The sequence below is a fragment of the Enterococcus sp. DIV1224 genome (genome assembly GCF_050555455.1).
In the GTDB taxonomy this organism is placed as follows: domain Bacteria; phylum Bacillota; class Bacilli; order Lactobacillales; family Enterococcaceae; genus Enterococcus_B; species Enterococcus_B lactis.
Genome location: NZ_CP187859.1, coordinates 2,290,858 through 2,400,000 on the forward strand (window position 1 = coordinate 2,290,858; position 109,143 = coordinate 2,400,000).

A 109,143-nucleotide genomic window follows, 5' to 3' on the forward strand; every position below is an offset into this window, starting at 1 on the left:
ATGCCGCGACTTCTGATTCCTTCATTGAACGATTCGTATAAAGGAATAGCTATTTCTGGTCGTGCGGCTTCCACAAAACTTGGTCGATTTCCTTTTTTCGTATCCGCAAATAGTGTGAATTGAGAGACACTTAAAATTTGTCCTCCTACGTCTTCTACACTAATATTCATTTTTCCTTGATCATCTTCAAAAATACGCATTTGTGCGATTTTTTTTACTAGATATTCCACATCTTTTGGCGTATCTGTTTCATGGATACCTAATAAAACGAGTAGGCCACAGCCAATTTTTCCAATCTCTTGCTGATCAACTGACACTGCCGCTTGACTCACCCGTTGAATGACTGCTCTCATATCTGGCCCTCCTATCCATTCGTCCGGCGTACACTGTAGACATCAGGTACTGCTTTGATTTTATCCACGATACTTTTTAGGTGGGACAAATTCTGGATACCAACCGTCAAATGGATTGTCGCCATTTTATCTTTATTCGTCCGAGCTTCGACGCTGTTGAGATTTTTCGTCAGCGCATTGACTGTTTGAAGTACATCATTCAATAAGCCTGAACGGTTATAGCCGTAGATTTCCAAGTCTGCATCATACTCTTTTCGTGTATTCGATGTATCTTCCCATTCGACTTCAATCAAACGTTCTGCTACATTTGGTTTATCAGGCTGAACATTCGGACAATCTCGACGATGGATGGATATCCCTCTGCCTTTAGTGATGTAGCCAACGATATCATCACCAGGAATCGGATTACAGCATCGGCTGATACGAATCAGTAAGTTTTCTACCCCTTGAATGACAACGCCACCTTCATGACGTACTTTCATTTTCTCAGGTTCTTTTTTCGGCTGATTCATGATTTCTTCTGCTTCTTGCTTTTGCTGCTCGATTTTTTGTTCTTTCCGTTCTTTTTCTGTCAGACGATTGGCCATCGTCAAAGGACTGACTTCCCCATATCCTACAGCTGCATATAAATCATCTTCTGATTGATAGTTAAAACGATCAAGTGCTTCTTGAAGTTTGTTTTTTGTCAAAATATCTTTAGGTGTAAACCCTAAATCTGTAATACACTTGACCACAGACTCGTGACCTTTGATCACATTTTCTTCCCGATCTTGTGCTTTGAAGAAACGCTTGATCTTATTTCTTGCTTTGCTAGTTGCCACCAATTTCAACCAGTCACGACTTGGACCAAATGAATTTGGAGAAGTCATGATTTCTATGATATCCCCGTTTTTTAATTTGTAATCAAGTTGCACCATTTTGCCATTTACTTTTGCACCAGTGGTTTTATTACCGATATCTGTATGGATACTGTATGCAAAGTCCAGTGGTCCAGATCCTTTTGGCAGCTCAGTAACGTCTCCTTTGGGCGTGAAGACATAGACTTTATCACTAAAGATATCTCCTTTTACACCTTCCATAAATTCAGAGGCATCATAGCTTTCATCTTGGAGTTCAAGTATCTCATGGAACCAGCTTAATTGTTTCGTCATACCATCTGGTTCTACTTTTTCATTTTTTCCTTCTTTATACGCCCAGTGCGCAGCCACCCCAAATTCAGCAATTTCATGCATTTCCTGTGTACGGATTTGGATTTCTACTGGATTTCCTGCCGGACCAATCACTGTAGTATGCAAAGATTGGTACATATTAGCTTTCGGCATGGCAATATAGTCCTTGAATCTGCCAGGCATTGGTTTCCATTTTGTGTGGATCGCACCTAATACAGCATAACAATCCTTGATTGAGTCTACGATTACTCGAATAGCTAGCAAGTCATAGATTTCGTTGAACTGCTTTTTCTGGTCTTTCATTTTACGATAGATCGAATAAATATGTTTTGGCCGTCCATAGATCTCTGCAAAAATCCCCAGCTCTTCTGTTGCTACTCGAATATCCTCAACAGTACCATTCACGTATTTTTCACGTTCTTCTCGCTTCGTCTGCATCAAATGAACGATACGGTAATACTGTTTTGGATTAAGATAACGAAGTGCTGTATCTTCTAATTCCCATTTGATTCGGCTGATACCTAAACGATGTGCAAGAGGTGCATAGATTTCTAAAGTTTCTTGAGCAATCCTTCTTTGCTTATCTTCCCGCAGATGTTTCAACGTACGCATGTTATGTAGTCTATCAGCTAATTTGACCATGATAACGCGTAAATCTTGAGCCATTGCCAGCAGCATCTTTCGATGGTTTTCTGCTAGCTGCTCTTCGTGGGATTTGTATTTTATTTTCCCTAATTTGGTTACTCCGTCTACTAACATAGCGACATCATCGCCAAATTCTTCTCTCAGATCTTCTAAGGTGACTTCTGTATCTTCAACAACATCATGCAAGAAGCCAGTAGCCACTGTGTGGGGGTCCATTTTTAAATCTGCTAATATACCTGCGACTTGGATAGGATGGATAATGTAGGGTTCTCCTGATTTTCTAAACTGTCCGTCATGTGCAGCAGTCGCATATTCGCATGCTTTCTCAACAAATGCTACATGTTCGGGCCCCATATATTGACTAACGAGCTTTATGACACCGGGACCCGTTAAAATTTCTTCTTTTGGCACAGGAATCGATCCCCCTTTCTTTTTCGGTAAAACAGGAATCGGGACAAATATCTGTTTGATAGTTGCCCCAAAATCCGTGAAGTTATACATTTTTTTACGGAAATGTTCGCTTTTAAAAAGCTTTTTCAAACAATTTTTCGTATTCATTGTACAAATAATTGTTTCTATTATACAAATTGTTCCCTATTTTTTCAATTCTTTCCGTCGATACTCTTTTATTGTTGAAAAACGTTAGCTATGAGAGGGATCCATTAACTCCCATTGATAGCTAGCAGCACTTAATAAATAAAGAGGCGCTGTTTCTGTACGGAGGATTCTTGGTCCTAATCCACATAGTATCCCTTTGTGTTCTACGAAATAATTGATTTCCTCGTGGGATAAGCCGCCTTCTGGTCCAAAGACAGCTAAGATTCGACTGCCCGGTTTTGTTTCACTAAGAATTTTGGCTACATTTGATTTTTCGCCTTGCTTTGCTGATTCCTCATAAGCAACCAAGACCACGTCATAATCATCTAGCCGTTCAAATAAGTCACGTTTCGTTTCCAGTAACTCTACTGAGGGCACGATTTGCCGATGGGATTGTTCTGCTGCCTCTTGAGCAATCTTTTCAAGCCTTTGTTGTCGCTTCATGCGTTTCTTTGCATCCCATTTAACCACAGAGGCTGATGCCGGAAACCCAAGAAAAGCTTGTGCGCCTAATTCAGTGGATTTCTGAATAATCCAATCCAACTTCTCTCCTTTAGGATAGCCGCTCGCTATGGTTATCGAACTTGGCAATTCCTTTTGGTTTTCTTCTTTTTTAATTTCTTTCAGATAAACAGCATCTTCGGTGATTTTTGTGATTTCTGCAACAACGGCTATCTGATCATTGAATGCCAAAAAAACTTCATCTTTCGGTTCCATTCTCATAACCCGTACAATGTGATGATAGGTTTCCCCTTTTAAAATAAAATTGTCTTTTGGTTCATACGATTCTTTCAAAAAATATCGCTGCATCTATTCCACCTCTGGTTTTTTCAAAATAATTGCATACCAGTCTTTTTGTTGGAAAATTTGATCCACGATGAATCCTTGTTCTATCATAGCATCTAGAACCATTTGCTTCTTCTCTTCAATGATTCCTGAAACGATCAATGTCCCTGTTTGTTTTAGTAAACGCCAAGCATCCGGGATCATCAATAAGATGATATTTGCTAAAATGTTCGCAACGATTACATCACTTTCAATCTCGATTCCTTTCAAAAGATCATTAGCTGATACGTGGACATCTTTGGCTACTTCATTCATATCCATATTTTCTTTCGCTGAACGAACGGCTACTTCGTCTAAATCAAAGGCATAGACATCTTTCGCACCAAGATATTTTGCTGCAATACTTAGTACACCCGAACCAGTTCCAACATCTAACAATGTTTCGCCACCACGCAATACTGTTTCTAGTGCTGTCAATGTCAAAGAAGTCGTCGGATGGGTGCCTGTTCCAAACGCCATACCTGGATCTAATGTGATGATTTTTTCTAGAGGATCTTCTGTCTGATAGTTTTCCCAGCTTGGCGCAACCGTCAGCATTCGCGTAATACGCACCGGATGATAATATTTCTTCCATGCTGTTGCCCAATTGCTTTCCTCTACTTCGCTAACAGTTACTTTGTTTTTTCCAATCGCTAGACCAAACTCAGGCAATTGCGTGATACGATCTTTGATAAAAGGCAAGATTTCCGGTAAAAAAGTCGTTTCTGGAAAATAAGCCATGACTAGCGCGCCTTCTTTCAACGATGTAAAATCATTTTTATCTAAAATTTCACCATATTGATCCGATTTAAAATGTTCAACATCTAAAGAGTCTTCAATCGCAACACCACTCGCTCCTGCCTCCATCAAAATATTAGCGACCGCTTCGACTGCTTCACTTTCGGTTTCTACTTTTACTTCATTCCATTTCATGTCTGTCACTCCTTAATAACTTGGGTACGGTAAATAAGTCTCTGTTTCATTTTGCTGTTTTGCTTCTACTAACTCTGCTAGTTTCTGATTATCCCAATGGAGTTCGAATACAGCTTCGTCATCATCTTCATCTAAAAAATCAAGCAAATCACTTTGCCCTTGTGCTAATACTTCATTCAAATATTCCACTAAAGAATCAGCTACTGATTTTGCCAACCCTTTTTTTCCTTCATAGGGGATTGCTGCTAGATAATTTTGTTCATCAAAAACAGATTTCTGAGGATTAAAAAGGAGTACGCCATCTTCAAATTCGATAATTGGTTCTTGCGAAACAATCCCTTCTGCATCATCAATCTCAAATTGTGCTTTATTTTCCGCAAACAAACGAACAACGATTTCGATCGTATGATTTTTTGTATCCCAATCTAAAGCCACATCATAGTCCGTCACTTGTTTTTCGATTATTTCATCTAAGTATGTTAATAGATCCTTCTTTTTCATTTTCTTTCCTCCAACCCCAATCTTCCTCGATTTGGTTTTTTCTTTGTAAAGAGATATATGGATTGCCAGACACAACAAAACGCAACGGCTTTTCTGTCCATTCCCCTTTGTTCGGGATACCGATCCTAGGCAAAGCATCGATTTTTTTTGGTATCTTCTTTTTCTCAAAAACTAAACGTAATGAACTATCTGCTATAGACTGACCGTAGAGTTCTTGAGGAATTGCTAATGCTTCCACTAATTTTCCAGGACCGTTGCTGATATCTGGACCAGTTTTTCCACCACGATTTTTACTCATTTGTTCAATCATTGCAGCTGGTTCGATTGCACGTATCATTACTCCTTGAGGAATCCCTTCTGGCTGAGTGATGATGTTCAAAATCCGATGAGTATGCATCGTGTAAAGGTAGATCGTACCTGGTTTTTCATACATTGCCCGCACACGTGGTGTTCTTCTTAAACCATAGCTATGGGCGGCCTCGTCTTCTGGACCTAGGTATGCTTCCGCGTCTACAATATATCCAGCTAATCTTCCTTCTGGTGTTTCATGCTCCAAATACATCCCCAATAAATCCCGCGCTACTTCCGGCGTCGTTTTATTCCAAAAAAATTCATCTATCTTTTGTTTATCCGTCATTTTTCTCACCTACTTTATCATACACAATATTAGTTGGATAAGCTATGAAAACAAAACAACAGAAGGCTGTTCTTTCTAGCTATATTACTAAATATGTTATAATTAAGGAACGTAAAAACAAGAAGGAGGAAAATCCTATGCAACAGCCATTGGCTTATCGCATGCGACCTCGAACGATCGATGAAGTCGTTGGTCAGCAGCATCTAGTCGGTGAAGGAAAAATCATACGCCGCATGGTCGATGCTCGCATGCTCTCTTCCATGATTTTATATGGGCCTCCTGGTACTGGAAAAACGAGTATCGCAAGTGCGATTGCCGGTTCTACTAATTATGCATTTCGCATGCTGAACGCTGCTACAGATTCAAAAAAAGATCTGCAGGTTGTAGCGGAAGAAGCTAAAATGAGTGGTACTGTGATCCTCTTATTGGATGAAGTACACCGATTAGATAAAACAAAACAGGATTTTCTGCTTCCTCATTTAGAAAGTGGCCGAATCATCTTGATCGGAGCGACTACTGAAAATCCTTATATTACTATCAATCCAGCGATCCGCAGCCGCACACAGATTTTTGAAGTCAAGCCATTAATAGAGCAAGACATCCAGTTGGCAGTGGAACATGCCTTAAAGGATAAGGAACGCGGTCTTAGTCAACAAGCAATTCAGTTAGATGAAGAGGCTCTTCTTCACCTTTCGCGTGCAACGAATGGCGATTTGCGTAGTGCATTGAATGGATTGGAACTGGCTGCACGATCGACTCCTCCAGATAAAGAAGGAAAGATTCATCTTACTCTGTCGATTATCGAAGAATGTGTCCAAAGAAAAGCTCTTACCCATGACAAAAATGGAGATGCTCATTATGACGTTATTTCAGCGTTTCAAAAATCGATTCGCGGAAGTGATGTGGATGCTGCCCTTCATTATCTCGCCCGTCTAGTTGAAGCAGGTGATCTGGCAAGTATTTGTCGTCGCCTGATGGTTATCGGTTATGAAGATATAGGTTTAGGCAATCCTGCTGCTGCTGCGCGTACAGTAAACGCTGTATTAGCTGCTGAACGATTAGGGTTACCTGAGGCACGTATCCCGCTAGCAGATGTCGTCGTTGATCTTTGCTTGTCGCCCAAATCCAATTCTGCCTATATGGCATTAGATGCAGCACTTGCTGATATTCGAGAGGGTAAAGCTGGAGATGTTCCCGACCACTTGAGAGATAGCCATTACAAAGGTGCGAAATCCCTCAACCGCGGTGTGGGTTATCAGTATCCTCATCATTTCGATCATGCTTGGGTCGATCAGCAATATTTACCAGATAGGCTAAAAAATGTTCAATATTACCAGCCAAAGGATACAGGAAAATATGAACAGGCGCTAGGTCAACAGTATTACCGCATAAAAGAGTGGAAAAAACATCCCCCAAAAAATTAAACAAGAAAACGGTTCTATTTCTGCGAGCTCTCTCATTGCTCTTTTTAAATTCATATGCTACTATAGAGACGGGAAATCTGTGATGTTCGAATTGTCCTCTTTGTGTGTTGACCGAACATTTTTATTGATATCTTGGGACCCGTCTTGTGTCACTGCTGGTAACATGCCTTATCATTTGGTAGTTCGAAGCTACGACCATGGGACCCACCTGCTTGAATTCGCGGGATCAATACTACAGGACAAATAACGGCATTAACGGAGATTACCATCTTTTAAAGAATAAAGCAATTTGCTCTTGGCAAATTGCTTTTTCTATTTGTTGCTTATTTTGGAGGATTTGTTCATGATTAGGATTTTGATGATTATCGCCACTTTACTATTATTATTCGTTAGCTATTATTTATTTAATAAACAGGATATCTTTTTTGTATTGATCAAGAAAAATGACAAAAATCAAGGATTCCTACAATTTTATGGAGCTGCGTATGCTGTTTTAGGCGTTATGGGTATTTTAGCCGCTTTTTTCAATCAACGCTTCATCGCTTTGATCTTTTTATTGATCGTGATTCTCGTTTCTGCCACCTTCAGTATCCGCTTTGCAAAAAAAATTGCTGAACCAAAGCAGTAAATAATTCTCTTTTTCCACAAAGTGTTCTACAATAAAAGAGTACAACACGATTGACTTAAGGAGTGAATGCTTATGTTACAACAATACAAAAAAATCATGGTTGCCGTGGATGGTTCTGATGAAGCTGAATTAGCTTTTAAAAAGGCGGTCAATGTAGCTATCCGAAATAACGGAGAACTTCTATTAGCACATGTCATTGACACACGTTCTTTCCAAACCGTTTCATCATTTGATGGAATGTTGGCAGAACAAGCTACTGAAATGGCAAAGCAAACATTGGCAGATTATGAAAGCAACGCAAAGAAAGCTGGCTTGAATAATGTAACCTCTGTCGTAGAATATGGCTCACCAAAACAACTGATTGCGAAAGAAATCCCAGAAGATAATCAAGTAGATTTGATTATGTTAGGAGCTACAGGATTGAATGCTGTAGAACGTTTATTTATTGGTTCTGTTTCTGAATATGTTATTAGAAACGCGGCTTGCGATGTGCTTGTTGTTCGAACTGATTTAGAAAACCAATTGCCTCCTAAAAAAGACTAATTGATGAAAAGCTGTGTTTCAGAGGGGATCTCAAAAGTAAAACTTTTGAAGATCACTTGTCTGGACACAGCTTTTTTTGTTCTTCAAAAAATAAATTCGCTTATTGAGCGTCTTTCCTCTCACGATTCAAAGAATACTTGGATTCACTCACTTCTTTATATTCAGATCCTTCTGTGTAAAAAATAAAAAAGCATGTCCTCTTGGAAAACGGATATAAAATTATCCATTTTCTAAAGAGAACACGCGTGTATTTTTAGCCGCGCAAACGCTCCACGTCACGGGCAATCATTAGTTCTTCATCTGTTGGAATCACTAATACTCTTACTTTTGATTCTTTTGTAGAGATATCTACTTCTTCACCATGCAATTCATTCAACGCTGGATCGATTTCACAGCCAAACCAAGACATACCTTTAATGATTTCATTGCGTACATGTCCGTCATTTTCGCCGATACCAGCAGTAAAGACGATTGCATCGACACCATTCATCGTTGTCACGTATCCGCCGATATATTTTCGGATGCGATCCACGAAGATATCATAAGCTAAACGAATGTGTTCTTTTTCATAGTTTTTTTCAAGATCACGCATATCGCTAGACAATCCTGTTAGGCCTAGCAAACCAGATTTTTTATTCAAAACATTGATCATTTCATCAATATCAATCTCTAATTTTTCCATTAAGTATGGAAGAACAGCTGGATCGATATCGCCTGAACGCGTACCCATTGTCACACCAGCTAATGGCGTGAATCCCATAGAAGTATCCATGGATTTACCACCATTTACAGCTGTGATTGATACTCCGTTTCCTAAGTGGCAAGTAATGATTTTTAGCTCTTCAATCGGTTTGTTCAATAATTTTGCTGCACGTTCCGATACATAACGATGACTTGTGCCATGGAAGCCATATTTTCTTACTTTGAAATCTTCGTAATAAGACACTGGCAAGCTGTATAAATAATTTTGCTTTGGCATTGTTGAGTGAAAAGATGTATCGAATACAGCTACGCTCAAAATGTCAGGTAAAATCTTTTTAAAGGCTTTGATTCCCATCAGGTTAGCAGGGTTATGCAAAGGAGCAAATTCTGCTAATTCAGCAATGCGGTCCATTACTCCCTCATCGATCACTACTGAATCCCCATAAGTTTCTCCTCCGTGAACAACACGGTGCCCTACACCGGTGATTTCATCATAAGAACTTAAAATTTGCAGTTCAATCAACTGATCTAACAGCATTTTTACTGCTACTTCGTGGTTTTCGATATCCATGATTTGTTCGAATTTTTGACTATCGCCGTACTTGATCGTAAAAATAGAATCTTGTAAACCGATACGTTCGACGATCCCTTTCGCAACTACGGTTTCTTCTGGCATTTGATATAATTGCCACTTCAAACTTGAACTCCCAGCATTGATTGCAATTGTTTTAGACATATGACTCTCCTTCTCGTTGAATGATTACAGAGCAGATGATTTCCAGTTTTTAAACTCGTTGAAAAATTCCGTCACCTTCTCTGGTTCTTTTAGTGAAGCAAGTTTCACAAGCAGTACTTCTTTTACTTGTTTTGCTTGTGGTCCTTTTTTCTGTAAGATCAAAATACTTTTTTGTGATTGTTTGTTGCGGAACAACTCATCTGGCAATTGAATCATTCCTTGAAGATAGCCTTCTTCTTTAAACCATTTTTTGATTTCTTCGCTTTGATCCGTTTCTAAAAAACCGCTTGGCATCAAAAACAAACCAAAACCATCCGGCTTCACGTATTTCATTGATTGCTCCAGCAATAAATGATGTGCATAACTGTGGCCTTCTTCGGTACTTGTTAAAAATTCTTTTGCTTTTTCGTCATTCGGATAATAACCGATCGGCAAATCGCTGATTGCAAAATCGACAGGATCGATTAATAAATCCTGCAACCCGTCTTGATGGAAGTATTGAACATTTGCTTGTGTCAAATCACTTGTAGAAGCTGCCACAGCCAACAATGTATCATCAATATCCACACCAAATCCTTCTGTTTGATACCCCGCATTCGATAGGTTTAAAAGAACTGTTAATAACAAGTTGCCCATTCCTGCCGCAATATCCAGAATCTTAACTGGTTCCTTTTTATTTGTGTATAGTTGTTCAATAAGAAAAACAAATAAAAAACCGATACTATCAGGAGTGAGTTGATGGTTCGCCTGCAGATGTTCTGTCTGGTTGCCCTTCAATAAAAGCAGTTGAGACAATCTGCGCCATTCTTCTGGCTCGAAAGAAAGTTTTTTCAACTCTTCATAAAGAGCTGTGATCCGTTGTGCTGTCTCTTTTGTCGGCACTCCATCCACCACACGTACTTGATAATCATCTATTAGATTTTCTGCATTTTCGACATAGGCTTCTAAAAAGGAAGTTCCCAATGCATTCTGTAAAAGCTGAATAGCTTCCAGGTTCTGATTGAACCCTTGTTCCATTTTTTCTGGTAACATGGTGCACCTCATTTCTAGATATATTATAACAATTTTTTCACCTGTTTAATTCTATCGAACAATTGACAAAATTTCAATCGTTTTCACTGTTTTTTATTTGTGAAACGGCAAACATTTTTTTATTAAAAACAGTGTTATAACAGAAAAGAGGGCGTTTTCACGAACAATTCCTCATTCTGTACCAGTATCTGTATCATTTTTTACTTCTTCTATGAATCGAAAGATAAACGGCGAGACTTCTACCTCCAAGAATAGAGACTGTTGTACCCATTGATATGTTACAGATCCCGTTGTGTAGTAAAAAATCCCTTCCGACTTCTCAGCAAGTATAGACTGTTCCGATAGAGCCATCTGTTTCATTATTTTTGCTATATAATAATTTTTTATTCGTATATTCAGATCCATTGACAAACGATAGCTTTCTAATGCTGCCGTTAATAAAAACGTACATAAAAGAAATAAAAGCAACACAGAAAATAAAATAGAGCCCTTACAACATTTTCTATTGATCATTTTTTGTCCATATGGCATATCCATCTTCTCCATTTTCAAAGTGTACATAAAAAGAAATTGTGTGTTCTTTTTCCAATAATTGAAGCTCAGTGATACTTGTTAACATAGGTTGATGTCCGCCGGAAGTTCTTCTTTTACGTATCATCGTCTGATATCTTTCGATGATGTACTGTTTATCCTCTACAGTGTAATGCAATTGCTGATTTTTCACGGAAACATTGTGACTGCTGTTAAGTTCCTCTTCTAATTGTGCTAAAAATATCAGCCACTCTTTTTGATCTTTACGCTGCAGAAAGTCACTTACTTGGATGGTTTGCTGGATCAAAAGATTGAATGACAGCAATATACTGCTTACTATCATTAGTCCGATTAGACATTCAATCAGCGTAAATGCCGGGATTTCTTGTTTTTTCAATATTGATCGCTTCTTTCTCCATATTGACAAGCACTTTTTCGATTACTCCATTATTTTCGATAATTTGGATATCGTACATAATCATTTCTTCACTTCGCTCTGGTCTTTTGTGATATATCCGCTGTGTCTTGGTATCTTCGTAAACCATTCGAATAAGTAGCATTTCCTCCCCGCTGTTCTTTTCTGCCTGAAGTAAAAAAAGCTGACCAAAACTCACTAAGTACACACAGACGGAAGCAATCATCAGCGCTGTAAGGGACTCTAATAAAATAAACCCTTTTCTATTCAATTCTTTTTGTATAGCGTCCACTCCCCATCTGGAATTGATACGTAATCGTTTGCCCTTTTTCTTCCCAATAAAATTGATACGCTTTTAGTGAACTTTCATTTCCTGTTCCAGCAGCAAAAGTGATGGAAGCATGGCGTTTCAAGGTAATCTCATCAGGAATATCTAATACTTTCCAGCTCGCTTCATCGGGTTGGGACATACGAAAAATGATCTGATTTTCGTCATTGTTCCAATAAAAACCTGTTTGGATTTGGTTCACAATAGCGATTTTTTGAGTGGTATAGATTCGTTTTTCAAACTGGCTGAAAAATTGATAGACTGCCAATTCATTCTTCCATGCAGAAAATGCGAGAACTGGAAAAGAAAGAATTGTTGTAAGCAATAAAATCAGTAAGAGTGACTCAAACAACGTATATCCTGATGCTAATGTTTTACCTTCAAGGTCGCTGGTAGATGTCTGCATGTTCTCGTTTGATATAGCCTTCATTCAATAATTCCTCCACGGTAGGGATTCTTCCATTGTTTTGAAGCGCGTAGAGCTCTTTTTGTGTGTCTACCAACTGAATGATTGCTTCACGACTTTCTTGGTCTACATGATTCCTATAACGTGACAAATTGAGGACAAACAACAGTACTAGTACACTGATGATCAGTAAAACGATCAGCATTTCGATTAATGTAAAACCGCTATAATAAGGTGTTCTTTTCTTTTTCATGGCAAGACCTCCTCGATACTTCCATAAACAGGTAATAAAACAGCAGCATAAACCAGTAAAATCAAAACCGCTACGCCCAAAAAAATGATTGGCTGAATAAAATGCAGCCAGTGCTGAAGTCGTTTGAAAAGCTGTTTTCTTGTCCATTCGCTGTAAAATATCAGCTCTTTCCCTAAATTTCCCTTTGCCTCTCCCTGCAAAATAATCTTGCTGAATTCTTCAGATAGAAAACGGTAATTCTGGAACTGATCAGCTAATGGTATACCGGCCTCCAATCCTTGTATCATCTTGGAAGCAAGGTGTTGAAGGAGACTTTCTTGTTTCGTCTCCTTCAAGCAAACGATGATTTGCCTTAATTCGAAACCTTCATGAAAAAGTTTGCCAATCTCTAGCGACAAATAAGCAGATTGATACAAGGAATATATCGGCCCAATCACCAATTGTCTGCTGATCCATTCACTCCGATCAATAGGAGACAATTTCATCAGCCGATACCTTACTAGAAAAGTCAATAAAGCAACCACGAGGATAAATAGTAGAACGTACCAGTGAAAGACTTGTATCAGCTGAATCCCCCAATGCTCTTCCATAACCATCCCTGAACCAATAAGCTGAGGTAAAACGAGCAAACGCATACTAAATAAGATACCTAGCAAAAAGGTGAGCAATAGCATCGGATAGGCAAGCAGCTTTTTCAAATCATTGCGAAATCCTTCGACCAGACGAAACTGTTTGGCAATTTCCAACAAAGTTGCCGGCAGATTCCCGTGAAGTTCAGCTAATTCGATCTGTACCAGTTGTTCTGCTCCATACCCTGTTTGCGAAAGTACTTCACTAAACGGTTGTCCTTCCTTTAGCTGATGTTGGATGTTTGCCAAAATAGCAGGCTGGAACGAACGGATCGTGAGTAATAAATAAAGGGATTCTTGCAAACTAAAACCAGTTAAAAGCAGTTCTCCCATGGTTTGTGCAAACTGGTTTTGCTGGCTTCTTGTCAGTCCTTTAGAATAGTTCTGACTGCCAAGTTTTTTTCTGAGCTTCTTCATAGCTTTCCTCCCATGATTTTTTTACTGGTTCTTCCTCCATAAATTGATAACTCCACAAGACAGAAGGATGATGATCGGCATCTTCCAAAAGTTCTTGATAAATGACTCCAGCTAGACATTCAGATAGCTCTTCTTTTTTCTTTGTTAGTTCATGGATTCTGATCAATGTACCTTCAAGATTGCGTGCATGTACGGTTGCGAATACCCGATGTCCCGTTAGTGCAGCTCTTACCGCAGCATGTGCAGTTGATTCATCTCTTATTTCGCCAATGATCAACAAATCAGGGCGATGCCGTAATGCGAGCTTCAAAAGTGTGTCATAAGTCTGTGCTATTTTGGGATTGATCTGCAATTGCAGAAAGAATGGTTCTTCGATCTCTACAGGATCTTCAATCGTGATTACTTGCCGTTTTTCTTTCAAAGCTAACCGATACATCAATGACGTCTTTCCTGACCCGACTGGTCCGCTGAATAGATATAATCCACGTCTAAAGGTTTTCTGCAAAATAGTTTCAAAATCTAGAGAATTAAAGCAACGATGAGGTGTTTCAGAAATACCGTATAATAGCCGAATCACTAAGCTTTCTCGTTGAAGGTAATCTCCTACAGAAGACAGTCGTAACCGAACCTTCTGTTTTTCTAAAGAATAGGTCAATGCACCTAATTGAGCTTTTCTTTTTTCTCCGATATCCATTTGTCCCAAATACTTAAGTCTTGAAATCAATTGCTGGCCATCTGCCGAAGATACTTCCTTCCAGAATGTTCGTTTTTTGCCATAGCGAAAATAGATGTAAAATACTTCTGAAGCTGGCAAGACATATACGTCTTGGGCATGTTTGGCGAAACTTTCACTTATCATTTGATCGGATAATCGTTTTATTTCCATTATTCTCCCCTCCACAAAAAACATACGTCTTTTTGAACTTTTTGTTTCAAATAAAATGAATTTATTAAAAAACATTGGCAAAAAACGAATTTATGTTATACTTATAAAAATTTATCTTGGGAGGCATTCCATTGGAATCAACATTAAAGAGATACATCGAAGTAGCAAGTAAAAAAAAGCCCGCTGATCTAGTGATCAAACAGGCTAAGATCGTCAATGTCTTTACGAAAGAGATCATGGAAAAAGATGTAGCGATTTACGAAGGAATGATCGTAGGGATTGGTGAATATGAAGGAAAAAGCGTACATAATGCTAATGGGCAATATCTAGTACCAGGATTCATTGATGGCCATGTGCATATTGAAAGCTCACTTTTATCACCAAGTGAATTTTCAAAAGTATCCTTGCTTCATGGAGTCACTACTGTAGTAACAGATCCCCACGAAATAGGAAACATCGCTGGGAGTACTGGTCTTCAATTTATGATAGAAGACGCAAGACAAACGCTTATGAATATTTTCTTTATGCTCCCTTCTTGTGTACCTGTCACCCCATTTGAGACAAATGGTGCAAATCTAAATGCCAAAAATCTGGCACCTTTTTTACAAAATCCCGAAGTTTTAGGTTTAGCTGAAGTCATGAACTATCAAGCAGTAGCAAATAATGAAGCAGATATCCTAGAAAAGATCCAGTTGATGCACCAGCATAAGAAAAAGATTGACGGACATGCAGCTGGTATCGGCATGGAAGAATTAAATGTTTATCCCGCAGCAGGTATTCGGACGGATCATGAAGCTACAACTGCAAAAGAGGCTAAAGAACGTTTGGATCTTGGTATGTATTTAATGGTTCGAGAAGGGACCGTTGCAAAAGATCTGGCCTCGCTACTACCGGCGATCACGCCTGATAATTCAAGAAGATGCTTCTTTGTCACCGATGATAAACTCATCAATGATTTAGTTAAAGAAGGATCAATTGACCATATCGTCCGTCAAGCTATTTCAATGGGAATTGATCCATTACAGGCAATCCAGATGGCAACATTGAATGCAGCAGAATGTTTTGATTTGAAAACACTAGGTGCGATTGCTCCTGGGTATCAAGCTGATTTCTTCTTAACAGACGATCTTACCAAGCTGCCAATTCATGAAGTTTTCTATAAGGGAACATTGGTCGTCCAATCTGGTCAACTCGAAGACCATTTATTTGCTGATCATTCAAATCCATATACATGCTGTCTACCAAACCTAAATGCTCAACCATTGCACCCTCGTTCGTTAGAGCTGCTTCTCCCTTCTTCGCAAGCCCATGTGATCGAAATTATCCCGAATAGTCTCGTCACGAACGATTTGGTAGAAAAAGTGGACCGACAAGGCGAACGATTCATTCCTTCAATCGAAAAAGACCAATTAAAGATTGCGGTGATCGAGCGTCACCATCAAACCGGAAATATTGGGTTAGGCATCGTAAAAGGATTTCAGCTGAAACAAGGGGCGATAGCGACAACGATTGCTCATGACTCTCATAATCTAGTTGTCGTGGGGACAAATGATGAGGATATGCTGTATGCTGCTAATCTTTTGATTCAAAAAGGTGGCGGGATGACTGTTGTCAACAAACAGAAGGAAATAGCTTGTCTTCCTCTACCGATAGGCGGCATCATGACACAGGAACCTTTTTTGGTCGTCAATGAACAGCTGAATGAATTAATAGCTGAAACACATCAACTAGGGGCAGCTAAAACCTTTGATCCTTTTTTGACACTTTCTTTCTTAACCTTATCTGTCATACCCGAATTGAAGATCACCGACAAAGGATTATTTTCATTCTCTCGATTCCAATTGATTCCACCTTGTTGAAAACCGAGGAAATAGGTATATCTTAAATCAAAAAAGTCCCAGAAAATGCACATGACAGATGTAATGTGTTTTCTGGGATTTGATTTATATTTTTATGAAAGTAAAAAGTTCATTCACAGACTTTTCTTTTTGGCCTTATCTTGAAATCGAGCTTCTACTCGATAAATACGTTGACCTTTCGAAGAAAATTTTTCTTCATACTCCGTCATAATATTGCCTTCAAATTGACTTTGATGCAAATCCAACCATACCTGTTTGAGGATCATGCCATATTGAGAAAAACTTGCCAGCGAATACTCAAACAATCCTTGATTATCTGTTTTGAAATGGATTTCTCCATTTGGGCGAAGGATCTGTTCATCTACAGCAAGAAAAGTTTTGTATGTCAAGCGCCGTTTTTCATGTCGTTTTTTCGGCCATGGATCAGAAAAATTCAGATAGATCTGATCTACTTCGCTGTCAGCGAAATATTCTGTCAATGCTGATCCATCCACATGCAGAAGCTTCAGGTTAGGAAGCGGTTGTTCGATCAACTTGTCTAATGCTATAGAAACAACACTTACTTGCATTTCTACTCCAATATAATTGATTTCAGGATGGGCTTTTGCCATTCCAGTAATGAACTGGCCTTTCCCCATTCCAATCTCAATGTGGATTGGATGATCGTTTCCAAACAATTCATTCCATTTTCCCTTCCACAATGTTGGATCACTAATTACAAAATTCGGGTGAGCCGCTAGCATTTCCGCTGCTCCCGGACGATTTCGGACACGCATTATTTATCTCCATTCCTTTCTCTAATTAAAAAGGTCTGGCCAAATCTCCGCAGAGTTTGGGCCAAACCTCAGCCACTGAAAATTCGTTTTAATTGTAAAATTTCTTCGTTCATTCGTCGATGATCTTCACGTTTGCAGTATCTAGTGATTTCTTGGAGCAAATTCATGGCCGCATACCAGTGAAACTTTTCAAGCATTTCGTCAGTCGGACGTATGCCATAACTGATCAGCCATTGATTCCAACTGGATAGAGGCACATAATTTCCTAAAATCGTTGCAATATCTACCGCAGGGTCTGCAAACATGATTGAATCCCAATCCACGAGATATAAATAATTTTTACATACTAACCAATTTCGATGATTTACATCTCCATGCACTACTGATAGATTTTCCTTATCTATCGGCGGGATCTGCTCACGAAGAAATCGATGGACGATTTGCAGAAATTGATTTTTCTGGAGTTCTTCTGGTAATTCTTTTTCATATTTTTGCAACATCTTCTCCGGCGTCATAACACGTCCGCCGATACGGGTCAGCATGGTTTTAAGAGAATTTGAATGATGTAAATGGTACAAAACATCAATTACGTCATTTCTTTGACCAATCTCATTAGGAGTTAGCAAGCGGCCTTCTAGCCATTCTTGTGCTGTCAAGGTATCGCCATTCCCCGTTCGTTTTGTCCAAACAAGTTTTGGTGTAATTCCTTCCCTTGAAAGAGCAGCCAACATCGGAGTCGTGTTTCGTTTAATAAAGACTTTGTCTTCATCACGCATGCCTATGTATGTTTTTCCTGTATCGCCTTTGATGGGACGTAACCGCCACTCTTGGTCTAACTGAAACTCCATCATGCATTCTCCCGTCCTCTTACTCTTTGTTTTGCAGTACTTATTATTCTAGTCGCCTGATCACTACACGTCAAGCACATATACGTTCTTTTTCATTTATTTGCCATTCAAAAAACCGACTTTTCTCAAAAAAAAAATAGAACGAACAGCATTCTTACTGTCAACGCTCTATTTTTCAGTTCATTTTTAACCTACACAGCTTTGTTTTCAGTCTGACATCTTCTTCAAACGAGTTGGTACATATAGTTTAACAAAGAGACCCGTAACAATCAAATAAGCCGCTAGCGGAACCCATCGCTGCTGACCATCCAATACGACTGCAGCAATCAACCCAAAGATAACCGATGCGATAACTAATACCCATGTGAGCAGATACTGGATCGCCTGCTTCTTCTGATTCTCATGGATCGGATAAAGCTGAACGAGCACCATATAGCGGAACTGGCTCGCTAAAGGCAACAATTGGAACCCGATCAAATATAAAAATAAAGAACCGATTATCAGACTAAAATAAAAGTCGATCACTCCGAAAATCAATAGCCCACCTATAATTACTAACCGGAAATAAAGACCACTAAAATCAGAACCTCTTGCCAATCTTCTTGCAAACAAGTAAAGATAAGTGTTTTTTGATTCTCTCTTAATATGAGTCAATAGAGGATCCAAGTAGCGTCTTCTTTTTACCTTTGCCGTAATTTCAGGAACATCGGTGAATAAATTAATAAATTGATAGATTTGATGCAACCTTTGTTCTTCTACGTGCACCATTTTCTCCCAATCCAATCCTTTTTCCTGTTGCTTCCACAAAAACCAGTAATATAGACTTGCCTGTACCAATGCACCTGCTACCCCTGCCCAGACCAGCCAATAAAATGAAAGAAGCAAAATGAGCATAGAAGAAAGTAACCAACCTGTTTTCCAATAACGAATGACCTGTTGATCTAGCCGAAACAATTCTGCTCGCTTGATTTGCAGATGACTGAATTTCAAACTCCATAATATGATCAGATAGACGAAAAACATCGAAAAGACTTGCTGAGTACTAACCACCACTAATGGCATAGCAAATCCGCATGCCAATATCAAAAGGATCATCGGAAAAATGCAAGAATAGCGAAAAGCTCGTTCCAAATAGGTCTGCATTTCTTTTTCTTTCGGAAGTAAAAAAACAATATCTGCTGCCTCCGCAAAAGTAGCCATCTTGCCTACAAATAAACAGAGCATCCAAAATACAGAGATTATCATCCCCCCAAGTGCAAAAGGCGGATGCAAGGTTTTCAACCAGCTAGAATAGTACAATCCCACGCCACCAATTAAGAAAAGACAAACTAAAACAAAATGATCGTTCAACACATAGCGCATATATTTCATCATTTTCTTTTGATGCCTTGCTAAACGTTTTTGAAAAAAACTACTCATGTGCCTGCTCCTTTGTTAAAGCGATATAGATTTCGTCCAAAGAAGAATCCGGCAGATGAAATTCTTTTCTCAACATCTCAAGGGTCCCATCTGCTCGTATCTCTCCGTTATGTAAGACCACAAAACGGTCACAGTATTTTTCTGCAGTAGCTAAAATATGCGTAGACATCAAAATACCGGCTCCTTCTTTTTTCATCTCTACCATCAATTCAAGCAGCGCATTGATAGCTAGTGGGTCCAATCCTAAGAATGGTTCATCAATGATATATAAAGAAGGCTCGATCAAAAAGGCGCATAAGATCATCACTTTCTGCTTCATCCCTTTTGAAAAATTAGCCGGAAACCAGTCAAGGCGATTAGACAAACGGAAAGTCTCCAACAGCTTTTCAGCTCTTTTCATTGCTGTATCCATAGGTATATCATAGGCCATCGCAGTGACTTCGATATGTTCCCTCAAAGTCAATTCTTCATATAAAGAAGGCGTCTCTGGAATATACCCAATTTGTTTACGATATTCTTCTGTATTTTTCTTTAAAGATAGATGATTGATTTCTATCGTTCCCTTTGAAGGTTCCAACAGACCGATAATGTGCTTGATGGTTGTACTTTTCCCTGCTCCGTTCAGCCCGATCAATCCTACTATCTCTCCAGGCTGTACGTTGAAACTGATGTCTTTTAACACAGGGAGATGGCCATACCCTCCTGTGACATGATCGATAATTAAACTCATTCTTTTTCCTCCGCCATTTATTTTTATTTATTATACCACGAAGAAAATGACGGTATTTTGTTTTTTTCCTTACAATGGCTTTAACTTATGGTAAAGTTAAGCTGAAGTATTTATTCTTTATGGAAAGGATGTTTTTTATGGAAAACTGTATTTTTTGCAAAATCATCAATCAAGAAATCCCAAGCTATAAAATTTATGAAGACGACAAAGTCTATGCTTTTTTAGACATTTCTCAAGCAACGAAAGGACACACGTTAGTTGTCCCTAAACGTCATGTAGCAGATATTTTTGAATATGATCCTGAACTTGCAGGAGAAGTTTTTTCACGTGTGCCTAAGATTGCTCAAGCATTAGAAAAAGCTTTTCCAGAAATGAAAGGTCTTAATATCTTGAATAACAACCGTGAATTAGCTTATCAATCTGTTTTTCATTCACATATCCATTTAGTTCCTCGCTATAGCAAAGAGGACGATTTTTCTATCCACTTTGGCAACCATCAAGACAGTTATGGACCAGAAGAACTAAAAGCTATTCAAGAAACAATCGTAAAGCAGGTGCACAGCGATGATTAAAAACTTTTTCAAAGGACTGTTATTCGGAGCTGCTGCTGGAACTGTCGGAGGTCTGTTATTTGCACCTAGGAGTGGGAACGAAACAAGAAAAAAACTGATTGAAGAACTGGAAGAAGCAACCACTCTGACAAACGATTTAAATAACAGCTTGGATCATTTTAAAAGCGCATTGATTGAGACAAAAGAAACAGCTGAATCTGTGATTCCCGCTTTCCAAGAAGCCATCAAAAAAGATATCGAAGATTTTAAATTCCAGGCCGAACCACGTATCGCCCAAATCAATGAACAAGTAGAAAAACTAACAGCTGATCTGCCTGAGTATCCTGATCAAATACAATAATGATCATTTTCTCAACAGATACGACTCTCTAATAGAGGAATAATTGCACATTTCCTAGGAATGTGATGAAATTTTGAATTTTGTTTGAAACTATCACGAGAACGCTTTTAAAGGGCATGGGATATGGTATAGTTAATATATAAAAAATAATAACTAATTACAGGAGTGCAAACATTAATGAAAAAAAAATCAATTATTTTGGCAGCTACTAGTGCGTTGGCTGTTTTAACTCTAGCGGCTTGTTCAGGCGATACCAATAAAGATATCGCAACGATGAAAGGCGGAACGATCACTGTATCTGATTTCTACGATGAAGCAAAGCTCGAATCATCGAACCAATCATTAGTACAACGGATGATCATCTATAAAGTATTCAATAACAAATACGGCGATAAAGTAACAGATAAACAAGTGGATGCAGAATACGACAAACAAGCGAAATCTTTAGGTGATACTTTTGAATCACAATTAGAAACTGCTGGGTATACGAAAGATTCTTATAAAGAATATATCCGTAATAATCTAGCTTTTGAAGCTGGTTTGAAGGCTCATGTAGATATTACAGATGATGATTTGAAAACTGCTTGGGAATCTTTCCATCCAGAAGTAGAAGCACAAATCATCAAATTATCAAGTGAAGATGAAGCCAAAGATGTAAAAAAATCAGCGGACGATGGGGATGATTTCTCTAAATTAGCCAAAGACAAATCGACTGATTCAGAGACAAAAGAAGATGGCGGTAAAGTCAAATTCGACTCGACGACAACAACCATTCCTGCAGAAGTAAAAGAAGCAGCTTTCAAATTGAAAGACGGCGAAGTCTCTGACGTTATTACTGCAACAAATACTACTTCTTATGCAACAGAATACTATGTTGTCAAAATGGTGAAAAACCAAAATAAAGGCAACGACATGGATAAATACAAAGATCAATTAAAAGAAATCGCTACTGAAACAAAATTAAGTGATAATACATTCACGACTAAAGTAATCGGTGAAGAATTAAAAGATGCAAATGTAAAAATCAAAGATGATGCCTTTGAAAATGTGTTGAGTGCATTCACAACAACTTCATCAAGTACGAAAGACTCAAGTGAAGCCACATCTTCAACAAAGAGCTCTGACACAAAATCAACTGATTCAACAAAAGAATCTTCAACTGAAGAAACAACTGATTCATCAAAATAAAAGAAAACAAAAAAAGCGAAGACTTATGTCTCGCTTTTTTGTTTTGAATGAAAAAAATAAATTTTTGCTATAAATCTTTTGGTACATAGAAACTTCGGTTGTCCATACCGAAAATCCGATCTGTGTATTTTCCTGGTTCTGTTTGACGAATCGAAGTCAACATCATCTGCATGGAAGCATCAATATTGTCGATTTGATGTAATATTTCTGCTTCCATTATTCTTGGACGTACAGGTGAACCATATTCTAATAGGCCGTGATGTGCTAAAACCATATGTCGTAATACGAGAACGTCTTCGTCAGCTTCGCTGATTTTCAGCGCAAGACAGGCTTTAGTTATTTCTTCGTCAATCAATACCAAATGACCGATTAAATTCCCTGCAAGCGTATATTCTGTCGACATAGGACCGGAAAGTTCGATCACCTTTCCTAAATCATGCAAAATGATACCCGCATATAATAATGGTCGATTCAACTCAGGATATTCATCGGCAATTGATTTTCCTAAGTGAAGCATTGTCAAAGTATGATAAGCTAATCCACTGGCAAATGCATGATGGTTTCTTTTGGCTGCCGGAAACTCAAAAAATTGTTTTTGGTATTTATTGAGTAGATAGCGAACGATCCGATTCCAATGTGCATTTGTGATTTCAAATAATAATTGATTGATTTCTTCTTCCATTTCTTCTTTCTTCAAAGGGGCTCTTTCCATGTATAAACTAGGTTCCCCTGGCTCATCCATCCTTGTTAAACGCATGTGAAGAATCTTTACTTGCGGGTTCCCTTGATAAACCTCTCTTTTACCGTTTAGAAAAACAACTGTGCCAGCTGTAAATTTATTGATTTCCTCTTCCGAAGCATCCCAGTACTTGCCATCGATGGTACCTGAAGTATCTTGGAAAGTAAAAGCAATAAATTTTTTTCCGTTTTTAGCGATTCTTACATCTGCACTTTTGATCAGGACAAATTGCTCAAACTGCTCATCGATTACTAAATCACGAATTTTTTTCATTATTTGCTCCTTCTAATTGTTTTACGGTTTGGTTCATCTCATGGTAATAGCTTACCATTTCTTTATCAGAAGAAAAACAAATTATTTGATACTTTTCTCCAAATTTAGCTAAAAGTTCAGCTAATTGATACTTTCGCTGATGATCATAATGAAGCCAGCCATCATCTATGATGATCGGGCATATCGAACGATTGGCTTCTAACGAGAGGTAAGCAAACCTCATCGCCATAATCAGCTGATCTTTCGTACCTGTAGACAACTCATAGATTGGAAAGTCTGTATATCCGTCTGTTAAAGTCAGTGTATCGTTTTTCAGTAATATCTTCTGATAATTTCCTTTTGTTAAAATACCTAAATAATCACCCGCTGCTTTTAACAACTGAGGTAATTGTCTCTCACTCATCTCTGTTGAAAGATCGCCTAAGAATGTCCCTGCGATTTCAAATGCGCCCCATTCCTCCAGCAATTCCTGCAATTTTGCTTTTTGTCGGCTAGCTTGTTGATAGAGTTCGTCCAATGTGCCGTCTCTTTGCAGCTCTTCTACTTGAAGTTGGAGTCGTTGCCGATTTTCACTTGCTTCTTTTTCTTCTTGCTGTAGTTGGCCTTGTTTTTCTTTCAGTTGCCGCAGTCTTACAGATAATTTCTCTTTCGTCAGTTCTTCAGGAAACAGTGGACGAAGCATTTCTGACAGTTCATTGTACCTTTTCATCTGCTGTTCGGCTTGTTTGGCTTTTTGTAAAAAGACAGGTACTTCCGAAGGATAAGATAATCCAGCTTGGCTCAATTGTTCGCTGTATTCTTGTATCCATACTTTTTGTTTCTTTTTCAATTGATTGATTTCTTGCTTCAATAAAGTATTTTGCTGATAGCTTCTGGCAAATTTCATCTGTTCCATTTCTTGGATAAAACGGGAAAGCATAGCCATTTTTTCTGAGATCGTCTTATCTTGTATGGGTAGCCATTCTTTAACAAACTCAAATTTCTGATCGATCTGTTGTAGTTTTTCTTGGATTTCCTGCTCTCTTTTATGTTTCCGCACAAATACGCCATACAATTTCTGATAATCTATGACTTCTTGCCCATATTCTTTCATGAGTTTGAGTGTATCCATCTTTCCTAAGTGCCGATGATCAGCAAAACGATATACTTCTTGCTGAAGAATCTGTTTTTCTTCTTCGATTCTCTTTTGTTTTTCTTCTGCTTCTGCTAATTGGGCTAAAGCTAAATCAAGCTGACCTAGTTTTTCTTGCCACATTCCTTTTATTTCTGAGAAATCATTTTTAGGTTTGACCTTTGGTTGCTGTTTGTAGAAGAAATAGCCCACCATGCCTGCACCAATCAATAAAAAGACCACTTTTAAGGGCATTGGTACAAATATACCTGCAATGATTATTGCTCCGCCAGCAATTAGCATATAGGGTTTAGATGAAGGGGTTGGTGCTATCTCTGACTGATTTTGTAATAATGCTGGATAAGTCTCTTCCAACTCATTCACTTCTGCTTCGATCATTTTTTGCTGTTCTTTAGCTATCTGGAGACGCACAGAAATCTGGCTTTCTAGATCAGCAATCCTTCTTTCTTCAGCCAGAAGATTCTTCCACTCTTCTTCATATAAAAATTCTTCCGGTAACGGATTTTTCTGCCACTGCCATCTTTGTTCCAAAATCTTCAATTCTGAATTTGTTTCTCTAGTCTCTATTTGAAGTCTTTGCCATTCTTCGCTTAATTGTTCCGTTGTAAACTGGAGTTGTTGGAGGTCTTTTAGTTCTTGCTCCTGCTCTAAATAAAAATAATATCTAGCTGACTGCTGATCCATCCCGCTATGCTTTTCCAGAGTTGCTTCTAATTCTTCTAAACGCTCATTTGTTTGCTGATACCGTTTGGAAAAAGACTCCAGATCAAGAAGAAGTTGTTCATCAGGAAGACCTGTGGCGATGTTTTTTTTGAGGGATTGCCATTCTTCATATAAAGAAAAATTGAGTTCTTGCTGTCTGGCTAGTGCAAATTGTTTATTCGCCTCATGTAGTTGTTCCAGTAACTGTTGCTGTTGCGACTCGTATTCCTGTTCTTGTTGGATCAACTTGCCAAAATAAGCTTCCTGTTCTTGTTTTAGATGGATTTTTTCTTGAAGCTCTTTCCATTCATTTAATTTTTGATTGATCAGCAGTTTTTGGCCTTTTTTCTTGAATAACTGTTGTGCTTTCTGATAATATTCTTGTCTTTTTTGGAATACTTGAGAACTGCCCGTAATCCCTAAAGAAATCAGTGCATCATGTAGCTCTTTTTCTCTCAAGTGATCTAGTTCCATCAACTGTTCTTGCTGGAAAGTAAATACCTGCTGGAATAACTCTTTCGTCAAAGGTGCAATCAGTTTTTCTAGTAATTCATCACTTCCAACTTGGTTCCCCAGCCATACCTTCGATTTTCCACGATTTTGCTGTTTACAGCGCTCGACAGCAAACTCACCGTATACAGGATGTATAAGCCATATTTTGCCGCCATAGGCTGAGCCGTCTTTTGGTGTATAATCCTTTTTTTTACGGCCTTTTGAAGGGAATCCAAATAAGATGGCTTGGATAAATTGATAAATCGTTGATTTTCCTGCTTCGTTTCCCCCATAGATCAGCTGATTGCCTGAATAAAAATCAAAACTTTTTTGACGCCATTTTCCAAAAGCAGCAATCTCGATCCTTAAAATCTTCATTCCTGATCCTCCTCAAATAAAAAATCTTGATTAAGTAGCTGCTTGGCTTTTTCAAGTGTTTCTTCTTGATATTCCGGCAGTTCGCTCAATATTTTAGCCGCTTCTTGGTGACTATATACTTCATTTAAAATTTGTTGGAAATCTTGAGGTGTCTGATAGTATTGAAATAGCTGTTCCATCAATTTAGCAGAAGCAGCAAGTGGAATCTTCGCATAAAAAGTATCCTCCATGAGAGAAATACGCCAAATAAATAAATCCCTTATCCTATCTGAAAATTCCTCTAACAGATAATCTAATAACTCTCCTGATTGTATTCTCTCTAGAACATCTGTATTGAGATGGTCATAATCTTTTAATTTTATCTCAATTAAACTAAACCCATCTTCTACTTTTGAAAGTTGCTGACGAATATGAACAATGACCTCTTTTGTCGTTTTCGCTTGCCTCAATGATATTTCCTTTGTCTTCCAATAGACCTCTGCTACTTTAATCGGATGTATTTGACAACTGCCTTTACTTAATTCAACAAGTAGAATGGACGTAGAAGTTTGTTCTTTTTTAGTGTGTCCTTGAGGCGCACCTGGATAAACGATGGTTTGCTTTTCATTTAAAACTGTTGGCACATGGATATGCCCCAAAGCCCAATAATCGTATCCTTTTTCTTGCATTTTTGAAGGTTGGAAAGGGGCATAGTTCCCTTTTTGCGAGGTACCAGGTTCCCCATGATACAAACCAATATGGTAATCTGTGAGTTCTCTAGAAGGAAATTCCATCACTTTGTCTTTTTGAATCCATGGTTGTCGATAACTGAATCCACTGAGAGAGACAGTTTCGCCACTTTTTATCGTTATTTTTTTTGTCTCTACCGTTTCGGATGTAAATAAATGGACATTTTTAGGAAAGGAGAACCAATACCGCTCTTTTTGATAGAAATCATGATTTCCGAATATTATAAATACAGGTATATGGTTTTTTTCTAACCGTTTCATCTGTTCTGAAAAATGTTTCTGTATTTTTAATGAAGGACGATTTTGATGAAAATTATCTCCTGCAAGTAAAACAAAATCAACGTTATTTATTATTGCCTGTTCAATGATATTTGATAAAACGGTCAGATTCGTCTTCAATAGTTTTTCCTGTACAGTTTTATCTAGAGTTGTCAGTCCTTCAAATGACCGATCCATATGTAAATCTGCCGCATGGATAAATTTCACCATTAAAAATTCCCTCCTCTTTTTCTTTTATCATACCATTTTCAATGTTTTTTTTCATCAATAACCGAAAATTTGTTCGTATTATGCAAAGAAATTACGATAAATGGCTGGCTTCAAAAAATGAGTTTATTCGAAAAAAGATTGTGACATGATTTTTGTCACAATCCTAAATATTTATATTCTATACTCCCTAAATTAGTTTATATGGTAAGAATTCTTTCAAAAGCTTGAGATACTCCGTCTTTATCGTTTGAAACGGTAATATAATCAGCTTTTTTCATGATCTCTTGATGACTATTTCCCATTGCAAAACTAATATCTGCACTCTCAAACATAGATAAGTCATTTAAACTATCTCCGATCGCGATTCTCAAAGGTTTTTTTAAATTGTAGATTGATTCCAAACGATCAAACACCGTGCCTTTCGATACATTTTGAGGCACGATTTCAATGTTTACAGGTGCTGATTCAGTAACAGTCACATTTAGCATCTTTTTCAAACGGTTAAATATATTCGCTTTCAATTGACGATTGGGAATAAAAATAAAAAATTTGTAAATGCTGATATCATCCTTTTCTATAATTTCTTCAATATTATTATAAGGAATAGAACAAATAGATTTTTCATACTCAAGCTCATAGTTCAACTCCTTGACAGAAAATTCACTACCTACCTCGTGAAAGATTTTTTTCATTTTATTTTTATAGTTCTGCGATTCATAACTTCCGAGATTCGTATATATTTTAGTTGGAAATTTCGATATGACAGAATCAATTTTTTTTACATCCTTTTTATCGAAAAAAGACTCAAATATCTTTTTTTCTCCATCAAATCCAACAGAACCATTTAATCCTACTGCTGGAACCATTAAACCAGATTTTTTGAGAATATTATTAATGTCTTCTACTTCTCTTCCAGAACAAATGAATGGAAAACAGTCTTTAGGTAAATGTTGCATTGTTCTTGCATTTTTTTGACTAATGCTCTGGTCAGAATTCAAAAGAGTACCGTCTAAATCTATACCAATTAGTTTCATTTCATCCATGTCTCCTATACGTTAATTATACATTCACTGCTGATTATAAGTCTAAATTTCTCACAAAACATATACTAATTATACCTAATTTAAGTAAGTATAAGAATCATTTTAAGAATAGGAACGGACATTTGTATACTGTTCTCTATATTTTTGATTTATAAATAAACGTGTATTGTATCAAAATCAATTATATCGTTATTTTATAATAACCAACTATAAAAAAACGAAGTAGGTGAAAACTAACTTCGATATTCATAGAAGACTCTATTAGTTCAATTTAGTAAAAGATTTAAACAAAAAAAAGATGAACTATTTCTAGTTCATCTTGTTACCTTTGCGTGGCGACGTCCTACTCTCACAAGGGGCAACCCCTCACTACAATCGGCGCTAAGAAGCTTAACTTCTGTGTTCGGCATGGTTACAGGTGTATCCTTCTCGCTATCGCCACCACACTGTGGTGTTATCTTTTATTGAGTAAATTTTGTTCACTCAAAACTGGATTTGAAGTCATATAAGTTTTTTCCCGAGTTCTTTTCTTTTAACCAATTGGTTAAGTCCTCGATCGATTAGTATCAGTCCGCTCCATACATCACTGTACTTCCACTCCTGACCTATCTACCTGATCATCTCTCAGGGATCTTACTTTCTTAAAGAAATGGGAAATCTCATCTTGAGGTGGGCTTCACACTTAGATGCTTTCAGCGTTTATCCCTTCCCTACATAGCTACCCAGCAATGCCCTTGGCAGAACAACTGGTACACCAGCGGTAAGTCCATCCCGGTCCTCTCGTACTAAGGACAGCTCCTCTCAAATTTCCAACGCCCGCGACGGATAGGGACCGAACTGTCTCACGACGTTCTGAACCCAGCTCGCGTGCCGCTTTAATGGGCGAACAGCCCAACCCTTGGGACCGACTACAGCCCCAGGATGCGACGAGCCGACATCGAGGTGCCAAACCTCCCCGTCGATGTGGACTCTTGGGGGAGATAAGCCTGTTATCCCCAGGGTAGCTTTTATCCGTTGAGCGATGGCCCTTCCATGCGGAACCACCGGATCACTAAGCCCGACTTTCGTCCCTGCTCGACTTGTTGGTCTCGCAGTCAAGCTCCCTTCTGCCTTTACACTCTTCGAATGATTTCCAACCATTCTGAGGGAACCTTTGGGCGCCTCCGTTACCTTTTAGGAGGCGACCGCCCCAGTCAAACTGCCCATCTGACACTGTCTCCCACCACGATCAGTGGTGCGGGTTAGAGTGGCCATAACGCAGGGGTAGTATCCCACCAGCGCCTCCATCGAAACTAGCGTTCCGATTTCTACGGCTCCTACCTATCCTGTACATGCGGTACAGACACTCAATATCAAACTACAGTAAAGCTCCATGGGGTCTTTCCGTCCTGTCGCGGGTAACCTGCATCTTCACAGGTACTAAAATTTCACCGAGTCTCTCGTTGAGACAGTGCCCAAATCGTTACGCCTTTCGTGCGGGTCGGAACTTACCCGACAAGGAATTTCGCTACCTTAGGACCGTTATAGTTACGGCCGCCGTTTACTGGGGCTTCAATTCGTACCTTCGCTTGCGCTAAGCACTCCTCTTAACCTTCCAGCACCGGGCAGGCGTCAGCCCCTATACTTCATCTTACGATTTTGCAGAGACCTGTGTTTTTGATAAACAGTCGCTTGGGCCTATTCACTGCGGCTGATCGTATGATCAGCACCCCTTCTCCCGAAGTTACGGGGTCATTTTGCCGAGTTCCTTAACGAGAGTTCTCTCGCTCACCTTAGGATTCTCTCCTCGACTACCTGTGTCGGTTTGCGGTACGGGCCGCTGTTTTCTCACTAGAAGCTTTTCTCGGCAGTGTGACATCAGGAACTTCGGTACTATTATTTCCCTCCCCATCACAGCTTGTCCTTAAGAAAAGAAGCATTTGACTCCTCTTCAGACTTACTGCTTGGACAGACATTTCCGATCGTCTGCATTCCTTAGCCTCCTGCGTCCCTCCATTGCTCAAACAAAAACAACGGGTACAGGAATATCAACCTGTTATCCATCGCCTACGCCTATCGGCCTCGGCTTAGGTCCCGACTAACCCTGGGCGGACGAGCCTTCCCCAGGAAACCTTAGTCATTCGGTGGACAGGATTCTCACCTGTCTTTCGCTACTCATACCGGCATTCTCACTTCTAAGCGCTCCAGCAGTCCTCACGATCTGCCTTCGACGCCCTTAGAACGCTCTCCTACCAATACACCTAAAGGTGTACTCCACAGCTTCGGTAATATGTTTAGCCCCGGTACATTTTCGGCGCAGGGTCACTCGACTAGTGAGCTATTACGCACTCTTTAAATGGTGGCTGCTTCTAAGCCAACATCCTAGTTGTCTGTGCAACCCCACATCCTTTTCCACTTAACATATATTTTGGGACCTTAGCTGGTGGTCTGGGCTGTTTCCCTTTCGACTATGGATCTTATCACTCACAGTCTGACTCCCGGATATGAATGAATGGCATTCGGAGTTTATCTGAATTCGGTAACCCGAGATGGGCCCCTAGTCCAAACAGTGCTCTACCTCCATCATTCTCAATTCCGAGGCTAGCCCTAAAGCTATTTCGGAGAGAACCAGCTATCTCCAAGTTCGTTTGGAATTTCTCCGCTACCCACACCTCATCCCCGCACTTTTCAACGTACGTGGGTTCGGTCCTCCAGTGCGTTTTACCGCACCTTCAACCTGGACATGGGTAGATCACATGGTTTCGGGTCTACGACTACATACTCAAACGCCCTATTCAGACTCGCTTTCGCTGCGGCTCCGTCTCTTCAACTTAACCTCGCATGCAATCGTAACTCGCCGGTTCATTCTACAAAAGGCACGCCATCACCCATTAACGGGCTTTGACTTGTTGTAGGCACACGGTTTCAGGTTCTATTTCACTCCCCTTCCGGGGTGCTTTTCACCTTTCCCTCACGGTACTGGTTCACTATCGGTCACTAGGGAGTATTTAGCCTTGGGAGATGGTCCTCCCGGATTCCGACGGAATTTCTCGTGTTCCGCCGTACTCAGGATCCTCCTAGGTGTCTTCCACATTTCGTCTACGGGGTTTTTACCCTCTTTGACTGACTTTTCCAAGTCATTCGACTATCTGAAAGAACGACCATATTGGAGTCCTACAACCCCAACAAGCAAGCTTGTTGGTTTGGGCTTTTCCCGTTTCGCTCGCCGCTACTCAGGGAATCGAATTTTCTTTCTCTTCCTGCAGGTACTTAGATGTTTCAGTTCTCTGCGTCTACCTCGAATGTGCTATGTATTCACACAATCGTAACATCCTATTAAAGATGCTGGGTTCCCCCATTCGGAAATCTCTGGATCATAGCTTACGTACAGCTCCCCAAAGCATATCGGTGTTAGTCCCGTCCTTCATCGGCTCCTAGTGCCAAGGCATCCACCGTGCGCCCTTATTCACTTAACCTTATCAACCTTGCGGTTGGGTTTTGATCCTTCTTCTAGCGATAGAAGTTAGATCAAGAAAATAAGCAATTGAACTTATTAAAAAACTCATTCAACGCGGTGTTCTCGGTTTGTATTACTTACATTTACTTCAAATATCCAGTTTTCAATGAACAAAAGTGTTTGAGAGTAAACCTCTCAAAACTGAACAAAGTAAAAACAAATTGTGTAGTCTCCGTAATATTCCTTAGAAAGGAGGTGATCCAGCCGCACCTTCCGATACGGCTACCTTGTTACGACTTCACCCCAATCATCTATCCCACCTTAGGCGGCTGGCTCCAAAAAGGTTACCTCACCGACTTCGGGTGTTACAAACTCTCGTGGTGTGACGGGCGGTGTGTACAAGGCCCGGGAACGTATTCACCGCGGCGTGCTGATCCGCGATTACTAGCGATTCCGGCTTCATGCAGGCGAGTTGCAGCCTGCAATCCGAACTGAGAGAAGCTTTAAGAGATTAGCTTAGCCTCGCGACTTCGCAACTCGTTGTACTTCCCATTGTAGCACGTGTGTAGCCCAGGTCATAAGGGGCATGATGATTTGACGTCATCCCCACCTTCCTCCGGTTTGTCACCGGCAGTCTTGCTAGAGTGCCCAACTGAATGATGGCAACTAACAATAAGGGTTGCGCTCGTTGCGGGACTTAACCCAACATCTCACGACACGAGCTGACGACAACCATGCACCACCTGTCACTTTGCCCCCGAAGGGGAAGCTCTATCTCTAGAGTGGTCAAAGGATGTCAAGACCTGGTAAGGTTCTTCGCGTTGCTTCGAATTAAACCACATGCTCCACCGCTTGTGCGGGCCCCCGTCAATTCCTTTGAGTTTCAACCTTGCGGTCGTACTCCCCAGGCGGAGTGCTTAATGCGTTAGCTGCAGCACTGAAGGGCGGAAACCCTCCAACACTTAGCACTCATCGTTTACGGCGTGGACTACCAGGGTATCTAATCCTGTTTGCTCCCCACGCTTTCGAGCCTCAGCGTCAGTTACAGACCAGAGAGCCGCCTTCGCCACTGGTGTTCCTCCATATATCTACGCATTTCACCGCTACACATGGAATTCCACTCTCCTCTTCTGCACTCAAGTCTCCCAGTTTCCAATGACCCTCCCCGGTTGAGCCGGGGGCTTTCACATCAGACTTAAGAAACCGCCTGCGCTCGCTTTACGCCCAATAAATCCGGACAACGCTTGCCACCTACGTATTACCGCGGCTGCTGGCACGTAGTTAGCCGTGGCTTTCTGGTTAGATACCGTCAAGGGATGAACAGTTACTCTCATCCTTGTTCTTCTCTAACAACAGAGTTTTACGATCCGAAAACCTTCTTCACTCACGCGGCGTTGCTCGGTCAGACTTTCGTCCATTGCCGAAGATTCCCTACTGCTGCCTCCCGTAGGAGTTTGGGCCGTGTCTCAGTCCCAATGTGGCCGATCACCCTCTCAGGTCGGCTATGCATCGTGGCCTTGGTGAGCCGTTACCTCACCAACTAGCTAATGCACCGCGGGTCCATCCATCAGCGACACCCGAAAGCGCCTTTCAAATCAAAACCATGCGGTTTCGATTGTTATACGGTATTAGCACCTGTTTCCAAGTGTTATCCCCTTCTGATGGGCAGGTTACCCACGTGTTACTCACCCGTTCGCCACTCTTCTTTTTCCGGTGGAGCAAGCTCCGGTGGAAAAAGAAGCGTACGACTTGCATGTATTAGGCACGCCGCCAGCGTTCGTCCTGAGCCAGGATCAAACTCTCATAAAAAGTTCGAACAATCTTGCGATTGTTAAGCTCAATTTGTTTGCTAGCATATTGCTTGCTTGTTAAAAAATGTTTGTTGTCTTGAATTGAATCAAGACGCCCTACACATTTGGTTTGTCTTACTTTGTTCAGTTTTCAAAGGTCTACTTCATCGGAAGTGTTTTTCCGATTTATTTTTTGGCTGCCGTAGCAACTTTTATATCATATCAGAGTGACAAGTGATTGTCAACTCTTTTTTAAAAGTTTTTTTCGATTTCGTTTTTCGAAATCTTTCAGCAACTCATTTATCATAACTTATTGTTCGTTATTTGTCAAGAACTTTTTTGAAGTTTTTTCCGATAGAATCAAGCTTCGCAAGCTGTTCTTTTTTAACGACTCAGTTATCTTATCACGTCTAAAAACATGTGTCAACTCTTTTTTGGAATTTTCACAAAATGTTTCAATCAGATGCGACAACGTTGTTTAATATATCATTAAAAAAAATAAAGGTCAAGCTAAAATAATATTTTAGCTTGACCTTATTATAATTTCAACGATTGTCAAAAGTATTGTTTGCAACTGTGTTCCCTGTTTCTATTGATAGAATACAGCTTTCGAAACATAAGTTTTGAACTGCTTCGATCCGTCCAAATTCTTTTGCAGTTATTGTACAATGAGTAAAGCAGACATCTTCTATAGGTTTTTCAGGAAATGCTACCAAGTCAAAAGCCCGAGAAGGAAGTGGATAGCCTGGAGAAAGACTTGCCTGTACATTTTTGACATGTATGTTTCTGACTTTTGTCATTTGTTTTGATTCAGGTATTTCTTCAGCCACTGCTTGCCAACTTTCTGGCATTCGTTCAAGATCATTGCTATTTTTTCTATTATATTCATTATGCCAGTCCATTATCCAAGAAAACGGAAATTGTACATCCATCATATTCAGGTTTTCTACCCTGATATTTTCAATCACTCCCCCTCTTTCTCTTGAAGATTTCATTCGAATACCACAGTCTGACTGAAAAAAATCGATATCGTGAATATACACATCACTAATTCCAGCACTAACTTCGCTACCAATAGTTACACCGTAACCTGAACGAATGTTACATCTCGCAATCTCGATTCTTGATGATTTTCGATTGACTCTTGCACCGTTACCGTCCCTGCCAGATTTAATAGCGATACAATCATCACCACAGGCCAAATCACATTCATAGATACGCACATCTGTTGAAGAATCAATATCAATCCCATCTGTACTTGGCCCATCATTATGACGGATGATTACTTTTTCTACTAATACATCGTTAGAATAAGTGATTTGCAGGTTCCAAAAACCTGATTTTTGAAAAATCAAATCACGAATGACAACATGTTCTGCATGATACAGTAAACACGCGCGCGGACGCTTAATAGCATAATCTGCAATCCAACGCAGTCCCTTTCGATCATATTCAGCTCTTGTTCCGCTTTTTTGGTCTTTCCCCCAATATAGTTCCCACCAATGCTCTCCTTGACCGTCGATTATTCCTTTTCCTTCTATAAGAATATCTTTTGCTGAGAGAACATTCAAAATCGCTGCTGGCCATTTCATTTCTATTCCAGCAACTCGTGTATCAATCTCTGGAAATGCTTCGATCTCTGTTTTTCCCTTGAGAACAGCCCCTTCTTCGAAAATGAGATGGCTCTTATCTTTTAAAAAAAGTGCGCCGACTAAATAAATACCTTTTGGAATAAATACGGGCAAGTGTTCTTTTGCACCTTGATTGATTGCCTTTTGCAGCATTACTGTATCATCTTGTTGAATGTCGTTTGTTTTAAAGTCTAAAGCATTGATGAACTCTTTTTTGTCTGCAATACTTTTCTCCTTATCTTTCATTGATTTTTTTTAATTCTTCACCAATAAACACAGTTTTCGAACGATTCAGCGGATACCCTACTAACAAAATGATTGCGGATACAAATAAACAGAATGCTGGTAGCAAGTTTGCCATCGTATAAATTCTTTCTTGTACTAAAACTGATTGGATGGCTCCACCTGTTGTAGACGATTGGTAACCAATGAGTGCTAGCATAAATCCTCCGACTGCTCCTGCGCACGCTTGTCCTACTTTTCTCGCAAAAGAATTCACTCCGTATACTGTTCCATCTTCTCTTAAGCCTGTCTTATATTGATGATAGTCAATCACGTCAGTAATGAATGCCCAGACCATCAAATTGAATAAACCAGATCCTAAAGTAGCAATAAATAAAAGAATCAGATATACCCATGCATTTGTTATATGAAGGAAATACATCAGCAAGTACATACATGAAGAAGCGAGTAACGCAAATACGCTTGCTTCCTTTTTACCAAATAATTTTGTCAGCTTTGTAGCAAATGGTGCTAAAACTACTACTGTTCCGTAAGTAAATAAAAGAGCAACAGACATTGCTTGTTTATTATGGAAGTAATCATTAAATAAATAAGTCATATTCGTCCCAGCTAAAATCTGATTGATCACAATGAAAATGTCAACAATGACTAAAATAATCAGTGCTCGGTTAGCCAACAAACCTTTTACCAACTGAGAAGCAGGCACTTTTTCGTTTTTGACAACTCTTACTCGTTCAGTAGTCAATTTACAAGTCAGCATGTATGCGACAAATGCAATTGCCGCACATCCGATGGAAATCCAAAAGAAATGATTCCCTGAAACGACTTGCTGCCCACTCTTGTTATGGGTGTACATCAAAATCGGGATAAAGAACCCTGTAGTTGACCCGCCAATCGCAGAACCAATGCTTCGGAATGTGGATAGCGAGGTGCGGTCATTAAGATTTGAACTAATGGCTGCTGCCATTGCTCCGTAAGGGATATTGATTGTTGACAGAAAAATACCATAAACAATATATGAAACAAAAATATATGCAATCTTCACCGTCATTGGAAGATGTTGGACGAATGGTAAAAACAAAATGACTGTCACTAAGCAAAATGGATATTTCATTTTTCTGATCCAAGGAATAAATCGGCCAGCTTCTGTTAACTCTGAGACATCGCATAATCTTCCAACCATCACATCAGCAAACGCATCCAAAATTCTTGAAATCAAGAATAACGTACCTACAATTGCTCCTGAAACACCAAGAACATTCGTATAATAAATCATCAAGAAACTATTGACCAAACCTAAAATAAAACAGTTACCTAAATCACCGAACATGTAGCCTATCTTATCGGAAATCCCAAATTCCTTTTTTTCTTTTTTTACTGTATTTGCTGTAACAGCATTTTGTGAAAGCATTTGAATTCCTCCTACCTCTTCTAGTAAACGTTTTCAAAATTATAACTCTTTTTTTCTTGTTTTGATATTCACAATATTGACATTTTATTGCATTATCTTGACAGAAAAAAAACAAAAATACGTTTAAAAACATTGTCAGAAAAGGGCATTAATATTATTTTCATAACATCATAGATAAACAAAAAGATTCACTAACTAGCAAAAACAAGTTAGTGAATCTCTATTTATTAGAGAGTTAGATTATTCAAGATCTTTTCCTTCGTACTTAAAAAATTCAAAGTCCGCATAACTTCCTCTTTTTCTATTCAAATCATGTACGACTATCCCGATAAAATTCCCGGTAAATCCACCTGAGAGTATACACATGTTTTTTTGTAGACCTACTTCCTTCCATTCTTCAGATGGTGTGTCTTTCAAATAAAACTGTGCTGTCTCTTTCCTTACGGCTACTTTCAAGAAAGTCTTCTTTTCTGTGAGTGGAATCCTCCAATCTTCTATTTGTGCAACTCCGTTTTCTGATTCTATCATACGAAGACATTTTCCCTTGTTCTCATTCCAAGTAACATAGCAATAAATATAATTGGATTCATTTAGGTACAATACCAGTCCAGCCATCTGATTAAAATTATTAGGTGTATATTCAAATGCTGTCTCCGCATCAAAAGTAAAATCCGTTTGCCGAATAGCTAATAAATGATGGTCAAAGGTAGATTGAAGAGATTCACCGGCAATCAGTCGTAAAAAACCAGGTCTAGTTTTTGTATCACACCAATCAGCCCTTGGCAAAATACGTCTGGCATTCCAGTTCTTTTTTAACTCTCCTTCAAATGTATCCATAAACTGATGATCTCTCTCTTGTTGTACCTCTTCATTCGTCTCAATCATTATTTCTTCCATCGGAGTTGTCTGGTTATCTTTAAGCCTTAACCAATCGTCGGACGTCCAATACACTTCTTGGATAGCGGTTTCTCTTCCCAAAATAGCCGCACCGTTTAATGGTCTGGTACAAAGATATGTCATGTACCATTTTCCTGACGGGGTTTGTACTAAGCTCCCATGTCCTGTACATTGCAATGTAGAAGCAGGTTTGTCACTAGCTGTCAGCATAGGAAAACCAGGATCAAGCTCGTAAGGACCAGTAATCTTCTTTGCTCGGCAGACTGTGACTGAATGTCCTCTTCCTGTACCGCCTTCTGCTGTCCTCAAATAATAATACCCGTTACGAAAATACAAATGCGGTGCCTCTGTTTTCGCTAATTCTGTACCTGCAAATATTTTATAGATGGGACCGTCAAGCTTCTTCTTCTCTGCATCATATTCTTGCAATACGATACCGCTGGATTTATTCGGTGTGTCCAGACGATAATCCCATAATTCATTGACAAGCCATTTTTTCCTGTTTCCAAATCATGAAACAAAGAAGGATCAAAGCCGTTACTATTTAAATAAATCGGTTCGGACCAAGGTCCTGTGATCTCAGATGCAGTAATCAAGTAATTGTGGACATCTTTAAACGGACGGCCTGCACTTTTGACATCTGTGTAAACAAGATAGAACAATCCATCAGCATAACTGATTTGCGGTGCCCATATGCTTCCGTTTGTAGGATTTCCTTGCAAAGATACTTGAGTGGTCAAAATATCCGTTGTATGTGACCAATTGACTAAATTCTTCGACTCATATACTCGAATTCCTGGAAGCCATTCAAAAGAGGAGACAATAATGTAATATCGGTCTTTCGCTCTTAAAATATTAGGATCTGGATTGAACCCTCTTAAAATAGGATTTTTCACTTTGATAGTCTGCATGATTCAGGCTTCCTTTCTTATTCTTACTCGATACAAACTGAATACCCCAGCGGCAAAATAAAAAAATGCAAAAGGAAACGCAATAAACTGAGTGCCGACCAACAATATAACTCCCGTTATAAAATACAAGCCAGTGGCAGTTGTTAAGTATTTTCCTTTAGCCGTCAAAAATAGTGCTACTGCTAAAAAAGAAAGTGAAATAAACAATACAACGGCAAACAGACCAGTCATGTCCTGTAATAGCTCAAATGTATTTTCTAAAGACAAAGTTGGATGATCGACAGCAAGCGACTGATAACTTTTTTTAAACTCTGACGCAGACATATTACTTAAAGTAACTGCTAACCCGCCAAAGAAAATCAGAGATAGGCTGCCACCGATCATTCCTAGCAATAGTTCCCATTTTCTTTTCATTTCAGAACCCCCTGCTTTTCTAAATGGATCCATTCAGGTCTTTTGATTGGTGTTTCATAATTGTTATTTCGTTCAGAGAATTTGGCAGTCTGTTCATTTTTCTTGTCATCCCAATTGTCCCAACCAGTTGGGTGAACATGCCCACCTATCTTACACGCTTCAAACACGACATTTGCATACGGACGCCACGGTCTTCCTAAATAGACGTTTCTAGTATCAGGCTCTGCAGTCAAGGTACAGCTTTCAAAACGATACCCTGATTTTTGATTTTTCGGCGTAGATGCTGCTGTGATGTATCCAGGATTTTTACTGGCTAAGCTATGGATACGGCACTGGCGAAAAACTGCATCTGCCCCACCAAATATGAAATCCACCGTTCCTTCAATCCAACAATATTCATAGGTCTGACGACAATAATCAGGATTGGCAGAAGCCGGTGTACAAAAAGGTGTACCATCTTTTTGCAAGTCAGGCAACGGACCCGTGCATAAAGTATCCTGATAACCAGTTAGTCGACAGTTTTTTAACAATACGCGATCTCCTGAATTGAATAAAGCAACAGCTTGACCTACTTTTTCTCCTGGACCTGCTGTATTTTCGATGTAAAGATTTTCTAATACGACATTCGATCCTTCTAAGAAAAAAGTAGCACTTCGGAAAGTCCCTAACTGGCTACCGTCAAGATACTCCTGTTTTGCAAAACGATTACCAGAGATCACTACTGTTCCTGTTCCCACAAGTTTAAAATTGGATAATCTACTTTCTATATATTCATCATATCTTCCTTCTTTTACTATCAAGACCTTTGGATGGCTATCCGGCAGGTCTGCCAAATAATCGATTCCTTCTTGGATAGTTTCAAAATCCGTCGGGGTATCTATAGAATTTTTTCCAATTATCAGTTTGTCTTTCATCCTCATAAATGCTCCCTTATGAATTGTTTCCAAATGTTTCTCATTTCTTGTGTTTCCATATGACCGCCTGTTAAAGAAAAAGAAGAAAAGTTTTCTGGACTACCCATTGATCGATACTTCTTGTCCAGTCCTTTTCTCAGCTTCAGTACGCCTTCGTCCAAGCACATCGTATCGTTTTTTCCAACTAAGCTAAGACGAGGGCGCGGAGCGATTTTTTCTTGGATTGCTAACGTTGTATAAGCTGTCAGTAGGTTTGGCACATAGTAATAAAACCCATGATGATCTAGGCGACGATGTAGCAAAAGTGTTTCGATGTCCACCTGTGCCGCTAGATCAATACAAACTTTGACACGAGAATCCAATGCCGCCACCCACCAGCTTAATAAGCCTCCCATAGAAAGACCAATCGTTGCGATCCGTTGAGTATCTGTGTCTTCCCTTGTCTCCAAATAATCGATCAAGCTGATCACATCATAAATACGCATTCCCCATAATGTTTTTCCTGTTAATAAAAATTGTTTGAACAACTCGCTTTCGGAAATACCTCCGCGTTCTTCAAATCCCCAAGCATCAATCGACCAAACAGCATATCCCATTCCTGTCAGTACTTCTGCAAAAGATGGAGAAGCTAAGTAAGGAGCACCATGGATCAATTCACTTTTCCCGACTGAAAAATCTCCGCCGTGAGAATGCAGGTAAAGGACCGTCGGAAACGGTCCTTCTTTCTCCGGGTAAGCATAAAGTACTGGTACTGTTTCCAATTCATTTAAGTACAGTTGATAATATTCAAGCATAAACCCATTTTGTTTTTCTCTGTATAATCGCTTTCCACTAGGAGTAAGTCTGCTAGATGGATCACCTAAAAAGTCATTCAACTGCATAAGCAAAATTTTTACGGACAACCAGATCATCCATGTTTTCAATTTGAGTTGACCGGAATTTCTCAATACTGATTTCTTTCGTATTTTCTAATAGAAATGCTGGTCCTTCATGATTCTCAATCGTCATTTGATTAAAGGTAACCTTCTCCGCAAAACCAATGTAAAATCCTTGCTTGCTCATTTCCTCTATCCCTGTCATCATAGCAGGGACACCGGGAACTGCATCTTGGGCCATTGAAACATCAATATTATCAAATGTGATTTCTTGTATAAACTGTTCTGCTAATCCATAAATAAATCCTGCAGAAGCATGGACATTCCTTGCCGTGATATTCGAAAAATGGATCCTTCTGAATGCTGGTGTCCGCTCATCTATCGGATAAGCCGTTTTTTCCCATACATATGGTTCTTTTCCTCGCGGACCGCAGAAATAATAAAGATTCAGTATAAATGGACACATCACATTATCCATGACTATATTGGATACTCGAATATCTTCAACGTTCCCGCCTCGACCTCGTCTAGATTTCAATCGTATTCCTCGATCAGTTTCTTGGAAGATACAATTTGAAATGGTAATATTACGTATACTACCACTCATTTCACTTCCTAACACGACCCCTCCGTGTCCATGGACCATCGTGCAATTTGTAATCGTGATATTTTCACAAGCAATTCTTTCGTACGTATCTTCAGTCCCTGCTTTGATTGCGATACAGTCATCTCCCACGTCAATATGGCAATTACTAATACGCACATTTTTGCAGGATTCTGGATCGATGCCGTCTGTATTTGGTGAATCCGCCGGGTTCAAAATCGTCAAGTTGTCAAACGTCGCGTTGCTACAAAGAATTGGGTTGATCGTCCAGCTTGGTGACTGGATCAGTTTGATATCTTTCACAGTGATTCGATGGCAGTTATGGAAACTCATCAATTTAGGACGAGGATAAGCCAGATTATCTGGTTCGTTTCGGAAAGTATGCCACCATTTTTTTCCATTTCCATCTAATGTACCGAAACCAGTGACAGAGATGTTCTCTACATTTTGTGCATAGATACAGGAAGCATAGACTTTTCGATGGACTCCTTCCCAACGTGAATGAACAATAGGATAATCTTTTGGATCGTCAGAGAATTTCAAAACCGCCCCTGCGCTCAAATGAAGTTCTACATTGCTTTTTAAAAATAAAGCCCCTGTTAAAAATTCACCTGCTGGCACAACTACGGTTCCGCCTCCTGCGCTTGCTGCTGCATCAATCGCTTGTTGTATTGCTTCAGTATTCAATTCATCAATTGATGCACCGAATGTCAAAATATCATACATACTTATAATGCCTCCACTTCGATCAATGCTTGCAAGAATGCACCGACACCTTTTTGATCATTACAAATAATCGGCTCACTGATGTAGTAAGCGTATGAACCATCTCGCTGTTCTGCTCCGCCTAACCCTGCTACTTGACAGTTTTTGTTCAAGTTCAACCAGCCTTCTTTTGTTTCAAGAACAAATTCATCGAGTAGTCCTTGATGAGATTTTTTCACTTGCGGCAGCCACTCTTCTTTGTTCAGCAAGCCTAAGCGTATCCCTTTAGCCATTGCGTAAACAAACATACTGCTGCCAGAAGCTTCCAGATAATTTCCTTTCCGTTTTGTTTCTGTTGTTACTTGATTGATACCATGTCCCACTGTTTTCTTCTTGATACGGAAGTAATGCGGTCAATGTCTTTTCTAAAATTTCCTTCAGCAAAGAACAATCCGTTTCCGCATGAAGCAATTCATAGGTATCTGCCGCAGCCATCAGATACCAGCCAATCGATCGACTCCAGAAATGATGAGATAAACCTGTTTCTGGATCAGCCCATGGTTGGACTTTCTTTTCATCCCATGCATGGATCAGTAAATTTGTTTTTGGATCAAATAAATGTTTATAGCTGATTTCAAACTGTCTCAAGACATCTTGGTAATCTTTTTCCTCACTAAAATTCTGGATAAATTCAGCATAAAAAGGTGAGCCCATATATAATCCATCTTACCAAATTTGATAAGGATAAATTTCTTTATGCCAAAAAGCCCCTTCGGATGTACGCGGATGGTTTGCCAACTGCCGGGAAAGGAGTTCTGCTGCTTTTTTATATTTTTCTTCGCCTGTTTCTTTGTACAATAAAAAGAAAAGCTTTCCTGTATTTACATGGTCGATATTGTATTCTTCAACGCTGTAGCCACGGATCGTTCCATCTTCTTGCACGAAATAGTCGATATTGTCTTTTATGAAATCAAAATAAATTTTTTCTTGGGTTTGTTCCCAAAGTAATTGGAACCCTTTAAGTACGACGCCATAGTCATAAGACCATTTTCCTTTATACCACTTTTCTTCATATAAGCGAGGTGTTCTTTCCATGATGCTTTTTGCTAATCTCTTTGACCAGTTTTCCATTATTTGCTCTCCTTTAAAAATTAAAATAGGATTTAGGACAAATACCAAGAAGTATTTGTCCCAATCGTCTATATTACTGTGCCGCTGCTTTGTATGCTTCCTCGTATTCTTGTGTGATTCGGTCGCCTCCTTGTGCTTTCCAGTCTTCTACAGCTTTCTTGAATCCTTCTTCGTCAAGCTGTCCCATGATGTATTGCACTGTAGCATCAATAACGATTTTTTCGATTTCCGATCCTACTTCATTGTTCGTCGGTGAATCCAATGGCACAGAAGGATCCATTACAGCGAATTCTTCGTTTTCTTTGATCAATTGATTCGACAATTCTTTTTCAGGATCTGCGTCTTTGAAAGAGAACGTTACTTCACTAGGGCGAGAACTTGATAGCGGTTGCACTTCTTGTTGCCAAAGATCCATATCGATAAATTCGATAGAACCATCATCATTCAATTCATAATGTGTTCCCTCAATACCACCAGTCATCAATTTATACATATCTTCTTCTAGAAGATCATCAACAAATTGCAGTAATTTCTTCAATTGTGCTTCGTCTTTTACTTGTGATTTAGGGAATGCTAACAAACCACCAATACCATTTCCTTCTGACCAAACATGATAACCTCCGCCTTCACCATCTGAAATCTTGTTTACAGGGACTAATTCCATATCATCTTGAATACCTTGTCCCATTGTCTTCAGGTTCTTGATATCCACCATCCCAGTGTAGATTCCTGTTTTTCCTTGTGCAAATTGTTCTTGCTGGTCAGTCTTTTGAGTAACCGCAAAATCTTGTGCCAAATAGCCATTCTCAAATAGATCTCTTGAGAAGTTCAACGCTTTCATGTATTCTTCTGTATCAAATTCTGGAGTAAATTTGCCATTATCATCTACAGCCCAGCCATTCGGTGCTCCAAAATAAGAAGTGAACAGCTTAAAGCTGGTATAACGAATATCACTAGGCGCACGATCACCAAAACCAACTGTATCATCCACACCATTTCCATCTGGATCGTTTTCTGTAAATTGTTTAGCTACTTCGTAAAGTTCATCCATCGTAGTTGGAACATCTAATCCAAGATTATCCAACCAGTCTTTTCGAATGACTAAACCAGCACGAGCATAGTCCTTTTGCATTGGCACACCATACAATGCTCCGTCGATACTTGCAGCTTCGATTCTATCCTCAGAGATTTGGCTTAAGTTTTTATAGTCTTTTAAATATTCCGATACATCCCAGAATACGCCTGATTTCAACGCACTTCGGACAGAAGAGTTTTTCAGCATAGCAATTTGAAGTGTAACGATATCTCCTAGTTCGTCAGAAGCCAATGCAGTTGTCAGTCTTTCTTCTTTTGAAGCATCAGGAATCCAATTGAATGTAAGTTCCGTATCGGTTTTTTCTTCTATTAGATTCACGATTGTGTCAGTTGGTGGGGAAGCATGGTGTAAAATATTCAACCAAGTGATTTTGGTTTTCCCATCTTCTGTTTATGAAGAACTGTTGTTTGAACTGTTGCCACATGCGGCAAGTGCTAAAATTCCTGCAAAACTAAGACCTAATTTTACGAGCGTTGCTTTTTTCATAAATTTTCTCCTTCACTGTTTTAATGATATTTTTGTTTTCTTCTGTTTTTTCTGTATATGAGTTCTTCCATTCCAAATGGCAAAATATAGAATTTGCTGTCCACGTGACTGCGGAAAAGAAGAGACTGCCACCGATAAAGGTTAAAACACCTGGCATTGTTTGGATGATCATCAGGTAAATACCCACCAGACTTAGTATTAATACTAATGAATAATGAAGATGAGAGAATCCGAACAAAAATGCCATTTTCATTTTGAAAAAATATCCTTTCCAATCATAATGTGCCATGATTGGAAAAATATAGAGTGCTGAGAGCAAATACAAGAACGCAGCAATATACAAAGCGATTCTAAGATACCAATTGTGTATGAAAGAAAGATCCACAAGTAAAACAACTCCGATGACGCCGTATATCCAGCTCATCAGCAAGGTTTCACGATAGTTTTCTTTAAAATATGAGAAGTACGTTTTCGTCAAAGGAAATGTTTCTTTTGTGCGCAGCCATTTTCTAATCACTGCAACCATTGCATAAGATGCAGGACCAAAAGTAAAAACCCCCAGACCTGCAATGACTAAACCACCCCACAGAAAATTCAAATAAACCAACTGTAAAATACGATTTAGCCTTCCATTTATTTTATCTAATGACTGCAGCATGTCTTTTCCTCTCTTTCTAAATTAGTAAACGCCGTCTTCTCCTAGCTTTTTGGCGATCTTGTTAGCTAAAATTACCATGAATAATCCTACGACCCCTTTAAACAATCCCATTGCTGTACTGAAACTTAATTGTCCATTCTTCAATCCAGCTGTATAAATGTAGGTGTCGAAAATTTCTGCAACACTTCGATTCAATGAATTCAATAACAAGTACATATGCTCGAAACCTAAGTCCAGTGTCTGACCGATTTTTAGAATCAGCAAGGTAATGATTACTGGACGAATCGCCGTCAATGTAACATGCCATGTTTTTCGCAAGCGTCCTGCGCCATCCATTTCAGCTGCTTCATATAACTGTGTATCTACTGCAGTGATTGCTGAAAGGTAGATGATCGTAGACCAGCCCAACTCTTTCCAGATTACTTGTCCAATATAGACTGTTCGTGTCCACTCAGGAGATGTCAGAAAACTGATTTTTTCAAATCCCATCGTTGCAAGGAATTCATTCAATACCCCTCCGTCAACGTTCAAAAATACATAAGTAATCGAAACGATGATTACCCAAGACATGAAATGAGGGATGTAAATGATCGTTTGAATCCCACTTTTCAGTCGCTTGTTCGTTACTTCGTTTAATAGTAGGGACAAAATAATTGGCATCGGAAAAAACACGAAGATATTTAACCCGAACAAGATCAAAGTATTCCTTAATAAAGTAAAGAAAGTCGGCTCTGTAAACAAACGAATGAAATGTTTGAATCCCACCCAAGGACTGCCCATTATCCCTAAAAATGGTTGATAATCTTGAAAAGCAATAACGAGCCCTCCCATAGGAAGATACCTAAAGATCAGGAAATAAAGGACCCCCGGCAGAATCATCACGTATAAAAATTTATTCGTTTTGATTCCTGCAATTATTTTTTTTCGTCTTCTGAGCTTTTCTTCTTTTTTCGATAGCGTCAGTTGAAATGGTTCTTGTTTCTTTACACTTTCCATAAGCCCCTCCTTAGTTTTATGAATGTTTGCTGCTTATGTCTTTATGATAGATAACTATCCGAATTACGTATATAATCATTTTTATCGCATGTAAAAACGCTTACACAGCAGCGATTTTTATACTTGCAAAATATATAAGTGTATTTCTTCACAAATAAGGTACGCCTAGTAACTATTCTATTTTTTTCTATCTGACACTTAACGTAGGAAATGATTATATACGTAATCTTTCACCGATGATAAATTGAATACATAGAAACAGAACATTTAATTTATTTTGAGGAGGAGCCTATCTATATGAAAAAGAAAGTCTCTATAGGAGAAAGAAGTTTTACATTTTTCAACAATACGTTTCTGATCTTGCTAGCTTTGATCTGTATCGTGCCTTTTTTAAATATCATCGCTACATCTTTCGCTTCTACACAAGAAGTCGTCGCGAAAAAATTTATCCTTTTCCCTACTACCTTTTCTCTAGACGCGTATCGTTATATTCTATCTACGCCAACTATTTTTAGAGCACTTGCTGTTTCGATTGGCGTTACCGGGGTTGGGACGATCGTCAGCATGTGCGCAACTTCACTGATGGCATACGGGCTTTCCAGAAAATACTTGTTTGGTCGAGGATTCGTCAACTTTCTTGTTGTATTTTCTATGTTGTTCAGCGGGGGGATGATTCCCACATTCTTAGTTGTTCGTTCTCTGGGACTGGTCAATTCTTATTGGGCAATGATCTTGCCTGTAGCTGTTAATGCAATGAACATGATCATTATGAGAAACTTTTTCCAAGCCTTGCCGGATAGTTTGGAAGAATCGGCAAAAATGGATGGTTGCACAGATTTCGGTGTATTTTTCAAAATCATGCTGCCATTAGCGTTACCGTCTATTGCTACTATCTCACTTTTTTATGCTGTTACTTACTGGAACACTTATATGACCGCTATTTTGTATATCAACGATTCATCTAAATGGCCGATACAGATTCTTTTACGTCAGATCGTCATTGTATCAAGCGGGATGCAAGCAGAAAGTAGTGCCGTTGATGTGATTCCACCAGCACAAACAGTTAAAATGGCTGTTATCGTTATTGCCACAGTCCCTATGCTGATTGCTTATCCTTTTGTTCAGAAATACTTTGTCAAAGGCGCACTCGTAGGTTCTGTCAAAGGTTGATTATGTATGGAACATAAAATAGAGGTTATGAAAGAGACGTTCAGCCTTATTTTTATAAGCTGTCTCTTGAATACCGTTTATTCGCAAAAAAGGATTGTGACAAAGCTTTGGTCACAGTCCTTTTTGCGTGCTTAGCCTTGAAATTTAACTATTCATAAAGACAAATACTAAGGTTATTCTCCTTTCTTTTATTGCTTGAATCAGACCACAAGAAAAACAGCCTCTTGTTTCACAAATATTTTTTTCGATATTCTCCCGGAGTGATTGATTCTTTCTTTTTGAAGAAACGAATAAAATTTTGCAGATTTCGATATTGCAGTCTTTCTGCAATCTCTTTTACAGAGAGATTGGTTTCTTTCAACCACTTTTTCGCTACCTCTAGACGATGATTTTGAACGAAATCACCAAATTTTTCTCCTGTTTCCTTTTTAAATACATTGCTTAAATAATTAGGGTTATAGTGCAACCTATCAGCAATCACATCTAGAGATAGATCACGGTCATATTCTGTATAGACGATGTGCATGATATTCTCCGAAAGATTTTTAAATTCATGATCAGTGATTGCTTGAGAACATTCTGTGATTGGCAAGACTAATTGTTCTAAAACAAGTTTTTCTAGCTCTTTGGGATGATAATTGTTCAATGCTTTTACATAGATTTGTTTCATGTTATCAAAATTTTTTGAATCTACTCCCAATAACTGCCCTAATTGAACGAGCTCATTGATCAAACGGACCGAAACTACTTCTCGGCTCAGAGGATTTTTATTTTGTGCGAACAATGCATTAATTAATTCATGTACCAACTTCCTTACTTCCTGATTTCCGGAACGAATAGCTTCAAACAATCGATTCTGTTCTTCTACTGGATATCTAATAAGCGTTTTTTCATGCGCAGCAGGAACAATTTCCTGATAAAATATGATCGAACTCGGACCAGTATTTACACGATAATATAGGGCTTCTTTTGCTCGGTCAACCGATTGCTTGCTTTCATTCAGCGTTTCGAACCGGTTACTGATACCTATACTCACAGTTAATTTCAAGTATTCTTTTACACGTTTTTGAATGAGTCGGCAATACTCCATGACTTTTTTGCTTGCTTCTGCATCGTCTTTATCCATTCGATAAATAGTGGCTTGCATTTCTTCATTCAAAACGATCGGCAGCATTCGATTTTCCTTTGGCACAATTTCCGTGATCATGTTGTTGATTGCTAAAAGTAGCAAATCACGCTCTCCACCGTGACTATCTTCTAACAGATCGATTTGAACCAAGGCCGTATAATAGCAGTCAGTTTGAGAACTATAACCAAATTGCTGCAACCGCTGATCTAGTTCTCGCCTTTCTACTCGATTTCTAAATAAACTGAGTACAAATAACGTTTCTAGTTGCGGCTTTTGGGTAACTAAGTGTGCACTTAACGCTTCTTTTTCTCCTATGATCCGACTGACTGATTGAGCGACCAAATCTAGTTCTTTCCCACTGAATCCTTTTGATTTAAGATTCAAACGTTCCTGAATTTGAGAAATTGGACGGGCAAATCTATCCGAAAATAAATAGGAAAGGAGACCGATCAGTCCTACTAGCGTCAAAGACACTGCAACTAACCCGATTCTCAGATTGCGAATCGTTGCTCCAATTGCACTAGAATCAACTTCTAATCTGTAAATCCAATTATTATAATCTGATTTCAGTACGATATAGGATGTCCCATTTTCTCTTATCACTTTCAACTGGTTGTAATCTAGATCCACATCCGCTAATGCATCTGGCTGCTCTTCTTCTTTTACTTTCTGTGTAGAAAAAAGCTTTCCATCTTCGTTTTCGATAGAAAGTATATCTTCTCCGCTTTCCCCAACAACTTGTTCTATTGTATGTTTCTCTATCGTAGCAATTCCCAATGCATATTTTTCTTTTGCCAAAATAAATTGTCTTTGTTATTTATGTACTTTTGTTGATACCTTTCAACTTCCTCTTCAGTCAGTTGAGTCAACGATCCATTGATTACTCCCCATTTACCAGCTAAACTGAGTAAATCATAATTATTATCATCCATAACAATTGTTTCTATAAAGTTTAGCTCTTTCCTGATTTCAGAATAAGTGGAGTAATTTGTATATGTCAGTGGATGCTTGAATATATCCGAGAAATTTTTGGTCGAACCATACGTAGAAAACGAATATTCGATCGTTCTGATTTTCCATTCAACGTTCGTTTTGACTTGCCTGAGCAGGTTCTTTTTATCTGTTAAATAACTCGATTCGATCGACTCATAGGTATTCTGATAAATAAATAAACTAAATCCTATGACAAGTACGGCTCCTAATAAAAACATCGGTAAAAATATTTTATAAAACACTGTACTTTTCTTCATTTTCTTCCTCTCTTTCCTTTAAATAAAAGGCTTTCATTTTTCTGTAAAATTGATACTCATCTAATTAAATGAGCATTCCCCGCTTTTAAGAATAGCATAATTAAAAATAAAAATCCAAGTAATTTTTAACGTGTGCAATCTTTTCATACCAAAGATCTATTGACTTATCGTAGTTATCGTAATATGATGAATGCGTTAACAAAAAGTGAAAAAGTAAGGAAAATGATGGAATGGTAACGATCAAAGATATCGCTAAAGCAGCTGGTGTTTCTCATACGACAGTTTCTCGTGCTTTGAATAACAGCAGTTTAATCAAAAATGAAACAAAACAAAAAATACGGCAACTAGCTAAGGAAATGAATTATTCGCCGAACTATAGTGCAAAAGGTTTAGTAAATCAAAAAAAATATCTGATCGGACTGTTTTTCTCAAGTTTGCATAAAGGAACTTCATCAAATTTCCTAGCAGATTCCATTGCAGGTATCCATTCAGTATTGGACACAAACTACAGCTTATCTGTCGAAAGTATCGATGCTGTTGATTTAACAGAAATCAATTTGCAACGTTATGATGGTCTGATCGTTATGAGTCAAAGTGATGAAGATCAGCCTTTTATCGATTATCTAAAAGAAAAAGCGTTTCCCTTCGTCGTTGTCAATCGTCACATCAATGATCCAGCGGTTATAAATGTTACTGCCGATGATGCGGCCGGTGTTATGCAGGCAGTAGATTACGGTATTGGGTGCGGACATACGAAGATCGCTTATATTGGTGGGAAAAAAAACTTTCGTTCGACAAAAGAACGGGAAAAAGGTGTATTGGACAGTCTAAAAAAAGCAAGCATCCCTGCCAATCCAGCCTATTTTTTAACAGGAGACTACAGCTTAGAAAGCGGCCTCAAAAACATGGAATACCTATTATCGCTTTCTGACCTGCCTACTCTGGTTTTTTGTGGCAACGACGATATAGCGATTGGTGCATTGAGAGCTGTACATTCAGCTGGTCTTCGTGTTCCCCAGAACATTTCTCTGATTGGGTTCGATGATTCTCCAGTCGTCTCCTATCTTAATCCACCGCTTACTACAGTACACAAACCGTTGAAAGAAATGTGTCAAGTAGGAACAAAGCTTTTATTGGATTTGATTGAAGACAGGCCGATCGAACAATCTAAAATGGAGCTCTCCACCTTACTGATGCTTCGTGAGTCGATCAATTACTTGTAAACTGCAAGTAATTTTATATAAAAATGTTAACGTGTGCATAACACAGAAAGGAATAATCTATGAATAAACTGACAAAAGAATTAGTGAAAAAAAACGAGGCTCCCGTAAAAGTTCTTCAATTCGGCGAAGGCAATTTTATGCGCGGATTTGTTGATTGGCAGATTCAGCAACTGAATAACCAGCAATTGTTTAAAGGAAATGTCGCCATCATTCAGCCTTTAGAACAAGGTCTTGGGAATATGATGAACCAGCAAGACAATTTATATACGGTCATTTTACAAGGACTCAGCAATGGCGAAATCGTTGATACTTCCGAGATTATCACCATAGTAGAACAAATGATCAATCCTTATCATGAATGGGATGCTTATCTTTCTCTAGCAGAAAATGACGACTTGGCCTATATCGTCTCCAATACAACAGAGGCAGGAATCCAATTTGTGGAGACTGATGAACGAACAGATACGCCACCACAGAGCTTCCCGGGCAAACTGACAGCCTTTTTATACCGACGTTTCGAATTAAACAAAGCCGGTTTTACGATTATTCCTTGTGAATTGATTGACAGAAACGGTGAATGTCTAAAAGAAATCATTTTACGCTACGCAGAAAAATGGGATTTAGAACCTGCTTTTATTGAGTGGTTAGAAAAAGAAAATGTTTTCTGTTGTAGTTTAGTTGACCGCATCGTTCCAGGTTATCCTCGTGAGGATGCAGCTGTTTTCAATCAACGACATAACTATGAAGATCAATTGATGGTCAAAGCGGAACCATTCATGCTTTGGGTGATTGAAGGGCCTAAAGAGTTGGAGAATCAACTACCATTCAAACAGGCTGGCTTGAATGTCATCATCACAGATGATATGACTCCTTATCGTGAACGTAAGGTGCATTTGCTTAATGGACCGCACACAGCGATGGTCCCTCTTGCTTTGTTGGCGGAATTGGAAACTGTAGAAGAAGTAATGAAAGATCCTTTATTCTCCGCTTATGTTGATCAGCTATTCGATCTAGAATTGATTCCTATGCTTTCTTTACCTAAAGATGAATTAGCCATTTATGCTGATCAAATCAAAGAACGTTTCTTGAATCCTTTTGCCCATCACAAATTAGAAGCGATTTCATTAAATAGTGTTTCAAAATTCAGCACCCGTCTGCTTCCGGTCTTCAAGAAGTATATCGAAGAAAAAAATCAAGTACCACCGCTAATCTCTGTTTCACTAGCTGCGTTACTTCTTATGTATCGAGGCGATCAAGTAAAGCCCCATGATGATGAAAAGACGATAAGCGAATTTGTTGATGCTTGGTCTGATAATGAAACAGCTATTCTTCGATTATTGCAAAACGCTGCGCTTTGGGGAGAAGATTTGTCTCAATTACCGAATGTGGCAGATACTGTTCAAGAAATGGCTACAAAAATCGAACAAAAAGGTGTCCGAGCAGTATTACAAGAAATGAAAGGAACGATGGTCCATGCTTGAAACCCTGCAACCAACAATGAAACTAAACCAACGAGACAGTGTTGTTGTCGCATTAACACCTATCCCAAAGCAAACACAACTGACGATTGATCAGCAAACGATCACCACTCTTGAAGATATCCCGCAAGGTCACAAGATTGCATTGAGTGATTTGAAAGCTGGAGACAACGTGATCAAATATGGCTATCCAATCGGGCACGTGACGACAGACGTAACTGCCGGTCAATGGCTGCACACTCATAATGTAAAAACCAATCTTTCTGGTGAATTGGATTATCGATATGAAAAAGATGTCCATCCAAGTCATTATCCTTTTGAGAACCGAACATTTCAAGGCTACTTACGAAAAAATGGAAAAGTAGGGATTCGTAATGACTTGTTCTTAGTACCTACCGTTGGGTGTGTGAATGGTATTGCTGAACTGATCGTCAAACAGTTCAAAGAAAAACATCCGGATCTGGGACAGTTTGACCATATTACGATTTTAAAGCATCCCTACGGCTGTTCACAGCTTGGAAAAGATCATCAAAATACTCGAGAAATCTTAGCAGACGCGGTAAACCATCCAAATGCTGGCGGAGTTTTAGTGTTTGGATTAGGTTGCGAGAACAATACCGTTCCTGAATTCAAAAAAATTTTAGGTGAATATGATGAAGAACGAGTGAAATTTCTAGTGGCTCAAGATGTCTATGATGAGATCGAACAAGGCGTAGCTCTATTAGAAGAACTTTTAACCGCGGCCGAAAACGACCAGCGCATACCAGTCCCGCTCTCTAAGTTGAATGTCGGTTTGAAATGCGGCGGTTCTGATGGTCTATCGGGAATAACTGCCAATCCTTTGCTTGGTGCATTTTCTGATTACTTGATTGCTCAAGGAGGTAGCACGATCTTAACAGAAGTGCCAGAAATGTTTGGTGCAGAACAAGTATTGATGGCACGAGCGGAAAATGAAAAAGTTTTTGATTCAATCGTTGACTTGATCAATGACTTCAAACAGTATTTCTTGTCTTACGGGGAACCAGTTTACGAAAACCCATCTCCTGGTAATAAAGCAGGTGGGATCACTACATTAGAAGATAAGTCTTTAGGCTGCACGCAAAAATCAGGAAGCTCTCCTGTCGTTGATGTACTGCAATATGGCGAAAAAATCAGAAAACCAGGACTTAGTTTATTGCAAGCTCCCGGGAATGATCTTGTAGCTGCCTCTGCTCTTGCTTCATCCGATTGCCAGTTGGTCTTGTTTACCACAGGAAGAGGGACTCCGTTTGGCTCATATGTCCCTACGGTCAAGGTATCTACGAACACGACTCTTTTTGAACGCAAAGGTCATTGGATGGACTTTAATGCAGGCGTCTTATTAGAACAACCAATGGAAGTGATCTTAGAATCATTTGTTCAAAAAATCATCGCTGTGGCTAGTGGAGAAGAAACGAAAAATGAACAAAATAACGTTCGAGAAATTGCCATTTTTAAAAACGGAGTAACACTTTGATTTTCATAAAAACAGTATAAAAAGAAAGAAGGAAGATTTATGTTTTTATCTGATGATTTTTTATTAAAAGACGATTGGGCGAAAAAGCTTTATCATTCCTACGCAAAAAATATGCCCATTATTGATTATCACTGTCACTTAGATCCAAAAGAAATTTACGAAAACAACAATTTCAGCAATCTGACAGAAGCTTGGTTAGGAGGCGATCATTACAAATGGCGCTTGATGCGAGCTTGCGGCGTGCCTGAAGAAAAAATCACAGGAAATGCTTCTGATTTTGAAAAATTTTTAGCTTGGTGTCAAACCGTACCAAAAATTATCGGAAATCCGCTTTACAGTTGGTCACATCTTGAATTGAAGCGTTTCTTCGATATTGACTTGTTGATAAATGAAGAAAACGCAGAGAAAATTTGGACACAAGCAAATAAAATTTTGGCAACTCCTGATTTCCGTCGGCGGGAAATCGCGAAAAAATCGAATGTAGAAGTGATTTGTACGACAGATGATCCAGCAGATGACTTACACTATCATCAATTGCTTGCTCATGAAGAACCAGATTTGAAAGTTCTCCCTTCATTCCGTCCAGATAAAGCACTCAATATTGAAAAAGAAGGATTTAATGCATGGATCACACTACTGGAAGAAGCAGCTGACCAAACGATTACCACCTATCAAGAACTAATCGAAGTTTTAGAGCAGCGGATAGAATACTTCCATCAACATGGATGTCGTGTTTCCGACCACGCTTTAGACACCTTACGCTATAAAGAAGCGGATGAAACAGTATTAGAAGAGATTTTTCAAAAAGCACGAGCTAACAAACTATTATCTTCAGATGAAATCGATGCTTCTCGTACAGAAACACTGATACGTTTGACCCACTTCTATCATTCTCATAATTGGACGATGCAGCTGCATATTCATGCTTATCGTAATTGTAATACACAAATGTTGGAAAAATTAGGACCCGATACCGGTTATGATGGAATGAATGATCTTTCTTTGACTATTCCTCTGCAAAAATTATTGAATCGTGCAGAAGAAACGGATCAGTTGCCAAAGACGATCCTCTATTCACTGAATCCAAATGACTACCCTGCGATTTTAGCTTTGATGGGCTGTTTCCAAAAAGAACAGAATGGAAAACTGCAGTTAGGTTCTGGATGGTGGTACAACGATACTCGAGCTGGTATGCGCGATCAATTGACACAGTTTGCTGATGGTAGTGCTTTGGGGAATTTTGTCGGCATGCTGACAGATTCAAGAAGTTTCCTTTCCTACACTAGACATGAATATTTCCGTCGTGTTCTTTGTGAATTTTTAGGCGAAATGGTCATGCGAGGAGAAGCACCTGAGGATGAACAACTTTTAGGAAGTCTCGTTCAAGCGATTAGTTATACAAATGCTAAAAATTACTTTGGCTTTTTCGCCTAATTGATTAATAGTAACAGTAACGAATCAAAACAGGATAGCGAAATAACGGAATCCGTTTATCCACGTTTTAGAGAAGAAGACGGACCAAATTTGCTCCGTCTTCTTCTCTTGCTGTTCTGCTTCATTGCCTATAAACCCTTATGAAAGAAGAGATAACATGCCTACTATCCATATTGCCGGTGATTCTACTGCGGCAGAAAAAGATGAAAACAAGCGTCCCGAGACAGGTTGGGGAGAAAAAATCTCTGCTTATTTTTCACCTGAGATCCAGATCAATAACCAAGCAAAGAATGGACGCAGCACCAAATCATTTATCCAGGAAGGAAGATTAGCCCGTTTAGCTTCACAGTTTCAGCCAAATGATTTCTTATTTGTACAATTTGGACATAACGACCAGAAAATCCAAGAAGAAAGAGGTACGCTCCCCTTCGGTAGCTATTTAAAAAATCTGCAGATATTTTTTGAATGCGCAAAAAAAGCGAACGTCCACATGGTCTTGCTGACATCTGTGACGCGACGAGATTACTTAGAAAATGGAACATTGAATCCAGATATACTTGGAGACTATCCAAAAGCGATGCGTGCATTTGCTGAGAAACACCATATTCCACTTTTAGATGTTTTCTCACGATCACAAGAATATTTCCAGACCTTTTCAAAAGAAGAGACAAAAAAATTCTATCTGCATCTTATGCCTAATAGTTGTGAAAATTACCCAGAAGGGCTAAAGGATAATACCCACTTTAGTCCAGAAGGCGCTGATAAAGTTGCCCGAATAATTGCTGAATTGATAAAAGAATCCCGTCTGCCTCTTGCTGATTATTTACAAAAAGGAGTTTGAGATGTTTCCATTAAATTTAGGCATCCGTGCCCATGATCTAGAGGTTCGAAATCGTGAAGAAATCGTTCAAAAAGTATCACAGCTTCACTTGTCCCATATCCAATTTGCACCACAAAAAGCATTTCCTGAACAACTTAAATTAAATGACATGACACTTGGGAGTGCTGCCTATTTTGGTGAATACTTCCAAAAAAACAATATCGAACTTTCCATTTTAGGTTGCTATATCAACCTATCCAGCAAAAATCAAGAAGTTCGTGCACAAGCATTAGCAACTTTCAAACAGCAAATTGCTCTGTGCTCTGCCTATCAAGCCAAGATGATTGCTACGGAAACCGGTAGTGTCTCTGTCGGTTTCACAAAAGAAAATTTTACTGAAGAAGCTTATCAGATTGCTAGAAATTCTGTCATTGAATTAGTCGCTCATGCAGAAAATTTTGGCGTAACTGTTGCTGTTGAAGCAGGGATCAATCATCCGATCTATAACTATCTGTTAGCCAAACGTTTAGTCGATGAAGTAGCTTCACCAAATTTAAAAATCATTTTAGACTGTGCGAATTTGATCCACAAAGAAAATCATGCTGATCAGGAAAAAGTGATCCGAGGTGCCTTGGACAATTTACAGGGTTGTATTACAGCGCTTCATCTCAAAGACTACATCATGGAAAATGGAAAGATCCGCATAGTTCCTGTTGGTAAAGGCTGTTTAGATTTCCGCCCGGTACTACATTATATCAAATATGAGCGTCCTCTAATGTACGCCACTCTTGAAGCTACTCCTGAGATTTATGTTCCTGAAGCAATAGAACACTTGCAGTTTTTTTACCAAGATTGTTAAGGAGAAGATTATGGAGGAACGAATACAGAAAAGTTATCAAAAATATCATGCAAATGCTTTTCAGACATTGCTGCATCTTTATCAGGGGAATTATTGGCGCTTTGCCATGTCAGGACTCTTTTTTATTATCAAACATCTTCCATCTTGGTTAATGCCGATTGCTATTGCCAATGTAATCAATGCAGCTTCATCAAAAGATTCCTCTCAATTGCAGGCGATTTATTTCAACGCTTTTTTGATGACTTGTCTGATCGGTCAAAATATATTGACGAATTATTTTCATGTAAAATACCATAGCACTTCGATCCGGCAAGTAGAAGCTGGACTAAGAGCGACTCTTATCAAGAAAATCCAAGAACTTTCTATTCCCTATCAAAAAGAATTGCAATCTGGCCGGATCCAATCAAAGATCATCCGTGATGTAGAAGCCATCCAAACGTTGTCCTCTCAAGTATTTGTCAGCGGATTGAACATTGCTGTCAATTTATTCGTGGCTTTAGGTATCACGCTTTATAGAAGTCCTGTCGTTTTCTTGTTTTTCTTATTGACTGTCCCTCTCGCCGCGTTAGTTACTCTTTTTTTCCGGAAAAGGATCAGACAGTCCAATTCAGATTTCCGGCAAGAAATGGAAGAGACTTCTGCAAAAGTGATCGAAGTGATCGAATTAGCACCGATTGCTCGAGCTCATGGGTTAGAAAAACACGAAACCACTCGCTTAAATAAGCATTTTACCCAAATCTATGAAAAAGGATTCCACTTAGATATCCTGCAATCTGTTTTCGGGTCAGTCAGCTGGGCTAGTTTTCAGATATTTCAACTGGTTTGTTTGATTTTCACTGGGATATTAGCTTTACAAGGGCGTATTCAACCAGGTGATGTCGTGATGTATCAGACATATTTCACAACGATCGTCAATTCCGTTTCTGGAATGATCACACTGATTCCTACGATTTCAAAAGGCATGGAATCTATTACTTCTATTGGTGAACTGTTGATTGCTGGCGATGTAGAAACTTATCACGGTAAGAAAAAAATCCAACATTTGGATGGAAATTTTCGCTTTGAGGATGTTTCTTTTCATTACCCGGACTCACTCAAGCCGATTATTGATCATTTTTCTCTAGAGGTGAAAGCTGGAGAAACAATTGCTTTTGTTGGGCCATCTGGTTCTGGAAAATCTACACTCCTTAACTTATTGATTGGATTTATCCAGCCGTCTTCAGGGAGGATTTTCCTAGATAATCAGCCTTTGGATGAATTGGATATGCGAAGTGTGCGTAATTATTTAGCCGTTGTTCCTCAAACCACTTTGTTGTTCTCCGCTTCGATCAAAGAGAACATCACTTATGGCTTGAAAAACGTATCAAAAGAACGTTTAGATGAAGTCATCGAAGCTGCGCAACTTTCTTCACTGATTGACCAGCTTCCTGATGGACTGGATACCTTAGTAGGCGAACATGGCAACAAGCTGTCTGGTGGCCAAAAACAACGTATCTCCATTGCACGAGCATTGATACGTCAGCCGAAAATCATTTTGCTAGATGAAGCAACTTCAGCTTTAGATAACCAGTCAGAGAAAAAAATCCAGCAGGCCCTGAATTATCTGACAGAAACACCCACTACTTTTATTGTGGCTCATCGGCTTTCAACGATCAAAGAGGCAGATAAAATCGTTGTGATCGATGAAGGAAAAATCGTTGAGATGGGTACTTACGAAGAGCTGTTAGCTCAAGAGGGCTATTTTTACCGTTTGAAAAATGAATGACAAAAAAAGGAGAGACGACAAGAGTTTTGTCGTCTCTCCTATTTCTGAACAAACGGTGTTCTCCTGCCAACTCCTCGGTCACAAATCACAATAGTCATCAAACATGAGAAGCTGTTTTTTGAAATTGTTCCTTGTCACTCAGAGTTAAACGGTAGGCTCACGTCTTTTTGGTAAACGGTGTTCAAGAGACAGTCTATCGGCAATAAGAAGCAACTTTGTCATCGCTCAAGGCTGAACGTCTCTTTCACAACCTCTGTTGTTTCATAAAATAGTTCTATTCGCTGTAAAGGTCGCGAACTGGCGTCATGATGATCCGGTTCAAGTCATTGATGATCGTACTGAACCCTTGTTCTTTTTGCATTAAATCATTGATTACTTCTTCTGATTGAATTTTCACAGCCATTTCTTGTGCTTTCATTGCATCTTCGTCGCTGAATTCTTGTCCACTCATTTGTTTTTCTTGTAATTCGATTTGCATCGCTTGGAAGTCTTTGAACAGCTTGTGTGCTTCTTCGTTTGCTTGTACTTTCTCGTACGCTTCTTTCAACGCTTTGAATTCTGGTAATTCACGGATCTCACGTTCGATCTGATTCGCGCTATCGTAGATGTTTGACATGTTATGCCCTCTTTTCTTTTAGTAGTTACTCTCTATTGTAACATGGGGTTATTCGTTTTCAAAGGGTCTACTCTCCTTGATATTTCCGCCAGAGGTCTTTAGCCGCTTCACCAATTCCCTGAACGCCTTCTTTCACCGTATCGCCGAAATTCTTCAATCCTTCTTTTGCTTGTTCACCGTATTGATTCAAGTTATCTTGCCAATTTCCAGACTCTCCATTAGAATTACCTGTGTTTCCAACTTGATCTGCTGCTACCACTTGCCCTCCTGTGGCATAGGCGTCAGCTACACTAAATCCTGTTTTGGAAGTATAAGGAAGGATACCTTCTGCCGCTGATTTGAAGACTTTCCCGACAACATTTCCACTTGTCCCTTCCAAATAATGCAGCTTGCTGGATTCTTCAAACCCCATCCATGTCGAAATCACTACATCTGGCGTATACCCGATCATCCATTGGTCATTTGCTTTCGTGGCATCGAAATTAGTTTCTGTGGTTCCTGTTTTACCTGCTATCGTATAACCTGCAGGGTTCGCAGCAGCTGCTGTCCCATTTGAGAATGTACCAAGAAGCATGCTGGTCATTTCATCAGCTGTTTCCTTTGATATAACCTGTTTTGGCTTTTTGTTTGTATTATCGATGATCACCGCTCCAGTTGAATCAACGATTTTCGTGATGAGATGCGGCGTATACATCTGACCTTCATTGGCAAATGCACTGTAAGCACCCGCCATGATCATTGGAGATACTCCTTTTTCTAATCCGCCAAGAGCTAAGCCATAATACTTATCAGATTTTGCTAAAGGCAGGCCGAATTCTTCTGCTTTATCATATCCTTTTTGTAAACCGATCTCATGCAAAAGCCATACAGCAGGCAAGTTCAAACTTTGTGCAACAGCCTGATACATCGGTACTTCTCCTTGGTATGTCCCGTCAAAATTATGCGCATCGTAATAACTTTGCGGTTCATCTTTCAAGACACTAGAAGGCTTGTAACCAGCTTCCAACGCTGGTGTATATACGCTTAATGGTTTGATCGTTGATCCTGGAGAACGGCGCATCTGTGTAGCAAAGCTGAATCCTCTAAAGACATGATCTCCTCTTCGTCCTACTAATGCTTGTACACCGCCTGTATTCGGATCTAAAGCTACTGAAGCAGATTGGACCATGGCACCATCTGAAGCATTTGCTGGGAATAATGCATTATTTTGATAAGTAGCTTCTAATTGCTTTTGGTAATCCTGATCTAAAGCTGTATAGATTTTATAGCCTTTATTCATGACATCTTCTTCATCAAGACCATACTCGTTAACTGCTTCATCGATCACTGCATCAAAATAATAAGGATAACGATAACCAGAATCTGAATTATCGTATGTGTCATGAAGATAAGCACTGATGTCTGTCTGGCTTTCTGCTTGTTCTTGTTCTTTTGTGATTTTTCCGTTTTCTTCCATTACGCTTAGTACTGTGTTTTTCCGATCATTCGCATTTTCTGGGTGATCAATCGGATTATAAATACCAGGACCTTTCAGCATTCCTGCCAAAGTAGCAGCCTCAGATAGCGTAACATTCGTTGCATCTACTCCGAAATACTTTCTGGAAGCGTCTTGGACACCCCATACCCCGTTACCAAAATAGGCATTGTTAAGATACATGGTCAAGATTTCTTCTTTGCTGTACTTCTTTTCGATCTCGATTGCCAAAAATAATTCCTTCGCTTTTCGATCAAATGTTTGATCTAATGTCAGATAAGCATTTTTGGCAAGCTGCTGAGTGATCGTACTTCCTCCGCCCCCTGATGTTCCGCCAGACAAAACCATCCGAACAGCCGCACGGGCGATTCCTTTGATATCAAATCCGTGATGTTCGTAAAAATTCCTATCTTCTGTCGAGATTACCGCATCTTGGATATAGGGAGAAATCGCGTTTAATTCTACGTATGTCCCTTTTTGGGCGTACAGTGTGCCAGCTTCTTCATTTTTCTTATCATAAATGACTGTCGATTGGCTTAATCCAGATTTTAACGTTTCGACATTTGCTTGTTTGGCTAAAATAAAAAGGTAGATACTTGTCACTAAGACACAGATCAAACCAATCAGCAAAATCAATTTGTTCACATGATATTTTTTCCAAATGCGCTTTCGCCATCGATGGAATTGTCCGAGATATGGTCTGATCCATCGCCAAAAACTGATCAAAGCAGCTTTTATCTTTCCTAAAATGCTTTGAAAATCCATTCGCTTCTTCTCCTGTCTATTCAATTCAATCGTCTTATTTTACCATAATGAAAGAGTGTTTTCTTCCTGCTTAAGTTGTAGTTCGATTTGTTTTTTTCGTTAGTGCAAGTAGAGTAACATAAGAATGAACAGAAAAATGTAAGTTTTTTCTTAAATATGTTTTAAAAATGGTACAATTAATCTGCAATTTTACCGAAAGGAGTACACTTGTGAAAATCACGATCACTTTACCTATGAACCATCCTGAAACAACGATTCGCGACTTGCTTGAAAAGGAATGGTTAGTTCCTAGAAAGGTTCGGCACTTTTTGCGTATACGTAAAAACGTTTGGATCAATCAACAACCTGCTTTGTTCCATCATGAAGTAAAAGGCAATGACCAGATCACATTGTTATTCGAAGAAACAGATTATAATTATCAAGAAGTCCAATTAGGAGATGCGAAGCACATCCGTGTTTTATATGAAGATGAACATTTGATTATAGTGGATAAGCCTGCAGGAATGAAGACTCATCCAAACGAACCAACAGAAAACAGTACCTTGCTCAATCACTTAGCTGCTTATCTCGATACGAAAAAACAACGACCTTACGTTGTCCACCGTTTGGACAAAGAAACAAGCGGCGCTGTTTTATTTGCAAAAAACCCATTTGTCTTGCCGATACTTGGAAGAATGTTGGAACAAAAAATGATCTATCGGAGATATCAAGCCATCGTATGGGGGAAAATCGCCAAAGATAGGACTATTACCAATAAAATCGGACGCGATCGCCATGATCGGAGAAAACGGGTCGTAGATGATAAAAATGGTCAGAACGCCTTGACACATGTCACTGTCGACAAAGTACTTTCTGGAAAAACACAAGTGTATTGTGTTTTGGAAACCGGTCGTACGCACCAGATCAGAGTTCACTTAGCTCATATAGGGCATCCAATCGTTGGAGACCCTCTCTACCAAAATAGACCAGCTGAACGACTGATGCTCCATGCATTAGAACTGCACATGATCCATCCATTTACTCAAGAAAAAATAGTTGGTAAAGCTTTACCCGGATTGTGGAAATAGAAAGAAGAACGTAGTCCTATCATTATCTGCTGATAAGACTACGTTCTTTTTGTGTAACTTGTCTGCTTACTTTTGATGTTCGTGTTCTGCTAACAGCAAACTACCGATAATCCCACTTTCATTTGGCAGTCCCCAACGAACGATATATTCACTTACTTGAGGTGTTTCCATGTAGCCACCCATCAATTCAACAAATTGCTGACGGATTTTTTGAAGGAGATGATCCTGATTCATTACTCCGCCACCTAAAATAATCTTTTCAGGTGCTAACGTCAACGTATAGTTGATCAGTGCTTGAGCAATATAGAAAGCTTGAATATCCCAAATCGGATGATCTTGTGGCAGATCTTGCCCTTTGATCCCTATACGTGCCTCAATAGACGGACCTGCCGCTAATCCTTCTAAACAGTCTTTATGATAAGGACAAGTGCCTTCATATTGATCATCTGGATGGCGTTTTACCCAAATATGTCCCATTTCAGGATGTGCGATCCCTGAAAAAATTTCCTCATTGATCACGACGCCTGCGCCGATTCCTGTTCCCACGGTAAGGTAAATACAACTATTTTTTCCTTGTGCTGCCCCTTGCTTCAGCTCCCCGTATGCAGCCGCATTGACATCCGTCGTCCAAGCAACAGGAATATGGTAGCGTTTCCTGATTGTGCCGAGAAAATCAAATTGTGCCCATCCTTTTTTGGGAGTTGCCAAAACATATCCGTAATTATCTTTTGTTTGGTCGATACCAATCGGGCCGAATGAGCCGATCCCGATTCCCTTCAGTTCATAACGATCAAAAAATTCAAATACTTGATCCAATGTTTCTTCTGGTGTTGTGGTAGGGATACTTGTTTTTTCCAAAATCTCTCCACCTTCTGAAACCGCACACACAAATTTTGTTCCGCCTGCTTCTATTCCGCCATACATTTAGTTTTCCTCCTCGAATCCGATTGTCCGAATTTCATAAGGTTGGATTATCGGGACAACCGATTGCTGCGTTGGTTCTTCAAGCAGATTCAATATGACCGTTTTTCGATTGTCTTTAGTTATTTCTAATTTTTCCAAATGACTAGACATATTGAAACCTCTCACTACTACTTTATCACTAAACTTACTCCGTTTCAAAGCTGTAATTGCAAACGTTTCACTTTTTATCGTTAAATATTGTTGTTTTGATGCCAATGTTCCTTCATGATGTTTGATTTGTTGAGTGGAGAAAGGAATCTGTGCCGCGTATGCATGCAAATAAGTAGAGAATGTTTCTTCTGGTCCATGTAGTTCAACGCTATAATTGAACCGATGCTTACCTAAACACTGTGCTTCTGGTGTTGGAAAATACCCCCAATCTCCTAGTTCTCCCACACAGCGAAGTAGTGTCACCGCGATTTGTCCATCTGCTGTTACTTCATATTCATTCAAACCAAAGTTACCAACTGTTACACCGTACTGTTCATCATGAATATTGACAAATGCTTGCTGATGTTGCGGATTCGTGGGATTTTCCCAGCTCCTAGATACATGGTTTGGGCGCTTTACTACTTCAAAAATACTATCTGCTTCGTGATGTTCCACATGTAACTTTGTAGGAAACAAGACACGCAATCGATGATCTTTCATTTGATTGTCAAGAGTCGTTTCAAAGTCGATTTTTTTACTATCTTTTCTGACTGTCATGATCGTTTCTATTTGAAGGATCCGTTTTTCTTTAGATCGTTCTGCTTTACGATAACGAAATTCTACAACCATCCGTTGTTCTTTCTCTAAACGCTCGTCTGCAGAAACTGGGATCTCCATTTCCTGTAGAATACTTATTTTGGCTATTTCTGGTGTATCTACTAATACTTTTACTTCAGAGCCCTCTTGATTACTGGATAGGATTGGTTGATCATAGACAGGTTGCTTAAAGATATACTCGTTTCCTATATCACCGATATCTTCAAAAATATGCAGGTTATTCCATTTTCGTTTGTTTTTGCGATCTTCCATTGTAATGGTACCGTTTTTTTCAATCGTCAAACGCAGGTGGGCGTTTTCGACGATTCGTCCACTCTGACGGATCATTGTTTCCTTTTCTTCTGCTTTCGCTTCCCCTTCTACAAGCGCGAATGTTTCCCAAGAAAACGCTGGCATGTTTTTTATTGGTAAAGTTACCTTGATCGTTCTTGCCATATATGGCACACGGAAACGATCTTTCGGCAAATCATAACCAAATTGTACAGTTTCTTCAGATAAAATAGCTGGTATAGTGGCCCCGCTTTTTGTTTCTACGTGATACTTCCGTCTAGGCAACTGTTCTAACTCTTGATACAGATGTTCCGGTATTCCCTCAGCGAATCTTTTTCTTGCTAATTCGATGGTTATTTCTGCTTCGCCAGTTTTATCCATTCCTGCAGTATTTACAACGACAAATGGAAAGCTGTCTTTTGGAAATCCAGTTGTATCGATCGCTGTGGCCAGTTGTTCTAAAGAATCTTGTGCAAGATACTTTCCGACTTCATCTGCTTTTTCAAAACGAGGTATCATTTCCCGATGGACAGAATCAACTGAACAACCGCAAATACTGTCATGAGGATGATTTTGCATTAATGTCTTCCAAGCATAATCTAATTGATCGTGGGGATAAATCCCTGTAACTTCGTAAGCCATCGTCGCAAGTGGTTCCGTGATGTTTTCTAGCTGCCGTTGGACCTTGGTATTCCATTGTTTCAAATAAACGCGAGCAGATGCTGTATTGGCTAAAGTATACCAGCCATCCGTTTCTTGACTTGTCAATTCTCCTTCTACTGAACCTAAGTCTTCTGGCAACTCTTGTCGAACTGCTTCCAGATAGTCAGTAAAATTAGAATGGATGAACTCGTAATCTGGAAACAGCTCATTTGCGAGATGAATTGCTTTTGATATATCTTTTTGTACTGGTTGATGATCAACACCATTCATCATTAATAGATGATCAGTAGATGCATATTGTTCTGCATCTGCTAATTTCTGCTTCCAAAAGACACGAGCAGCTTCTTTTTCTACGGGAATCTCGTTCCCATTGCTATACCAATTGGCAAATAACAGACCAAAAATTTCTGTTTGATCAGGTCCTTTCCACCACATCTCTGAGTATTGAGAAGAATAGTTTTCTGCTTCCAGAACTTGATTGTCAAAGCCAATTGGTTTTACCCCACGGCCAAACGCCGCTGCTGAAATACCAGCTTGTTTCATTAATTGAGGCGTCTGTCCCATATTTCCAAATGTATCGGGAAAATACCCTAACATGACGGGGGTTCCCCATTTACGGCTTTCTTCCATGCCAATCAGCATATTTCTCACGTTTGATTCCGAACTGATCAGAAAATCATCTTGCAAGATATAAAATGGTCCGATTCTCAATTTTCCTTCATCAATAGCTCGTTGGAGTGCCTGTCTTTTTTCTGGTCTTACTTGAAGATAGTCATCTAAAATAATCGTTTGCCCATCCAAATGAAAACTGTTGAAGGACGGATCAACTTCAAATAGCTCTAATAAATCGTCTATCAATTCAATCAACCGCATGTGATGCTGTTCGTAAGCCATGTACCATTCACGATCCCAGTGGCTATGAGAAATGATATATACTTTCTTTTTCATTTACAGTACCTCCTATTTTTCTACTCGAATATCAAAGTAATCCATAACTAATTCGCAAAACATCATATTTGCCCAAGAAAACCATTCTCTCGTATAATTTTCAGGATTGTTCACATCAAATCCTTCGTGCATAAGATGTGTTCCTGCATCAGTTGCTACAAGCAAATTCAATAGCCGTTCTTTTTCAGATTTATCTGGTGTTGTCATTCCTTCCATAGCTAACGCAATCGGCCAAACATACTCTTTTGGCGTATGGGAAGAACCAATTCCTTTTGCGTACTTTCCTTCATAAAAATATGGATTCTCTTTACTCAACAATGTTCTTCTTGTTTGAAGATAATCTTCCTCTTGTTCCGAACAGTAACCCAAATAAGGTGCCGCGATCAAATTGGGCACATTGCTGTCATCCATGACCGTCGCGTTCCCCATTCCATCTACTTCGTATGCATAAATCGTTTGCCCTTTTTGATTAACCGTCCGTCCGTGATTTTGGATACCTTCTTGGATCTCTTTCTTCAATATTTGTGCTTTCTGTACAATTTCTTTATCATCGAGTATCGTTTGGAAAATTTCTTCCACATAACCTAACACGACCACCGCAAACATATTGGATGGTACCAGATATCCGTAACGGCAAGCATCATCGCTAGGACGGAACCCAGACCATGTCATACCTGTAAAAGTTGTTTTGGCTCCTCGTCCGTCATTGATCAGCGTATCTTCTTTTCTTGTCGTATCTCGTACAAATGTATAAGGAGAGTGTTCATGATCCTGCTCTGTTTCGAACACGCCTAAGATTTTTTTGATCCCTTCAATAAAAGTTGGGTTGAATTGGTCCGTTTTTCCTGTATTTTTGTAAAGAAGATAGGCCAACTGTATCGGGTAGCATAAAGAATCAATTTCATATTTTCTTTCCCAGATCCAATCGTTCATTTTTGTGTGATCTGTTTGGTGTCCTGCACCGTTCGCTTCTTCATTGAAGGCATTCGCATATGGATCGATGTTGATATAAAAAAATTGTTTTTTGACCAACCCACTAATCATGTCAGCTAGTTCCTCATCTTCTTTTGCAATCACTAAATAAGGACGAACTTGTGCAGTAGAATCTCGCAACCACATTGCAGGAATGTCTCCTGTCAATAGAAAAGTAGTACCGTCATTTTGCTTTTTGACTGTTGTCAATAGCGTGTTGGCAAATGCTGCTGTAAAATTCGTTGCCCAGTCCGCATGGGTTTTCCCGCATTTTTGTGTGATATCATCCATAAATTTTTGCACCGACTTTGGTATATCTTTATAAACCATACAAATCTCCTCTTTTCATTTGATATATCTTTAAAGATTATATCTCTTGCAGCATTTTATGTCTACGCTTTCAAAAAAAATAACTTTTTATTTACTTTTTCATCTATTATGGTATTATTTGAATATGATATATCATTAAGAGGTGTTTATATGAATCAACCATTGTACCAGACAATATTTAATGATTTGCAAACGGCTATTTTAACTGGTGAATTACCTGTGGATAGCCAACTACCAACTGAAAAGGAACTTTCCCATACTTATAAAGTAAGCAGAATCACTTCCAAACGTGCATTGACTGAATTAGAACAATTAGGGCTGATTTATCGCGTACGTGGGAAAGGCAGTTTTGTTAAATCATCTGCTCCGGAGCAGATGCTTCCTTCTCCTACAAAAACACGGCGGATTCTGTTTCTTCTTCCATATGTCGCTGATTTATCTGTTGGTGATTTTACCAAGGGATTGAATCCTGTGATGCAGGATAAACAGATGGATGTCATGATGACGACACATGATTTTTTACAAAATAAAACGGCAAAAGAACTCATCCATGAATTTGATGGATTAATTTATTATGCCTTTGATACAGAACAGCATCTTGACTTGCTTTTTGAGCTGTCATTAAAAGAATTCCCTGTCATCATATTGGATAAAAAAATCTATGAATTGCCTTTTCCTACCGTGCTTTCCGACAACTTCCAAGGTGGTGTGCTCGCTACTTCTCATTTGATCGAACAGGGACATTCAAAAATCGCTTATTTATTTGGTGCACAGACTCATCCACAATCCGTACGTCAGCGTTACCTTGGTTACCTTGAAGCATTGGACAAAGCTGGTTTAGCTTTCCACACTTCGCTGGATGACAAAAGCGCGACATTCGATGAATTGCTTTCTTATATCACTAAGTATGAAGTGACCGCTTTTGTTTGCGAAAACGATGTTGTCGCTATCCAGACGATGAATTTCTTGAGACAGCATGATTATCATGTTCCTGAAGATTTTTCAATCATCGGATTTGATGATATCCAAGCAGCTGCTCTTGTTGATCCACCGCTGACAACCATTGCACAAGATTTTGAACAGTTAGGCAAGCTTGCTGGAGAGGCTTTGATCACTTGGTTAGAGACAAACGAACGTCCTTCCGACAGCAAATTTCCAGTTTCATTTATCAAAAGACAATCAACAAAGGAGAAATAAAATGAATATCGGTCAAATAGATACTAGACATGGCACAGCTAATCAGCCAAATTTCTCTAACGGGAACTGCCAGCCTTACACTGGCGTTCCTTTTGGGATGAATTATTTTGCACCGCAAACGACCGATCAAAACGGCAGCTGGTGGTTTCATCCTGAGGATCGTGTTTTTCAAGGTTATCGACTTACCCATCAGCCAAGTCCTTGGATGGGCGATTTCAGTCATATGCTGCTCACGCCAATCAATGGTAAATTACAGGAAAATACCCTTTTTCATGCGCAAAGTTCTTACCGCCCAGAAGAAAGTATATTTTGTCCGACTCATCTGTCGATCCGTCAATTGCGTTATGGCATCCGCTCTACATTGATACCCAGTATGTATGGCGGAATCTTATCTATTGATTACAGCAGAAATGATAGCGGTTTACTTTTATCCTTTCCGGGACGTCATCAGCTCTTTGTTATAGATCCTTACACAGTGGAAGGAAAAATCACACATTTTGCTGGTTCAGAAGATCCTGATTTTTCTTTTTATTTCATATTGAGATTTGAATATCCTTTAACAACTGATGAGCTAGCTGTTTCCAACAAAAATAGCGATTCGATCCCGTTGTATTTTGAACAGACAAAAAAACAAACCATCCGATTCGGGACATCTTTTATCAGCCCGGAACAAGCAGCTTATAACTTGGAACTAGAACAAAACCAAAGCAAAGAGACTTACCTTGCTAACAGCCAGAAACAATGGCAATCCTATTTTGATCGTATACAGCTCACACACCATGATCAACAACAATTGCGGACGTTTTATCATAACTTCTATCGGGTGTTTTTATTTCCGCAAACATTTTATGAAATGGATCCTAGCGGGCAAAAAATCCACTATGATACGACTAGCCGATCTGTGAAACCTGGCGTTCTCTATACAAATAACGGGTTTTGGGATACGTATAAAACGGTTTATCCTCTTTATTCTTTGATTGCTGTAGAAAAGTACGAAGAAATGCTGGAAGGTTTCTTGAACAGCTATAGAGAAACTGGTTATTTGCCAAAATGGCTGTCTCCTGACGAACGTGGACTAATGCCTGGGACATTGATCGATGCGGTCGTTGCAGATGCTGCTGTGAAAGATATTCGGCCAGACTTGATGCAGGAATTTCTAACAGCAATGAAGAAAGGCGCTACAGTTCAAAGTAATCATTCAAATTATGGACGACAAGGGACAGAGGATTACTTGACATACGGCTATGTTCCTAATCACTACCATGAATCGGTCAATCATACGCTAGATTATGCTTATAGCGACTTTTGTATTAGTCGAGTTGCCAAAGTACTAGCAGAGGACGAAACGGTGAAAAAATATCAGCAACGATCATTGAACTATCAACATATTTTTGACTATGAGTCAGGATGGATGCGTTCCAAAGATAAAAATGGCAAATTCAGAGAACCATTTTCTGCTCATCGTTGGGGACAAGATTATGCAGAAGGCAGTGCTTGGCAAAGCAGCTTTGCTGTTTATCATGATTTTGCAGGGTTGATCGAAAAATATGGCAGCAGTGAGAGATTCAAAGAAAAACTCATTGATTTGTGCAATCAATCTCCGACATTTGAAACAGGAGGATATGGTTTTGAGATTCATGAAATGAGCGAGATGGCTGCGATAGAATTTGGGCAGTTAGCTATCTCCAATCAGCCAAGTTTTCATTACCCATACTTGTTCAGCTATATTGGACAACCCGAAATGGCACAGCCATTGCTTAAACAATTGATGACTCAAACTTTCGACGATTCTTCAACGGGTTACCCTGGAGATGAGGACAACGGAAGTATGGCTGCTTGGTATATCTTCAATAGTCTGGGATTCTATCCTGTCACACCAGGGACCGGTGAATATGTTATCGGTATGCCTTTAATGGACAAGGCTGTTGTGCTTTTGTCAAATGGAAAGGAATTGACGATTGAAACCACTCCTAATCGGCCACAACAGCAATTTATCCATAAAATCAAACGGATGGACAAAGAATATACGAAATTATATTTTACTCATCAAGATTTGCTGAAAGGCGGCAAGATCTCTTACCAATTAGGTATCGTCCCTCATCCTAAGAAGTATCGATCAAAAGATTTGCCTTTTTCCTTATCAAACGATAACTAACAAAAGGTTGTGAAAAAGCTGTCCTGCATCAAGTAATAAGAACAGCCAAACAAAAATAGCTCCTCCTATTTTCGTTTGGTTGGGCTTATTACCGCAGATGCAAACTTTTGAACATTGATTCATTCCATACGCTTCTTTTTTTAGGATTCTCCTCTTTTTTCCCGATACTCCTTAGGGGATCTGCCGACAATCTTCTTGAATAATTTAGAGAAATACGTGGTATTGTTGTAGCCAATCTCACTTGCTATTTCATTGACGTTTTGATTACTGTGCAAAAGCAGCTGCTTTGCTTTTTCCATACGTAAATGGTTCAAATAAGCTGAAAAACTTTTTTTCGTTTCTTTTTTGAACAACTGCCCTAAATACATGACATTTAAATGCAAACTTTCTGACACTTCTTTGAGTGTAAGTGGTTCTTGATAATGCTGATGCAGGATTTCGATTACTTTTTCTACATTGCCACTGTATTTTTTCTGTCTCTGGTGCTTTTGGACGAACGACAGAAGTAGCTGGTGGAGTTCTTGCACCGTTTTTGCCTGATGAATTTTTTCGATTCCTTGTAAATATTCCTCATCTTCTAGATCAATCAATTCCCGTTGAATCTCCATAAACAGTAAAAAGCTGGAGTACCGGATGTCTTCCGGCATCATGGCTGCTAACTGAAATTGCTCGAAAAAATCAGTGATCATTTTTTGGGCATCATCTAATCGTTTATTTTGCAACACACGTCTGAAACTTGAAAAATCGATGGTTTGCTCTTTTATTGTTGCTTGTATTGCGTAAAAAACATGCTCGTCTTTATCTCCATAAAATTGATGTAATTGTAGATTGTCTTTCGCTTGTTGGAATGTTTCAGGGATCTTGTCCAATGAATCTGTCTCTTCCCCGATACTGATCAGCCATTCCTGATCAGGGATGTTTTCTTGGACAAAACAGCAGAATCCATCAACTTCATCTGCCTCCAACAACAGCGTAATCAATATACGGTCTCCATAATTTCTTTGATAATAAAAGATTTGCTGGTGTTCTTTCAACCATGTATTGATAAGAGGATCATGAATTCTTGATAATTGGATCAATACTATTCTATGCTGTTTCTCACTGATTTGTCCTATTATTTCTTCTTCACTTGCTTCATCTAACTCTTCATTCAACCATTGACTGAATAATAGTTCCTGATAGATTTCTTGCTGATTTTTTTGTTCATTTTGCTGGTCTAACCGTGTTTTGATTTTCTTGAGGCTTTCAATCAATTCGAACTTATTCACGGGTTTCATCAAATAATTCACCGCACCTAATTGCATGCCTCCTTTCAAATAATCAAATTCTTGGTACCCGGACAAAATCATAAATTCAAAATTATGATGTTCTTTTTGAGCTGCTTCAATAAATTCCAGTCCGTTTATTTCTGGCATCGTCACGTCCGTTACCACTAGATCAATCCGTTGTTGTTCAAGGACAGATAGTCCTTCTTTGGCATTCTCCGCTGTTGCTACTATTTGGAACCCTAAACTTTTCCAATCAATTATCTTTTTTAACCCATTCAAAATCATATATTCATCATCTACCAATAACACCTGGTACATATTCACCCCTCCTTGAATGTAATAGAAACAGTCAGTCCACCTGTCTCATTATTCTCAAGCGACATGTAATAACTGCTGCCGAAGTTGGCACGTAAACGTTCATTCACGTTTTGCAGACCGATTGATTCGTGAAGTTCCACTTTGGGATGAGACAGTTTTTCTTCCACCTGTTTTAGCCGTTTTTCAGTCATCCCTCTTCCATTATCTTTGACGATGATCCTTACCCGCTTGTCTTCCTGTAAGACTTTGACACTTAGGGCATTATCAAATCGAGTAAAATCAATACCATGTTTAAAATAATTTTCAACTAATGGTTGAATCACAAATTTAGGTACTTCAATCTTTTCCAAATCAGGATCGATCATAAAATGATAGGCCACTCGATTAGGATAACGCATTTGATATAAATAGACATATTTTTCGCAAAAGTCCAATTCTTCTTTCAAAGTGATCGTCTTCTCTTGATTTGTGTTGTTTCGGAGCAAGGCAGAAAAAGCATATACAACATCTGCTAATTCTTCGCTTCCTTCGCTGATTGCATACATTCGGATATATTCTAATGTATTGTATAAAAAATGCGGATTAATCTGTGCTTGAAGCGCCCGCATATGTGCATCTTGCTGTTTGATTTCTAGTTTGTAGATGTCTTCGACAAATTGATTGATGCTATCCAACATTTCGTTGATACCGATCGAAAGTTCCTTTAGTTCATATTCCGTTTTTGTTGTATCAATCCGTGTTTCTAAATTTCCTGCTGCTGTTTGCTCCATTGCCTGCATGACGACGGATATTTGCTGTGAATATCGTTTGAATGTTTTATAAAGAAAGATAAGCAATATACTGTCTAAAACAATGATACCGACAATCAGAGGGGCAAGGTTTTTCCCCGTTTCGGTTTTTACGCTTTTTTTATCTAATACAGCTAATATTCGGTAATCATCCGACAGTTCTTGATGCTGAACAAAATTATTTTTTCTCAGATTAGCAATTGGCAATTGTGAATTTTTCTGAAGACTCTCTGAGATAATCGTTTCTTGTCTTCCAAATGTTTCTTTAGCTATTTTATTATCATGGAACGTATACAAGCGATTTGTCGTGCCAGAAATCATGTATAAAGAGAGTCCATTGAATGACGTTAGATTCTCTAAAATCGTATCTAGCTCTTTCTTTTGGAAACCGATAAAAATACTGCCTGACTCAGCTCCTCCTTGGGTGATAGGCAACTTGATATAAAAGGCGTCTAGTAATTTCGGCGTTCCGGCTTTTACTTCTCCGCCTTTGTTTTCTCTAGAGGATTCATAGTACTCCGGTAGCTGATTCAACACGATATATATCGCACTTAGTTCTTCATAATTTATATAAAGATCTTTGATTTGATTTGGGAAAGAAACTAATTCGTCGGTACTGTTTTGCTGCTCATATACATACATCAAATACTGATCTATGGGTTTTGTTAAGTAGGTAGTGACATTTTCGATTTTTTCGGAATCACCTACAAGCTGGTTTTTAATGATCCTACTCAAAGTTGTTTTGTCATTCAGCATTCTGCTTGTACTTTGAACGGCATCACTTGTCATGTTTTCTGCCTGCTTTTGGTTTTGATCCCACGTATGGACACTAAAAATAACAGTAGCAGTCATCGTTACACCAATCATGATAACCGCATATTTCCGTAATAGCCGATTCAGTAAGGTTCCTTTTGAAAATAGAATCCGGATTTTATTCATAACTTTCCAACTGTTTATCTAACTCTTCACGCCACTGTTTCGTCATCGTACCATTCCAAACCGTCAAAAGACCAATGACACCAAATAAAATCAATCCTTTGAATTGCCAAGTCACAGCTATAATTACACTGCTACCAATAATTATTTTTAGAAAAGACGAAAAGCTGGAAAAAAACGAAATAAAACTCAGCTTTAGCAGATTAGGAACAGAGATCGTATATTCACTGTCTAAAATCATACTGTATTGATAAGTAGCAAATAGGCAAAACAAGGCAAAAAGCAAAATAAAATCAATAGCTAAAAAAATGAGCCCTTTGATTTGAACAGATAGATATAGATTGTAGCTCAATAAAGCAGTACTAGATAAAAATAAACTAAATAGCAGATTTCCTCTTAAAAAATTTCTTTTATATATATTCCAGCCTCTTTTTAACGTGATTTCTTTATACTCGAATCCATGTAAATAAAATAACTCATTGACTGTTTTCCATGCCGTACCTAATCCAAAGATGATTCCGCCGACAAACGTGTATATCCAGAAATATAAGGTTAGTTTTATAACGACCCAGATCCGGATAAACAACTCTTCCAAAACCTTCCCTAACATATCTTCTCCTCCAAACATTAAGTTTATACTTTCTCATTATACAAAAAAAGGTTGGGCAATCAGCACCATGACCTGAGTATTAAAGGTTGTAAAAGAGCTGCCCTGCATCAAGTAATAAGAACAGCCGAACAAAAATAGCTCTCTACGTTTTTCGTTCGGTTGGGCTGATTGCCGCAGATACAAGGTTTTGAACACCATTCATTCGGAACAAGAGGTTGCGACACGTTTTTGTCACAACCTCTTTGTCTTTATTCATTATTGTTCTTGTCGAAACTCGTCATATTGTTTTTGCATTTCTTTCAATACCTTGTCATAACCAGCTTTATCTAAAGCTTCTTTTAATTTCGGCAATGTTTCATCTGGATCAACAGTTCCTGTATTCAATCCATCCAAATACTGGTTCATGACATTTGAAATATTACTTAATTCTGTTTTTACATTGTCCGTGTTGAAGCTGAACCCTAAAATCGGTGAAGTTTCTGCTTCAGCAATCGATTGGTCGCGGTTGGCAATCATGTCATCCGTAATGGACTCTTGTGTATATAGAATCTTATTGTTTCCTGTATTCCAAGCAGACATATGTGTGTTTGGCTGATAACCATCTAGCAATTTGATTTTATCCTCTGAACCATCGACTTTTTCCCATGCTTCTCCTTCGATTCCCCAAACAAGTCCATTCAATAATTCTGGATCACTGTTAAGTAGGCCTAGAAGTTCTACTGATTTTTCTTTATTTTTTGAAGTATTGGATACGACAAAATTTGCCATTTGTGCTTGAGCTGTAGATTTCAATGGAACAGTAATTGCTTTTGAAACTAGTTCTTGTTTTGCTGCATTTGTCAAAATCGTATCGCCATAATCATAGGGTCCTTGTGTTTCTCCACGCATCAGCCAAGTATTTCCTTCTAGTGGATAGTCCTTATTGCTCGTTGCAGCGTCACTTGGAATGAGTCCTTGTTTGTACCAGCTATGCATCGTACGCAACAGTCCGATATACGTTTCATTGTCGTATTGGTTGATGATTTTTGAATCATCTCCATCCAGATCAATAGCAAATGGTAAAGTGTTCCCTAAAGGATAGTCAAAGTTTCCTTGGACTTTGAATCCTTGTCCAATGGCAAAAGCGGCCGTGTTTGGTTCTTTTTCATGGAATTCCTTCAAAACTTTTTCTGCATCAGCGTAAGATTGGATTCCATCAATTGAAAGATCATATTTATCTAGTAAAGCTTTGTTAAAAGTAAGTACTTGTTGAGCAAAGACATTTCCATTTACTGGAAAGGCATATAATTTCCCATTCACCAAATTTCCTTTGATATAAGCTTCATCTAAATCATTATACGCTTTTTCAGCATACTTAGGCGCTAATTCAGTCAAATCAGCAAAGGCTCCTTTTTGAGCATTGGAAACATAGTTGTTCGCAAAGGCGATATCGTAATTTTCTCCGGAAGAAATGATGACGTTCATTTTCTTTTCGTAATCGCCCCAACCAATGTAATTGATATTGACTTTTGCACCAATCTCTTTTTCGATTCGTTTGTTTGCCACTTCCATCAATTGATCGAAATTATCCGGTTTATCACCGATTTGATACATCTGCAAAGTGTCCGAATCACTAGCTTCTGCTTGCTCTTTAGAACCAGAACCTCCGCATGCCGCTAATGTACCTACCAATAATGCTGAAACACCTGTAAAGGCTAGTTTCTTCCATAACTTCATTTTTCTTCCTCCTAGTTTTATGATTTTTATATTTTTTTATTCTTTTACTCCACCGATCGTTAGACCTTTGACAAAATGTTTCTGGAAAAATGGATAGCTGATCGCAATAGGCAACGTAGAGATAACTACGATCGCCATTCTGGCGGATTCTCCTGGAACTGAAGCTAGCCCACCTGTCAATTGGCTTCCTGCTCCTGAATTTTGCGTCAGATATTGAATATTACTTTGGATTTTCATCAAAAGATACTGTAGTGGAACCAGCTTATCATCTTGAATGTATAGTAAAGCATTGAACCAGTCATTCCAGTAGCCCAATGCGGCAAATAAGCTGATTGTCGCGATACCAGGAACAGCTAACGGTAAAACGATTTGAACGAATATTCGAAGTTCGCTAGCTCCGTCGATCCGCGCCGATTCAATAATCGAATCAGAGACCGAACGTTTAAAGAATGTGCGCATCACAATAATATTGAAGGGGCTGACAGCCATTGGCAAGATCAATGCCCAAATCGTATCTTTTAACTGGAGAAGATTTGTCATAACAAGATAATTGGCTACCATTCCTGGTGAGAACAACATCGTAATCAAACAAAAAACGGTAAAAAAACGACGGAATGGAAAGTTTGACCGCGAAATCGCAAAAGCATATAAAGAAGTAGCCGTGCTATTGATCAGGGTACCTAAAACAGTAACAAGTACAGTGACGAAAAGCGCTTGCAAAATTTTATCCTGCATCTGGTCGAATAAATACGTATAACCAAATAGACTGAATTTTTCTGGCCAAAAACTGTACCCGTGCGTCGACAATATGGACTCATCGGTAACAGAGATGGCAATAACAAATATGAATGGCAAAACACAGGAAATAGCAAAGAGTGCAATCATTATATTAGAGAAAAAATTGGTCGTCTTATTGAAAGAACGGACTTGGACTCTCTCCACTTTCTTTTTTTTCATTTTTTTCCTCCTTAGAATAATGCAGAATCGCTATCAAAACGACGGGCGACCGTATTTGTGATCATCAATAAGACAAAACCGACAACTGATTGATAAAGGCCTGCAGCAGCCGTCATACCAAAATCTCCTGTGGATGTCAGCCCATTGTAGATATACGTATCCAAAACTTGAGTCACATCGTACAATGCACCGGAATTCCTAGGAATGTTATAAAACAGGCCAAAATCAGCTCGAAAAATGTTTCCTACGGCTAAAATCGTTAAAATCGTCATCAATGGAATCAGTTGTGGTATAGTCACATGTTTGATTTGCTGCCATTTGCTAGCTCCATCAACCATAGCAGCTTCATAATAAGTCGGATCGATTCCCATAACAGATGCAAAGTAAATGATGCTGTTATAACCAATCCCTTTCCATGTACCGATGAATACTAAGATAAATGGCCAATATTTCGGTTCATTATACCAATTGACAGCTTCTCCTCCGTGTCCAGTAATCCACTGGTTGAATATTCCTTTGTCGGGACTTAAAAAGGCGTAAACGAAGTAACTGATAATGACCCAAGATAGAAAATAAGGGAGCAACGACATCGTTTGATAAACTTTAACAAGTCGTTTATTTCTCAACTCGCTCATAATGACTGCAAATACGACTGAAATGAACAGATTTAAAAGGATAAATGTCACATTATATAAAATTGTATTTTTAGTGATGAGAAATGCTTGGTCCGAAGAAAATAAAAATTTGAAATTTTCCCAACCCACCCAAGGACTTTCCCTCAGGCTAGCCAGGAACCCATCTGCTGAAATATGAAAATTTTTGAATGCTACGACATTCGCCATTACAGGTATGTAAAAGAAAAAAATCATCCAAAGCATACCCGGTACAGCCATCAGGACAAGTGCTTTATAACGCCATAGATTCATAAAAAAATGATTGAACCCCTTTCGTTTTTTCATCTAAAAACCCCTTTCGATTCATTCGCAACGTTATTATAGCGCTTTCAATAATGAGAATAAATAAACAAAGTATAGGGAAAATGAAACAAAGTATAGGAGAGGTTGTGAAATCAGCGTTTTGTCCTGAGTATTAGACAGATCGTGACCTTGCTATCTAACTCCGAGTCACAACGAGCAATGGGGACTGTGACAAAAGTCTTGTCACAGTCCCTTCTTCCGAACAAACGGTGTTCCAGAAGTAGCTTCTACGGAAATAAGCCGAAATTTCACAAAAAAGCCATCCAAAAGTCAGACGGATAAGTCTGCTTTTCAGATGGCGCTACAACTACACTGCTTATTCTTTTAGCTGTCCATTCACTTATTTTTCTCTCACTTGTTCTAGCTCTTCTTTGGTCATGGGGCGATACTGCCCTCTATTCAAATCTTTAGGAAGACAAAAATTCCCCATACGGATTCTTTTTAAATATAAGACTTCTTTTCCTACTGCTTTGACCATTCGCTTGACTTGGTGAAACTTCCCTTCATGCAAAATCAGACGGATAATTGAAGTTTCTGACTCTTGATCTACTTGATCGATTTGGAGTTTTGCCGGCAATGTCTGCTCATCACCATCAATAATCAGTCCTTCTGCAAATAAACGGATATCTTCTTCTGTCATTATGCCGTTAACCTCAGCTAGATATTCTTTCTCCACGTGTTTTTTTGGTGATAATAACTGATGGGCAAATACCCCATCATTCGTTAAAATCAGGAGGCCTTCCGTGTCTTTATCCAATCGGCCAACTGGAAAAAGATCTTCCCGATAATCTTGATCTTCCAACAAATCGATTACGGTTTGATCATGATTATCCTGAGTAGCAGAAATGACTCCTGCAGGTTTATGCAAAATATAATAAAAATCTTTTTGATACGCAATGATTTCTCCTAAATAAGTAACCGTATCTTCAAACTCGTTTACTTGCGCTTTATCGCTTTTGACCACTTGTCCATTGACTTCAATCGTTCCTTTTTTGATCAATCCTTTGACTTCTTTGCGGCTACCAAGTCCCATATCTGCTAAAAATTTATCTAAACGCATGCGTTTCCCCCATTTCAAAAGAGCATTGATTCTGCTCTTCCCATTCACTTATTTTATTTTTAATTTGTGTCGTAAACGCGCTATTCCTGGTCCTAGTAGTCTTTCTGCCAAACGGATTTTCAAAGCTAAATAACCGTACACCAATGCCCCTATACCTGCTACTGCAAGAATCAATAATAGAGACTGGAATTTGCTATCTTCATTTAAGAAAGTCCCAAAAATCATCTTTGTGATCCACGAAGCAAAAAGCATAATCAAGGTAAGAATAAAGATCAGTAATGTCCTACGCCAGACAAAACTTGGTTTAAAGCGAGCTACTTCATGGATCCTCTTTAAGATCAAGGTACAAGACACAGCAAACCCGAGCATTGTCGCTAATAAAGGGCCATACACTTCAAATAAACGAATGGCTGGATATTGAAGAAGTAGTTTCACCAGAAACCCAACAACCAAATAATTGATTGCCGCCCTGTTTTCAAACATTCCTTGCAGCATGTTGGAAACTAGCATATATAACCCTAAGAAGAGTCCTACAAAACTTGCTTGGATCAGTACATTGCTTCCTAGAGAATCTGGTGTATAAAATAATGTGTTGAGCGGATAGGCAAGTAACATGACACCAAATGTCGCTGGAAACATAAAAAATGAAAACAGTTGTAAATTTCCGCTCGTCAATTTTGCCAGTCCTACTCGATCTTTCAACGTAACAGCTTCTGTAATCAACGGTAACCCGGTAGACGCGATCGATGTTGCCAATGCGATAACTACCATTGTCAATTTATCTGGATTGGCACTAAAAATCGAAAAAAGATCTAGCAACTGTGCATTGGAATATTCAGTGGATGCAGACATGACCCTCATAAAAGTGAATTGATCGACTAATTTGAAGATTGTTACCCCTGAACCAACGATAATAAACGGTATTGCTTCTTTAATGGTATCTAACAACAATTCCTTCGTTGCAATATTTACTTTGTTTTCGCTGTAGTGGATAAATGCAGATGTATACGCTTGATGTTTCTTCAAAAAATACAAAAGGACAAGGATACTTGCTAGCATACCGATAAATGCCGCGAAAGTTGATTGCGTGACCGCCGTCACATAATCGCCATTCATGACTTTCATGATGATGAATGTAGCCAACAGCATATAAAAAATACGTGCAACTTGTTCAACGATCTGCGACAGCGCATAAGGCATCATCTCTTGGTTCCCTTGAAAATACCCTCGTATCACACTCATACAAGGAAAAACCAATACAGCGATACTCAAAGAGCGCATCGTTGGAATCAGTTCTTCTCCGCCACCAGAAGCATGAGCTAGCCAAGGAGAGGCGATGTACATGAACAAAGCGAACAACAGACCTAACCCGCCCATCATCTGTAATGCCCGGATGAACAATCGTCGTGAAGTGCCATATTCATTCAACGAATTATATCGCGCGGTTTGTTTTGCGATCGCCGCGGGTATTCCTGCTGTAGAGATCAGTAGAAACAATGCATATATATTGTACCCCATATTGAATAATCCATTGGCAGCCTTAGCATTTTCGCCCATCCAAGCATACCAAGGAATGATATAGACAGCTCCTAGCAACCTTGAAATGATATTACTGGCGGTCATCCAAGCAGAGCCTCGTGCCATTTTTTCTTGCGGTGATAATTGATCTAATGCTGGTTTTCTTTGATTATCCATCGGTCAGATTCCAACTTTCTACAAAACATTACTATCATTTTAATTGGTAAAACAGAAACTGGCAATCGATTTTATATAACTTTTATAAGAACGATTGTTTTTTTGAATTCGGTTTCGTTTTTTTGGTAAAGTAAAGAAATATACAGCCTTTTATGGCTAACATTTATAGGAGATATCAATGACACAAGAAATAAAAAAACTACCCGTTATATTTTTAGGTCTTTTCTTTATCACAGTTGGATTGAATTGGTTCTTGCTCCCTCATGATATAGCTTCCGCCGGAGTGGGCGCAATCGGACATTTAGTTGAAACGGCCTTTTCTATCCAACGCTCAGTTACTGTTTGGAGCATCAATCTTATGATGCTGCTTCTAGCCGCTGTTCTATTAGGAAAATCAATATTTTTTAAAACTGTAGCGGGAAGTCTGCTTTTTCCTGTTGTTTTAGAAATCGTTCCAAAAGTGGAAATGCTCTCCTCTCATTTCTTCTCACTGATTTCAGGAAGTCTTTTGTTCAGTCTTGGCGTTTACACATTGTACACCGTCGGAGCCTCAAATGGCGGGATAACGATACCGCCAATTATTTTTCACAAATTTTTTCGGCTTCCAATGCCGCAAGGACTGTTACTTACGAATAGCCTTATCATCTTTTTGAATTATTATGTATTTGGATGGTTGGAGACACTGTTCGTTCTCCTATCTATTACAGTCAGTTCATTGTTTATGAAAATACTCATCCGCTTGTCCCCTGTGTCAAGAAAATTTGAATAAAGCTGGATTTTGTCACAGCGGAATCAAACGATATATATCAAACGATATATTGAAAAGAGTGTGCTATAATAAATCAAGAAATTGAATGAAGCGAGGGATCAATCAATGAGCTTCTCTTTAGAAGACATCCGTCATTTACTATTAAAAGAACATCTATTAAAAGAATTTGTTTCAACAAAAGGCTGGCATCTTGATGTACCAGAAAAAGCTGAATTTCTTCAGTTAAGTTATGATTCAAGAAAAGCTGATGCTTCTACTCTGTTTTTCTGTAAAGGAATGAATTTCAAAGAAGAATATTTGGATTCAGCGATCGAACAAGGTATCCAATATTATGTATCAGAGCAGCCATATGAAAATTCAGCAGTAGGCATCATTGTGACGGATATTCGTAAAGCAATGGCACTTCTTGCTATGGCCTTTTACGACTATCCACAAAATAAATTGAAAGTGATTGGATTCACTGGAACAAAAGGTAAAACAACTGCTGCGTACTTTACTAAAGCAATCTTGGATCACACAACGAATAAAAAAACTGCATTGCTTTCTACGATGAATACAACGCTAGATGGCAAAACGTATTTCAAATCCCATTTAACAACGCCTGAGTCATTAGATTTATATCGTATGATGGCAGAAGCAGTTAAAAATGGTATGACTCATCTAGTGATGGAAGTTTCTTCCCAAGCTTACAAAACACAACGTGTGTACGGGTTGACTTTAGATGTAGGAATCTTCTTGAATATCTCGCCTGACCATATCAGTCCGATCGAACATCCGACATTTGATGACTATTTCTATTGCAAGCGTCAATTGATCTTAAACTCAAAAACAGTTGTTTTGAATCACGAAAGTGACTATTTTGATTTGCTTAAAGAAACCGCCGATCTATTCCAGATCCCAACGATCACTTATGGTCGTTCGGAAGAAAGCAATTATCAAGTGATTCATTCAGACAAAGGTACCCACGGGTTTACTTTATCTTCTCGTCAAGATCACTTAGCTATCTGCGATACTGCTTATGATATTTTGCTGGCCGGAGGATTCAATCAAGAAAATGCAGCCAGTGCGATCATTGCCGCAGCACTAACAGGTGCCTCCAGTCAAGATGCACAAGCCGGATTAAAAGAAGCTCGTGTACCAGGCCGAATGGATCAATTGATCCAATCAAATGGGGCGCATGTCTATGTGGACTACGCACATAATTATCTAAGTTTGAAAACATTGCTGGAATTTGCCAAAAATGAACATCCAGACGGTCGTGTAATTGTTGTATTAGGCAGCCCAGGGAACAAAGCAATCTCCCGTCGACATGATTTTGGAAAAGTGCTATCAGAAACAGCTGACGTTGCCTTTTTGACGGCAGATGACCCAGCATTTGAAGATCCGCAAAAAATCGCGGAAGAAATCAATGAAGCAATTACTAATCCAGAATTGATCGTTCATTATGAAATGGACCGTCCTGAAGCGATTCGGCGTGCTTTAGCAGAAAGTACTCCGCAGGATTCAGTCGTCATTGCGGGAAAAGGGGTTGATCCCTATCAAAAAATCAATGGTGTAGATGAACCTTACGAAGGGGATTATGCAATCGTGAAGCGGTTGATTGAAGAATAATGTTATTTATATTCTAGTAGACGGGACGCCATGAAAAGAAAACTTTTCATAGCGTCCCGTCTATGGAATTATCAAGAAAAGTTGCCGGAACTACAATAATTTTTATTGTTTCTTTATCATGCCTCTTAAAGATAGCGCTTTTATTTGTTTTGATTACTGGCTCTTCTATCGTTGCTTTTAGTTTATTATTCCTGTCTTTTCAATAATATAAAAGTGGTTATTATGAAAAAATTTTTCAACTTAGCTAACGGTATCTTTTTTCTGTCATTTTTCTAACTTTGAATTTGCAAAGTGGCAAAATGGGGGCCGTTATTTTCAGAAATCTCCATTTGCCAGTTGATGCATCGATTGTTGGATGGTTACTGCTACTTTTTTCTTACTTGATGAGTCGGAAGCATCAGACTAAGTTTTTCGCGCGCTTAGGCGGAAGGGTTGCTCTATTTTTTCTAGTCGTTTATCTGATATTCACATGCCTAGGTTTGCTTCAGTCGCTCGGTATTCTGCCTTGATACTTCGTTCGAATCATATTGACTATAATAAATAGAGGCTGGGACAGAAGCGTTTAACTCCAAGAAATAAGAAGGAATTCACGAAAATTGCTTTTCAAATTTTTGTGAATTTCAGCTTATTTCCGAAGGAGTTGCTTCTGCTTCCGCAGTTTATACGTGTTTAGAGCGTGAGACAAAAGTGTTCTTTACTTTTGTCCCACGCTCTATTTTCTTAGAAATCAGTTAGCTGACTTTTCACTAGCTGATTCTGCTGCCTTTTCTCTTTCTTCATTCAATAATTTACTATCATAAAATTTAATAAATGGGAACCAGATAATGAATGCGATGATTGCACAAAAGACAGCTAGCACAGCTGCTTTCCAATCACCCCCACTGCCGACAAATGCGCCAATTCCAACTGGTGAAGGCCACGGCATCTGTGCAAGCATCGGTTTAACGATTTCCAGCCGAATGGCAAAATAAGCGAGTGTAGCAGAAGCCATCGGTGCTAAGAAAAACGGAACCGCTAAATAGGGATTGTAGACGATTGGCATCCCGAAAATAATTGGTTCGTTGATATTGAATAGTCCTGGTACAAGAGAGGCTTTTCCTAACACTTTCAGCTGATCCGATTTCGCGAGGAATGCAATAAAGATGATCAATCCTAAGGTCGCGCCTGATCCACCAACGGTTACATAAGAATTGTTGAATTCTCCTGCCAACGGATAATTTGCGCCTTGTGCGTTAGCTGCCATATTAGCTAATACGATTGGGGTCAAGAAAGAAGTGATGATATTCGCTCCATGGATACCTACGATCCACAATGCATGGATCAAGAAATAAATCACCATGACACCAAGCCACGTATTCGTCAGCTGCGTAACAAACCCAAATGGGATAGCAATCATTTTGAAGATATCCGTTCCTAGTGCAACTAATAATCCATTGATGATCATCACCACAAACGCAATGACAAATGTTGGGATCAGAGCGGTGAAAGAACGAGAAACTCCCGGCGGAACAACATCTGGCATTTTTATGACCCAATTTCTCTTGACACACATACAATACAATTCGACCGCAATAATCGACATAATAATAGCTGTAAAGATTCCTGAAGTTCCTAAACGTTCGACAAAAGAGCCCATCCGTATCCCATTTACTACAGTTTCTGTCTCATTGATAGAAGCAATCAAGCTGATTTTACCATCGGTCATGATCAACTCAGGGATACACATAAAGAATGCAAAAACAGATAGTAATGCCCCCGTGAGCGGATTAACATTCAACTTTTGTTCATCTCGTTCAATTGACGTTAATTCATAAGCAAACACAATGGCAAAGTAAATAGATAAAATACCCATCGTCATTGTATTGACGATCATGTACAAGTCACTAACTTTGAAAAAAGTTGCATTAAAAAATCCTTCTAAAAATGGGAACGGTAATGGCAAAATATTCAAAACCAAAAACATCGAACCTACGATCGTGAAAGGAATAGAAGCCATCCCCGCTGCCATGACAGCCCGAACGATTTTAAGTTGCGCAATTTTCCCCATAGGTCCCATCAGGTATTTCTGCAAAAAATCAAACATTAATTATTCTCCTTTCCTAAATACAACGCTTTTTCATATTGTTTTATACGGATATACTGCTGATCTTGATTGAGCGAAATTTTCTTTAAACGATACTGGATAAATACACTGACAAAAATACCGCTTACAATAAGAATGAAAACAAATAGCTGTCCTCTATTGTTATTTGCCATAAAAGGATACAAGAGTGTAAATCCTGAGGTGAACAACACTGGAATCAATAATATATTGCAGACACCCTGAAACAAAAAATACCGCTTTGTCCATGGAACATTCGTTTGGTGCTTTCGATAAAGCTTTACTTGTTCTCCTACTGCAGGCAAAATAGCTAAAAGTAGAACCATTGGTAAACTGCTTCCTAAACTTTTAGCTGATAGAAGCAGAATCATCCATTGCATGTTCATGAAAAAGAAAAAGGCAGTCAGATAGCGTACGAACAGATAACGATTGAAATACATGTTTTTCAAACTAAGTTGCTTTTTTTCTAATTCGATTTTCCTTTTTACTGTATCCTGCACAATAAATCTTCCTTTCTATTTATTTTTTTGATACAAATAATTCATTTCCTGTGCAACTTCCAATAATGTCATCGTCGTCATCAGATGATCTTGTGCATGGACCATGATAATTTCCATTTCTATTTTTGTCCCACTAGCATATTCTTTCAGAAGTTGAGTTTGTGATTGATGCGCATGAAGAATCTCTTCATTTGCTTGTCGCAACTTCTCTTCTACTTCTTCAAACAGCTCCTTACGCATCGAGCGAAATGCTTCATGTATCAGTGTTCGTGCATTTCCGCTATGAAAAATGATATCAAAAGACGTCACTTGTAGCGTTTCACTGTTTATTTTTTCAGCCATCTGTTTTCCTCCTTATTCGATCAATTTGATAAATTTACTGCTGAAATTCTCAAAAATAGGTTCAGCTAAGATTTCCTGTTGCACGTTTAGCTGGTCAACTAACCTAACGATTGCTTTGGTCACGACCGTAATTCCTTCATTTTCGATATAAGAAGGCGAAACTAGAAAAACAAAATGGATTCCTTGATACTGATTCCATTGCATCCCTGAAGGAATCAATGCAACGGCTATCTTTGTTTCGATTCCAACTGGAACAGCGGGATGTGGGACTGCCACTGTATCACTGAATATGATTTGTCCCATACTTTCACGTTGCTGGATCTGCTTTCGCATTTCTCTTATATATCCTTCTTCTTCATTTATGCTCAGCTTTTGCAACAAATCATGAAGAACTTCTTCTTTTTTCGGTTCGTACGTATAAGTCTTGAAAAACTTTTCAGACAGCTGTTCGGTGTAAATCTGCTTTTTTTGCTGTAGAGAAAATGCTGGTATCGGTCGATCTGAGGAATGATAAGGTATAGATTCACCAATTACCTTTCGTATTTTATGAACATCATCTTCATTCAAAAAAATACTGACATGTAAAACTGGAATTTTAAAAAACATTGTCGAAAGATCAATAGAAGAAATAATCAAGTCGATTCCTTTTAAAGTTGTTTCATTGATCTCATAATAGCCTTTTACATTTACCACTGTAATATTTTTTCCAAATTCACTGACTACACGATTCTTTAATAATTGGGCACTGCCGTAACCCGTTGCACAGATGATCAACGCATGCAATTTATGCGTAGCTCTTTCTTTTTCCAATGCCGCCATGAGATGCAAAGCCAAATAGGCCCATTCATCTTCATTGATGGTATAGTTTTTCAAAGCCGGCATGTTGCTGAAATGCGTTTTTACTGCTTCAAAAACTTTGGGATTTTCTTCCTTTATCTCTTCAGTCAGAGGGTTCTCAATGCGAATGCCTCGGCTCAATCGAATCATCATTGGTGACAAATGATCGAGTAGACCATTGAAAAGCTGGTGATCCTCTATTAATGAAAAACGAAATTCCTGAGACAATCGTTTCAAAACTTTCGCTACTTCCTTTGATAGTTCCTGATCATTTTTATTTTCTCTATGATTTGACTTAGCCATAAGGTGTAAAGTCAAATAAGCAATTTCTTCTTGGGGAAACGATACATCTGCGATTACCTCAATACGTTGAACAATGCGTTGCGCGACTTGATACTCTACTCGATCAGAAACTTCTTGTTCGATACCTAGTTCCTTGATTTCAAACCCTTCTCGTAGACGTTTGATTCCCAAAGCCAAGTGTAAGGACAAATTCTGTATGATAAAATCAGAAACTTTTAACTTAGCTTCTCTTGTTTCATCGAGAATGATGATCACTAGCTCTTCAAAACTGATGTCTGTGAAAAAGCGACTTTGTCCTAAATATTCTTTCAATGAATTCCCATAATGGTTCCCGAAAAAAGTATCCATGATAAAATGCCGTCGATTTCTTTCTTCCCCTTCGATCCATATCCCTTGACCATGCTTAGAAACAATTTTTAGTGAATAAGAAATCAACCGCTCTTTGATTTCTTGCATGTCCTTTGTCAAACTAGAACGACTGATATAAAGCTCTTCTGCCAAATCATCCATAAAAAGAATGGCATCTTCCAAAAGCAGTTGGTTCAATATATACTTTTGTCGGTCTTCCGACTCATAAAATCCTTGAGGCTCTCTAGCATATCCCGGTACTATTTCTTGCCGACTCAAAAACAGATCAAATGTCAGTCTTTGTAAAATATGCAGTTGGTAACCATAACCTGGTTTAGCAATGATCTTACCTCCGTTTTCTTCTACTAACTCTTTGATCCGCTGCAAGTAATTACGGATTGTCCGATCAGATAATAACAATTCAGAAGCTAAACGTTGACTGGTGACATACTCCTTCCTGTGATCAATCAAATATCTCAACAGTAATTTTTCCTTCTGTTTCATTATCATCCACTCCTATTCCATCATATGTTCTCTTCGATCACCTCTGCTAACTTCTGGATGCCTGTAGGGATTGGGACATACGCTTGGAAAGGGATACTAACAACAGGCTTTCCAACAGATTCTCCTAATTTTTTGAATTTATCCAAAAACATCGTCGTTTGCGGGCTGATCAGAAATAAATCAAAATCACTATTCTTAATCATATTATCGCCTTCTGTAGCTGAAACTGCATCTACGAGTATCTCTTCTCCTTTTTGCTTAAAGAAATCCGTTGTCTTTGAGGCCATCATCGATGATGACATTCCTGCTGCACAAATAATCAATGCTTTTTTCATAAATCAATCACTCCTTTTATTTTTATAAACCAAGCATAACTTGTAAGCGTTTTCTATTCAAAATATATATTTCCGTAGCATTACGGAAAAAATGTGTATCATCTCTTGAATAATGAACGTAGAGCATTTCACTGATTTACCGTAAAAAAGATACACATGGAATGATAGCAATTTATCATCCATGTGTATCTTCACTTTTTCCTTATTTTTTTATTCGATCTCATCTAATGATTCAAACCGTGTTTTTCTCTTATTTTGCGGATAAGTATCTCAGTCACCCCAATATACATGATTCCTAAACATACCCCAAGGATATTCTCAAAAATACGGATCGTTACTGCTCCTGGAACACCAAATAAGCTTGCAGCGATTGTCAAAGCACCAAAGCAATTAAAAATTGTTTTATATCTATAGGTAGAACAAATACCTAAAGCTAGTCCACCCAATATACCGACCCACGCAAACGGAATAAATTGGCTGATACCAATAAATAAAGCACATCCGATCAATGAGCCGATAATTCTGTCTACTGCTCGTTCTTTGAAACCAATCGACATCAATCCATAGCTAGATACAATAGAAGAAAATGCAAACCCTGCCCACATCAATCGTTGAAAAGGGACATATTCTCCTGCGACAATCAAAAGACTGATACCAAACGCATAGCTGAGCATCCAAATTTTTTGTTGCGAATAAATATCTTTCAAAAAATTCTTTCTGAATAAGCTTTTGCCTCTATTCTTTTCTCGATGTTTTCTATAAAGGATAACTGAAAACCAACAAAAAAATAAAAACAATAAGCTACCTGTTTGTGTAAAGAAATCCTTGTTCAACAAATCTTTAGGTAACGAATAAACAATAAAAAGATAAGAAAAACCGTACAAAGAAGCATTTCCCATTTTAGGGTCACTAGCAGTTGCCAGTAATATGCTACTTAGTAAAATAAAATGAATCAACACGCCCATACCTGACCATTTGATCAGTTGGACATAAGGCGCTGTTAATAGTGAGAGCATAACGATGGCTAAACTAATGATCGAATGAAAAATCTTATAACCAAAATCAACAAAACGAATACTCATCAACATACAGAATAAAACCACAGCGTATGGTTTATGCGTCGATTCAAACAATGTTGTAATGAAAATAATAAAACAAATGGCAAATAATACGATAAATAATGATCGTAAAAACAATGAACAAATATACATGCGCTTTTCTTTTCTAGAAGTTGCTTCTCGTATTTTTTGTTTTAAAATAAACGGATCTAGTTGCAGAGACTGATAAAAACCCACCTGTTGTCGTCCTTTCTTTTACTTTTATTTCTATATTTTTCACAGTCAACTATGACAGGTTGTAAATACTATGGAACATCATATGGCGTTGTTATTTTCTTGTCAACTATTTTCCCTATTCATTTTTTTTTACAAAAAAACAGCTGACAGAGATTCTGCCAACTGCTTTTATCAGGTTATTTAATTAGCAACGATATTGACTAACTTGTTTGGTACCGCAATAACTTTTCTGACTGTTTTGCCTTCGATATATTCTTGCACTGTTTCATTGGCTAATGCTACTTTTTCTAGCTCATCTTTCCCTAAGTCTCGGGGAACATTGCTTTTCGCACGAACTTTACCGTTTACTTGGAAAACAACTTCTACTTCGTCTTCCACAAGTGCTGCTTCGTCATATGTTGGCCATGGTGCGTAAGAAATACCATCTTCATTTCCAAGGATTGACCATAGTTCTTCACCTATGTGAGGAGCAATCGGTGCGAGTAGTTGAACAAATCCTTCGATATATTCATAAGGCAGAGCGTCCACTTTATAGGCTTCATTGATAAAGACCATCAATTGGGAGATTGCTGTATTGAAATGAAGATTTTCATAGTCTTCTGTCACTTTTTTCACTGTTTGATGGTACACTTTATCAAGTTTGCCGTCATTCAATGTAGTGATACGATCACGCATTTTATTGTTTTCATCAACGATCAAGCGCCATACACGATCCAAGAATTTGCGGCTTCCTTCTAAGCCATTTTCGCTCCAAGCAATCGAAGCGTCTAATGGTCCCATGAACATTTCGTACATGCGCAGTGTATCTGCACCGTAAGTTTCAACCACATCATCAGGATTGACTACATTACCGCGAGATTTTGACATTTTTTCGTTGTTTTCGCCTAAGATCATTCCTTGATTGTATAGTTTTTGGAATGGTTCTTTTGTAGGAACAACACCGATATCGTATAAGAATTTATGCCAGAATCGTGCATATAGTAAATGAAGTACCGCATGTTCTGCTCCACCAATGTAGATGTCAACTGGCAGCCAACGCTTCAACTTTTCATAATCTGCTAGTTCTTTTTTGTTATGAGGGTCGATATAACGCAGGTAATACCATGAGCTTCCTGCCCATTGTGGCATTGTATTCGTTTCGCGACGGCCTTTTTTACCTGTTACAGGATCAACGACATTGACCCACTCCTCAATATTTGCTAATGGAGATTCACCAGTACCGCTTGGCTTGATATTTTTTGTCTTAGGCAAACGTAATGGTAGCTCTTCTTCTGGGACAGCTGTGACTGTTCCGTCTTCCCAGTGGATGATTGGGATTGGTTCACCCCAGTAACGTTGACGGGAGAATAGCCAGTCGCGTAAGCGATAGCTGACTTCTTTCTTCCCTACGCCATTTTCTTCTAGCCATTCATTCATTTTGTCGATTGCTTCTTGTTTGTTCATACCGTTTAAAAATTCAGAGTTGATGTGCGTACCATCTTCTGTGTAAGCAGCTTTTTGAACATCTCCACCTTCGATAACTGGAAGAATCTCTAGTCCGAAAGTTTGAGCGAATTCAAAGTCACGTTCATCATGTGCTGGAACAGCCATGATTGCTCCTGTGCCGTAAGAAGCTAATACATAATCAGCGATCCAGATTGGGATTTCTTTGCCATTGACTGGATTGATTGCGTAAGCACCAGTAAATACTCCTGTCTTTTCTTTTGCAAGATCTGTTCTCTTCAGATCTGATTTTTTAGCTGTCTCTTCGATATAAGCTTCTACAGCAGCTTTTTGTTCAGGGGTCGTAATTTCTCTAACAAGATCTAGTTCAGGTGCGAGAACCGAGTAAGTTGCACCGAATAAAGTATCTGGTCGTGTCGTAAACACGGTATAGGATTTATCCGTACCAGCCACTTTAAATTCAATATTTGCTCCCACTGAACGCCCGATCCAATTTCTTTGCATTTCCTTGATGCTTTCTGGCCAGTCAACTAGTTCTAGATCATCCAATAAGCGATCGGCATAAGCAGTGATTTTCAGCATCCATTGGCGCATTGGTTTTCTGACTACGTCATAGCCACCACGTTCACTTTTTCCATCGATCACTTCTTCATTTGAAATAACTGTTCCTAATTCAGGTACCCAGTTTACCGCTACTTCTGCTTCATAAGCCAGGCCTTTTTCATAAAGCTTCGTAAAGATCCATTGTGTCCATTTGTAATACTCTGGATCAGTTGTATTCACTTCGCGATTCCAGTCATAACTAAATCCTAAAGAATTGATTTGGCGTCGGAATGTTTCGATATTTTTTTGGGTAAATTCAGCCGGATCGTTTCCTGTATCTAACGCATATTGCTCAGCAGGTAGACCGAATGCATCCCACCCCATTGGATGCAGTACGTTGTATCCTTGACTTCTTTTCACACGGGAAAGGATATCCGTTGCCGTATACCCTTCAGGATGCCCTACATGGAGCCCTTGTCCGGATGGATAGGGAAACATATCTAGTGCATAAAATTTTGGTTTTTCAGGATCATCATGGGTGTTGAAGGTATTCGTTTTTGCCCAGTATTTTTGCCATTTTTTCTCTATTTCTTTATGATTGTAACTCATTTTCTGTCCTCCTGTTCTATTAAAAACGCTTGTTTCTATTATAGCGAAAAAAACCGGCAGAATCTGTTTCTTTTTGTTTTCTTTTACTTTGTTTTCTCAAACTTCACAAAAGAAATAAAAAAATCCTATAAAAAGATTGCTCTTTTTATAGGACGTAATCTACGCGGTACCACCTATTTTTACCTTAATGAAAAGGCCTCGAACGTTGTAACGGCCGTCACCGCCACTTGCTTACTCGAATATTCAGCAAGGGCAACTCAAAGGCGAGTTCAAAAGCATCCGTACACATTCTCACCAACCATGTGCTCTCTGAAACTTCAGTCTTTTTACTACTTCCTTTTCAAGTGTTGTCATATTTAAGTAGCCTTATAGTAACAAATATTTTTGTGGAATTCAATCGTTATTTCTTTGAACAGCTATTTTATTTAGCTACAATCAATGTTTGACCTGGATAAATAAAGTTGTTTTTGATATTGTTCCATTCGATTAGTTGAGCCATTGTAATACCATGGCTGTCAGCAACACCCCAAACAGATTCTCCAGATTTCACAGTATAGGTTTTCGAACCTGCAGGTGCTTGTTGGTTTGTTGTTTGAGACGAACCTTTCTTCACGATCACTTGTTGTCCAGGATAGATGAAATTATTTTTGATATTATTCCATTCGATCAACTGATCCATCGTGATATGATGTTTGTTCGCTACGCTCCAAACTGACTCGCCTGCTTTCACGGTATACATCGTATTACCAGAGGATGATGTACTTGTTGTAGTAGACGTATTCGGTGTATTTGGTTTCGCTGCCGAAGTAGTTGAACCTGTATTGGTATTTACTGAATTGCCGCCTTTAACGATCAATTGCTGTCCTGGGTAAATAAAGTTGTTTTTGATATTATTCCATTCAATCAGCTGATTCATCGTGATGCCGTTTTTATTCGCTACGCTCCAAACAGATTCACCCGCCTTGACTGTATAAGTGCCTTGAGACGAACTGCTGCCAGTATTAGCTGAGCTGCTGTTATTTGTATTGGCTGACGAACCTGTATTACTTGATGCGCTGTTTGTTGACCCACTGTTTGAAACAGTCAGTTGTTGTCCTGGATAAATAAAGTTATTTTGGATGTTGTTCCATTGGATCAGTTGAGCCATCGTAATTCCATATTTGTTGGAGACACTCCAAACAGAGTCTCCGGCTTTCACTGTGTATTTCGTTCCTGAAGCCGTATTAGAAGAACTTGAATTAGACGAATTTGAACCACTTGTGTTGCCAGTATTTGCTCCAGTATTAGAGGAACCGCCATTTGATACGATCAGCTGTTGTCCTGGATAAACAAAATTATTCTTGATATTGTTCCATTCAATCAATTGAGCCATCGTAATTCCGTGATCATTTGAGATCTTCCAAACAGAATCGCCAGATTGAACAGTGTATTTCGCCCCAGTTGTTTGTCCTCCGTTTGATGTACCAGCATTTCCTGAAGAATTGGTATTGTTACCAGAATTATTCGTCGAAGAGCCATTTTCTTGGCTACCCTTGATCGTTAGTTTTTGTCCTGGGTAAATGAAATTGTTTTGGATATTGTTCCATTGAATCAATTGATCCATTGTAATACCGAATTTATTGGAGATTCCCCAAACAGAATCGCCAGATTGAACAGTATAAGTGGTCGAAGTTGCTGAACCTGAGTTTGTATTACCAGAATTACTTGAACCGCTAGTACTACCTGTACTTCCAGTATTATTCCCACCTGTAGTGGCTCCACCGCCCGCGTTTCCGCTAGCTGGTGTATCATATTGGGTCAATCCGTAAGTCGTGATGATATTATTTAATTTGCTTGCATAACCAGGGTCAGTCGCATAACGACCTGTCAAACAAGCTGTCGCATCTGTATAGGATCTCGTGTTGCTCTTCCAAGTACCGGCATAGTAATAACCGTTGCCAAATGAAGTATTTCTAAGTACATAGGCATTGTCATTGAACGATTCAGCAAAAGAAGGATATTGTCGGAAAGGCTCCTTTTTATTTACCCATTGATTATTTAAAAATTCAAGCGTATCCATGTAGACAGTTTGTCCTTGATAGCTGCCTTTTATCCCAAAAAGATTATAATAAGGTGCTTGCGATAACGCACTACTGCCCCAACCGCTTTCTACAACTGCTTGTGCGATCATCACTGATGCATACAAATCGTTGGCTTGAGCAATTGGCTGCGCATAAGTAGCAATTTCTGTAATAAATGCCGCTGTATTGATTCTTGCGCCGAACTGAACAGGTGTTTCATCCGCTTGAACAGGAACCGGCTGTACTAATGGAGCAGCGACAGAACAGCCTACCATCGCAGTTCCCACGATTGCTGCCCCTCGTTTTGCTTTTCGAAAACGTTTGGTCTGTTCTAAACGTCTCCGTTCTTTTCTTGCAATGTTTTCCATCTTCTATCCTCCAACTTCAATTTATCTATTATTAATAATTATAACTTCTCTTAATATTTATTAAAAGTTATTTAAGAGCTTTGTTGTTTTTTGTAATCATATTGTAATTTACCGTAATGAACAACTTCTGTTCATTTTTAAGTTCTTCCTACGTCTATGTTCTTATTTACAAGGATTTCGAAAAACACTGATTTTATTTTCCTAACATTTCATTTGTATTACCAAAAAATGTCTTTCCGATTACAGTTATTTTTTTATAAGAATATTGGTTATTCAAAGAGGGATCATGCATGGGTTTTATCTCTTTACCGTTTTTTTCGCTGGACCAAAAATGCTATAATAAGTCATTGCTTCAAAGGAGGAATTGTATGAAATATAAAACATCATTTCAAGTGACTGGCAGCTTCTTTCTTGTCCTGTTTTTTATTTTGGGCTGGATCGTAAAGTTCAATCTATCGTGGCTTTCTGGTTTCGATCAGTGGTTTACAGACATTGTCAGAGCTTCTTATCCTGATCTGAACAGCTACCAACTCTTTATGACTAAATTCGGTAATCCTCTTACCGTCATCATTTTATTTGCTTGTACGGCTTTATGGATGTGGTATAAGAAAAAAAGGGCAGAAACAGTTTGGTTCGTTTCTGGATTTATTGTAATTGCTGGAATCATCAACCCGTTGATCAAACTATTTTTCATGCGAGAGCGCCCTTCATTGACACACTTAGTGGTTGAAACAAGTTACAGTTTCCCTAGTGGACATGCAGCAGGCAGTATGATTCTTTACGGCTCTTTCCTATTTCTGCTGCCAGCTTTTGTTCAAAAAAGAACCTTACGTACATTGCTTCAATTGCTGATGGTGTTTATTATAGTAAGTGTCGGGATAAGCCGCATTTATCTGGGTGTTCATTTTCCTACCGATATCATCGGCGGCTACTTACTCAGTTTTTCTTGGCTGTGCCTGACTTATCCAGTGTATAGAGAAAAAAGAAAACAAATAGGTAACTCTTACAGAAAGAAGGACTTTTAATGACTTTTCCTTATTCAGAAGGAAATAAAAGATATCATTCTTGGAATTATGCTTTACGAAATGAGTTTGGCGGGAAAATTTTCAAGGTGCCGATCGATGGAGGGTTCGACTGCCCGAATCGAGATGGGACTGTTGCCCATGGCGGTTGTACTTTTTGCAGTGTATCTGGTTCGGGTGATATGATCGTTGCACCTGAAGATCCACTTCCAATCCAATTCCAGAAAGAAATCGACATGATGCATCAAAAATGGCCTCATGTCCAACAATACATCGTTTATTTCCAAAATTTTACAAACACCCATGCGCCAGTTGAAATAATCAAAGAACGATTTGAGCAAGTAGTCAATTTACCAGGTGTCGTAGGATTATCAGTCGGTACACGACCGGATTGTCTGCCAGATGAAGTAGTTGATTACCTTGCTGAACTGAACGAGCGGATGTATTTATGGGTAGAACTTGGATTGCAAACAACTTTTGAAGAAACTTCAAAACTGATCAACCGAGCACATGATTATCAAACTTATTTAGATGGCGTGGCTAAATTACGCAAACATAATATCCGTGTTTGTACGCATTTGATCAACGGATTACCAGGCGAAAGTTTAGAAATGATGAAAGAAAATGTCAGACGCACTATTTTAGATTCCGATATCCAAGGAATCAAGCTCCATTTGATGCATCTGATGCGCAAAACGAGAATGTTGCGAGACTATCATGAAGGTCGACTTCAATTAATGAGCCGTCCTGACTATGTCAATGTCATTTGCGACCAGCTGGAAATGATACCAAAAGAGATCATCATCCATCGTTTGACAGGGGATGCGCCGTGGGATTCCTTGATTGGACCAATGTGGAGCTTGAAAAAATGGGAAGTCTTGAATGCAATTGATGAAGAACTTCTTCGCAGAGATAGCTTCCAAGGAAAATATGATGTACGGAAAAAGGTGAGTGTCTGATGTTGCAAACTGCTTTGTATTTCAGCCATACATTACTGCAAGAAATCTTGCAACCAGGAGATCACGTCGTAGATGCAACGATGGGCAATGGCCACGATACGGTTTTTCTAGCAGAACACATCGGAAAAACTGGTCATGTCTATAGTTTCGATATCCAGCAACAAGCAATCGATGCTACTCGTGAAAAGCTAGAACAGCATCAGTTAGAAGAACGTGTCTCATTGTTTCTACAAGGCCACGAAACGTTAGGAGAAGTAATAGCTGAACAACAAGATCTCAAAGCAGGGATCTTCAATCTAGGGTATCTCCCAAAAAGTGATAAAGCAATCATCACTATGCCAGAGACTACACGCACAGCTATGGAAGAAATATTGAAACGACTTGTGCCTCGCGGACGATTGATCCTTGTTGTCTACTATGGTCATGAAGGCGGAGAAAAAGAACTGGATATGGTTGATTCTTTTTGTTCCAAACTGCCACAGGAAACATATAATGTGCTGAATTATCGGTTTATCAACCAAAAGAACCAGCCGCCTATTTTATATTGTATCGAGAAAAAAAGATAAAAAAAACGCAAAACATAAATGATATGTTTTGCGTTTTTTTCTCTAGTACTCAGGTTAGAGCGTTGATTTCACAACCTCTTTATTCACGGTGCTCAAAAGCTTGCATCTGCGGTAATAAGTCCAACCAAATCAAAAACATGAGAAGCTGTTTTTGATTGGCTGTTCTTATTACTTGATGCAGGACAGCTTTTTCACAACCTCTTTATTCAAATACAAATTGATTATGATAAAGTTCCGCATAAAATCCATTTTCTGCTAATAGCTCGTGATGACTGCCTTCTTCAATGACTTCCCCATCACGCAAGACAACGATTCTATCTGCATTCAAGATCGTTTTCAGCCGGTGAGCAATCACAAAGCTGGTTCTTCCTTTGATTGCTTCATCCATTGCTTTTTGGATCCTTGCTTCTGTTACCGTGTCTACATTACTTGTTGCTTCATCCAAAATCAATAAAGATGGATTTGTGATGATCGTTCGAGCAATACTGATCAACTGCTTTTGACCTGTACTGAACAAATTGTTTTCTTCGGATATCTCTGTATCATACCCTTTTTCTAACGTCATGATAAAGTCGTGAATGTTCGCTTGTTTTGCTGCATTGATGATTTCTTCATCTGAAGCATCTGGTTTACCGAATGTGATATTGTCTTTGATGGTGCCAGAGAACAAGACGGATTCTTGCAAAACGATTCCTACATGTCTACGTAATGCATCTAGATCATACTCTCGGATATCTATTCCATCGATTACTACTGACCCATCATTGACATCGTAAAAACGATTCAGCAGATTCATGATCGTCGTTTTCCCAGATCCGGTTGGTCCAACAAGAGCAACCATTTCTCCTTTGTCCACATTGATTGAGACATCTTTCAAGACTAGTTTTTCTGGAGAATAACCAAAATCTACGTGTTGCAAGGCAAGTCCTTGTTCTACTCCATCAAATGCTTTACCGTTTTCTGGTTTGACTTCATCTTTTTCATCAAACATTTCATTTAATCGTCTTGCCCCTGTAATTGCTAATTGGATCATGCTGTACCCAGAAGAAATCTGCATCAATGGTTGGTAGTATTGTTGTGAATATTGGACGAATGTCACAACTAAGCCTAACGCCACCGAACGTTCCAAATCGCCATTCAATGCTAACCAGCCGCCGAAAAAGATAACGATTGCTGTATTGACTAGTGACATTCCTTGCATCATCGGAAATAGTAGGCCAGAATAAGCTTGTCCTTTGAACGTTGCTTCGCGAACACTTTGATTATGTTCTAAGAATCCTTCAATCGTTTCTTCTTGTAAGCCATTTGTGATGATGACACGTTGTCCGCTGATTTTTTCATCCATATAGCCATTCAGTTTTCCCACTTCATCTTGCTGAAGATCCACATATTTTCGCGCTTTTCGAATAATCAAGACAGCTATCAAAATAGCTACTGGAGTAGAAGCAATCGTAGCCCAAGCTAATTCTACATTTTGACGAAACATCATAATCAAGATTCCGACAAGTAAAACAGCATTCGTGATGACTTGAAGCAATGCTTGGTTCAAACTATTTTGAATATTATCTAAGTCACTGGTAAAACGACTTAAAATTTCACCATCTTGATGAGAATCAAAGAAGCGAATCGTCAATTTTTCCAATTTGTTGAATAAACCGATACGCATTCGGTTCGTTGACTTTCCTACTACTTGAGTGAATAAAATACTATAGATAAAGTTGGCTGCACTAGCTAATACATAAAACAACAAGAGTTTCCATATTACAGAAACAAATTTGCTTTTATCATCTACGCCTTGCATCAAGCCACCTACGTAATTTGCTAATTCTTGGAAAGCTTCCCCGATATACTGAGGTGCTTTTACTTGTAGATAGGTAGCAATAATTACTGTGATAAAGATAAAGAAAAAGGAGAGTTTGTACCGTTTCAAATAGTGATAGAAAAATTTACTTGCTTTTATTAAATCAGTCATACTTACTCCTCCGTTCCTTTTTGAGTTTCAAAGATTTCCTGATAGACACGGTTTCCAGCTACCAATTCCTCATGGGTTCCTTCGCCGACTAATCTACCTTCATCCAATACTAAGATGCGGTCTGCTTTGACAACAGAAGCAATTTTTTGTGCGATGACGATCGTCGTTGTTCCCTTCAAATCTCGATCAAGTGCTTCTCGGACCAGTTTTTCAGAGCGAGCATCCAATGCACTCGTACTATCATCTAAAATCAAGATCTTTGGATCACCGATAACACCACGAGTAATGGATAGTCGCTGCTTTTGTCCACCAGAAAAATTGCTGCTTCGTTCTTCTACTGGTGCTTCGTAACGATCAGATAGCTTTTCGATGAATTCTTTTGCTTGAGCAATAGAAGAAGCATGCTCCATCTCTTTTTCTGTTGCATTCTTTTTTCCTTGGCGCAAGTTTTGAGCAATCGTTCCTGAGAATAAAATTGCTTTTTGCAAAACAAAGGACACCGTTTGTCTTAAACTCTTTTCATTTACTTGGCGAAGATCTACACCACCTACTTCTACTTTTCCTTCTGTTGGATCAAATAGACGAGGAATCAGCTGTGCTAGTGTGGATTTCCCGGCGCCAGTCGCACCGACGATCCCGACCATTTCTCCAGGTTTGATAGAAAAGCTGATATCTTTAAGCGTATCTGTATCCTCACCAGGATAACGAAAAGAAACATGGTCAAAAGTGACAGAACCCGTCAGCTCTTGTTCTGGAACGTCTAAATAAGTAAGATCTGGTTCAGCATCTAAAATTTCCGCAATCCGCTTCAGCGATACGGCTGCTCTTGAAGTCATCATCATCATCATTCCGCCGATAATGATCGCCATCATGATCTGCATCAAGTAATTCATGAATGAAGCAATTCCACCAATTAATGTAGGATCATCTTTAACAAGATCGCTCACAAAGAAGATCGCCCCAACCACAGCTAAATTGGCAGCCAGCATGAAGGACGGGATCATCACAGAAAATAATGTACCGACTATGATGTTGTGTTTTGTTAAGTCCTCACTTACTTTGCTGAATGTCTTCAATTGGTTTTCTTCCTGTACAAATGATTTCACTACACGAATCCCTAGTAAGTTTTCTTTTGCAATGCTATTTACACGATCAATCAGTTTTTGAATGATCATGAAGTGCTTACCCATCCGTGTAAATGAAAGTGCCGTGATAAGAAATACCGTAACGATAAGCGCTACGATGATCCACCACAATTGTGGCATCGTGATCATAGCTAAAATGAAGGCACCAATAAATAAGAATGGAATTCGAAAAAGTGATTGCAAAGAAATCATCACTAAATTTTGGATTTGCGTGATATCATTTGTTAGACGAACAACAAGATTCCCAGCAGAGAACTGTTCGATATTCCCAAATGAAAATGTCTGGATCTTTCGAAAAGCTTCTTCTCGGATATCTGCACTTACGCCCTGAGCTACTTTCGCAGAGAAAATCGTGTTCGTTACACCTGCAGCTAATCCTAGCAAAGCCAGACTGATCAGATAAATACCGATTGTTTTCATTTCATCATTATCTTCTGTAATAATAGCTTCCAATACTTGCTGTAGTAATTTAGGTTGCCATAATGCTGCTGCAACCATGACTGCTACGGACAGCAAGGAAATAAAAACAGCTACTTTATATTTTTTCGCATGTCGTAAGATTAATTTCATTCGTTGATTACACCCCTTTGTTTAAATTGACAGGACTAATTTAACACTGTAAAATTAGACCGACTAACAATTTACCATGTTTAAAAAGATAATGCAATACACGAGGTTGATAAAATGGAAATAAAGCTTTCTCAAGCAATCATCATTCAGGCCGCCTTTGATATCTTGGCTGAAACACAAGCTCTTTCGCAGCTTTCCATGCGAAACATCGCAAACAGAATTCACGTTCAAGCACCTGCTTTATATTGGTATTTCAAAAATAAACAACAGCTTTTGCAGAAAATGGCTGAAACAATGGAAGAAGAATTAGCGCTTCCAGATCCAACTTTGCCCTGGAATGAACAATTGTTGCAGTATATGGAAAATTACTATGACCTTTACACACGTTTTCCTTGTGGGGCAGAATTAGAAATCAATACTGTGCCCGCTTTTCCGAGTCGATTAGAACATTTGGAACAAATGATCCAACTACTTGTTCGTGAAGGATTTTCAGTCACCCAAAGTCATCAGGCCATTGCCTCTCTCCACAATTTATTGATTGGACAGCTAATGGATCAGCAGCATGAACAACAGCTTCGGCAAAAGATTATGGACGGAAATGAATTTTTGAAAGAAACAGTTCTATTTATGCGTAATTATGTAGTTGAAAATCAATTAGAGGGATCTAAAGAAAGTATGCAGTCCCATGCAGAATTGAATGAAAAAGCACTCTTTCTAACGAGTGCACAAACCTATATTGAAGGTTTATGCCAACAAAATAAAAGAAGAGAAAACAATTGATAAAAAAAGCTCCTATAAAGGTCACCAACAAAGTGATCTCTATAGGAGCTATCTTTTTAAGTCTCTTTTTTACTTTTCTTCCATCAGCCACACCAATGCACGTTGGATCCATTGATCCCAGAAGATCCAATTATGATCGCCAGGTCCTTGTTCAAAGGTGACCGCTAAGCCTTGTTCCTGCATAGCAGATACCATTTCCTGATTTGCTTGATAAAGAAAATCAGATTCCCCACAAGCCATATAAAACCTTGGGACTGGTTTTCCGCTTTTTACTAATTCTTTCAATAAATATTGTGGATCATTCTTTGAACCTTCGATTTGATCCAATGGTCCAAAGATTCCTTCCCAAAAGGCTGCTTTACGAACCATCAAAAGATCATCCATTCGGTTTCCTACAGAAACAGCGCCTGAAAGAGAGATTACTGCTGCGAAATTTTCTGATTTTGCAAGGCCTAGTTTTAATGCGCCATATCCGCCCATCGATAATCCAGCGGCATATGTTTTTTCCCTTTTTCTTGTTAATTGTGGGAATAGTTCATGACAAATCTCAGGTAGCTCTTCTGCAATGAACGTCCAATATTTCATATCATAAACCGTATCTGTGTACCAGCCAAGATCAGTAGATGGCATGATGACAGCTAATCCGTAGTCTGCTACATAACGTTCAATCGACGTACGTCTTTCCCATACACTATGATTGCCACCCATCCCATGAAGTAAATATAAAACAGGTATGTCCGTTGTCGCTTGCTCTGAACTGGTGCCAATCACCTTTTTAGTTGTTTGTGGAAGTATCACATTTAGATTGACTTCCATTTCTAATACATTCGAATAAATATTTGCTTGAATAAATGCCATATTTTCGCCTTCCTTAGTAAGAAATTATTTTTGAATAACTTTAAATTTGAATGATTCGGCAAAGTACATGTCTCGACCGAAACTACTGTTTTATTTTACCACTTTTTTCATGAACGAAAAGCGTTAAGACCAAAGCAATGATCACGAGTAACAAGCCAACTAGATAAACGGAATGTAACCCATCATAAAGAATTTTTCTTAATGGCAATAGAATATCCGCATCGATATATTTAGCCGTTTGTGGATTCACCAGTTTGTTCATGATATCCGTATCATTTGTTAAATTTGCTGCTGCAAGTTCTCGTTTAGTTACCCCATTTATCAATAAACCAAAAATAGAAACCATGACTGTTTGACCAATTGTTCGAACTAACGTATTAAAAGAAGTTGCTACACCAAGCTGATCACGAGATACACTATTTTGTGCACTGACAGTCGAGGTAGTCATGGTCACACCTAAGCCTATACCGATGACCGTTGATATAGCAAAAAACCATAAATAGTTACTTCTGAAAGGCATAAGATACAACCAAGCGCCCCCAATAGCTGCGATTAGTAGTCCAATTCTCAAGACCCAATGAGTTTTCATTTGAGTCATCCACTTGCTTGCAAGGAAAGAACCGACCATCCAGACTAGTGATAATGGTGCTAATACCAACCCACCAATTGCTGCATTCAGTCCTAATACACCTTGCATCCACATAGGAATATAAACATCGATTCCCATCAAAAAACCACTAGCCAATGCTGCAGCCAAGTTGACCACAACAAATAGTGGATTTTTGAATAAATACATCATGATGACAGGATCTTTAGCTCTTTTTTCGGCAAAAATAAAAATACCTAACAGTACGATACTACCTAGCAGCAAAGCAGAAACAAGCGGACTCATTCCTTCGTCTCCTAATAATTGGAATCCTAACAGCAATGAGACAAGCATGACCATCAAACTAAAACTACCAAAAATATCCATTGGTTTAGACTCATGTATGATTTTTGGTTCATTTAAATATAGCCAAATAAAAATAATTAATAGAATTCCGATCGGCACATTGATAAAAAAGATCCAGTGCCAGCTGATCGTTTCAACGATGAATCCTCCCGCGAGCGGTCCAAAAACACTGGCAATCCCCCAAGCTGAACTATTCAAACCTAAAACTTTTGCTCGCTTCTCAATAGAATAAAGATCGCCGATGATCGTCAAAGCTACTGGCATCATTGCTCCAGCGCCCATCCCTTGAATCGCACGAGCAGCAATCAACCCAATCATGCTTTGAGATAAACCGCAAAATAACGAACCGATAATAAACAATAATGTCCCAAAAATAAAAATTGGTTTTCGTCCCACTTTATCCGCAAGTTTTCCGTAAATCGGAGTAAGCATAGCGTTTGTCAGCAAATAAATCGAAAATACCCAGTTCATGATTTCCATTCCATGTAATGAGCCGACGATCGTTGGCATAGCGGTTGTTACGATTGTTCCTTCAATAGCCGTCATGAACGTTGCAATGAAAACACTCACTGTGACTAAAGCAACATTTGTTTCTTTTTTCATCTTATTCCTCCTTTTTCATCATGACAGGATCTAAAAATAGATAAATACTCACTATCTTTTTCAAGAGGTGCACTGCCATAAAAAAAGCTGGAACAACCACCATTCGGCGATCGTTCCAGCTGAATATAGCTTATTTTGCTAAACTTGCTTTCAATGCATCTACTTTGTCCGTATGTTCCCAAGGCAGATCCACATCTGTACGACCAAAATGACCGTAAGCAGCTGTTTGTTTGTAAATCGGACGACGCAAATCAAGCATCTCGATGATTCCTGCTGGCCGAAGATCGAAGTTTTCTCTCACTGCAGCAATCAATTCTTCTTCCGGAACCGTTCCAGTACCGAAAGTATTGATGGAGATCGAAACAGGTTGAGCAACACCAATCGCATAAGCTAGCTGTACTTCTGCTTTGCGAGCAAGCCCTGCTGCAACGATGTTTTTAGCAATATAACGTGCAGCATAGCTGGCAGAACGGTCAACTTTTGTCGCATCTTTACCAGAAAAAGCACCGCCACCATGACGAGCATAACCGCCATACGTATCAACAATGATCTTTCTTCCTGTTAATCCGGCATCCCCTTGAGGACCACCAATGACAAATCGGCCAGTCGGATTGATATAATATTTTGTTTGATCATCTAATAATTCAGCTGGAATAACTTCCTTCACTACTTTTTCGATGACATCATGACGAATTGTTTCATTATCTACTGCATCATCATGCTGTGTTGAAATAACGATTGTATCTACGCGTTCAGGTTGTCCTTGATCATCATATTCAACTGTGACTTGAGATTTTGCATCTGGACGTAAATACGTTAATTCATTTGATTTACGTAAATCTGCCAAGCGGCGTACCAGACGATGACTCAAAGAGATTGGTAAAGGCATTAATTCCGGTGTTTCATCTACAGCAAAACCAAACATTAACCCTTGGTCGCCAGCACCAATTTCATCTAATACGTCTTTTTTATCTTCATCCCGGATCTCAAGTGCTTCGTCAACTCCTTGAGCAATATCAGGAGATTGTTCATCAATCGCAACCAATACAGCTGCTGTATCTCCATCAAATCCGAATTTTGCACGTGTATAACCAATTTCTTTTATTGTTTCCCGTACAACTTTTTGGATATCTACATATGCCGTCGTAGATATTTCTCCAAATACTAAAACAAGCCCAGTTGTTACAGATGTTTCACACGCTACTCGTGCTGTTGGGTCTTGTTCTAAAATTGCATCCAAGATTGCATCACTGATTTGGTCAGCGATTTTATCTGGATGTCCTTCAGAAACAGATTCTGATGTAAATAAGTGTCTTTCTACCATTATAATGATTCCCCCTAGTTAAATTCGGTTACAAGGCATCTCCGTCCTACGGATCCTTTCGGGAACTTGCAACGAACCAAGTATAGCAGATAAAACAGTTTTCTGCTCGTATTTTTTCATTTTTTTGCTTAAAAAATATAAATATTTTACGTTAGATTTATCCAAAAAAGCTTAGCACAATCATCTATAAAGATAACTCTGCTAAGCCTTTTAAAATCATTCTTTCAGATAAAAAGAAAAAGATACTCATCAAGTATCTTCCATGACCCGTACGGGATTCGAACCCGTGTTACCGCCGTGAAAGGGCGGTGTCTTAACCGCTTGACCAACGGGCCAATAAAATAAATGGGCCTAAATGGACTCGAACCATCGACCTCACGCTTATCAGGCGTGCGCTCTAACCAGCTGAGCTATAGGCCCATAAAAACTAAAAGCGGGTGACGAGAATCGAACTCGCGACAACAGCTTGGAAGGCTGTGGTTTTACCACTAAACTACACCCGCATAATGGCGCGGGACAGAATCGAACTGCCGACACATGGAGCTTCAATCCATTGCTCTACCAACTGAGCTACCGAGCCAAACGGTTCCGACGGGAATCGAACCCGCGATCTCCTGCGTGACAGGCAGGCATGTTAACCCCTACACCACGGAACCAGTGTTTTTAGTTTTTAAATTGCGGGAGCAGGATTTGAACCTACGACCTTCGGGTTATGAGCCCGACGAGCTACCAGACTGCTCCATCCCGCGATAATATGAAAAGGAGGATAAGGGATTCGAACCCTTGCACGGTTTTACCCGCCTGACGGTTTTCAAGACCGTTCCCTTCAGCCGGACTTGGGTAATCCTCCATGTAAAACTATATTGAATTTAATGACCCGTACGGGATTCGAACCCGTGTTACCGCCGTGAAAGGGCGGTGTCTTAACCGCTTGACCAACGGGCCAGGTAAAACAAAATATTGAAACGGAGAAGGAGGGATTTGAACCCTCGCGCCGGTTTCCCGACCTACACCCTTAGCAGGGGCGCCTCTTCAGCCACTTGAGTACTTCCCCAAAACCAATAAGATTTTGTACTAATGGGCCTAAATGGACTCGAACCATCGACCTCACGCTTATCAGGCGTGCGCTCTAACCAGCTGAGCTATAGGCCCATAAAAACTAAAAGCGGGTGACGAGAATCGAACTCGCGACAACAGCTTGGAAGGCTGTGGTTTTACCACTAAACTACACCCGCATGGCGGTTCCGACGGGAATCGAACCCGCGATCTCCTGCGTGACAGGCAGGCATGTTAACCCCTACACCACGGAACCAGTGTTTTTAGTTTTTAAATTGCGGGAGCAGGATTTGAACCTACGACCTTCGGGTTATGAGCCCGACGAGCTACCAGACTGCTCCATCCCGCGATAATATGAAAAGGAGGATAAGGGATTCGAACCCTTGCACGGTTTTACCCGCCTGACGGTTTTCAAGACCGTTCCCTTCAGCCGGACTTGGGTAATCCTCCATATGAAACTTACAACGCCACAATGGACCTTGTAGGACTCGAACCTACGACCGGACGGTTATGAGCCGTCTGCTCTAACCAACTGAGCTAAAGGTCCAGGCTCTTAAAAATCGCGGCGGAGGGGATCGAACCCCCGACCTCCCGGGTATGAACCGGACGCTCTAGCCAGCTGAGCTACACCGCGAAAAAGATATTCATTATTTAAATGAAATGGAGCCTAGCGGGATCGAACCGCTGACCTCCTGCGTGCAAAGCAGGCGCTCTCCCAGCTGAGCTAAGGCCCCGTGTTTAAATTTATAATTATCGGGAAGACAGGATTCGAACCTGCGACCCCTTGGTCCCAAACCAAGTGCTCTACCAAGCTGAGCTACTTCCCGTTTAATTAACGCGCCCAAGAGGAGTCGAACCCCTAACCTTTTGATCCGTAGTCAAACACTCTATCCAGTTGAGCTATGGGCGCATATTTGAAATGCCGAGGACCGGAATCGAACCGGTACGGTGATCACTCACCGCAGGATTTTAAGTCCTGTGCGTCTGCCAGTTCCGCCACCCCGGCGCGATTGCTTTGGCAAAGCGGAAAACGGGGTTCGAACCCGCGACCCCCACCTTGGCAAGGTGGTGCTCTACCACTGAGCTATTTCCGCGTGTTTAAAGATGCCGGCTAAAGGACTTGAACCCTCGACCCTCTGATTACAAATCAGATGCTCTACCAACTGAGCTAAGCCGGCATGTAAAACTTAAATTATGCGGGTGAAGGGACTTGAACCCCCACGCCGTAAGGCGCTAGATCCTAAATCTAGTGCGTCTGCCAATTCCGCCACACCCGCAAAAATATGAGCCGTACAGGGCTCGAACCTGTGACCCTCTGATTAAAAGTCAGATGCTCTACCAACTGAGCTAACGGCTCATATGGAGGTTAACGGGATCGAACCGCTGACCCTCTGCTTGTAAGGCAGATGCTCTCCCAGCTGAGCTAAACCTCCATGGATAACTTAAGCGTGGCGACGTCCTACTCTCACAAGGGGCAACCCCTCACTACAATCGGCGCTAAGAAGCTTAACTTCTGTGTTCGGCATGGTTACAGGTGTATCCTTCTCGCTATCGCCACCACACTGTGGTGTTATCTTTTTATTGAGTAAATTTTGTTCACTCAAAACTGGATTTGAAGTTCTATAAGTTTTTTTCCGAGTTCTTTTCTTTTTAACCTATTGGTTAAGTCCTCGATCGATTAGTATCAGTCCGCTCCATACATCACTGTACTTCCACTCCTGACCTATCTACCTGAT

81 protein-coding genes, 25 tRNA genes, 5 rRNA genes, 1 other RNA gene, 4 pseudogenes, 1 riboswitch and 1 other annotated feature (2 of these 118 cut by a window edge) are annotated in these 109,143 nt (G+C 39.1%); of the genes and pseudogenes, 25 read left to right on the forward strand and 91 right to left on the reverse strand.

What is annotated here, in order from left to right; all coding sequences use genetic code 11:
- The 6 genes from dtd to IGK53_RS11310 form a co-directional block, all read right to left on the reverse strand.
- Window positions 1-353: the 5' portion of a D-aminoacyl-tRNA deacylase gene (dtd, locus tag IGK53_RS11285; protein ID WP_002291377.1), read on the reverse strand. Its footprint begins 94 nt before the window's first position; only the first 353 of its 447 coding nucleotides appear in the window; it begins with the start codon at window positions 351-353; its stop codon lies beyond the left edge, outside the window.
- 11 nt (window positions 354-364) lie between these two features.
- Entirely contained in the window at window positions 365-2,578 is a 2,214-nt protein-coding gene (locus tag IGK53_RS11290; RefSeq protein ID WP_002315645.1) for a RelA/SpoT family protein, read from the reverse strand.
- A 231-nt stretch (window positions 2,579-2,809) separates the two neighbouring features.
- On the reverse strand, window positions 2,810-3,574 hold the full coding sequence (locus IGK53_RS11295; protein ID WP_002291369.1) for a 16S rRNA (uracil(1498)-N(3))-methyltransferase: 765 nt from the start codon (window positions 3,572-3,574) through the stop codon (window positions 2,810-2,812).
- Window positions 3,575-4,522, reverse strand: coding sequence for a 50S ribosomal protein L11 methyltransferase (gene prmA, locus IGK53_RS11300; RefSeq protein ID WP_002291367.1), 948 nt, complete (start codon window positions 4,520-4,522; stop codon window positions 3,575-3,577).
- Window positions 4,523-4,534: 12 nt separating this feature from the next.
- Window positions 4,535-5,023, reverse strand: a complete 489-nt coding sequence (locus IGK53_RS11305) for a DUF3013 family protein (protein ID WP_002291366.1) — start codon at window positions 5,021-5,023, stop codon at window positions 4,535-4,537.
- A complete protein-coding gene (locus IGK53_RS11310; RefSeq protein ID WP_002291364.1) occupies window positions 4,989-5,660 on the reverse strand; it encodes a DNA-3-methyladenine glycosylase in 672 nt (223 codons plus the stop codon). The genes IGK53_RS11305 and IGK53_RS11310 overlap by 35 nt, the downstream gene beginning before the upstream one ends.
- A 137-nt stretch (window positions 5,661-5,797) precedes the next feature.
- Here IGK53_RS11310 and IGK53_RS11315 point away from each other — a divergent pair, with 137 nt between their 5' ends.
- From IGK53_RS11315 to IGK53_RS11330, 4 genes are all read left to right on the forward strand, one after another.
- Entirely contained in the window at window positions 5,798-7,084 is a 1,287-nt protein-coding gene (locus IGK53_RS11315) for a replication-associated recombination protein A (RefSeq protein WP_002328905.1), read from the forward strand.
- 71 nt (window positions 7,085-7,155) lie between these two features.
- Window positions 7,156-7,350: non-coding RNA, 6S RNA (ssrS, locus tag IGK53_RS11320), on the forward strand.
- Window positions 7,351-7,427: 77 nt separating this feature from the next.
- Entirely contained in the window at window positions 7,428-7,712 is a 285-nt protein-coding gene (locus tag IGK53_RS11325) for a hypothetical protein (RefSeq protein WP_002291361.1), read from the forward strand.
- Window positions 7,713-7,784: 72 nt separating this feature from the next.
- Complete coding sequence (locus IGK53_RS11330; RefSeq protein WP_002291356.1) at window positions 7,785-8,255, forward strand: universal stress protein; 471 nt, start codon at window positions 7,785-7,787, stop codon at window positions 8,253-8,255.
- A gap of 253 nt (window positions 8,256-8,508) precedes the next feature.
- Here the strand turns inward: IGK53_RS11330 and IGK53_RS11335 are convergent, their stop codons facing one another.
- The 9 genes from IGK53_RS11335 to comGA form a co-directional block, all read right to left on the reverse strand.
- Complete coding sequence (locus tag IGK53_RS11335; protein ID WP_002291355.1) at window positions 8,509-9,693, reverse strand: acetate/propionate family kinase; 1,185 nt, start codon at window positions 9,691-9,693, stop codon at window positions 8,509-8,511.
- A gap of 24 nt (window positions 9,694-9,717) precedes the next feature.
- Window positions 9,718-10,725 (reverse strand): class I SAM-dependent methyltransferase, encoded by a 1,008-nt coding sequence (locus IGK53_RS11340; protein WP_002291354.1) that lies wholly within the window; start codon window positions 10,723-10,725, stop codon window positions 9,718-9,720.
- Window positions 10,726-10,896: 171 nt separating this feature from the next.
- Window positions 10,897-11,256: a competence type IV pilus minor pilin ComGG gene (gene comGG, locus IGK53_RS11345; RefSeq protein ID WP_002291353.1), complete on the reverse strand. Its 360-nt coding sequence runs from the start codon at window positions 11,254-11,256 to the stop codon at window positions 10,897-10,899.
- Window positions 11,228-11,653, reverse strand: coding sequence for a competence type IV pilus minor pilin ComGF (gene comGF / locus IGK53_RS11350; protein ID WP_002328904.1), 426 nt, complete (start codon window positions 11,651-11,653; stop codon window positions 11,228-11,230). Before comGF ends, comGG begins: the two co-directional genes overlap by 29 nt.
- Entirely contained in the window at window positions 11,616-11,963 is a 348-nt protein-coding gene (locus IGK53_RS11355) for a hypothetical protein (protein ID WP_002291351.1), read from the reverse strand. The genes comGF and IGK53_RS11355 overlap by 38 nt, the downstream gene beginning before the upstream one ends.
- Window positions 11,935-12,405: a competence type IV pilus minor pilin ComGD gene (gene comGD / locus IGK53_RS11360; RefSeq protein ID WP_002291349.1), complete on the reverse strand. Its 471-nt coding sequence runs from the start codon at window positions 12,403-12,405 to the stop codon at window positions 11,935-11,937. Before comGD ends, IGK53_RS11355 begins: the two co-directional genes overlap by 29 nt.
- Entirely contained in the window at window positions 12,380-12,658 is a 279-nt protein-coding gene (comGC, locus tag IGK53_RS11365) for a competence type IV pilus major pilin ComGC (RefSeq protein ID WP_002291348.1), read from the reverse strand. The genes comGD and comGC overlap by 26 nt, the downstream gene beginning before the upstream one ends.
- On the reverse strand, window positions 12,655-13,704 hold the full coding sequence (comGB, locus tag IGK53_RS11370) for a competence type IV pilus assembly protein ComGB (RefSeq protein ID WP_002291347.1): 1,050 nt from the start codon (window positions 13,702-13,704) through the stop codon (window positions 12,655-12,657). Before comGB ends, comGC begins: the two co-directional genes overlap by 4 nt.
- Window positions 13,661-14,590 (reverse strand): competence type IV pilus ATPase ComGA, encoded by a 930-nt coding sequence (comGA, locus tag IGK53_RS11375; protein ID WP_002291346.1) that lies wholly within the window; start codon window positions 14,588-14,590, stop codon window positions 13,661-13,663. Before comGA ends, comGB begins: the two co-directional genes overlap by 44 nt.
- Before the next feature lie 131 nt (window positions 14,591-14,721).
- Between comGA and ade the strand changes: the two genes are divergently transcribed.
- On the forward strand, window positions 14,722-16,449 hold the full coding sequence (gene ade, locus IGK53_RS11380; RefSeq protein ID WP_002291345.1) for an adenine deaminase: 1,728 nt from the start codon (window positions 14,722-14,724) through the stop codon (window positions 16,447-16,449).
- A 113-nt stretch (window positions 16,450-16,562) separates the two neighbouring features.
- On the opposite strand, the gene trmB is transcribed toward ade, so the two are convergent.
- The 4 genes from trmB to IGK53_RS11400 all read right to left on the reverse strand — a co-directional run bounded on the left by trmB (window position 16,563) and on the right by IGK53_RS11400 (window position 20,222).
- Complete coding sequence (trmB, locus tag IGK53_RS11385; RefSeq protein WP_002291343.1) at window positions 16,563-17,225, reverse strand: tRNA (guanosine(46)-N7)-methyltransferase TrmB; 663 nt, start codon at window positions 17,223-17,225, stop codon at window positions 16,563-16,565.
- Between the two features lie 68 nt (window positions 17,226-17,293).
- Window positions 17,294-18,076, reverse strand: coding sequence for a phosphotransferase family protein (locus tag IGK53_RS11390; protein WP_002291341.1), 783 nt, complete (start codon window positions 18,074-18,076; stop codon window positions 17,294-17,296).
- 204 nt (window positions 18,077-18,280) lie between these two features.
- Window positions 18,281-19,492 carry an ABC transporter permease gene (locus IGK53_RS11395; RefSeq protein WP_002328902.1) on the reverse strand — a complete coding sequence of 404 codons (1,212 nt, stop codon included), beginning with the start codon at window positions 19,490-19,492 and terminating at the stop codon, window positions 18,281-18,283.
- Window positions 19,485-20,222 carry an ABC transporter ATP-binding protein gene (locus IGK53_RS11400; RefSeq protein ID WP_002291338.1) on the reverse strand — a complete coding sequence of 246 codons (738 nt, stop codon included), beginning with the start codon at window positions 20,220-20,222 and terminating at the stop codon, window positions 19,485-19,487. Before IGK53_RS11400 ends, IGK53_RS11395 begins: the two co-directional genes overlap by 8 nt.
- Window positions 20,223-20,359: 137 nt before the next feature.
- On the opposite strand from IGK53_RS11400, the gene IGK53_RS11405 reads away from it, so the two are divergent.
- The 3 genes from IGK53_RS11405 (at window position 20,360) to IGK53_RS11415 (ending at window position 22,322) form a co-directional block, all read left to right on the forward strand.
- Window positions 20,360-20,794 carry an HIT family protein gene (locus IGK53_RS11405; RefSeq protein WP_002291337.1) on the forward strand — a complete coding sequence of 145 codons (435 nt, stop codon included), beginning with the start codon at window positions 20,360-20,362 and terminating at the stop codon, window positions 20,792-20,794.
- A complete protein-coding gene (locus tag IGK53_RS11410; RefSeq protein WP_002291336.1) occupies window positions 20,787-21,134 on the forward strand; it encodes a YtxH domain-containing protein in 348 nt (115 codons plus the stop codon). The genes IGK53_RS11405 and IGK53_RS11410 overlap by 8 nt, the downstream gene beginning before the upstream one ends.
- Before the next feature lie 177 nt (window positions 21,135-21,311).
- The gene (locus IGK53_RS11415; protein ID WP_002291335.1) at window positions 21,312-22,322 is read left to right on the forward strand and encodes a peptidylprolyl isomerase; all 1,011 of its coding nucleotides are present in this window, start codon (window positions 21,312-21,314) and stop codon (window positions 22,320-22,322) included.
- 67 nt (window positions 22,323-22,389) lie between these two features.
- Here the strand turns inward: IGK53_RS11415 and IGK53_RS11420 are convergent, their stop codons facing one another.
- The 18 genes and pseudogenes from IGK53_RS11420 to IGK53_RS11505 all read right to left on the reverse strand — a co-directional run bounded on the left by IGK53_RS11420 (window position 22,390) and on the right by IGK53_RS11505 (window position 46,496).
- The gene (locus IGK53_RS11420) at window positions 22,390-23,334 is read right to left on the reverse strand and encodes a 3'-5' exoribonuclease YhaM family protein (RefSeq protein WP_002291331.1); all 945 of its coding nucleotides are present in this window, start codon (window positions 23,332-23,334) and stop codon (window positions 22,390-22,392) included.
- Window positions 23,318-26,038 (reverse strand): ATP-binding protein, encoded by a 2,721-nt coding sequence (locus IGK53_RS11425; protein WP_002291330.1) that lies wholly within the window; start codon window positions 26,036-26,038, stop codon window positions 23,318-23,320. Before IGK53_RS11425 ends, IGK53_RS11420 begins: the two co-directional genes overlap by 17 nt.
- Window positions 26,035-27,255, reverse strand: coding sequence for a metallophosphoesterase family protein (locus IGK53_RS11430; RefSeq protein WP_002291329.1), 1,221 nt, complete (start codon window positions 27,253-27,255; stop codon window positions 26,035-26,037). Before IGK53_RS11430 ends, IGK53_RS11425 begins: the two co-directional genes overlap by 4 nt.
- Before the next feature lie 197 nt (window positions 27,256-27,452).
- Window positions 27,453-28,298, reverse strand: a complete 846-nt coding sequence (locus IGK53_RS11435; RefSeq protein WP_024635847.1) for a Cof-type HAD-IIB family hydrolase — start codon at window positions 28,296-28,298, stop codon at window positions 27,453-27,455.
- 330 nt (window positions 28,299-28,628) lie between these two features.
- A 5S ribosomal RNA gene (gene rrf, locus IGK53_RS11440) occupies window positions 28,629-28,744 on the reverse strand.
- A gap of 94 nt (window positions 28,745-28,838) precedes the next feature.
- Window positions 28,839-31,753: ribosomal RNA gene (locus tag IGK53_RS11445) — 23S ribosomal RNA — on the reverse strand.
- A gap of 229 nt (window positions 31,754-31,982) precedes the next feature.
- A 16S ribosomal RNA gene (locus tag IGK53_RS11450) occupies window positions 31,983-33,543 on the reverse strand.
- The 16S, 23S and 5S rRNA genes sit together here, the layout of an rRNA operon.
- Window positions 33,544-34,069: 526 nt before the next feature.
- Complete coding sequence (locus tag IGK53_RS11455; protein WP_002329951.1) at window positions 34,070-35,401, reverse strand: glycoside hydrolase family 28 protein; 1,332 nt, start codon at window positions 35,399-35,401, stop codon at window positions 34,070-34,072.
- Entirely contained in the window at window positions 35,391-36,809 is a 1,419-nt protein-coding gene (locus IGK53_RS11460) for an MFS transporter (RefSeq protein WP_002329950.1), read from the reverse strand. Before IGK53_RS11460 ends, IGK53_RS11455 begins: the two co-directional genes overlap by 11 nt.
- Before the next feature lie 240 nt (window positions 36,810-37,049).
- Window positions 37,050-38,617: pseudogene (locus IGK53_RS11465) on the reverse strand (glycoside hydrolase family 43 protein).
- A gap of 3 nt (window positions 38,618-38,620) precedes the next feature.
- Entirely contained in the window at window positions 38,621-39,031 is a 411-nt protein-coding gene (locus IGK53_RS11470; RefSeq protein ID WP_002329947.1) for a DUF4064 domain-containing protein, read from the reverse strand.
- The gene (locus IGK53_RS11475; protein WP_002329946.1) at window positions 39,028-39,951 is read right to left on the reverse strand and encodes a pectinesterase family protein; all 924 of its coding nucleotides are present in this window, start codon (window positions 39,949-39,951) and stop codon (window positions 39,028-39,030) included. The genes IGK53_RS11470 and IGK53_RS11475 overlap by 4 nt, the downstream gene beginning before the upstream one ends.
- Window positions 39,948-40,826, reverse strand: a complete 879-nt coding sequence (locus IGK53_RS11480) for a dienelactone hydrolase family protein (protein WP_002390625.1) — start codon at window positions 40,824-40,826, stop codon at window positions 39,948-39,950. Before IGK53_RS11480 ends, IGK53_RS11475 begins: the two co-directional genes overlap by 4 nt.
- On the reverse strand, window positions 40,813-42,150 hold the full coding sequence (locus IGK53_RS11485) for a glycoside hydrolase family 28 protein (protein ID WP_430604795.1): 1,338 nt from the start codon (window positions 42,148-42,150) through the stop codon (window positions 40,813-40,815). Before IGK53_RS11485 ends, IGK53_RS11480 begins: the two co-directional genes overlap by 14 nt.
- Before the next feature lie 2 nt (window positions 42,151-42,152).
- Window positions 42,153-43,260 (reverse strand): annotated as a pseudogene (locus IGK53_RS11490) (glycoside hydrolase family 88/105 protein).
- Between the two features lie 73 nt (window positions 43,261-43,333).
- Window positions 43,334-44,842, reverse strand: a pseudogene (locus IGK53_RS11495) (extracellular solute-binding protein).
- The gene (locus IGK53_RS11500; protein ID WP_002316990.1) at window positions 44,808-45,500 is read right to left on the reverse strand and encodes a YesL family protein; all 693 of its coding nucleotides are present in this window, start codon (window positions 45,498-45,500) and stop codon (window positions 44,808-44,810) included. Before IGK53_RS11500 ends, IGK53_RS11495 begins: the two are co-directional and overlap by 35 nt.
- Before the next feature lie 21 nt (window positions 45,501-45,521).
- Complete coding sequence (locus IGK53_RS11505; protein ID WP_002329940.1) at window positions 45,522-46,496, reverse strand: ABC transporter permease; 975 nt, start codon at window positions 46,494-46,496, stop codon at window positions 45,522-45,524.
- Window positions 46,497-46,793: 297 nt separating this feature from the next.
- Between IGK53_RS11505 and IGK53_RS11510 the strand changes: the two genes are divergently transcribed.
- Entirely contained in the window at window positions 46,794-47,666 is an 873-nt protein-coding gene (locus IGK53_RS11510; protein WP_002329939.1) for a carbohydrate ABC transporter permease, read from the forward strand.
- Window positions 47,667-47,895: 229 nt separating this feature from the next.
- On the opposite strand, the pseudogene IGK53_RS11515 reads toward IGK53_RS11510, so the two are convergent.
- Window positions 47,896-50,045 (reverse strand): annotated as a pseudogene (locus tag IGK53_RS11515) (helix-turn-helix domain-containing protein).
- A 230-nt stretch (window positions 50,046-50,275) separates the two neighbouring features.
- Between IGK53_RS11515 and IGK53_RS11520 the strand changes: the two are divergent.
- The 7 genes from IGK53_RS11520 (at window position 50,276) to IGK53_RS11550 (ending at window position 59,119) form a co-directional block, all read left to right on the forward strand.
- Window positions 50,276-51,268 (forward strand): LacI family DNA-binding transcriptional regulator, encoded by a 993-nt coding sequence (locus IGK53_RS11520; protein ID WP_002329936.1) that lies wholly within the window; start codon window positions 50,276-50,278, stop codon window positions 51,266-51,268.
- A gap of 59 nt (window positions 51,269-51,327) precedes the next feature.
- A complete protein-coding gene (locus IGK53_RS11525) occupies window positions 51,328-52,749 on the forward strand; it encodes a tagaturonate reductase (RefSeq protein ID WP_002342344.1) in 1,422 nt (473 codons plus the stop codon).
- Window positions 52,742-54,241, forward strand: a complete 1,500-nt coding sequence (locus tag IGK53_RS11530) for a UxaA family hydrolase (RefSeq protein ID WP_002329934.1) — start codon at window positions 52,742-52,744, stop codon at window positions 54,239-54,241. The genes IGK53_RS11525 and IGK53_RS11530 overlap by 8 nt, the downstream gene beginning before the upstream one ends.
- A 39-nt stretch (window positions 54,242-54,280) precedes the next feature.
- Window positions 54,281-55,675, forward strand: a complete 1,395-nt coding sequence (gene uxaC, locus IGK53_RS11535) for a glucuronate isomerase (protein ID WP_002329933.1) — start codon at window positions 54,281-54,283, stop codon at window positions 55,673-55,675.
- A 157-nt stretch (window positions 55,676-55,832) separates the two neighbouring features.
- Window positions 55,833-56,516, forward strand: a complete 684-nt coding sequence (locus IGK53_RS11540; RefSeq protein WP_002329932.1) for a rhamnogalacturonan acetylesterase — start codon at window positions 55,833-55,835, stop codon at window positions 56,514-56,516.
- A 1-nt stretch (window position 56,517) separates the two neighbouring features.
- Window positions 56,518-57,354 carry a sugar phosphate isomerase/epimerase family protein gene (locus IGK53_RS11545; protein ID WP_002329931.1) on the forward strand — a complete coding sequence of 279 codons (837 nt, stop codon included), beginning with the start codon at window positions 56,518-56,520 and terminating at the stop codon, window positions 57,352-57,354.
- A gap of 10 nt (window positions 57,355-57,364) precedes the next feature.
- Complete coding sequence (locus IGK53_RS11550) at window positions 57,365-59,119, forward strand: ABC transporter ATP-binding protein (protein ID WP_002329930.1); 1,755 nt, start codon at window positions 57,365-57,367, stop codon at window positions 59,117-59,119.
- A 274-nt stretch (window positions 59,120-59,393) separates the two neighbouring features.
- Here IGK53_RS11550 and IGK53_RS11555 read toward each other — a convergent pair whose 3' ends face one another.
- Window positions 59,394-59,735, reverse strand: coding sequence for a YlbF family regulator (locus IGK53_RS11555; protein ID WP_002285994.1), 342 nt, complete (start codon window positions 59,733-59,735; stop codon window positions 59,394-59,396).
- 67 nt (window positions 59,736-59,802) lie between these two features.
- The gene (locus IGK53_RS11560; protein ID WP_002329929.1) at window positions 59,803-61,974 is read right to left on the reverse strand and encodes a PBP1A family penicillin-binding protein; all 2,172 of its coding nucleotides are present in this window, start codon (window positions 61,972-61,974) and stop codon (window positions 59,803-59,805) included.
- 209 nt (window positions 61,975-62,183) lie between these two features.
- On the opposite strand from IGK53_RS11560, the gene IGK53_RS11565 reads away from it, so the two are divergent.
- Window positions 62,184-63,041 (forward strand): RluA family pseudouridine synthase, encoded by an 858-nt coding sequence (locus IGK53_RS11565; RefSeq protein WP_002310841.1) that lies wholly within the window; start codon window positions 62,184-62,186, stop codon window positions 63,039-63,041.
- A 66-nt stretch (window positions 63,042-63,107) separates the two neighbouring features.
- On the opposite strand, the gene IGK53_RS11570 is transcribed toward IGK53_RS11565, so the two are convergent.
- Genes IGK53_RS11570 through IGK53_RS11580 form a run of 3 tightly spaced genes read right to left on the reverse strand, consistent with a single transcriptional unit; the run spans window position 63,108 to window position 67,955 of the window.
- Complete coding sequence (locus IGK53_RS11570) at window positions 63,108-63,965, reverse strand: ROK family protein (RefSeq protein ID WP_002329928.1); 858 nt, start codon at window positions 63,963-63,965, stop codon at window positions 63,108-63,110.
- Window positions 63,966-66,653: an alpha-mannosidase gene (locus tag IGK53_RS11575; protein ID WP_002329927.1), complete on the reverse strand. Its 2,688-nt coding sequence runs from the start codon at window positions 66,651-66,653 to the stop codon at window positions 63,966-63,968.
- Between the two features lie 12 nt (window positions 66,654-66,665).
- Complete coding sequence (locus IGK53_RS11580; RefSeq protein ID WP_002290952.1) at window positions 66,666-67,955, reverse strand: glycoside hydrolase family 125 protein; 1,290 nt, start codon at window positions 67,953-67,955, stop codon at window positions 66,666-66,668.
- A gap of 150 nt (window positions 67,956-68,105) precedes the next feature.
- Here IGK53_RS11580 and IGK53_RS11585 point away from each other — a divergent pair, with 150 nt between their 5' ends.
- The gene (locus tag IGK53_RS11585; RefSeq protein WP_002290950.1) at window positions 68,106-69,152 is read left to right on the forward strand and encodes a GntR family transcriptional regulator; all 1,047 of its coding nucleotides are present in this window, start codon (window positions 68,106-68,108) and stop codon (window positions 69,150-69,152) included.
- Window position 69,153: 1 nt separating this feature from the next.
- Window positions 69,154-71,307 (forward strand): GH92 family glycosyl hydrolase, encoded by a 2,154-nt coding sequence (locus IGK53_RS11590; protein WP_002290949.1) that lies wholly within the window; start codon window positions 69,154-69,156, stop codon window positions 71,305-71,307.
- Between the two features lie 140 nt (window positions 71,308-71,447).
- On the opposite strand, the gene IGK53_RS11595 is transcribed toward IGK53_RS11590, so the two are convergent.
- The 8 genes from IGK53_RS11595 to IGK53_RS11630 form a co-directional block, all read right to left on the reverse strand.
- Window positions 71,448-72,893 carry a response regulator transcription factor gene (locus tag IGK53_RS11595; protein ID WP_002292279.1) on the reverse strand — a complete coding sequence of 482 codons (1,446 nt, stop codon included), beginning with the start codon at window positions 72,891-72,893 and terminating at the stop codon, window positions 71,448-71,450.
- Between the two features lie 2 nt (window positions 72,894-72,895).
- Window positions 72,896-74,620, reverse strand: a complete 1,725-nt coding sequence (locus IGK53_RS11600) for a sensor histidine kinase (RefSeq protein WP_002292278.1) — start codon at window positions 74,618-74,620, stop codon at window positions 72,896-72,898.
- Window positions 74,613-75,227: a YesL family protein gene (locus IGK53_RS11605; RefSeq protein ID WP_002329925.1), complete on the reverse strand. Its 615-nt coding sequence runs from the start codon at window positions 75,225-75,227 to the stop codon at window positions 74,613-74,615. Before IGK53_RS11605 ends, IGK53_RS11600 begins: the two co-directional genes overlap by 8 nt.
- A gap of 255 nt (window positions 75,228-75,482) precedes the next feature.
- Window positions 75,483-76,943 (reverse strand): ABC transporter substrate-binding protein, encoded by a 1,461-nt coding sequence (locus IGK53_RS11610; protein WP_002329924.1) that lies wholly within the window; start codon window positions 76,941-76,943, stop codon window positions 75,483-75,485.
- A gap of 36 nt (window positions 76,944-76,979) precedes the next feature.
- Window positions 76,980-77,900, reverse strand: a complete 921-nt coding sequence (locus IGK53_RS11615) for a carbohydrate ABC transporter permease (protein ID WP_002329923.1) — start codon at window positions 77,898-77,900, stop codon at window positions 76,980-76,982.
- An 11-nt stretch (window positions 77,901-77,911) separates the two neighbouring features.
- A complete protein-coding gene (locus tag IGK53_RS11620; RefSeq protein WP_002292271.1) occupies window positions 77,912-78,859 on the reverse strand; it encodes an ABC transporter permease in 948 nt (315 codons plus the stop codon).
- Window positions 78,860-79,217: 358 nt separating this feature from the next.
- The gene (locus tag IGK53_RS11625) at window positions 79,218-79,937 is read right to left on the reverse strand and encodes a pseudouridine synthase (RefSeq protein WP_002292270.1); all 720 of its coding nucleotides are present in this window, start codon (window positions 79,935-79,937) and stop codon (window positions 79,218-79,220) included.
- Between the two features lie 48 nt (window positions 79,938-79,985).
- Window positions 79,986-81,632, reverse strand: a complete 1,647-nt coding sequence (locus tag IGK53_RS11630) for a putative polysaccharide biosynthesis protein (protein ID WP_002292269.1) — start codon at window positions 81,630-81,632, stop codon at window positions 79,986-79,988.
- 178 nt (window positions 81,633-81,810) lie between these two features.
- On the opposite strand from IGK53_RS11630, the gene IGK53_RS11635 reads away from it, so the two are divergent.
- Together IGK53_RS11635 and IGK53_RS11640 are read left to right on the forward strand one after the other, a co-directional pair.
- Window positions 81,811-82,401, forward strand: coding sequence for a YitT family protein (locus IGK53_RS11635; RefSeq protein ID WP_002292268.1), 591 nt, complete (start codon window positions 81,811-81,813; stop codon window positions 82,399-82,401).
- A gap of 105 nt (window positions 82,402-82,506) precedes the next feature.
- Entirely contained in the window at window positions 82,507-84,012 is a 1,506-nt protein-coding gene (locus IGK53_RS11640) for a UDP-N-acetylmuramoyl-L-alanyl-D-glutamate--L-lysine ligase (RefSeq protein ID WP_002292267.1), read from the forward strand.
- Window positions 84,013-84,739: 727 nt separating this feature from the next.
- Here the strand turns inward: IGK53_RS11640 and celB are convergent.
- The 8 genes from celB to IGK53_RS11680 form a co-directional block, all read right to left on the reverse strand.
- Window positions 84,740-86,095 carry a PTS cellobiose transporter subunit IIC gene (gene celB, locus IGK53_RS11645; protein WP_002292266.1) on the reverse strand — a complete coding sequence of 452 codons (1,356 nt, stop codon included), beginning with the start codon at window positions 86,093-86,095 and terminating at the stop codon, window positions 84,740-84,742.
- Complete coding sequence (locus IGK53_RS11650) at window positions 86,095-86,613, reverse strand: hypothetical protein (RefSeq protein ID WP_002292261.1); 519 nt, start codon at window positions 86,611-86,613, stop codon at window positions 86,095-86,097. The genes celB and IGK53_RS11650 overlap by 1 nt, the downstream gene beginning before the upstream one ends.
- A 15-nt stretch (window positions 86,614-86,628) precedes the next feature.
- Window positions 86,629-86,955: a PTS cellobiose transporter subunit IIA gene (locus IGK53_RS11655; protein WP_002292259.1), complete on the reverse strand. Its 327-nt coding sequence runs from the start codon at window positions 86,953-86,955 to the stop codon at window positions 86,629-86,631.
- Window positions 86,956-86,967: 12 nt separating this feature from the next.
- Window positions 86,968-88,947 (reverse strand): BglG family transcription antiterminator, encoded by a 1,980-nt coding sequence (locus tag IGK53_RS11660; RefSeq protein ID WP_002292258.1) that lies wholly within the window; start codon window positions 88,945-88,947, stop codon window positions 86,968-86,970.
- 20 nt (window positions 88,948-88,967) lie between these two features.
- Complete coding sequence (locus tag IGK53_RS11665; protein ID WP_002292257.1) at window positions 88,968-89,282, reverse strand: PTS cellobiose transporter subunit IIB; 315 nt, start codon at window positions 89,280-89,282, stop codon at window positions 88,968-88,970.
- Window positions 89,283-89,506: 224 nt separating this feature from the next.
- Window positions 89,507-90,577, reverse strand: coding sequence for an FUSC family protein (locus tag IGK53_RS11670; protein WP_002292256.1), 1,071 nt, complete (start codon window positions 90,575-90,577; stop codon window positions 89,507-89,509).
- A gap of 180 nt (window positions 90,578-90,757) precedes the next feature.
- Window positions 90,758-93,172, reverse strand: coding sequence for a leucine--tRNA ligase (leuS, locus tag IGK53_RS11675; protein WP_002292255.1), 2,415 nt, complete (start codon window positions 93,170-93,172; stop codon window positions 90,758-90,760).
- 145 nt (window positions 93,173-93,317) lie between these two features.
- Window positions 93,318-93,524: a binding site (T-box leader), on the reverse strand.
- Window positions 93,525-93,593: 69 nt separating this feature from the next.
- The gene (locus IGK53_RS11680) at window positions 93,594-95,600 is read right to left on the reverse strand and encodes a LysM peptidoglycan-binding domain-containing protein (RefSeq protein ID WP_430604802.1); all 2,007 of its coding nucleotides are present in this window, start codon (window positions 95,598-95,600) and stop codon (window positions 93,594-93,596) included.
- A gap of 368 nt (window positions 95,601-95,968) precedes the next feature.
- On the opposite strand from IGK53_RS11680, the gene IGK53_RS11685 reads away from it, so the two are divergent.
- The 3 genes from IGK53_RS11685 to IGK53_RS11695 are packed head-to-tail and all read left to right on the forward strand — an operon-like array spanning window position 95,969 to window position 98,147.
- Window positions 95,969-96,625, forward strand: a complete 657-nt coding sequence (locus IGK53_RS11685; protein WP_002329922.1) for a phosphatase PAP2 family protein — start codon at window positions 95,969-95,971, stop codon at window positions 96,623-96,625.
- The gene (locus IGK53_RS11690) at window positions 96,625-97,581 is read left to right on the forward strand and encodes a TIGR01212 family radical SAM protein (protein ID WP_002285909.1); all 957 of its coding nucleotides are present in this window, start codon (window positions 96,625-96,627) and stop codon (window positions 97,579-97,581) included. Before IGK53_RS11685 ends, IGK53_RS11690 begins: the two co-directional genes overlap by 1 nt.
- Entirely contained in the window at window positions 97,581-98,147 is a 567-nt protein-coding gene (locus IGK53_RS11695; RefSeq protein WP_002292250.1) for a class I SAM-dependent methyltransferase, read from the forward strand. Before IGK53_RS11690 ends, IGK53_RS11695 begins: the two co-directional genes overlap by 1 nt.
- 202 nt (window positions 98,148-98,349) lie before the next feature.
- Here the strand turns inward: IGK53_RS11695 and IGK53_RS11700 are convergent, their stop codons facing one another.
- Together IGK53_RS11700 and IGK53_RS11705 are read right to left on the reverse strand one after the other, a co-directional pair.
- Window positions 98,350-100,119 carry an ABC transporter ATP-binding protein gene (locus tag IGK53_RS11700; RefSeq protein ID WP_002292737.1) on the reverse strand — a complete coding sequence of 590 codons (1,770 nt, stop codon included), beginning with the start codon at window positions 100,117-100,119 and terminating at the stop codon, window positions 98,350-98,352.
- Between the two features lie 2 nt (window positions 100,120-100,121).
- The gene (locus IGK53_RS11705; RefSeq protein ID WP_002329921.1) at window positions 100,122-101,834 is read right to left on the reverse strand and encodes an ABC transporter ATP-binding protein; all 1,713 of its coding nucleotides are present in this window, start codon (window positions 101,832-101,834) and stop codon (window positions 100,122-100,124) included.
- Window positions 101,835-101,948: 114 nt separating this feature from the next.
- On the opposite strand from IGK53_RS11705, the gene IGK53_RS11710 reads away from it, so the two are divergent.
- On the forward strand, window positions 101,949-102,614 hold the full coding sequence (locus IGK53_RS11710; protein WP_002292735.1) for a TetR family transcriptional regulator: 666 nt from the start codon (window positions 101,949-101,951) through the stop codon (window positions 102,612-102,614).
- Between the two features lie 69 nt (window positions 102,615-102,683).
- On the opposite strand, the gene IGK53_RS11715 is transcribed toward IGK53_RS11710, so the two are convergent.
- The 30 genes from IGK53_RS11715 to IGK53_RS11860 form a co-directional block, all read right to left on the reverse strand.
- Window positions 102,684-103,472: an alpha/beta hydrolase gene (locus IGK53_RS11715; RefSeq protein ID WP_002316096.1), complete on the reverse strand. Its 789-nt coding sequence runs from the start codon at window positions 103,470-103,472 to the stop codon at window positions 102,684-102,686.
- Window positions 103,473-103,554: 82 nt separating this feature from the next.
- Window positions 103,555-105,027 (reverse strand): MDR family MFS transporter, encoded by a 1,473-nt coding sequence (locus IGK53_RS11720; RefSeq protein ID WP_002292733.1) that lies wholly within the window; start codon window positions 105,025-105,027, stop codon window positions 103,555-103,557.
- A gap of 130 nt (window positions 105,028-105,157) precedes the next feature.
- The gene (gene metK, locus IGK53_RS11725) at window positions 105,158-106,351 is read right to left on the reverse strand and encodes a methionine adenosyltransferase (protein WP_430604804.1); all 1,194 of its coding nucleotides are present in this window, start codon (window positions 106,349-106,351) and stop codon (window positions 105,158-105,160) included.
- Window positions 106,349-106,428, reverse strand: a riboswitch (SMK box riboswitch). It overlaps the preceding gene by 3 nt.
- Before the next feature lie 186 nt (window positions 106,429-106,614).
- Window positions 106,615-106,686, reverse strand: a tRNA-Glu gene (locus IGK53_RS11730).
- Window positions 106,687-106,697: 11 nt separating this feature from the next.
- A tRNA-Ile gene (locus IGK53_RS11735) sits at window positions 106,698-106,771 on the reverse strand.
- Between the two features lie 12 nt (window positions 106,772-106,783).
- Window positions 106,784-106,854 (reverse strand) — tRNA-Gly (locus tag IGK53_RS11740).
- 4 nt (window positions 106,855-106,858) lie between these two features.
- Window positions 106,859-106,931: transfer RNA gene (locus tag IGK53_RS11745), tRNA-Phe, on the reverse strand.
- Window positions 106,932-106,934: 3 nt separating this feature from the next.
- Window positions 106,935-107,007: transfer RNA gene (locus IGK53_RS11750), tRNA-Asp, on the reverse strand.
- Between the two features lie 19 nt (window positions 107,008-107,026).
- Window positions 107,027-107,100 (reverse strand) — tRNA-Met (locus tag IGK53_RS11755).
- Window positions 107,101-107,111: 11 nt separating this feature from the next.
- Window positions 107,112-107,201: transfer RNA gene (locus IGK53_RS11760), tRNA-Ser, on the reverse strand.
- 23 nt (window positions 107,202-107,224) lie between these two features.
- Window positions 107,225-107,296: transfer RNA gene (locus tag IGK53_RS11765), tRNA-Glu, on the reverse strand.
- 21 nt (window positions 107,297-107,317) lie between these two features.
- Window positions 107,318-107,405, reverse strand: a tRNA-Ser gene (locus IGK53_RS11770).
- A 24-nt stretch (window positions 107,406-107,429) separates the two neighbouring features.
- A tRNA-Ile gene (locus IGK53_RS11775) sits at window positions 107,430-107,503 on the reverse strand.
- A 12-nt stretch (window positions 107,504-107,515) separates the two neighbouring features.
- A tRNA-Gly gene (locus IGK53_RS11780) sits at window positions 107,516-107,586 on the reverse strand.
- A gap of 1 nt (window position 107,587) precedes the next feature.
- A tRNA-Asp gene (locus IGK53_RS11785) sits at window positions 107,588-107,663 on the reverse strand.
- Window positions 107,664-107,682: 19 nt separating this feature from the next.
- Window positions 107,683-107,756 (reverse strand) — tRNA-Met (locus tag IGK53_RS11790).
- Between the two features lie 11 nt (window positions 107,757-107,767).
- Window positions 107,768-107,857 (reverse strand) — tRNA-Ser (locus IGK53_RS11795).
- Window positions 107,858-107,880: 23 nt separating this feature from the next.
- A tRNA-Ile gene (locus IGK53_RS11800) sits at window positions 107,881-107,954 on the reverse strand.
- 13 nt (window positions 107,955-107,967) lie between these two features.
- Window positions 107,968-108,041, reverse strand: a tRNA-Met gene (locus IGK53_RS11805).
- Window positions 108,042-108,068: 27 nt separating this feature from the next.
- Window positions 108,069-108,141 (reverse strand) — tRNA-Ala (locus tag IGK53_RS11810).
- A gap of 19 nt (window positions 108,142-108,160) precedes the next feature.
- Window positions 108,161-108,234 (reverse strand) — tRNA-Pro (locus IGK53_RS11815).
- A gap of 9 nt (window positions 108,235-108,243) precedes the next feature.
- Window positions 108,244-108,317, reverse strand: a tRNA-Arg gene (locus IGK53_RS11820).
- A 10-nt stretch (window positions 108,318-108,327) separates the two neighbouring features.
- A tRNA-Leu gene (locus IGK53_RS11825) sits at window positions 108,328-108,413 on the reverse strand.
- 16 nt (window positions 108,414-108,429) lie between these two features.
- Window positions 108,430-108,501: transfer RNA gene (locus IGK53_RS11830), tRNA-Gly, on the reverse strand.
- An 11-nt stretch (window positions 108,502-108,512) separates the two neighbouring features.
- Window positions 108,513-108,585 (reverse strand) — tRNA-Thr (locus IGK53_RS11835).
- Window positions 108,586-108,602: 17 nt separating this feature from the next.
- Window positions 108,603-108,684, reverse strand: a tRNA-Leu gene (locus IGK53_RS11840).
- Window positions 108,685-108,691: 7 nt separating this feature from the next.
- Window positions 108,692-108,764 (reverse strand) — tRNA-Lys (locus IGK53_RS11845).
- Between the two features lie 3 nt (window positions 108,765-108,767).
- Window positions 108,768-108,840: transfer RNA gene (locus IGK53_RS11850), tRNA-Val, on the reverse strand.
- A gap of 13 nt (window positions 108,841-108,853) precedes the next feature.
- A 5S ribosomal RNA gene (gene rrf / locus IGK53_RS11855) occupies window positions 108,854-108,969 on the reverse strand.
- Window positions 108,970-109,065: 96 nt separating this feature from the next.
- Window positions 109,066-109,143: ribosomal RNA gene (locus IGK53_RS11860) — 23S ribosomal RNA — on the reverse strand (it continues 2,837 nt past the right edge of the window).

What these genes read in the sequence shown, in the direction of transcription:
- leuS (WP_002292255.1), bottom strand. Translation starts at nt 93,172, where the DNA reads ATGAGTTACAATCATAAAGAAATAGAGAAAAAATGGCAAAAATACTGG.
- IGK53_RS11600 (WP_002292278.1), bottom strand. Translation starts at nt 74,620, where the DNA reads ATGAATAAAATCCGGATTCTATTTTCAAAAGGAACCTTACTGAATCGG.
- IGK53_RS11405 (WP_002291337.1), top strand. Translation starts at nt 20,360, where the DNA reads ATGGAAAACTGTATTTTTTGCAAAATCATCAATCAAGAAATCCCAAGC.
- IGK53_RS11410 (WP_002291336.1), top strand. Translation starts at nt 20,787, where the DNA reads ATGATTAAAAACTTTTTCAAAGGACTGTTATTCGGAGCTGCTGCTGGA.
- IGK53_RS11680 (WP_430604802.1), bottom strand. Translation starts at nt 95,600, where the DNA reads ATGGAAAACATTGCAAGAAAAGAACGGAGACGTTTAGAACAGACCAAA.
- IGK53_RS11480 (WP_002390625.1), bottom strand. Translation starts at nt 40,826, where the DNA reads ATGCAGTTGAATGACTTTTTAGGTGATCCATCTAGCAGACTTACTCCT.
- IGK53_RS11580 (WP_002290952.1), bottom strand. Translation starts at nt 67,955, where the DNA reads ATGGTTTATAAAGATATACCAAAGTCGGTGCAAAAATTTATGGATGAT.
- comGC (WP_002291348.1), bottom strand. Translation starts at nt 12,658, where the DNA reads ATGAAAAAGAAAAGAACACCTTATTATAGCGGTTTTACATTAATCGAA.
- IGK53_RS11485 (WP_430604795.1), bottom strand. Translation starts at nt 42,150, where the DNA reads ATGTATGATATTTTGACATTCGGTGCATCAATTGATGAATTGAATACT.
- IGK53_RS11555 (WP_002285994.1), bottom strand. Translation starts at nt 59,735, where the DNA reads ATGTCAAACATCTACGATAGCGCGAATCAGATCGAACGTGAGATCCGT.
- IGK53_RS11390 (WP_002291341.1), bottom strand. Translation starts at nt 18,076, where the DNA reads ATGATGGAGTTTCAGTTAGACCAAGAGTGGCGGTTACGTCCCATCAAA.
- IGK53_RS11575 (WP_002329927.1), bottom strand. Translation starts at nt 66,653, where the DNA reads ATGAAAAAGAAAGTATATATCATTTCTCATAGCCACTGGGATCGTGAA.
- IGK53_RS11510 (WP_002329939.1), top strand. Translation starts at nt 46,794, where the DNA reads ATGAAAAAGAAAGTCTCTATAGGAGAAAGAAGTTTTACATTTTTCAAC.
- IGK53_RS11615 (WP_002329923.1), bottom strand. Translation starts at nt 77,900, where the DNA reads ATGAAAAAAAAGAAAGTGGAGAGAGTCCAAGTCCGTTCTTTCAATAAG.
- uxaC (WP_002329933.1), top strand. Translation starts at nt 54,281, where the DNA reads ATGTTTTTATCTGATGATTTTTTATTAAAAGACGATTGGGCGAAAAAG.
- IGK53_RS11395 (WP_002328902.1), bottom strand. Translation starts at nt 19,492, where the DNA reads ATGAGTAGTTTTTTTCAAAAACGTTTAGCAAGGCATCAAAAGAAAATG.
- IGK53_RS11630 (WP_002292269.1), bottom strand. Translation starts at nt 81,632, where the DNA reads ATGGATAATCAAAGAAAACCAGCATTAGATCAATTATCACCGCAAGAA.
- IGK53_RS11560 (WP_002329929.1), bottom strand. Translation starts at nt 61,974, where the DNA reads ATGGATTTTCAAAGCATTTTAGGAAAGATAAAAGCTGCTTTGATCAGT.
- IGK53_RS11550 (WP_002329930.1), top strand. Translation starts at nt 57,365, where the DNA reads ATGGAGGAACGAATACAGAAAAGTTATCAAAAATATCATGCAAATGCT.
- IGK53_RS11305 (WP_002291366.1), bottom strand. Translation starts at nt 5,023, where the DNA reads ATGAAAAAGAAGGATCTATTAACATACTTAGATGAAATAATCGAAAAA.
- IGK53_RS11335 (WP_002291355.1), bottom strand. Translation starts at nt 9,693, where the DNA reads ATGTCTAAAACAATTGCAATCAATGCTGGGAGTTCAAGTTTGAAGTGG.
- IGK53_RS11695 (WP_002292250.1), top strand. Translation starts at nt 97,581, where the DNA reads ATGTTGCAAACTGCTTTGTATTTCAGCCATACATTACTGCAAGAAATC.
- comGA (WP_002291346.1), bottom strand. Translation starts at nt 14,590, where the DNA reads ATGGAAATAAAACGATTATCCGATCAAATGATAAGTGAAAGTTTCGCC.
- IGK53_RS11625 (WP_002292270.1), bottom strand. Translation starts at nt 79,937, where the DNA reads ATGCGTTTAGATAAATTTTTAGCAGATATGGGACTTGGTAGCCGCAAA.
- IGK53_RS11470 (WP_002329947.1), bottom strand. Translation starts at nt 39,031, where the DNA reads ATGAAAAGAAAATGGGAACTATTGCTAGGAATGATCGGTGGCAGCCTA.
- metK (WP_430604804.1), bottom strand. Translation starts at nt 106,351, where the DNA reads ATGGTAGAAAGACACTTATTTACATCAGAATCTGTTTCTGAAGGACAT.
- IGK53_RS11655 (WP_002292259.1), bottom strand. Translation starts at nt 86,955, where the DNA reads ATGGCTGAAAAAATAAACAGTGAAACGCTACAAGTGACGTCTTTTGAT.
- IGK53_RS11530 (WP_002329934.1), top strand. Translation starts at nt 52,742, where the DNA reads ATGCTTGAAACCCTGCAACCAACAATGAAACTAAACCAACGAGACAGT.
- IGK53_RS11705 (WP_002329921.1), bottom strand. Translation starts at nt 101,834, where the DNA reads ATGAAATTAATCTTACGACATGCGAAAAAATATAAAGTAGCTGTTTTT.
- IGK53_RS11315 (WP_002328905.1), top strand. Translation starts at nt 5,798, where the DNA reads ATGCAACAGCCATTGGCTTATCGCATGCGACCTCGAACGATCGATGAA.
- IGK53_RS11540 (WP_002329932.1), top strand. Translation starts at nt 55,833, where the DNA reads ATGCCTACTATCCATATTGCCGGTGATTCTACTGCGGCAGAAAAAGAT.
- IGK53_RS11635 (WP_002292268.1), top strand. Translation starts at nt 81,811, where the DNA reads ATGACACAAGAAATAAAAAAACTACCCGTTATATTTTTAGGTCTTTTC.
- IGK53_RS11660 (WP_002292258.1), bottom strand. Translation starts at nt 88,947, where the DNA reads ATGAAACAGAAGGAAAAATTACTGTTGAGATATTTGATTGATCACAGG.
- IGK53_RS11505 (WP_002329940.1), bottom strand. Translation starts at nt 46,496, where the DNA reads ATGGAAAGTGTAAAGAAACAAGAACCATTTCAACTGACGCTATCGAAA.
- IGK53_RS11715 (WP_002316096.1), bottom strand. Translation starts at nt 103,472, where the DNA reads ATGGCATTTATTCAAGCAAATATTTATTCGAATGTATTAGAAATGGAA.
- IGK53_RS11340 (WP_002291354.1), bottom strand. Translation starts at nt 10,725, where the DNA reads ATGTTACCAGAAAAAATGGAACAAGGGTTCAATCAGAACCTGGAAGCT.
- IGK53_RS11700 (WP_002292737.1), bottom strand. Translation starts at nt 100,119, where the DNA reads ATGACTGATTTAATAAAAGCAAGTAAATTTTTCTATCACTATTTGAAA.
- IGK53_RS11595 (WP_002292279.1), bottom strand. Translation starts at nt 72,893, where the DNA reads ATGTACCAGGTGTTATTGGTAGATGATGAATATATGATTTTGAATGGG.
- IGK53_RS11455 (WP_002329951.1), bottom strand. Translation starts at nt 35,401, where the DNA reads ATGAAAGATAAGGAGAAAAGTATTGCAGACAAAAAAGAGTTCATCAAT.
- IGK53_RS11585 (WP_002290950.1), top strand. Translation starts at nt 68,106, where the DNA reads ATGAATCAACCATTGTACCAGACAATATTTAATGATTTGCAAACGGCT.
- IGK53_RS11400 (WP_002291338.1), bottom strand. Translation starts at nt 20,222, where the DNA reads ATGAGTTTAATTATCGATCATGTCACAGGAGGGTATGGCCATCTCCCT.
- IGK53_RS11420 (WP_002291331.1), bottom strand. Translation starts at nt 23,334, where the DNA reads ATGAAAAAAATTCGTGATTTAGTAATCGATGAGCAGTTTGAGCAATTT.
- IGK53_RS11610 (WP_002329924.1), bottom strand. Translation starts at nt 76,943, where the DNA reads ATGAAGTTATGGAAGAAACTAGCCTTTACAGGTGTTTCAGCATTATTG.
- IGK53_RS11605 (WP_002329925.1), bottom strand. Translation starts at nt 75,227, where the DNA reads ATGTTAGGGAAGGTTTTGGAAGAGTTGTTTATCCGGATCTGGGTCGTT.
- comGB (WP_002291347.1), bottom strand. Translation starts at nt 13,704, where the DNA reads ATGAAGAAGCTCAGAAAAAAACTTGGCAGTCAGAACTATTCTAAAGGA.
- IGK53_RS11525 (WP_002342344.1), top strand. Translation starts at nt 51,328, where the DNA reads ATGAATAAACTGACAAAAGAATTAGTGAAAAAAAACGAGGCTCCCGTA.
- IGK53_RS11640 (WP_002292267.1), top strand. Translation starts at nt 82,507, where the DNA reads ATGAGCTTCTCTTTAGAAGACATCCGTCATTTACTATTAAAAGAACAT.
- IGK53_RS11415 (WP_002291335.1), top strand. Translation starts at nt 21,312, where the DNA reads ATGAAAAAAAAATCAATTATTTTGGCAGCTACTAGTGCGTTGGCTGTT.
- IGK53_RS11690 (WP_002285909.1), top strand. Translation starts at nt 96,625, where the DNA reads ATGACTTTTCCTTATTCAGAAGGAAATAAAAGATATCATTCTTGGAAT.
- IGK53_RS11685 (WP_002329922.1), top strand. Translation starts at nt 95,969, where the DNA reads ATGAAATATAAAACATCATTTCAAGTGACTGGCAGCTTCTTTCTTGTC.
- IGK53_RS11520 (WP_002329936.1), top strand. Translation starts at nt 50,276, where the DNA reads ATGGTAACGATCAAAGATATCGCTAAAGCAGCTGGTGTTTCTCATACG.
- IGK53_RS11545 (WP_002329931.1), top strand. Translation starts at nt 56,518, where the DNA reads ATGTTTCCATTAAATTTAGGCATCCGTGCCCATGATCTAGAGGTTCGA.
- IGK53_RS11435 (WP_024635847.1), bottom strand. Translation starts at nt 28,298, where the DNA reads ATGGATGAAATGAAACTAATTGGTATAGATTTAGACGGTACTCTTTTG.
- IGK53_RS11325 (WP_002291361.1), top strand. Translation starts at nt 7,428, where the DNA reads ATGATTAGGATTTTGATGATTATCGCCACTTTACTATTATTATTCGTT.
- IGK53_RS11710 (WP_002292735.1), top strand. Translation starts at nt 101,949, where the DNA reads ATGGAAATAAAGCTTTCTCAAGCAATCATCATTCAGGCCGCCTTTGAT.
- IGK53_RS11295 (WP_002291369.1), bottom strand. Translation starts at nt 3,574, where the DNA reads ATGCAGCGATATTTTTTGAAAGAATCGTATGAACCAAAAGACAATTTT.
- IGK53_RS11620 (WP_002292271.1), bottom strand. Translation starts at nt 78,859, where the DNA reads ATGAAAAAACGAAAGGGGTTCAATCATTTTTTTATGAATCTATGGCGT.
- prmA (WP_002291367.1), bottom strand. Translation starts at nt 4,522, where the DNA reads ATGAAATGGAATGAAGTAAAAGTAGAAACCGAAAGTGAAGCAGTCGAA.
- comGG (WP_002291353.1), bottom strand. Translation starts at nt 11,256, where the DNA reads ATGCCATATGGACAAAAAATGATCAATAGAAAATGTTGTAAGGGCTCT.
- trmB (WP_002291343.1), bottom strand. Translation starts at nt 17,225, where the DNA reads ATGCGTGTCCGAAATCGTCCGGGAGCAGCGGAAATGCTAGCGGCTCAC.
- IGK53_RS11570 (WP_002329928.1), bottom strand. Translation starts at nt 63,965, where the DNA reads ATGTATGGCGGAATAGAAGCAGGCGGAACAAAATTTGTGTGTGCGGTT.
- IGK53_RS11460 (WP_002329950.1), bottom strand. Translation starts at nt 36,809, where the DNA reads ATGCTTTCACAAAATGCTGTTACAGCAAATACAGTAAAAAAAGAAAAA.
- IGK53_RS11310 (WP_002291364.1), bottom strand. Translation starts at nt 5,660, where the DNA reads ATGACGGATAAACAAAAGATAGATGAATTTTTTTGGAATAAAACGACG.
- IGK53_RS11590 (WP_002290949.1), top strand. Translation starts at nt 69,154, where the DNA reads ATGAATATCGGTCAAATAGATACTAGACATGGCACAGCTAATCAGCCA.
- IGK53_RS11425 (WP_002291330.1), bottom strand. Translation starts at nt 26,038, where the DNA reads ATGAAGATTTTAAGGATCGAGATTGCTGCTTTTGGAAAATGGCGTCAA.
- IGK53_RS11665 (WP_002292257.1), bottom strand. Translation starts at nt 89,282, where the DNA reads ATGAAAAAAGCATTGATTATTTGTGCAGCAGGAATGTCATCATCGATG.
- IGK53_RS11720 (WP_002292733.1), bottom strand. Translation starts at nt 105,027, where the DNA reads ATGAAAAAAGAAACAAATGTTGCTTTAGTCACAGTGAGTGTTTTCATT.
- IGK53_RS11475 (WP_002329946.1), bottom strand. Translation starts at nt 39,951, where the DNA reads ATGAGGATGAAAGACAAACTGATAATTGGAAAAAATTCTATAGATACC.
- celB (WP_002292266.1), bottom strand. Translation starts at nt 86,095, where the DNA reads ATGTTTGATTTTTTGCAGAAATACCTGATGGGACCTATGGGGAAAATT.
- IGK53_RS11330 (WP_002291356.1), top strand. Translation starts at nt 7,785, where the DNA reads ATGTTACAACAATACAAAAAAATCATGGTTGCCGTGGATGGTTCTGAT.
- comGD (WP_002291349.1), bottom strand. Translation starts at nt 12,405, where the DNA reads ATGCAGACATCTACCAGCGACCTTGAAGGTAAAACATTAGCATCAGGA.
- IGK53_RS11500 (WP_002316990.1), bottom strand. Translation starts at nt 45,500, where the DNA reads ATGCTGCAGTCATTAGATAAAATAAATGGAAGGCTAAATCGTATTTTA.
- IGK53_RS11430 (WP_002291329.1), bottom strand. Translation starts at nt 27,255, where the DNA reads ATGGTGAAATTTATCCATGCGGCAGATTTACATATGGATCGGTCATTT.